The 96,063-nt window shown below is 72.0% G+C and carries 97 protein-coding genes; 45 read left to right on the top strand and 52 right to left on the bottom strand.

Translation table 11 applies throughout. The features are described from left to right. Nucleotides 1-104 precede the first annotated feature (104 nt). Nucleotides 105-866: an isoprenyl transferase gene (locus NMK44_RS03390; RefSeq protein ID WP_254738713.1), complete on the bottom strand. Its 762-nt coding sequence runs from the start codon at nt 864-866 to the stop codon at nt 105-107. 251 nt (nt 867-1,117) lie between these two features. Between NMK44_RS03390 and mgrA the strand changes: the two genes are divergently transcribed. Further along, nucleotides 1,118-2,113: an L-glyceraldehyde 3-phosphate reductase gene (gene mgrA / locus NMK44_RS03385; protein ID WP_254738711.1), complete on the top strand. Its 996-nt coding sequence runs from the start codon at nt 1,118-1,120 to the stop codon at nt 2,111-2,113. A 189-nt stretch (nt 2,114-2,302) separates the two neighbouring features. Here the strand turns inward: mgrA and NMK44_RS03380 are convergent, their stop codons facing one another. Then, nucleotides 2,303-3,049, bottom strand: a complete 747-nt coding sequence (locus tag NMK44_RS03380; protein WP_254738036.1) for a prepilin peptidase — start codon at nt 3,047-3,049, stop codon at nt 2,303-2,305. 66 nt (nt 3,050-3,115) lie between these two features. On the opposite strand from NMK44_RS03380, the gene NMK44_RS03375 reads away from it, so the two are divergent. Together NMK44_RS03375 and NMK44_RS03370 are read left to right on the top strand one after the other, a co-directional pair. Further along, the gene (locus NMK44_RS03375; RefSeq protein ID WP_374215227.1) at nt 3,116-3,541 is read left to right on the top strand and encodes a DUF192 domain-containing protein; all 426 of its coding nucleotides are present in this window, start codon (nt 3,116-3,118) and stop codon (nt 3,539-3,541) included. Nucleotides 3,542-3,632: 91 nt separating this feature from the next. Continuing rightward, nucleotides 3,633-4,043 (top strand): cold-shock protein, encoded by a 411-nt coding sequence (locus NMK44_RS03370; protein ID WP_254738035.1) that lies wholly within the window; start codon nt 3,633-3,635, stop codon nt 4,041-4,043. 23 nt (nt 4,044-4,066) lie between these two features. Here NMK44_RS03370 and NMK44_RS03365 read toward each other — a convergent pair whose 3' ends face one another. From NMK44_RS03365 to NMK44_RS03305, 13 genes are all read right to left on the bottom strand, one after another. Next, nucleotides 4,067-4,564 (bottom strand): universal stress protein, encoded by a 498-nt coding sequence (locus NMK44_RS03365; RefSeq protein WP_254738034.1) that lies wholly within the window; start codon nt 4,562-4,564, stop codon nt 4,067-4,069. 7 nt (nt 4,565-4,571) lie between these two features. Beyond that, the gene (locus NMK44_RS03360) at nt 4,572-5,822 is read right to left on the bottom strand and encodes an SLC13 family permease (protein ID WP_254738033.1); all 1,251 of its coding nucleotides are present in this window, start codon (nt 5,820-5,822) and stop codon (nt 4,572-4,574) included. A gap of 146 nt (nt 5,823-5,968) precedes the next feature. Beyond that, nucleotides 5,969-6,613 carry an OmpA family protein gene (locus tag NMK44_RS03355; protein ID WP_374215226.1) on the bottom strand — a complete coding sequence of 215 codons (645 nt, stop codon included), beginning with the start codon at nt 6,611-6,613 and terminating at the stop codon, nt 5,969-5,971. Next, on the bottom strand, nt 6,610-7,200 hold the full coding sequence (locus NMK44_RS03350; RefSeq protein ID WP_254738031.1) for a hypothetical protein: 591 nt from the start codon (nt 7,198-7,200) through the stop codon (nt 6,610-6,612). Before NMK44_RS03350 ends, NMK44_RS03355 begins: the two co-directional genes overlap by 4 nt. A 47-nt stretch (nt 7,201-7,247) precedes the next feature. After that, nucleotides 7,248-7,862, bottom strand: coding sequence for a hypothetical protein (locus NMK44_RS03345; protein WP_254738707.1), 615 nt, complete (start codon nt 7,860-7,862; stop codon nt 7,248-7,250). Nucleotides 7,863-7,924: 62 nt separating this feature from the next. Further along, nucleotides 7,925-8,089, bottom strand: a complete 165-nt coding sequence (locus tag NMK44_RS03340; protein WP_254738030.1) for a hypothetical protein — start codon at nt 8,087-8,089, stop codon at nt 7,925-7,927. A gap of 273 nt (nt 8,090-8,362) precedes the next feature. Then, nucleotides 8,363-9,256, bottom strand: a complete 894-nt coding sequence (locus NMK44_RS03335) for a DUF5936 domain-containing protein (RefSeq protein WP_254738029.1) — start codon at nt 9,254-9,256, stop codon at nt 8,363-8,365. 29 nt (nt 9,257-9,285) lie between these two features. Next, nucleotides 9,286-10,224, bottom strand: coding sequence for a type II secretion system F family protein (locus tag NMK44_RS03330; protein WP_254738028.1), 939 nt, complete (start codon nt 10,222-10,224; stop codon nt 9,286-9,288). A gap of 6 nt (nt 10,225-10,230) precedes the next feature. Beyond that, nucleotides 10,231-11,610, bottom strand: coding sequence for a TadA family conjugal transfer-associated ATPase (locus tag NMK44_RS03325; protein WP_254738027.1), 1,380 nt, complete (start codon nt 11,608-11,610; stop codon nt 10,231-10,233). Beyond that, nucleotides 11,607-12,110: a TadE/TadG family type IV pilus assembly protein gene (locus NMK44_RS03320; RefSeq protein ID WP_254738026.1), complete on the bottom strand. Its 504-nt coding sequence runs from the start codon at nt 12,108-12,110 to the stop codon at nt 11,607-11,609. Before NMK44_RS03320 ends, NMK44_RS03325 begins: the two co-directional genes overlap by 4 nt. After that, nucleotides 12,103-13,875 (bottom strand): CpaE/TadZ family protein, encoded by a 1,773-nt coding sequence (locus tag NMK44_RS03315; protein WP_254738025.1) that lies wholly within the window; start codon nt 13,873-13,875, stop codon nt 12,103-12,105. Before NMK44_RS03315 ends, NMK44_RS03320 begins: the two co-directional genes overlap by 8 nt. A 20-nt stretch (nt 13,876-13,895) precedes the next feature. Further along, entirely contained in the window at nt 13,896-14,600 is a 705-nt protein-coding gene (gene cpaB / locus NMK44_RS03310) for a Flp pilus assembly protein CpaB (protein ID WP_254738024.1), read from the bottom strand. Nucleotides 14,601-14,642: 42 nt separating this feature from the next. Continuing rightward, the gene (locus NMK44_RS03305; RefSeq protein WP_254738023.1) at nt 14,643-15,554 is read right to left on the bottom strand and encodes a hypothetical protein; all 912 of its coding nucleotides are present in this window, start codon (nt 15,552-15,554) and stop codon (nt 14,643-14,645) included. A 245-nt stretch (nt 15,555-15,799) separates the two neighbouring features. On the opposite strand from NMK44_RS03305, the gene NMK44_RS03300 reads away from it, so the two are divergent. Beyond that, nucleotides 15,800-16,807: a chitinase gene (locus tag NMK44_RS03300; RefSeq protein WP_254738022.1), complete on the top strand. Its 1,008-nt coding sequence runs from the start codon at nt 15,800-15,802 to the stop codon at nt 16,805-16,807. 26 nt (nt 16,808-16,833) lie between these two features. On the opposite strand, the gene NMK44_RS03295 is transcribed toward NMK44_RS03300, so the two are convergent. Then, nucleotides 16,834-18,117 (bottom strand): lipase family protein, encoded by a 1,284-nt coding sequence (locus tag NMK44_RS03295; protein ID WP_254738021.1) that lies wholly within the window; start codon nt 18,115-18,117, stop codon nt 16,834-16,836. A gap of 117 nt (nt 18,118-18,234) precedes the next feature. Beyond that, the gene (locus NMK44_RS03290; protein WP_254738020.1) at nt 18,235-19,098 is read right to left on the bottom strand and encodes a S1 family peptidase; all 864 of its coding nucleotides are present in this window, start codon (nt 19,096-19,098) and stop codon (nt 18,235-18,237) included. 144 nt (nt 19,099-19,242) lie between these two features. Between NMK44_RS03290 and NMK44_RS03285 the strand changes: the two genes are divergently transcribed. Next, nucleotides 19,243-20,595 carry a M14 family metallopeptidase gene (locus NMK44_RS03285; protein ID WP_254738018.1) on the top strand — a complete coding sequence of 451 codons (1,353 nt, stop codon included), beginning with the start codon at nt 19,243-19,245 and terminating at the stop codon, nt 20,593-20,595. 88 nt (nt 20,596-20,683) lie between these two features. Here NMK44_RS03285 and NMK44_RS03280 read toward each other — a convergent pair whose 3' ends face one another. From NMK44_RS03280 to NMK44_RS03265, 4 genes are all read right to left on the bottom strand, one after another. Next, a complete protein-coding gene (locus tag NMK44_RS03280) occupies nt 20,684-22,156 on the bottom strand; it encodes a GntP family permease (protein WP_254738016.1) in 1,473 nt (490 codons plus the stop codon). A 231-nt stretch (nt 22,157-22,387) separates the two neighbouring features. Continuing rightward, nucleotides 22,388-22,801: a RidA family protein gene (locus NMK44_RS03275; RefSeq protein ID WP_254738014.1), complete on the bottom strand. Its 414-nt coding sequence runs from the start codon at nt 22,799-22,801 to the stop codon at nt 22,388-22,390. After that, entirely contained in the window at nt 22,798-23,637 is an 840-nt protein-coding gene (locus NMK44_RS03270; RefSeq protein WP_254738012.1) for an IclR family transcriptional regulator, read from the bottom strand. The genes NMK44_RS03275 and NMK44_RS03270 overlap by 4 nt, the downstream gene beginning before the upstream one ends. Beyond that, nucleotides 23,634-24,701 carry a sugar kinase gene (locus NMK44_RS03265; RefSeq protein ID WP_254738705.1) on the bottom strand — a complete coding sequence of 356 codons (1,068 nt, stop codon included), beginning with the start codon at nt 24,699-24,701 and terminating at the stop codon, nt 23,634-23,636. The genes NMK44_RS03270 and NMK44_RS03265 overlap by 4 nt, the downstream gene beginning before the upstream one ends. Before the next feature lie 181 nt (nt 24,702-24,882). Here NMK44_RS03265 and NMK44_RS03260 point away from each other — a divergent pair, with 181 nt between their 5' ends. The 4 genes from NMK44_RS03260 to NMK44_RS03245 all read left to right on the top strand — a co-directional run bounded on the left by NMK44_RS03260 (nt 24,883) and on the right by NMK44_RS03245 (nt 30,186). Then, a complete protein-coding gene (locus NMK44_RS03260) occupies nt 24,883-26,184 on the top strand; it encodes an alanine racemase (RefSeq protein ID WP_254738010.1) in 1,302 nt (433 codons plus the stop codon). A 529-nt stretch (nt 26,185-26,713) separates the two neighbouring features. Then, nucleotides 26,714-28,327 (top strand): N-acyl-D-amino-acid deacylase family protein, encoded by a 1,614-nt coding sequence (locus tag NMK44_RS03255; RefSeq protein WP_254738008.1) that lies wholly within the window; start codon nt 26,714-26,716, stop codon nt 28,325-28,327. A gap of 141 nt (nt 28,328-28,468) precedes the next feature. Further along, nucleotides 28,469-29,680: a pyridoxal phosphate-dependent aminotransferase gene (locus NMK44_RS03250; RefSeq protein WP_254738006.1), complete on the top strand. Its 1,212-nt coding sequence runs from the start codon at nt 28,469-28,471 to the stop codon at nt 29,678-29,680. A 95-nt stretch (nt 29,681-29,775) separates the two neighbouring features. Next, nucleotides 29,776-30,186, top strand: coding sequence for an SCO4983 family protein (locus NMK44_RS03245; RefSeq protein ID WP_254738004.1), 411 nt, complete (start codon nt 29,776-29,778; stop codon nt 30,184-30,186). A gap of 76 nt (nt 30,187-30,262) precedes the next feature. Here NMK44_RS03245 and NMK44_RS03240 read toward each other — a convergent pair whose 3' ends face one another. Further along, nucleotides 30,263-32,104 carry a phosphoenolpyruvate carboxykinase (GTP) gene (locus NMK44_RS03240; RefSeq protein ID WP_374215225.1) on the bottom strand — a complete coding sequence of 614 codons (1,842 nt, stop codon included), beginning with the start codon at nt 32,102-32,104 and terminating at the stop codon, nt 30,263-30,265. Nucleotides 32,105-32,359: 255 nt separating this feature from the next. Between NMK44_RS03240 and trhA the strand changes: the two genes are divergently transcribed. Continuing rightward, on the top strand, nt 32,360-33,061 hold the full coding sequence (gene trhA, locus NMK44_RS03235; RefSeq protein WP_254738000.1) for a PAQR family membrane homeostasis protein TrhA: 702 nt from the start codon (nt 32,360-32,362) through the stop codon (nt 33,059-33,061). A gap of 69 nt (nt 33,062-33,130) precedes the next feature. Next, complete coding sequence (locus tag NMK44_RS03230; protein ID WP_254737998.1) at nt 33,131-33,757, top strand: TetR/AcrR family transcriptional regulator; 627 nt, start codon at nt 33,131-33,133, stop codon at nt 33,755-33,757. Between the two features lie 205 nt (nt 33,758-33,962). On the opposite strand, the gene NMK44_RS03225 is transcribed toward NMK44_RS03230, so the two are convergent. After that, a complete protein-coding gene (locus tag NMK44_RS03225; RefSeq protein ID WP_254737996.1) occupies nt 33,963-35,999 on the bottom strand; it encodes a thioredoxin domain-containing protein in 2,037 nt (678 codons plus the stop codon). A 155-nt stretch (nt 36,000-36,154) separates the two neighbouring features. On the opposite strand from NMK44_RS03225, the gene NMK44_RS03220 reads away from it, so the two are divergent. After that, the gene (locus NMK44_RS03220; RefSeq protein WP_254737994.1) at nt 36,155-39,433 is read left to right on the top strand and encodes a tetratricopeptide repeat protein; all 3,279 of its coding nucleotides are present in this window, start codon (nt 36,155-36,157) and stop codon (nt 39,431-39,433) included. Between the two features lie 86 nt (nt 39,434-39,519). On the opposite strand, the gene NMK44_RS03215 is transcribed toward NMK44_RS03220, so the two are convergent. Together NMK44_RS03215 and mca are read right to left on the bottom strand one after the other, a co-directional pair. Continuing rightward, nucleotides 39,520-39,780, bottom strand: coding sequence for a hypothetical protein (locus tag NMK44_RS03215; protein WP_254738703.1), 261 nt, complete (start codon nt 39,778-39,780; stop codon nt 39,520-39,522). Between the two features lie 7 nt (nt 39,781-39,787). After that, complete coding sequence (mca, locus tag NMK44_RS03210; protein WP_254737983.1) at nt 39,788-40,660, bottom strand: mycothiol conjugate amidase Mca; 873 nt, start codon at nt 40,658-40,660, stop codon at nt 39,788-39,790. A gap of 95 nt (nt 40,661-40,755) precedes the next feature. Here mca and NMK44_RS03205 point away from each other — a divergent pair, with 95 nt between their 5' ends. Both NMK44_RS03205 and greA read left to right on the top strand, forming a co-directional pair. Further along, complete coding sequence (locus NMK44_RS03205; RefSeq protein WP_254737981.1) at nt 40,756-41,166, top strand: DUF4307 domain-containing protein; 411 nt, start codon at nt 40,756-40,758, stop codon at nt 41,164-41,166. Between the two features lie 238 nt (nt 41,167-41,404). Continuing rightward, complete coding sequence (gene greA, locus NMK44_RS03200) at nt 41,405-41,902, top strand: transcription elongation factor GreA (protein ID WP_254737979.1); 498 nt, start codon at nt 41,405-41,407, stop codon at nt 41,900-41,902. A gap of 121 nt (nt 41,903-42,023) precedes the next feature. Here greA and NMK44_RS03195 read toward each other — a convergent pair whose 3' ends face one another. The 3 genes from NMK44_RS03195 to ilvA form a co-directional block, all read right to left on the bottom strand. Continuing rightward, nucleotides 42,024-42,887, bottom strand: coding sequence for an ABC transporter permease (locus tag NMK44_RS03195; protein WP_254737977.1), 864 nt, complete (start codon nt 42,885-42,887; stop codon nt 42,024-42,026). Then, entirely contained in the window at nt 42,887-43,969 is a 1,083-nt protein-coding gene (locus NMK44_RS03190) for an ATP-binding cassette domain-containing protein (protein ID WP_254737975.1), read from the bottom strand. Before NMK44_RS03190 ends, NMK44_RS03195 begins: the two co-directional genes overlap by 1 nt. A 236-nt stretch (nt 43,970-44,205) precedes the next feature. After that, complete coding sequence (gene ilvA, locus NMK44_RS03185) at nt 44,206-45,369, bottom strand: threonine ammonia-lyase (RefSeq protein ID WP_254738701.1); 1,164 nt, start codon at nt 45,367-45,369, stop codon at nt 44,206-44,208. Between the two features lie 507 nt (nt 45,370-45,876). Between ilvA and NMK44_RS03180 the strand changes: the two genes are divergently transcribed. From NMK44_RS03180 to NMK44_RS03170, 3 genes are all read left to right on the top strand, one after another. Further along, nucleotides 45,877-46,425 carry a MarR family winged helix-turn-helix transcriptional regulator gene (locus NMK44_RS03180; protein ID WP_254737973.1) on the top strand — a complete coding sequence of 183 codons (549 nt, stop codon included), beginning with the start codon at nt 45,877-45,879 and terminating at the stop codon, nt 46,423-46,425. A gap of 113 nt (nt 46,426-46,538) precedes the next feature. Then, nucleotides 46,539-47,054 carry a sigma factor-like helix-turn-helix DNA-binding protein gene (locus NMK44_RS03175; RefSeq protein ID WP_254737971.1) on the top strand — a complete coding sequence of 172 codons (516 nt, stop codon included), beginning with the start codon at nt 46,539-46,541 and terminating at the stop codon, nt 47,052-47,054. Continuing rightward, complete coding sequence (locus tag NMK44_RS03170) at nt 47,051-47,302, top strand: hypothetical protein (protein WP_254737969.1); 252 nt, start codon at nt 47,051-47,053, stop codon at nt 47,300-47,302. Before NMK44_RS03175 ends, NMK44_RS03170 begins: the two co-directional genes overlap by 4 nt. A 32-nt stretch (nt 47,303-47,334) precedes the next feature. Here NMK44_RS03170 and NMK44_RS03165 read toward each other — a convergent pair whose 3' ends face one another. Continuing rightward, entirely contained in the window at nt 47,335-48,492 is a 1,158-nt protein-coding gene (locus NMK44_RS03165; RefSeq protein WP_254737967.1) for a cystathionine gamma-synthase, read from the bottom strand. A 146-nt stretch (nt 48,493-48,638) separates the two neighbouring features. Between NMK44_RS03165 and NMK44_RS03160 the strand changes: the two genes are divergently transcribed. Together NMK44_RS03160 and msrA are read left to right on the top strand one after the other, a co-directional pair. Further along, nucleotides 48,639-49,736, top strand: a complete 1,098-nt coding sequence (locus NMK44_RS03160) for a hypothetical protein (protein ID WP_254737965.1) — start codon at nt 48,639-48,641, stop codon at nt 49,734-49,736. An 89-nt stretch (nt 49,737-49,825) separates the two neighbouring features. Continuing rightward, nucleotides 49,826-50,485: a peptide-methionine (S)-S-oxide reductase MsrA gene (msrA, locus tag NMK44_RS03155; protein ID WP_254737963.1), complete on the top strand. Its 660-nt coding sequence runs from the start codon at nt 49,826-49,828 to the stop codon at nt 50,483-50,485. Here msrA and NMK44_RS03150 read toward each other — a convergent pair. Then, nucleotides 50,482-51,030, bottom strand: coding sequence for a flavoprotein (locus tag NMK44_RS03150; protein ID WP_254737961.1), 549 nt, complete (start codon nt 51,028-51,030; stop codon nt 50,482-50,484). The two genes, msrA and NMK44_RS03150, sit on opposite strands and share 4 nt — an antisense overlap. Before the next feature lie 132 nt (nt 51,031-51,162). Between NMK44_RS03150 and NMK44_RS03145 the strand changes: the two genes are divergently transcribed. The 5 genes from NMK44_RS03145 to NMK44_RS03125 all read left to right on the top strand — a co-directional run bounded on the left by NMK44_RS03145 (nt 51,163) and on the right by NMK44_RS03125 (nt 54,748). After that, the gene (locus NMK44_RS03145) at nt 51,163-52,347 is read left to right on the top strand and encodes a helix-turn-helix domain-containing protein (protein ID WP_254737959.1); all 1,185 of its coding nucleotides are present in this window, start codon (nt 51,163-51,165) and stop codon (nt 52,345-52,347) included. A gap of 225 nt (nt 52,348-52,572) precedes the next feature. Beyond that, nucleotides 52,573-53,283, top strand: coding sequence for a hypothetical protein (locus tag NMK44_RS03140; protein WP_254737957.1), 711 nt, complete (start codon nt 52,573-52,575; stop codon nt 53,281-53,283). Nucleotides 53,284-53,353: 70 nt separating this feature from the next. Next, a complete protein-coding gene (locus tag NMK44_RS03135; RefSeq protein WP_254737955.1) occupies nt 53,354-53,830 on the top strand; it encodes a hypothetical protein in 477 nt (158 codons plus the stop codon). A 451-nt stretch (nt 53,831-54,281) separates the two neighbouring features. After that, complete coding sequence (locus NMK44_RS03130; RefSeq protein WP_374215224.1) at nt 54,282-54,476, top strand: hypothetical protein; 195 nt, start codon at nt 54,282-54,284, stop codon at nt 54,474-54,476. Further along, the gene (locus NMK44_RS03125; protein WP_254737953.1) at nt 54,473-54,748 is read left to right on the top strand and encodes a hypothetical protein; all 276 of its coding nucleotides are present in this window, start codon (nt 54,473-54,475) and stop codon (nt 54,746-54,748) included. The genes NMK44_RS03130 and NMK44_RS03125 overlap by 4 nt, the downstream gene beginning before the upstream one ends. 61 nt (nt 54,749-54,809) lie before the next feature. On the opposite strand, the gene NMK44_RS03120 is transcribed toward NMK44_RS03125, so the two are convergent. The 3 genes from NMK44_RS03120 to NMK44_RS03110 form a co-directional block, all read right to left on the bottom strand. Next, nucleotides 54,810-55,601, bottom strand: a complete 792-nt coding sequence (locus NMK44_RS03120) for a calcium-binding protein (RefSeq protein ID WP_254737951.1) — start codon at nt 55,599-55,601, stop codon at nt 54,810-54,812. A gap of 272 nt (nt 55,602-55,873) precedes the next feature. After that, a complete protein-coding gene (locus NMK44_RS03115; protein ID WP_254737949.1) occupies nt 55,874-56,164 on the bottom strand; it encodes a hypothetical protein in 291 nt (96 codons plus the stop codon). A 59-nt stretch (nt 56,165-56,223) separates the two neighbouring features. Beyond that, nucleotides 56,224-57,216 carry a hypothetical protein gene (locus NMK44_RS03110; protein WP_254737947.1) on the bottom strand — a complete coding sequence of 331 codons (993 nt, stop codon included), beginning with the start codon at nt 57,214-57,216 and terminating at the stop codon, nt 56,224-56,226. 333 nt (nt 57,217-57,549) lie between these two features. Here NMK44_RS03110 and NMK44_RS03105 point away from each other — a divergent pair, with 333 nt between their 5' ends. Next, on the top strand, nt 57,550-58,632 hold the full coding sequence (locus NMK44_RS03105; RefSeq protein ID WP_254737945.1) for a hypothetical protein: 1,083 nt from the start codon (nt 57,550-57,552) through the stop codon (nt 58,630-58,632). Between the two features lie 145 nt (nt 58,633-58,777). Beyond that, the gene (locus tag NMK44_RS03100; protein WP_254737943.1) at nt 58,778-59,062 is read left to right on the top strand and encodes a hypothetical protein; all 285 of its coding nucleotides are present in this window, start codon (nt 58,778-58,780) and stop codon (nt 59,060-59,062) included. A 19-nt stretch (nt 59,063-59,081) separates the two neighbouring features. On the opposite strand, the gene NMK44_RS03095 is transcribed toward NMK44_RS03100, so the two are convergent. Next, on the bottom strand, nt 59,082-59,879 hold the full coding sequence (locus NMK44_RS03095) for a helix-turn-helix transcriptional regulator (RefSeq protein ID WP_254737941.1): 798 nt from the start codon (nt 59,877-59,879) through the stop codon (nt 59,082-59,084). A gap of 93 nt (nt 59,880-59,972) precedes the next feature. Between NMK44_RS03095 and NMK44_RS03090 the strand changes: the two genes are divergently transcribed. Next, the gene (locus NMK44_RS03090; RefSeq protein WP_254737939.1) at nt 59,973-60,710 is read left to right on the top strand and encodes an SDR family oxidoreductase; all 738 of its coding nucleotides are present in this window, start codon (nt 59,973-59,975) and stop codon (nt 60,708-60,710) included. Nucleotides 60,711-60,763: 53 nt separating this feature from the next. Here the strand turns inward: NMK44_RS03090 and NMK44_RS03085 are convergent, their stop codons facing one another. Continuing rightward, the gene (locus tag NMK44_RS03085; protein WP_254737937.1) at nt 60,764-61,594 is read right to left on the bottom strand and encodes a class I SAM-dependent methyltransferase; all 831 of its coding nucleotides are present in this window, start codon (nt 61,592-61,594) and stop codon (nt 60,764-60,766) included. A gap of 58 nt (nt 61,595-61,652) precedes the next feature. Between NMK44_RS03085 and NMK44_RS03080 the strand changes: the two genes are divergently transcribed. Next, nucleotides 61,653-62,240 carry a TetR/AcrR family transcriptional regulator gene (locus NMK44_RS03080; RefSeq protein WP_254737936.1) on the top strand — a complete coding sequence of 196 codons (588 nt, stop codon included), beginning with the start codon at nt 61,653-61,655 and terminating at the stop codon, nt 62,238-62,240. 15 nt (nt 62,241-62,255) lie between these two features. On the opposite strand, the gene NMK44_RS03075 is transcribed toward NMK44_RS03080, so the two are convergent. From NMK44_RS03075 to NMK44_RS03060, 4 genes are read right to left on the bottom strand one after another with little or no spacing between them, the layout of a single operon-like run. Then, nucleotides 62,256-62,867: a GTP-binding protein gene (locus tag NMK44_RS03075; protein ID WP_254737934.1), complete on the bottom strand. Its 612-nt coding sequence runs from the start codon at nt 62,865-62,867 to the stop codon at nt 62,256-62,258. Continuing rightward, nucleotides 62,815-63,318: a DUF742 domain-containing protein gene (locus tag NMK44_RS03070; protein WP_254737932.1), complete on the bottom strand. Its 504-nt coding sequence runs from the start codon at nt 63,316-63,318 to the stop codon at nt 62,815-62,817. The genes NMK44_RS03075 and NMK44_RS03070 overlap by 53 nt, the downstream gene beginning before the upstream one ends. A gap of 49 nt (nt 63,319-63,367) precedes the next feature. Then, nucleotides 63,368-63,847 (bottom strand): roadblock/LC7 domain-containing protein, encoded by a 480-nt coding sequence (locus NMK44_RS03065; RefSeq protein WP_254737930.1) that lies wholly within the window; start codon nt 63,845-63,847, stop codon nt 63,368-63,370. Continuing rightward, nucleotides 63,831-66,377 carry a sensor histidine kinase gene (locus NMK44_RS03060; RefSeq protein WP_374215235.1) on the bottom strand — a complete coding sequence of 849 codons (2,547 nt, stop codon included), beginning with the start codon at nt 66,375-66,377 and terminating at the stop codon, nt 63,831-63,833. Before NMK44_RS03060 ends, NMK44_RS03065 begins: the two co-directional genes overlap by 17 nt. A 325-nt stretch (nt 66,378-66,702) precedes the next feature. Between NMK44_RS03060 and NMK44_RS03055 the strand changes: the two genes are divergently transcribed. Genes NMK44_RS03055 through NMK44_RS03045 form a run of 3 tightly spaced genes read left to right on the top strand, consistent with a single transcriptional unit; the run spans nt 66,703 to nt 69,262 of the window. Continuing rightward, complete coding sequence (locus NMK44_RS03055; RefSeq protein WP_254737926.1) at nt 66,703-67,836, top strand: substrate-binding domain-containing protein; 1,134 nt, start codon at nt 66,703-66,705, stop codon at nt 67,834-67,836. A gap of 19 nt (nt 67,837-67,855) precedes the next feature. Then, nucleotides 67,856-68,308 carry a hypothetical protein gene (locus tag NMK44_RS03050; RefSeq protein WP_254737924.1) on the top strand — a complete coding sequence of 151 codons (453 nt, stop codon included), beginning with the start codon at nt 67,856-67,858 and terminating at the stop codon, nt 68,306-68,308. Nucleotides 68,309-68,341: 33 nt separating this feature from the next. Beyond that, nucleotides 68,342-69,262 carry a phosphorothioated DNA-binding restriction endonuclease gene (locus NMK44_RS03045; RefSeq protein ID WP_254737922.1) on the top strand — a complete coding sequence of 307 codons (921 nt, stop codon included), beginning with the start codon at nt 68,342-68,344 and terminating at the stop codon, nt 69,260-69,262. 13 nt (nt 69,263-69,275) lie between these two features. On the opposite strand, the gene NMK44_RS03040 is transcribed toward NMK44_RS03045, so the two are convergent. After that, the gene (locus NMK44_RS03040; RefSeq protein WP_254737920.1) at nt 69,276-69,662 is read right to left on the bottom strand and encodes a hypothetical protein; all 387 of its coding nucleotides are present in this window, start codon (nt 69,660-69,662) and stop codon (nt 69,276-69,278) included. Nucleotides 69,663-69,835: 173 nt separating this feature from the next. Here NMK44_RS03040 and NMK44_RS03035 point away from each other — a divergent pair, with 173 nt between their 5' ends. Then, a complete protein-coding gene (locus tag NMK44_RS03035) occupies nt 69,836-70,489 on the top strand; it encodes an ATP-dependent Clp protease proteolytic subunit (RefSeq protein WP_254737918.1) in 654 nt (217 codons plus the stop codon). A 1-nt stretch (nt 70,490) separates the two neighbouring features. Next, nucleotides 70,491-71,105 (top strand): ClpP family protease, encoded by a 615-nt coding sequence (locus NMK44_RS03030; protein WP_254737916.1) that lies wholly within the window; start codon nt 70,491-70,493, stop codon nt 71,103-71,105. An 18-nt stretch (nt 71,106-71,123) separates the two neighbouring features. Here the strand turns inward: NMK44_RS03030 and NMK44_RS03025 are convergent, their stop codons facing one another. The 3 genes from NMK44_RS03025 to NMK44_RS03015 form a co-directional block, all read right to left on the bottom strand. Next, nucleotides 71,124-71,636: a helix-turn-helix domain-containing protein gene (locus NMK44_RS03025; RefSeq protein WP_254737914.1), complete on the bottom strand. Its 513-nt coding sequence runs from the start codon at nt 71,634-71,636 to the stop codon at nt 71,124-71,126. A 124-nt stretch (nt 71,637-71,760) separates the two neighbouring features. Continuing rightward, complete coding sequence (locus NMK44_RS03020) at nt 71,761-72,732, bottom strand: MBL fold metallo-hydrolase (protein WP_254737912.1); 972 nt, start codon at nt 72,730-72,732, stop codon at nt 71,761-71,763. A gap of 83 nt (nt 72,733-72,815) precedes the next feature. Further along, the gene (locus NMK44_RS03015) at nt 72,816-73,745 is read right to left on the bottom strand and encodes a serine hydrolase (protein ID WP_254737910.1); all 930 of its coding nucleotides are present in this window, start codon (nt 73,743-73,745) and stop codon (nt 72,816-72,818) included. Nucleotides 73,746-73,789: 44 nt separating this feature from the next. On the opposite strand from NMK44_RS03015, the gene NMK44_RS03010 reads away from it, so the two are divergent. From NMK44_RS03010 to NMK44_RS03000, 3 genes are all read left to right on the top strand, one after another. Further along, a complete protein-coding gene (locus NMK44_RS03010) occupies nt 73,790-74,776 on the top strand; it encodes a LysR family transcriptional regulator (RefSeq protein ID WP_254737908.1) in 987 nt (328 codons plus the stop codon). A 187-nt stretch (nt 74,777-74,963) separates the two neighbouring features. After that, nucleotides 74,964-75,560, top strand: coding sequence for a hypothetical protein (locus tag NMK44_RS03005; RefSeq protein ID WP_254737906.1), 597 nt, complete (start codon nt 74,964-74,966; stop codon nt 75,558-75,560). A gap of 114 nt (nt 75,561-75,674) precedes the next feature. After that, on the top strand, nt 75,675-77,498 hold the full coding sequence (locus NMK44_RS03000) for a gamma-glutamyltransferase family protein (RefSeq protein ID WP_254737904.1): 1,824 nt from the start codon (nt 75,675-75,677) through the stop codon (nt 77,496-77,498). A 21-nt stretch (nt 77,499-77,519) separates the two neighbouring features. On the opposite strand, the gene NMK44_RS02995 is transcribed toward NMK44_RS03000, so the two are convergent. After that, nucleotides 77,520-77,867: a DUF1330 domain-containing protein gene (locus tag NMK44_RS02995; RefSeq protein ID WP_254737902.1), complete on the bottom strand. Its 348-nt coding sequence runs from the start codon at nt 77,865-77,867 to the stop codon at nt 77,520-77,522. Nucleotides 77,868-77,981: 114 nt separating this feature from the next. Beyond that, the gene (locus NMK44_RS02990) at nt 77,982-78,494 is read right to left on the bottom strand and encodes a hypothetical protein (protein WP_254737900.1); all 513 of its coding nucleotides are present in this window, start codon (nt 78,492-78,494) and stop codon (nt 77,982-77,984) included. 55 nt (nt 78,495-78,549) lie between these two features. Between NMK44_RS02990 and NMK44_RS02985 the strand changes: the two genes are divergently transcribed. Next, nucleotides 78,550-80,088, top strand: a complete 1,539-nt coding sequence (locus tag NMK44_RS02985) for a helix-turn-helix domain-containing protein (RefSeq protein ID WP_254737898.1) — start codon at nt 78,550-78,552, stop codon at nt 80,086-80,088. Between the two features lie 443 nt (nt 80,089-80,531). Here the strand turns inward: NMK44_RS02985 and mfd are convergent, their stop codons facing one another. Next, nucleotides 80,532-84,068 (bottom strand): transcription-repair coupling factor, encoded by a 3,537-nt coding sequence (gene mfd / locus NMK44_RS02980; protein WP_254737896.1) that lies wholly within the window; start codon nt 84,066-84,068, stop codon nt 80,532-80,534. A gap of 196 nt (nt 84,069-84,264) precedes the next feature. On the opposite strand from mfd, the gene NMK44_RS02975 reads away from it, so the two are divergent. From NMK44_RS02975 to NMK44_RS02940, 8 genes are read left to right on the top strand one after another with little or no spacing between them, the layout of a single operon-like run. Then, nucleotides 84,265-84,594 carry a gas vesicle protein GvpO gene (locus NMK44_RS02975; RefSeq protein WP_254737894.1) on the top strand — a complete coding sequence of 110 codons (330 nt, stop codon included), beginning with the start codon at nt 84,265-84,267 and terminating at the stop codon, nt 84,592-84,594. A gap of 37 nt (nt 84,595-84,631) precedes the next feature. Further along, on the top strand, nt 84,632-85,093 hold the full coding sequence (gene gvpJ / locus NMK44_RS02970; protein WP_254737892.1) for a gas vesicle protein GvpJ: 462 nt from the start codon (nt 84,632-84,634) through the stop codon (nt 85,091-85,093). Between the two features lie 3 nt (nt 85,094-85,096). After that, nucleotides 85,097-85,858 (top strand): GvpL/GvpF family gas vesicle protein, encoded by a 762-nt coding sequence (locus NMK44_RS02965; RefSeq protein WP_254737890.1) that lies wholly within the window; start codon nt 85,097-85,099, stop codon nt 85,856-85,858. Further along, nucleotides 85,846-86,103 carry a gas vesicle protein GvpG gene (locus tag NMK44_RS02960; RefSeq protein ID WP_254737888.1) on the top strand — a complete coding sequence of 86 codons (258 nt, stop codon included), beginning with the start codon at nt 85,846-85,848 and terminating at the stop codon, nt 86,101-86,103. Before NMK44_RS02965 ends, NMK44_RS02960 begins: the two co-directional genes overlap by 13 nt. Next, a complete protein-coding gene (locus NMK44_RS02955; protein WP_254737886.1) occupies nt 86,100-86,462 on the top strand; it encodes a gas vesicle protein in 363 nt (120 codons plus the stop codon). Before NMK44_RS02960 ends, NMK44_RS02955 begins: the two co-directional genes overlap by 4 nt. Further along, entirely contained in the window at nt 86,459-87,247 is a 789-nt protein-coding gene (locus NMK44_RS02950) for a GvpL/GvpF family gas vesicle protein (protein WP_254737885.1), read from the top strand. Before NMK44_RS02955 ends, NMK44_RS02950 begins: the two co-directional genes overlap by 4 nt. Further along, nucleotides 87,244-87,468: a gas vesicle protein gene (locus NMK44_RS02945; RefSeq protein WP_254737884.1), complete on the top strand. Its 225-nt coding sequence runs from the start codon at nt 87,244-87,246 to the stop codon at nt 87,466-87,468. Before NMK44_RS02950 ends, NMK44_RS02945 begins: the two co-directional genes overlap by 4 nt. Continuing rightward, the gene (locus tag NMK44_RS02940) at nt 87,465-87,743 is read left to right on the top strand and encodes a gas vesicle protein K (RefSeq protein WP_254737883.1); all 279 of its coding nucleotides are present in this window, start codon (nt 87,465-87,467) and stop codon (nt 87,741-87,743) included. Before NMK44_RS02945 ends, NMK44_RS02940 begins: the two co-directional genes overlap by 4 nt. Before the next feature lie 109 nt (nt 87,744-87,852). Here the strand turns inward: NMK44_RS02940 and NMK44_RS02935 are convergent, their stop codons facing one another. The 6 genes from NMK44_RS02935 to NMK44_RS02910 all read right to left on the bottom strand — a co-directional run. Continuing rightward, nucleotides 87,853-88,272, bottom strand: coding sequence for a VOC family protein (locus NMK44_RS02935; RefSeq protein WP_254737882.1), 420 nt, complete (start codon nt 88,270-88,272; stop codon nt 87,853-87,855). Between the two features lie 78 nt (nt 88,273-88,350). Continuing rightward, the gene (locus NMK44_RS02930) at nt 88,351-89,337 is read right to left on the bottom strand and encodes an aldo/keto reductase (protein ID WP_254737881.1); all 987 of its coding nucleotides are present in this window, start codon (nt 89,335-89,337) and stop codon (nt 88,351-88,353) included. Nucleotides 89,338-89,547: 210 nt separating this feature from the next. Beyond that, the gene (locus tag NMK44_RS02925) at nt 89,548-92,127 is read right to left on the bottom strand and encodes an ABC transporter permease (protein WP_254737880.1); all 2,580 of its coding nucleotides are present in this window, start codon (nt 92,125-92,127) and stop codon (nt 89,548-89,550) included. Continuing rightward, the gene (locus tag NMK44_RS02920; protein WP_254737879.1) at nt 92,124-92,912 is read right to left on the bottom strand and encodes an ABC transporter ATP-binding protein; all 789 of its coding nucleotides are present in this window, start codon (nt 92,910-92,912) and stop codon (nt 92,124-92,126) included. Before NMK44_RS02920 ends, NMK44_RS02925 begins: the two co-directional genes overlap by 4 nt. 548 nt (nt 92,913-93,460) lie before the next feature. Then, nucleotides 93,461-94,390 (bottom strand): DivIVA domain-containing protein, encoded by a 930-nt coding sequence (locus NMK44_RS02915; RefSeq protein ID WP_254737878.1) that lies wholly within the window; start codon nt 94,388-94,390, stop codon nt 93,461-93,463. A gap of 211 nt (nt 94,391-94,601) precedes the next feature. After that, on the bottom strand, nt 94,602-96,063 hold a 1,462-nt coding region (locus NMK44_RS02910), incomplete at its 5' end, for an SUKH-4 family immunity protein (protein WP_254737877.1).

Below are 96,063 nucleotides of genomic sequence, written 5' to 3'. Positions count from 1 at the left end.
AACTTTTTTTATGTGGGGGCCCGGGGTGGCCCCCCCCGGGGGGGGGGCCCCCCCCCGGGGGGCCCCCCCCCCCGGCCGGTGAACTGCGGTGGGCGCGAAGGGGACTAGAAGCCGTACCTGCGGTGCCGGGCCGCGTAGTCGCGCAGCGCCCGCAGGAAGTCCACCTTGCGGAAGGCGGGCCAGAAAACCTCGCAGAAGTAGTACTCCGAATGTGCGCTCTGCCAGAGCATGAAGCCGGAGAGCCGCTGCTCACCACTGGTGCGGATGACGAGGTCCGGATCGGGCTGGCCGCGGGTGTACAGGTGTTCGGAGATGAGGTCGATGTCGACGACCTCGGCGAGCTCCTCGAAGCTGGTGCCCCGGCTGGCGTGCTCCAGCAGCAGCGAGCGCACCGCGTCGGCGATCTCCTGCCGACCGCCGTAGCCGATGGCGACGTTGACCATTATTCCGTCGATGTGCTCGGTGGCGTCCTCGGCCTCCTTCAGCACCGTCTGGGTGCGGGAGGGGAGCAGATCGCGGTTGCCCACGTGGTGGACCCGCCAGCGGCCGTCGGCCGCGAGGTCGCGCACCGCGCCCTCGATGATGCCGAGCAGCGGTACCAGTTCTTCCTCGGGGCGGTCCAGATTGTCGGTGGAGAGCATCCAGAGCGTGACGACTTCCACGTCCGTCTCGTTGCACCAGCCGAGCAGCTCCTGGATCTTGCTGGCTCCGGCCTTGTGGCCCTGCTCGGTGGTCCCGCCCGCCGCGCGGGCCCAGCGGCGGTTTCCGTCGAGGATGACGCCGATGTGCTTGGGCACCTGGGCATGGTCGAGGCGGCCTTCCACCCGGCGTGCGTAGAGCCCGTACACCAGGTCGCGCAACTTCACGTCTTCCAGCCCCTCAGTGCCTCGCATGGCTTGCCATGGCAGTCCGCCCCAAGGCCGACACACTACTGCGGGGCGGCTGGGCTGGCTAACCGGGCGGCCGGAGGGCGTCGCGCCCGGCCACCCCCTCCGGCCGCCGTATCCCTCCCTGGCGAGCGGTATAGGGTCACCTGTTCCCACCCCCGGACCTGGGACGACGCCCTGTGAACGACATCCACGCCCCGTACCGCGCCGCCGAGAGCCGCTACGACACCATGAGCTACCGGCGGACCGGGCGCAGCGGGCTGCTGCTGCCCGCCCTCTCGCTCGGCCTGTGGCACAACTTCGGTGACGACACCCCGCGCGAGACCCAGCGCGCCATCCTGCGCCGCGCCTTCGACCTCGGGGTGACCCACTTCGACCTGGCCAACAACTACGGGCCGCCCGCCGGATCGGCGGAGACGAACTTCGGCGAGATCTTCGCGCGCGACTTCCGCCCGTACCGCGACGAGCTCATCCTCTCCACCAAGGCCGGCTACCGGATGCAGCCCGGTCCGTACGGCGAATGGGGCTCGCGCAAGTACCTGCTGTCCTCCCTCGACGCCTCGCTGCGCCGGATGGGCGTCGACTACGTGGACATCTTCTACTCCCACCGCTTCGACGCGAACACCCCGCTCGAGGAGACGATGGGCGCACTGGCGAGCGCGGTCCAGCAGGGCAAGGCGCTCTACGTGGGCGTCTCCTCCTACAGCGCCACGCGCACCCGCGAGGCCGCCCGGATCCTGCGCGAGCTGAAGGTGCCCGCCCTGATCCACCAGCCCTCGTACTCGATGATCAACCGCTGGACGGAGGACGACGGACTGCTGGACACCCTCCAGGACGACGGCATGGGCTGCATCTGCTTCGCGCCGCTCGCCCAGGGGCTGCTGACCGACAAGTACCTGGAGGGCGTCCCCGAGGGGTCGCGCGCCGCCCAGGGCAAGTCGCTCGATCCGGCACTGCTCACCGAGGACACCGTGCGGCGGCTGCGCGGACTGGACGCGATCGCCCGGCGGCGCGGCCAGACGCTGGCCCAGCTCGCCCTGACCTGGGTGCTGCGCGATCCGCGGATGACCTCGGCACTCAGCGGGGCGTCCAGTGTGCGGCAGTTGGAGGCGAATGTCGCCGCCCTGGAGGGGCCCGCCCTCACCACGGAAGAGCTGGCCGAAATCGATTCCCTCGCACAGACCACCGAGGGTGTGAACATCTGGGCGGCCCGCAGCGAGTCGTAACCCTCAGTGATCAACTTGGTGGGTTCCGTCAGCCGGGCGACCGCCCGCCGGACCCCGTGAGCCCCGTAATAGAGCGGGCCGGTCCGTGGGGGGGGAGTACGGACCGGCCCGAGGGGGGGTTTCCACCATAACGCTTTGTGAGGGGATGTCCATGCATCGGCGAGGGTGACAATCAGCGCGGCGCTGACGTCATCCAGCCCCCAGGGCCCCCAGTACCAACCCGGCGCACGCCCCCAGGATCATGCAGGGGCCGAATGCCATGGCCGTTCCGCGCCGCGCCCGCCGGGTCATGACCAGGGCCGCCGCCGCGAGCGAGCCCAGCAGCAGCCCGGCGAGGGCGCCCATCAGGAGCACGTCCCAGCCGTACCAGCCGAGCGCGATCCCCAGCGTCAGCGCCAGTTTGACGTCGCCGAACCCCATACCGCTCGGGCTGATCAGGAACAGCACCAGATACGCCCCGCCCAGCACCGCACCGCCCAGCAGCGCCCGCGGCCACGACCCGGCGCTGTGCGGCAGCAGCGCCGCCGCGCCGAGCAGCGCCGCGGCCCCCGCCGCCATCGGCAGGGTGAGGACGTCCGGCAGCCGGTGCACCGCCAGGTCCACCCCGGCCAGCAGCACTCCCGGCGGGGCGAGCAGCAGCCACACCGCCAGCTCCGGCCGGGCGCCGACCGCCGCCGCCAGGGCCGCGCACACCACGGCGGTGAAGACCACCGCGACCGCGGTACCACGGCCGCCGTCCCATGCGCCGCCCCCGCAGTCCGGGCAGCGGGCCGGGCCGAGCCAGCCGCGGAGCGGACCGGTGAGCGTGTGCCCGCGCGGGCACACCGTGCGCCAGGGCTCGTCCGGTTCGACGGCCAGCCGGTGGAGAGGACGGGGCAGCAGCGCCCCAGCGGCCGCGCCGTACGCGGCGGCGAGGGCGGTCAGCAGCGGATGCACGGCCCGAGCCTACGGAAGGCGGGCCCGGGTGGAACACTGCACCGGAGGGGCGGAAAGGGGCGCGGCATGGGGCACGGACCGCATGAACCGCACGGGGCGGACGGGGCGGGCCCGTTGGGGGACGGCACCGGGACCCTGCGGATGGCCGGGGGTGCCGACGGCATCCCGCTGCTGATCGCCGCCTCCTGGCGGGCCCGCTCCCGCGGCCTGCTCGGCCGGGACGGGCTGACCGGCGCGATCCTGCTCACCCCCGCCGGCGGAGTGCACACCTTCCGGATGCGGTTCGCCATCGACGTCGCCTATCTGGACCGGCGGTTCACCGTGCTGGCCGTGCACACCCTGCGGCCGGGCCGGCTGGGGCGGCCCCGGCTGCGCGCCCGCCACGTCCTGGAGGCCGAGGCGGGTGCGATGGAGCGCTGGGGGCTGCGCCCGGGGGTGCGGGTCACCGTACTGCCCGGATCTTCTCCGGCCCACCCGCCTTCGCTACGCTGAGTCCCCGGTGTCATGGTGAGGACACATCCCCCGGCCGAGGCCGGGGGCGACGCGTTAGACGAGGTAGAGGTACAGGGGTAGGGGTAGCACGTTGACGACGACGGGCAAGATTCTGCGGTTCGACGAGTTTCGCGGCTACGGCTTCATCGCGCCGGACGACGGCGGCGAGGACGTCTTCATGCACGCCAACGACCTCCTGGACGAGAAGCACCTGTTCCAGCCCGGATCCAAGGTGCAGTTCGTCCCGGAGTACGGGGACAAGGGCCCCAAGGCGTCCGAGGTCCGCATCGTCGAACGTGCCGCCGGTCCGTCCGTGGTACGGCCGGTGGGCCCGGACACCGCTGACGACACCATGTGCGACGTGCTGTCCGCCGCTGAGTTCCGCGCCGAGCTGACCGAGGCTCTGGTCGAGGTGGGCGGCAATCTGACCGCCGATCAGATCAAGCAGGTCCGGCGGAGGATCATCGAGCTGGCCCAGGCCCACAACTGGATCGAGTCCTGACCGACCGGTCACCGGTCCGCGCGTCAGTGCGGGGGCGGGGGCGGCAGGGAGTCCAGACCGGGCGCCGGGGCGGGCCACACCAGCAGTACGGCGCAGGGCGCGTGGTCCACCACGAACCGGGTGGCGTGCCCCAGACTGTGCGGACCCAGCCGGTCGCGGTCCCCGTCCCGGGCGCAGACCAGTAGATCGACGCCCTCGGCCGCACGGACCACCTCGTGCTCGACCCGGCCGTGCCGGTCCAGCCGGACGGCGGGACGGTCCAGCCGCGCGGCGGCGGCCTCCAGCAGATCGGCCGCCGCGGTCCGGGCGAGTTCCTCCATCCGGTCACCGGGGTCGCGCTCGGGGTGCCCGCGGCCGAGCAGTCCGGCGAAGGCGGCGTGGGCGGCGCCCGCGATCTGGTCGTCGGTGACGTGGAGCAGCCGGACCTCGACCTCACCGGCCCCGCCCAGGGGTAGCTGGGCACGGGCGGCGTCCACCGTGGACCGCCAGGTCCCCTCGGTGATCCAGATCAGCGCGATCACGGTTCGCTCAGCCTCCGGTGGTCATCAGCATCGCCCACAGGGCCACGGTCGCGGCCACCACCGTGGCGGGCACGGTGAGCAGCCCGAGACGGGTGAACTCGCCCAGGCCCGCGTCGGCGTCCGCGTCATGGTGGCGGACGATACGCCGCCACAACAGGGTGGCCAAGGAACCCACATAGGTGAGGTTGGGGCCGAGGTTCACCCCGATCAGCACCGCGAGCACCGGACCCGGTCCGCTCTCGGCGGCGATCGGCAGCAGGGCCAGCACCGCGGGCAGATTGTTGATCAGGTTGGCCAGCACCGCCGCCACCGCGGCGACGCCGAGCAGTGCGGGCAGCCCCGTACCGCCGGGCAGCAGCCGGGCCAGCCAGTCCTCCAGACCGCCCGCCAGCACGGCCTGGACCACCACCCCCAGTGCCAGGACGAACAGGCAGAACAGCGGCCCGGCCGCGTCGATCAACCCCCGCACCGTGGCGGTGCGCCGCCGCAGCGCCCGTACCGCCAGGACCAGCGCGCCTGCCCAGGCCGCCCACGCGGGGTCGAGGCCGACGAGGGAGGTGCCGACGAATCCGGCCAGCGTCAGCAGCAGTACGGCCAGCGCGAACCGCGGCACCCGCGGCCAGCGGTCCGGCGGCGGCTGGGAGGTCCCGGCCGCCAGGTCGGCGGCGAAGAAGCGGCGGAAGACGAGGTACTCGATGGCGATGGTCAGCAGCCAGGCGGGGGCCATCAGCACCGCGAACCGGGTGAAGGACAGTCCGCTGGCCTCCAGGGCCAGCAGATTGGTGAGGTTGGAGACCGGCAGCAGCAGGGAGGCGGAGTTCGCCAGATGGGTGCAGGCGTACACATGCGGCCGGGACCGGGCGCCCAGCCGGGTCGCCGTCGCGAACACCACCGGGGTCAGCAGCACCACCGTGGCGTCCAGGCTGAGCACCGCGGTGACCACGGCCGCGACCGCGAACACCCCGCCCAGCAGCCGGTCGGTGCGTCCGGCGCAGGCGCGGGCCACCGCCTGACCCGCCGCGTCGAACAGCCCCTCGTCCGCGCAGATCTGGGCCAGCAGCAGTACTGCCGCCAGGAAGCCGACGACGGGCAGCAGACTGCGGGTCTCCGCCCACGCCTGCGCCGGCGAGACCGCCCCGACGGCCACCACCAGCGCGGCTGCGGGGACGGCGGCGACGGCCTCGGGCCAGCCCCGGGGCCGTACCACGGCGAACGCCAGCACCCCCAGCAGCAGGACGGCGGCGAGGCAGGTGGACACGACGGTGCTCAGGGCGGACTCCCCGCAAGGCTCCTGACGGACTGCGCACGGGTGGCGGCGGGCCCCCGCGGGCGGTGATGGACGCCCCCATCATGCGCCACGGCCGGGCCGCACCGCCGGGGACGGGTCGACGGCCCGGTGACCGGTCAGCCCGTACGGGGGAAGCTCACCTCGACCCGCCGGTTCTTCTTGCGGCCCTCCTCGGTGGCGTTGTCGGCGATCGGATACTGCTCGCCGTAGCCGCGGATCTCGTAGTTGACGGAGGCGTCCAGGCTGTCGGAGAGCTTGCGCTGCACCGCGTTGGCCCGCTTCTTCGACAGGGCGTCACCGTGGGCCGAGGAGCCGAGGTTGTCCGTGAAGCCGAAGACCCGGACGGTCTTCGCCTTCTGCTTCTCGATCTCCCCGGCGATCGCCCTGATCCGGGCGCTGGCCGCACCCCCGAGCTTGGCGCTGTCCTTGCCGAACAGCACCTCGGCCTGGAGGGCGAACTTCACCTTGGCGTTGGTGTCCTCGCGCCGCTCGTCGCCGTTGTCCGTCTCCACCACGGACTTGATGTCCAGCACCCGGCCCGGGGCCAGCCGGGCCCCCTCCGGCATCCGCAGATCGGAGTCCGAGCTGTCGATCTTGACCGGGGGCGTGGTGTCCGCGGGAGCGCCGGGGCCGGTGTCGGCCCGTGCCGCGGGAACGGGCGCGGCGGTCACCCACAGCGCGGCGGAGGCCAGGACGGCGAGGGCGGGACCGAAGCGCACGGCGGCGGGCCGGGGCGGACGGGACGTCATGGCGGGGCTCATCCGGAGAGCTCGATGCTGACGGACGGCATCGTGGGGATCTGGAAGTCGACTTCCTTGACGTCCTTGGGCGGAGCGGGGAACTGGGCGAACACCGGGCGGCTCTCATTGGGCTTGATGCCGGAGAGTCCGGTGGTGCACAGACAGAGCCCGTCGGTATCGCGCAGAACCAGGTAGCGCTTCTTTCCTGATTTGTCGATCAGTGACGCTCCCGAGAGGGACGAACGGGACTTGGCCAGCTCCTGTTCCTTGGAACTCCAGTTCAGGGCATAGAAATAGCCGCTGCCACGGTTGGTCAGGGTGCCGCTGACGGTCACGAAGCCACCACTGTCCCGAACGGCGGAATGCAGTCTGACCTCGACTCCGCCGGGCCCCTTCATCTGGCCGATCGACTTCGACGAGTCGGCCGCCGGCTCCTGCTCGCGTCCCTCCTCCTCGGAGGCGGTGGGCTTCTGTGGGGAGCCGTCGTCCGGCTTCTTCCCGTCGTCGCCGTCACCGCTGCCGCATCCGGCCACGGCGAGGGCCAAGCCCGCGACGAGCGCCGCCGCGGCAGCCCCCCTCCGGGCCTTCGTCGTGTGCCGCATGCTCATCGCTCGCTGTCCTTCACTCGGCTACTCGGGTTCGCGTGGTGTGCTCATCAATCGGCAAGGTGCACGGAGAAGAGGTCTTTGGCGTCGGGGAAGAGGTCGGGGTGGGCCGGATCGATCGTCAGGTCCGCACCGTCACAGCGGAGATCGACGGCGGGCTTGTCGTCCTCACCGCCTTCCCCGTGCTCATCGTCACCCTCGTCGTCATCGGCGGGTGGTTCGGACGTGGGCGTGGGGCTGGGCGTGGTCGAGACGGCGCACCGCGGGCTGACCACCGCCTTGGCCCTGGCCTTCGCGTACTGGCGCTCGGTACCGGGGATGACGGTGTCGCCCACCGGCTCACGCGTCCTGACCGTGACGGTGAAGGAGGTGGGCAGATAGCCCGGGGTGCACCCGGTGACCTCCGCGTCGTTCTTCCCCGCGAACCACCCGGCCTGCTCACAGGCGTTCCCGGCACCGAGCCCCCGGCCGTTCAGCAGATCGTCCCAGGCGCCGCCGTCCACGATCGCCTTCAGCAGTTCCGCGCGCAGCCGGTCGCGGTAGTCCTGGCCCGCGGCGAGCGCCGCCGCGTCGGCGGCGGTCTGACCGCCGTTGCGCGTCGCACCGGCCTGGCCCACCGCGAAGAGGGCGAGTGCCAGGAAGAGCAGGCCCGCCACCGCGGTGATGTAAATGGGAAACGCCTGCCCCGCGTCACTTCTGAGATCTCTGCGGGCTGTCACAGGACCGGTCAGATGCCGACGACCTGCGAGATTTTGTCGGAGATCGCATTGGCGATCGCCGTGCCGAAGTCCGTGGTCGACAGGACCAGGACGATGGCCACCACCACGGCGATGATTCCCAGGTATTCGATCGAGGTCTGCCCCCGGTCGTTCCCCACAGCACGCTTCCCCATCGTGTTCCCCTCCATGGGCTGCCGTCCCACTCTGGTCCGGCGACTCAACCCCCGTGGCGTCGCTCGCGACAGGAGCAAAGTACGCCGAAACACCGGCCGGGGAACAGTGCCTCACGCTCCGTTGCCTTCCCGATGCCCCGCGTTCGAATCGCGCCCGTGCGTCGCGCCTGCCACGGCTCATCCGTCTCACCCCCTCCCGGCCCGGGGAGCCGTCACCCGACGACTGTCCCACACCCGATTGCAACCGCGAAGGGCATTCATTCAATTGGGCAGTCAGTCCCCGGTGACCGAGCCGAAGTCCGTGCCGGAGCCGATGAAGAACCCGGCCACGAGCAGCACCATTGTCCCCGGCACCATGAAGGTGGTGATGACCATGGTCGCCTTCGGTACCGCCCGGGCCGCCCGGCGGCGGGCGTTCTGGGCATCGGTACGGCGCATGTCGTTCGCGATGGCGATCAGTGTGTCGACGATCGGAGCGCCTAGTTCCTCACCCTGCTGAAGCGCCGTGACGAATTGCGCGACCTGCTCGGAGTCATTGCGTTTGCGTAGTTCCTCGAATGCCTGGCGGCGGCTGACGCCCATGTCCATCTGACGCAGGGTGATGCGGAGTTCATCCGCCCAGGGGCCCTCGTACTTCTCCGCCACCCGGTCCAGCGCCTGGCGGAAGCTCAGCCCGGCGCTCACCACGACCGCCAGGACGTCCAGGAAGTCCGGCAGGGTGCGCTCGATGGCGTCCCTGCGCTCACGGACCGCCGCCCAGATGCCGACCTCGATCCAGAACAGCCCGAACGCCACCAGCACCAGTGCCAGCAGAAGCTGTCCCTTCATCAGCATCACCAGCGCGCCGCCGAAGCCGAGCGCGCCGTAGACCGCCCGCCGCGCGGCGTAGCGGTCTACCGTCAGACCGCCCGGATTGCCCGCCAGATCGATCCGGCGGCGTACCCTCGCCACCCGCTTCTCGCCCATCAGACGCAGCACCAGCGGCGCGTAGCGCATACCGAGCCGGTCGACGGCCGAGCCGACGGCCGTGGTGCGCGTCGCGCCGACCTCCAGCGCCACCGCGAGGTCGGCGGGCAGTTTCGCCTCGCTGCGGTACAGCGCGACGCCGTAGGCGGCACCCGCCACCGAGAGGCCGGCCGCCAGCGCCAGCAGCAGTCCGATTGCCATGATCCGGTCCGCTCCTCTTCCTTCCGTCCTCAGACGTCGATCTTCGACATACGACGGATGAGGAAGAAGCCGATCCCGTAGAGGACGAAGGCCACGACCACCGCGGCCTGGCCCCAGAAGGACGAGGTCATCCGGTCCAGCGAACCCGCCGAGATCCTGTTCATCAGCAACAGCGTCCCGATGCCCATCAGCGGGACGACATAGGCGGTCACGGTCACCTGGGAGAGCTGGGTGCGGACCTCGCGCCGGGTCTCCTTCCGCTCCTCCAGCGTCTGGGTGAGGTTGCGCAGCGAGGTGACCACCGCGCCGCCCGCCCGGTTGGACAGCACCAGGGTGGTGACCAGCACCACCAGTTCCCGGGACGGCAGCCGCCGGGCCAGCTCCTCCAGCGCGTCCTCGATCGAGTGACCGACGGCCAGTTTGGCGGCGACCTTGGCCAGCTCCTCGCCGGCCGGGGCCTCCATCTCGTCGGCTGCCATCGCCAGCGCGGTGCGCAGCGCCAGCCCGGCCTGGGTGGCGTTGGCCAGGATCCGGGACAGCTCGGGGAGCTGGTTGATGAACCGTTCGATGCGCTTCTGGCGCTGCCAGTTGAGGTAGGCGAAGGCGGCCCAGACCGCGATCACCGCGGCGATCGGTCCGAAGAACGCGGCCAGGAGCGAGGCCGCGACCACCCACAGCCCGGCCGCCGCGGCGGCCGTGTAGACCACGAACTCCGCGGGTGTCAGCTCCAGGCCGGTCGCCGCGAGCCGCAGCTCCAGCCTGCTCCCGGCCGAGGTGGTGCGCAGCCGCCGGTCCAGCCCGGCGAAGCGGCGCGCACGGCCGGTGGGGGCCTCGGGTCCCGCGTCCGAGAGCCGGTCGATCAGGGCGCGCTGCTGCTCCTTGCCCCGGGCGTACGCATGCGCCCCCGCGACCCCCAGCGCGCCGCACACCAGCGTCGCGCCGAGCGCCACCGTGGCCAGACGGTCCATGCCCGGCTACCTCCGTTCCCTCGGGTCGTACGCGGAGCGGTCGAACTCGGCGCCGCGGGTGGTGAGCTGGGCCGGGAAGGCGGCCACCCCGAACGCGGGCGGCACCGACTCGTTCGCCATCCGCAGCCGCTCCGCGATCCGCTCCGGCAGCGGGTAGTACCCGAACCGGCCGTGCACCACGCGGTCCGCGGCCATCGGCTCGGCGTCGAACCGGCAGACGGTGGCGATGCGGTACTCCTCGTGGCCGTGGCTGTCGAGCAGCGCGATCTCACTGATCCGCCGTGAACCGTCGGCGTGCCGGACGAGCTGGACGATACAGTCCACGGCGCTGTTGATCTGGTCGCGCAGCGCCTCGTACGGAATGGCCACTTCCGACATCGAGGCGAGGGTCTGGAGCCGCATCAACGCGTCCTCGGCGCTGTTGGCGTGGACGGTGGCCAGCGAGCCGTCGTGTCCGGTGGACATGGCCTGGAGCATGTCCAGCGTCTCACCGCCGCGTACCTCGCCGACGATGATCCGGTCCGGACGCATCCGCAGTGAGTTGCGGACCAGGTCGCGGATGGTGATCCGGCCCTTGCCCTCGACGTTCGGCGGCCGGGACTCCAGCCGGATCACATGCGCCTGCTGGAGCTGGAGTTCGGCGGCGTCCTCGACGGTGATGATGCGCTCGCCCTCCGGGATCAGCCCGGAAAGCGCGTTGAGCAGCGTGGTCTTCCCGGAACCGGTCGGTCCGGAGACCACCACATTGCATTTGGCCCGCACCAGCGCGGACAGCAGGAGCAGCATCTGCTCGTCGAGCGTCCCCATGCCGATCAGCTCGTGCAGGGTGTAGGCGCGGGGGAAGCGGCGGATGGTGAGGGTCGCGCCGGTGAGCGCGAGCGGCGGGATGATCACGTTGACCCGCTCCCCGGACGGCAGCCGGGCGTCGACCATCGGGTTCGACTCGTCGACCCGGCGGTTGACCGTGGAGACGATCCGCTCGATGGTCTGCATCAGCTGCTCTTCGGAGGCGAACCGGACCGGCACCTGTTCCACCCGGCCCGCCCGCTCGACGAAGATCTGGTCCGGTCCGTTGACCATGATCTCGGTGATGGAGGCGTCCTCCAGGAGCGGTTCGAGCACCCCGAGCCCGAGCGCCTCGTCCACCACCCGGCGGATCAGCTGGGCCCGTTCGCCGGTGGACAGTACCGGGCCCTCACGGCTGATGATGTGCCCGAGCACCCGCTCCAGCCGGGTGCGGCGCTCGGCCGCGGCGAGCGAGGACATCTCCGCGAGGTCGATCTCCTCCAGCAGCTTGGCGCGGTAGACGGGAACGAGATGTCCGTCCTGGCGCCCCTCTCCCTCACCGGGCCGCTCGGGCACGGTGATACGGGCCCGCAGGCTCATCGGTCCCCTCCCCCGGCCACCGCGCCGCCGATGTCGTCCGACCCGTCGTCGCAGGGCATCGTGGCGCTCCTCCTGGCACTGCCGAAGTCGAACCCGGGGATCACGGAGGGGATCTCGACGGTGGCGGTGGCCGATGCCTGACCGCCCCCGCAGCCACCGCTGCTGACGTCCGCGCCATCGGCCAGCCAGCCGCTCATCGCCGCCTGTCCGGCCGCGGACGGACTGGTCCGTGAGGTGTCCAGCGACGCGGTCCGCGCCGCCGCCCGCGCCGCGGTCCCGGCCTGCTGCGCGGTGTACGCGGCGAGCCCGAGCTGTACGGCGGCCAGCGCGACGATGAGCAGCACCGGCAGGAACCCGAGGAACTCGATGGACGCCGACCCCTCGTCCCACCGCCGCGTGCCGCCGGGGCGGCGGCGCGGCCCGCCACGGGTCCACCCGGCCGCACCACCGACCGCCCGGCCCGCCGGACGGGACGGCCCCGCGGGCGTGCGACTACTCATCGCCGCCCGCCAGGGTGGATTCGTCGGTCGCGCCCGCCGTGCCGGTGACCGTCCAGGGGAAGTCGGCGGCGCCGGGGAAGAGGACGGGGACCTTCAGGCTGACCGTGGAGGTGAACAGGCCGTCGGCCCCGGCGCCGCAGGAGATCGAGGAGCTGCCCCGCCAGGCGCCCGGGAGGTCCTTCTCGGCGGCGGCCCGGCAGGCGGCCGCGCCGCCGCCGTCGGCGGCGCCCGCGCGGGCGCCCTTGTCGGCGGAGTTGCCCGCCAGCGAGTAGGTGTAGCCGACGAGGACGAACTGCCAGATCACCGCGAGCACGATGAGGGCCAGCGGCAGGACGCCGAGGAACTCGACCGTGACCTGGCCGCGGTCGCCGCGCTTGCGGAGGAAGGATCCGGTCGTGGACGAGGACGGCGGGACCTCGCCCAGCGCCTCCGGACCGGTGTCCGGTCCGGCACCGGCGCCCGGACCACCCGCCCCTATGGCACGGCGCCGCCGGAGCCCCGGCAGGGTGCGCTCACCGGACCCGGCCGCGTGGCCGCCCCGGTGGGCGCCGCGGCGGCCGCCACCGCCGCTCCCTCCCGGGGCCGCGGACGCCGCGTCGGCCAGGCCGAGTTCCCCGGCCAGCCCCCACAGCGCCTGTCTGACGGCGGACTTGGCGTCCAGATCCTGCATCCGGCCGGAGTCCACGGCGGGCTGGAGCTCCTTGAACCCGGCGGGGATCGCGGTACGCGCCACCGTGGTGCCGGTGGCCCGTGCGACCAGCTGCGGCTGGATCTCGGCCTGCCGGGTGTGCCGGTTGACGACGGTGACCGTCTCCTCCGCCTTCCGCACCTGGAGCCGGTCCCACAGCCGCACCATGCGCTTGGCCGCGCGGACCGCGACCACGTCCGGGGTGGTGACCAGCAGCGCGATATCGGCGGTCTCGACGGCGGCCGCGCCCGCCGAGGTCATCTGGGTGCCGCAGTCCACCACCACCAGTTCGAACCGGGACCGCAGCGCCGCGATGACCTGCCGGGCGGTGCGGTCGGTCACCTCCTCGCCGCGTTCCCCCTCGGCGGGGGCCAGCAGCAGCCCCAGACCGGTCTGGTGGGTGAAGACCGCGTCCTGGAGCACCCGTGGGGAGATGTCGGTGATCTGCGCCAGGTCGGCGATCGACCGGCGGAACTGGACGTCGAGGTAGGAGGCGATATCGCCGGACTGGAGGTCGAGATCGACGAGCGCGACCGTACGGCCCGCGGCCCGCGCGGCCAGCGCGAGCTGCACGGCGGTCACCGTGGTGCCGACGCCGCCCTTGGCGCCCGTCACCGCGACCAGCCGTCCGCCGGGGCCGGTGGCCAGGGTGTCCCCGCCGCCGCCGAGGTGGCGCCGGACCCCACCGGCCCACTGGGCGGCGCCGTGCACCCGGGCCGCCAGCTCGTCGTAGGACAGGGGTATCCCGGCGATACCGCGGGCCCCGGCGTCCATCGCGGCCGAATACAGCGCGGGTCCGGCGTCCGCGGTCACCAGCACCACCCCCACCGCGGGGAAGCGGAGTGCGATCTCCCGGATCACCTCCAGCGCGGGGGCCGGGCCGATGCGCTCATGGACGAGGACGACCTCCGGCAGCTCCTCCAGGGAGGCGGCGGCCAGCGCGGCGAGGGTGTCGAGCAACCGGGTCGAGTCGCCCACCGGCGCCGACGGCTCGACACCGGGCAACTGGCCGAGCAGCCCGCCGAGGGAGCGGGCGGCGTCGGGGTCGCCGACGGCCGGCAGAATTCTGATCGTCACCGCGGCACCTCCTCACTTACTCATTTGTCGCCGTCGAGGGTGTAGCTGCGGTCGCCGGGCGCTATCGGACCGTCCCCGCCGGGGGCGACCAGCGCGAGCCGCACGTGCGAGGCGAAGGACTCGGCGTACGCGACCCGCTGCGCGTTCTTGGTGTCGAGCGCGAAGGTGATCGGTACGGCCTTGTCGACACGCCGTTCGTCGTCCTGGTCCGGCTCCAGCGCGGTGAGTTCGCCGACGTCGATGACCCGGGCGCCCGCGACGATGAGCTTGGAGACCGGTTCGTCGCGCTGTCCCTTGCCCTCGAAGGTGGCGTAGATGTTCACCTTCGCCCCCGGGTTGATCTTGCCCGCGACACCTGTCGCCGCGTCGATCATGATGGCGATCTCCTGCTGTCCGGCCTTGAGGGCGGGACGGTTCACGATCATGTCGTCCTGGAGCAGCGACCCCTTGTGCAGCGGGGTCACGGCTATCTTGCCGCGGATGTCGTCGAGGTCGGTGACGGCGGTGGACGGCACCCATCGCTCCGGCATGGAGACCTTCTCGAACTGCCCGGTGTCCAGGGCCTGGTAGGCGGGGACGTCCGAGGTCAGCTTGTAGGCGGTGGTCTCGGGCCCGACCTTGGACTCCACGTCGTCGATGACGGAGAGCACCCCGGCGAACGCGCCGATGGCGCACAGGACCGACAGGAGCAGCAGAACGACTCCGCGGCGCTGGCGTGAATTCATGGGACGGACAACCTCGTTCGGGGACGGGGGGACGCGGGGACGTCAGCTGCTGGTCAGAGCGGGGCGGTGGGCCGGGATCAGGGCGGCGGGGATGTCATCGCCGCGCGCCACCGGCGCGGAGCAGAACGCACAGCGGTCCCCGATGAGTTCGAAACCGCACCAGTGACACTCCTCCCGGCGCACCGACGCCACGAGCTGGTAGAGGACGGACAGGTCGGGGATGGCCGCCGCGAACTCGATCAGCTTCGGGGTGCCCCACCACCGGGCGGCGTCCGGGGAGGGCTCCACCAGCTCCACGTCCCGGATGCCCCAGGCGGGTGCGAGGGCGCCGGTGACCCAGTCCTCCCGCCCGGCCACCGAACCGTCCCGGTGGCCATGGCTGTTGAGCGCCCCGGGGGCGACCGTCATCCGGGTGCCGTACGAGGGGGCGGGCAGCACCCCGTCCGCCCCGGCCTTCACCAGCCGCGGGGTGGGGTGGGCGAGCACCGCGAAATGGGTGCCGGGCAGCCAGGACTTGACGTGCGAGGTGAGCCCGACCGGCACCCGGTCCAGCCGGGCGACGCTGCCGAGCAGCGCACCGGCGTGGATGTAGTGGGCCAGCAGCCGGGCGGCGCAGGCGAGCACCCCGGGGCTGAAGTCGGAGAGCGAGAGCTGCCGGAGCTGACGGGCCAGCACGGCCACGGCCAGCGGCGGAAGTTCGAGAGGCACCAGCGCCATCCGGTCGCTCTCCAGGACGGCGCGCAGGGTGTGCAGTCTGCGGATGACGGGCGGCGGGGTCGCGGCGGGATAGAGCACGACCAGATGACCCTGCCGGTCCAGCAGCGCGGTGACCTCGGCGAGCGCGTCGTCGAGCGGCTGCTCCCGCGGCGGGCGGAGCACAACGGCCGACGGGGTCTGCCCGTCGGGCGGCGGAAGCACCAGCTCGCGGCCGGTGACTGCTATCGCGGTGGGCACGTCGGCTACCCCGTCTCACATCGGCACCGAGCGGCCGCGGCCGCAGGTCGTCACGCCGTTCCTGGTGCATCGTCACTTTATCCACGAAAGCCGCGTGAGAGAACAGTTCCTCTGCGTTACGGCCACCTGGTTCGGCGGTCTGCCGCGCATTCCCTTGACAACCCAATTGGTCTGAACCAACTTGTACGGCACGCCTCAGGGGCCCCTGGACGCGCACTCGCACCACCTCCCCCCATCCCCCACGTATGGAGGCTGTCGTGATACGCGCACGGTTCGGGAAGAGCCTGATCGGCGCGGCGGCCGCGGTCGCCCTCGGCGCCGGAGGACTGCTGGCGTCCGGCGCCGCCGAGGCGGCCGGGACACACCCCGCGGCGGCCGTCCCCGCGCACGCCGTCACCGGCTACTGGCAGAACTTCGACAACGGCGCGACCGTGCAGAAGCTGGCGGACGTGCCCGGCGAGTACGACATCATCGCGGTCGCCTTCGCGGACGCCACCGGCTCGCCCGGCGCCGTGGACTTCCATCTCGACCCGGCCGTCGGCTACGGCAGCGAGCAGGAGTTCAAGGACGACATCAAGGCCGAGCAAGCGGCCGGGAAGTCGGTCGTCCTCTCCGTCGGCGGCCAGAACGGCACCGTCTCGGTCAGCGACGACGCCTCGGCGAACGCCTTCGCCTCCTCGATCACCGGCCTCATGGACGAGTACGGCTTCGACGGCGTCGACATCGACCTGGAGAACGGGCTCGACGCCACCTATATGACCCAGGCGCTCCGGGCGATCCACGACAAGAAGAGCGATGTCGTGGTCACGATGGCACCCCAGACGATCGATATGCAGTCACCGTCGAACGCCTACTTCAAGACCGCCCTGGGCATCAAGGACTTCCTGACGGTGGTCAACATGCAGTACTACAACAGCGGTTCGATGGTGGGCTGCGACGGCAAGGTCTACTCCCAGGGTTCGGTGGACTTCCTCACCGCCCTCGCCTGTGTCCAGCTGGAGAACGGACTCGACCCGTCACAGGTCGGCCTGGGTGTCCCCGCCTCCCCGCGCGGCGCGGGCTCCGGCTACGTCGAACCGGGCGTGGTCAACGCGGCGCTGGACTGCCTCGCCAAGGGCACGGGCTGCGGCAGCTTCAAGCCCTCCCGGACCTACCCGGGCATCCGGGGCGCGATGACCTGGTCCACCAACTGGGACGCGGCGAACGGGAACGCCTGGTCGAAGGCGGTCGGCCCGCATGTCCACGGGCTGTAGCTCCGGCCCGGTCCGACGCGGTCCGGCTACCGCAGGGTGAGCAGCCAGCGGACGATATCGGCGGTCGCGGCGACGTTGGAGCCCAGATGCCGTGAGCGTTCGTGGTCGACGGCCCCGAGGTCGATGACCGGAGCGTCCACTCCCTGGCGGCGCAGGGCGGCCCGGCAGACCGCGGTGTTCTCCACCGCGGCCTGCTCGTCGCCCCGTGCCAGGTACAGCCGGGTTGGCACCCGCGGCGCCCAGTCGGTGCAGACGCCGTCGGTGGCGCGCAGCGCGGCGGCCATCCCCTCGTTGGGCTCGGCGAGGATCCTGCGGCCGTACGGGGTCAGCAGCTCGTCGAGGGTCCCCGGGGTGCCGTTCATGATGTCCCGCCCGGTGTGGGCACCGTCGAACAGTGCCTCGACGGTCTTCGCGTAGCGCGGCTGGAACACCTCCTCGGGGCTGTCGTACACGGCGTGCAGCCGGTTGAAGGCGACCAGGGCGTACGCCGCGTAGATCACGCTCGACTTGGGCTCGAGCCTGCCGTCGAGCACCGCCCGCAGCTCGGTGCCGCCGAAGTCGTACGCCCCGCTGACCGGGGCCAGCGCACCCAGCCGGAACCAGCGGTCCTCCCCCGCCTGGAGGGAGCGGGCGAGGCCGAGCGCGGCCGAGGCGCCCTGCGAGAAGCCGGTGACCGCCACCTCGCGGTCCAGGGTGTGGCCGGTGCGCGGCGCGAAGGCGCGGGCGGCGCGGAGCATGTCCAGGGAGGCGGTGGTCTCCGAGGGAACGTCCATCCAGGGGTGGGGGCCGGGGCCGGTGCCCATCCCGAGGTAGTCGGGGGCGACCGCGGCGAACCCGGCGGCGGCGTAGGTCACGGGCGGGCCGGTCAGGAAGGCGCGCCGCTGCATCGAGGGGGCGTCGCTCTTGTGGGCGCCGGTGCCATGGGCGAACGACACCGGGCGCAGCCTGCCGTCGGCACCGCGCGGGAGGACCAGCAGCCCGCTGGCGGTGGTCGGCCGTCCCTGGGGGTCGACGGTGCGGTAGACCAGCCGGTAGGCATCGACGCCGTAGCGGGCGGTGCGGGCGTCGAATCCGGCGGAGGTCAGCTCGGCGGCGACGTCCTTCGGCCCGGCCAGGGTGTAGAGCCGCTCGGCCGACACCAGCGACCCCCGGCCGTGCAACTGCCGCTGTCCGCCGGGCGCGGAGGCCGACGCTCCGGCGGCGGGAGCGGCGGCCGTGGCCGCGGCCGGGACGGCGGTGCCCGCCAGCAGCAGCGCGGCGCAGAGGGCGGCCGCGCGGGCCGTGGTGCGGCGGTTCACATGGATGCGCATGGGGTCCCCGTTTCTGACGCGGTGTGACGAGGACCCCAGCCTTCCGTGCGGTACCCCGGGGGCGCACTGGTGGCCGCCCCCGGGCCGGGGTGTTGGCAGCACCCCTGTTCCGTTCGGTCAGGGCTTGGGCAGCTCACACTCCGGGAGTGCGAGGTCGATCTTGTTGCCGGTGGTCAGACAGCGGGTGATGCCGTAGGTCTGCTGGGCGTAGTTGATCCCCTGGCGGACCGTCACGGTGCCGTTCTCGTCGACCTCGCAGGGGTTGTTCAGGGTGCACCGGCCACCGCTCTCGTTACCGGTGTTGTTCACGGCCACGACCTTGCCGGACGCGGTGTCCACGACGGGCGAGCCCGAGGTTCCGCCGATCGTGTGACAGGCCGGGGTGTAGCGGACCGAATCCTTCCAGGTCCACTCGCCTTCCTTGAGACGGTACGCAAATCCGTCGATATTGCAGGAGTAGATCCTCTTCCAGTAGCCGGAGACCACATTGATGCTGGTGCCCTGGACCGGGTGGCTGTCGGACAGCGACAGGGCCTTGATGCCGTACCGCTGTTCGATCTGGGCGTACGTCGAGCTCAGCTCGTACAGCGAGATGTCGGTGTCGGTCATCGTCGCGTACGCGACCTTGGTGGCCCGCAGCGTGCCCGCACTGGCACCGGAGCTCTTCAGCAGGGTGAAGCTGCGGGTTGACGGCTGGTCGACGATGACCTCACCCGCGGCGGGGAAGCCGCTGGACAGACAGTGTCCGTTGGAGAGCACGAGCGCCGGATCGGTGTCGGCGGAGCCCGGGGCCCGGACGACCGAACCCGAGCAGTTGCTGAGGGCCACCGTGCCTGCGAAGCCCACCGCGCGGGCCGTGTCCGCCGCCGGAGCGGCGGAGGGGGTGGGGGTCGCGGCCACCGTGGGGGTGGCGCCGGTGCCCAGGACGGCCGCTCCGGCGAGTAAGAGGGCCGACAGCGCACCGGCGAGAGGTCTGTTCATGGGGGGTTTCCTTCCCTCGGTGAGGAGTTCTTTCCCCGACGACCATTTCCCACCCTTGACCGTGTCATGCACATGGCCGAACACTGGCGCAGCAGTCGCTCGCCTTTCACCCCCACAGGAGAAACACACCCCCCAGGAGAACTCATGCGACTACGCATTCGCGGCAGACGGGTCTCCGCCCTCGCCGCACTGCTGGCCCTCGCCCTCGCCGCCCCCATCGCCGCCGAGGCCGACGACCCGCCGTCCGCACGCGCGTCCGGTGCCGCCGCCGGAGCCAAGGCATCGGCCGATGAGCAGGTGACCCAGTACCAGGTCGCGGGTCCGGCCACCCGTAAGGAACGGTCCGCGGTCGCCGCCACCGGTGTCTCCATCGACGAGGTGGACGCCCGCTCCCTCGTGATCACCGCCGACGCCGCGCAGGCCAAGAAGGTGCGGGCGCTGGGCTACCGGCTCACCGCACTGGACGGTCCGCCCGACCGCGCCGGGGCCGGCGCGGCCCGGCCCTTCGACTTCCCCTCCTCCGATGCGCGGTACCACAACTACGCCGAAGCCAACGCCGAGATCGACAAGGCGATCGCCACGTATCCGGCCATCCTGAGCAAGCGCGTCATCGGAAAGTCGTACGAGGGACGGGACATCGTCGCCCTCAAGATCAGCGACAACGTGGCCAGTGACGAGGACGAGCCCGAGGTGCTGTTCACCGCGCACCAGCACGCGCGCGAACACCTCACGGTGGAGATGGCGCTGTATCTGGTGCACGAGCTGACGGCCGGTTACGGCAGCGATTCCCGGATCACCAAGGCCATCGACGGCCGTGAGATCTGGATCGTCCCGGACCTCAACCCGGACGGCGGCGAGTACGACATCGCCACCGGCCGGTACCGCAGCTGGCGTAAGAACCGCCAGCCCAACTCCGGGTCCTCGTCGGTCGGCACCGACCTCAACCGCAACTGGGACTTCAAATGGGGCTGCTGCGGCGGCTCCTCGGGATCCCCCGGCTCCGAGACCTACCGCGGTGCGCGCGCCGAGTCCGCCCCCGAGGTCAAGGTGGTCGCGGACTTCGCCCGCAGCCGGGTCGTCGGCGGCAAGCAGCAGCTCAAGGCCGCCATCGACTTCCACACCTACAGCGAACTGGTGCTGTGGCCGTTCGGCTGGACGACCAGTGACACCACCACCGGGATGACGAAGGACGACCGCGACGCCTTCGCGGCCATCGGCAAGAAGATGGCCGCCAGCAACGGCTACACCCCCGAGCAGTCGAGCGACCTCTACATCACCGACGGTTCCATCGACGACTGGCTGTGGGGCGCCGAGAAGGTCTTCGCCTACACCTTCGAGATGTACCCCTCGTCCTTCATCGGCGGCGGTTTCTACCCGCCCGACGAGGTCATCGAGCGCGAGACCGAGCGCAACCGGGACGCGGTGCTCCAACTCCTGGAGAACGCGGACTGCATGTACCGCTCCATCGGCAAGGAACAGCAGTACTGCACCAGCTGACCCGGTGAGATGGCCGCGAGCCGTCCCGGCGCACCCCGCCGGGACGGCCCGCAGGTCCGGACTCCCTTCGGGGAGACCGGCGTCCGCCCTAGATCACCAGGCTGAGCAGACCGGCGACCACGAAGCCCGCCACCGACAGCACCGATTCCAGCACCGTCCATGACTTCAGGGTGTCCCGCTCGGATATCCCGAAGTACTTGGCGACCATCCAGAACCCGCCGTCGTTGACATGCGAGGCGAAGATCGAGCCCGCCGATATCGCCATGATGACCAGCGCCAGATGGGCCTGGGAGTAGTCGCCCCCGGCCAGCATCGGGGAGACGATCCCGGCCGTGGTGACGATCGCGACCGTCGCCGACCCCTGCGCGACCCGCAGCACCAGCGCGATCAGCCAGGACAGCAGGATCACCGGCAGCCCCGCGCTGTCGAAGGCATCCGCCAGCGCCTGGGCCACCCCGCTCCCCTTGAGCACCGCGCCGAACACCCCGCCCGCGCCCACCACCAGCAGGATGTTGCCCACCGGCTTGAGCGAGGCGGTGCACACCGACTCCAGCGAGTTCCGCGACCAGCCGCGCCGGATGCCCAGCAGGTAGAAGGCGAGGAAGAGCGCGATGGTCAGCGCCACGAAGGGATGGCCGAAGAACTCGATCACCGAGCGTCCGGTGCTCGGGTCCAGCGCGACGGAGGAGAACGTGGCGCAGAGGATGAGGACCAGCGGGGTGCCGATGATCGCCAGCACCGTGCCCACCGGTACCGGCCGCTCCGCCGGAACAGCGCCCGCCGCCCGCTGTTCGGCCTCGACCGCGGCCCGTGCCTCCTCGGCCGCCTCCACCATGTCCTGCGGTACGGGGACGAAGAGCCGCCGGCCGATCCACGCCGCGTAGACCCAGGCGGCCAGCACCGAGGGCACCCCGACCAGCACGCCCATCAGGATGACCCAGCCCAGGTCGACATGGAGCAGCCCGGCCGCGGCCACCGGACCCGGATGCGGCGGCAGGAAGGCATGGGTCATGGACAGCCCCGCGAGCAGCGGCATGGCGTAGAGCACGATCGACTTACCGCTGCGCCGGGCGGCCGCGTAGACGATGGGCGCCAGGACGAAGATGCCGACGTCGAAGAAGACGGGTATGCCGAAAATGAGCCCGGTCAGCCCCATCGCCAGCGGGGCCCGCCGCTCGCCGAACAGACCGAGCAGCCGCGAACTGAGCGCCTCGGCGCCGCCGGAGACCTCCAGGATCGCCCCCAGCATGGTGCCGAGGCCGATGATGATGGCGATATGGCCGAGGATGCCGCCCATCCCGGTCTCGATGAGCGAGACGGCGTCGGACTTCTGGACGGTGCCGAAGAGTTCGGTGACCGAGAGCCCGGCGGCCAGGCCCACCGCGATGGAGACGCCGAGCAGTGCCACGAAGGGCTGGAGGCGGATCTTGATGATCAGGTACAGCAGGAGCGCGATACCGAGGGCGGCGACGGTCAGCAGTCCTGCGGTGCCGGGGATGACCGTCAGCAACCCACCGGTGTGCGGTGGGGTCTGCGCAGCGGAAGCGGCCGCGAGCAGCATGGGGAACTCCCGAAAACGGGTAGGGGGCAGCGCCGCACGGCGGAGGACCGCGCGGTCGGGGAGCCGGGATGAGGTTGATCGGAACTCCGTGTCCTGCGGATGTGGGGGGTTGGCCGGAGGAATCGGGGACGGAAGGGGGACCGCGGCGGGCGGGGCGGGGGAAGCCCGGGTGCACTACGGGGGATGGGGCCTCACACACCCCCCGCCCGCCGCGGGGATCGGGGACGGGCGTCAGCCGAGGACGGCGAGCGCGTCGATCTCCACGAGCAGTCCGGCGGGGAGCCCGACGTAGATCGTGGTACGGGCCGAGGGCGCTTCCTTCAGGTCCGCGAAGAACTCGTCGTAGAGGGCGTTGAACTCGGCGAAGTGGGCGGTGTCGGTGAGGTAGATGCGGATCATCATCACGTCCTCCCAGCTCGCCCCGCCCTCCTCCAGGACGGCCTGCACATTGCGCAGGGTCTGGAGGGACTGCTCGCGCAGGGTCGGTCCGACCGGGGCCGGGGCCTGGCCCGGGACCGCCGGGCCGAAGCCGACCTGACCGGCGACCTGGAGGATGTTGCCCTTCTTCACGCCGTGCGAGAACTTGGCGGGCGGGGTGGTGTGTCCGGCCGGGGTGATCGCGGTCTTCTGCAGCTTCTCGCTCATGAAAGGGGTTCCTTGGCTCTCTTGTCGGTTCTGACCGCCTGCGGGCCGAGGGTCCGCGGCGCTACCGACATCGCATCATGCGGCGCCGGTGCCGGGGCACTTCCGGAGTACTCCCGGCTGATCGCCTCCGCGGTCCGGCGCACCTGCGGGAGCAGGGTGAGGAGTTCATCCGCGGTGACCACGACATTGGGCGCCGACACCGAGCACGCGGCCACCACCCGGCCGTCGGCTCCCCGGATGGGCGCCCCGACGCAGTTGATGGACTCCTCGTGGCCGCCGAGGTCGGTGGCCCAGCCCTGTTCCCGTACGAGGGCCAGCTCCTTGAGGAACGCGGCGGCGTTCGGGGTCGAACGGGCCGTGTACGCGGGGTAGGTGAGCCGTTCGGCCACCGCGCGCCGCTCCGGTTCCGGCAGATCGGCCAGCAGCAGCTTGGCGACGGCGGCGACGGTGATCGCGACGGGTTTGCCGATCCGCGAGTACATCCGTACCGGATAGCGGCTCTCCACCTTGTCGATGTAGAGGACCTCGTTCTCCTCGTACACCGCGAGGTGCACCGTGTGGCCGCACCGTTCGTTGAGCGCGACCAGATGAGGGTGGGCGATCTCGCGGACGTCCAGGTTCTCCACGGCCTGCTGCGCGAGGGCGAACAGCCGGGCGCCGAGCCGGTAGCGCTGGTCCTCCTGCCGGTAGACCATGCCGTGGCCGTGCAGGGTGCGCAGCAGCCGCAGCGCTGTCGACTTGTGCACCCCGAGCCGGGTGGCGACCTGTTCCAGATTGGCGGGCCCCTCCGCGAGCAGGGGCAGGATGCTCAGCGCTCGGTCGACGGTCTGGCTCATGGGTTGGATACCTCCACCGCTGCGGTCTCGGGCGCCGATCGCGCCGGGACCATCCCTCCGGGGCCGAATCGCAGTGTCCCCCATGCGGCGGCATCGAGTGCCACCCATCGGTCGGCCCGCTCCCGGGAGGGCGGGGTGGCCAGGTCGCCGGGGACGGTGAGCGCGGCGGCGGCCATCAGATGGCCGTGGCGCAGCCGTTCGGCGACCGGCAGCCCGCGCAGGGTGCCGGAGAGGAATCCGGCGGCGAATGCGTCCCCGGCGCCGACGGGTGCCACGACCTCGACGAGCGGGGCGGGTTCGGCGGTGACGGTGTCCGTCCCGCCGGGTCCGCGGGCGTAGGCGGTGGCCCCGGCGGCACCCCGTTTGACGACCAGCAGCGCCGGTTCGGGCAGCGCGGCCCGGATCGCGTCGGCGCCGCGCACCCCCCAGGCGGCCTCGGCCTCGTCCTCGCCGACGAAGACCAGATCGCAGCCGCGGGCCAGGTCGAGCAGGACGGCGGGGCCGTGCCCGTCCTCGTCCCGCCACAGCTCCAGGCGGTAGTTGACGTCGAAGGAGACCAGGGGGCGGCCGGGCGCGGGGGCGGTCAGCTCATGTGTCAGGGCGAGGCAGTCGTCGGAGAGGGCGGGAGTGATCCCGGTCAGATGGAGGATCCGGCCGGACCACAGCTCCTCGCGCGGCATCAGGGCGGGGGACATGGCCGCGGCGGCGGATCCGGCCCGGTAGTAGAGGACCTCGGCGAGCGGCTCCCCGGTGTCGTGCTCACCGGCGCTGTCCGCACCGGGCGCGGGCTCCTGGCCGACGGCGCGCTCCCCCGCCGTGCGGAAGTAGATACCGGTGGGGCGGCGGGGGTCCCGCCGCACCCGGCTGACGTCCACCCCCGCGGCCGCGATCTCGGTCAGCAGATGATCGCCGAACCCGTCCGTACCGACCCTGCTGATCCAGCGCGCACGGTGGCCGCAGCGGGCCAGACCGCAGGCGACATTGGACTCGGCCCCGCCGATACCGCGTGCGAAGGAGGGCACATCGGCGAGGCGGCCCGGCCGGGACGGGACGAAGGTCACCATCGACTCGCCGAGGCACACGACGTCGACGCTCACGGCAGGGGGCACGATCGATCCCGCTCCTCAGCTGTCGGGGCCCGGCACACACCGTTGACCGGGTGCTTGGCCGGATGTTAGACAGCGCTGAGCGTCATACGCAATGAATGTTGCACATGTTGCAATCGAACCAAATGGAGGCGCCTCCATGGCCACCGACCTCAGCGGCCCGTCGTCCCTCGATGAGCTCGCTCGGGAGCGTGTCGACCACCGCTTCAAGGGGCTGCCCCCGACCGCCGACGGCCTGACCGTGGGCGAACTGGCTGCCGAGCGCCGCTCGCTGTTCACCGGCGGGTTCACCACCCCGGTACTGGCGCTCTCCGCCGAGGCCCTGGAACACAACCTGCTGGAGATGGAGCGCTACTCCGCCGCCCACCGGCTGGCCTTCGCCCCGCACGGCAAGACCTCGATGGCCCCGCGGCTCTTCGAGCGCCAACTCGACCACGGCGCCTGGGGGATCACCGCCGCCGTCCCCTCCCATGTACGGATGTACCGGGTCTTCGGCATCCAGCGGATCTTCCTCGCCAACGAGGTCGTGGACGCCGCGGCGCTGCATTGGCTCGCGGGTGAGCTGGACGCCGACCCCGACTTCCGGTTCATCGCCTACGTGGACTCCGTCCGCGGGGTCGAGCTGATGGACGAGGCGCTGCGCGCGGCGGGCGCCCGCCGCGCGGTGGACGTGGTGATCGAGCTGGGCGCGGGCGAAGGCGCGCGCACCGGGGTGCGCACCGAGGCCGAGTGCGCCGCGGTCGCCGACGCGGTCGCGGCCGCCCGCACCCTGCGGCTGGTCGGCGTCGCCGGGTACGAGGGCGAGGTGCCCCGGCCGGACACCGAGCGGGTCCGCGCGTGGATGCGCCGGCTCACCGCGCTGGCGGCCGGGTTCGACGCGGAGGGCCGCTTCGCGGAGCTCGGCGAGGACGACGAGATCGTGGTGAGCGCGGGCGGCAGCGCGTGGTTCGACGTGGTGGCCGAGGTCCTCACGGAACTGCCCGGGCTGTCCCGGCCGGTGCTGAAGCTGCTGCGCTCGGGGGCGTATGTCTCCCACGACGACGGCCACTACCGCGAGCGGACCCCGTTCAACCGGATCCCGCAGGAGGGCGCGCTGCACCCGGCCTTCCGGCTGTGGGCGCAGGTCGTCTCCCGTCCGGAGCCCGGCCAGGCGTTCCTCAACGCGGGCAAGCGGGACGCCGCATACGACCTGGACCTGCCCGAACCCCAGGTCATCCGCTCCGCCCGGGACGGCTCCACCCGCCCGGCGGCCGGGCTCACCGTCACCGGCCTCTCCGACCAGCACGCCTGGGTCGCGGTCGCGGACGGCGCCGAGCTGGAGGTCGGCGACTGGGTGGGGCTCGGCCTCTCCCACCCGTGCACCAGCTTCGACAAGTGGCCGCTGATCCCGGTGGCCGAGGCGGACGGAACGGTGACGGACTACGTCCGCACCTTCTTCTAGGCCCCTGTCCTGTCGGTCTTCGTGGATCAGCCGATGATCCCGACAACGCGGCGAGGCACGGTGCCAGGCGTCGCGGGCCCACGAGGACCGGCAGGACAGAGCCCGGTACCGCGTCGGCCGGGGTTCGCGCGGTGGCGAGGCGGCCTGGTCCGGTCAGCCCGCGAAGCGCCGGACCGGCCTCGCGGGGGCACCCCGGACGGGGCCTGAGGGAGGGTCCGCTCGGCCGGTTCAGCCGCGCCGCGGAGGGGCACTTCCCAGCAGTGGCCGGGGACGGCCGTACCGGGTCCGGCGAGCGGGGCGGCCCCTGGCTGACACGGCGCCCGCCCCGTCCCTCCCGGGACGGCGCCCCGGGGCCCCCGAGGCGGGTCGAAGCCCGGGTGGCCCGCGGCCGGGAGGCGTGGGCCCGGCCCGGGCCTCGGCCGGGGTATGGGGAACCCACGGGGTTCCCACGGGACCGAGGGGCGGGTGGGCGGGCACGACAGCGCGCCGAGGGCGCGACCGGCACGGCGAGAGGGAGGCGGCACCGGCCATGGACCTGGTCATCCGCGACGCACATGTCATCGACGGCACCGGCGGCGCCGCCTTCCGGGCCGATGTGGCCGTGACCGGCGGCCGGATCGCCGCCGTGGTCCGGGAGGGCACCGGGCCACGGCCGGGCGCCCGCCGGGTGCTGGACGCCGACGGGCTGGCCCTCTCCCCCGGCTTCATCGATATGCACGCGCACAGCGATCTCGCGCTGCTCCGCGATCCCGACCACTCCGCGAAGGCCGCCCAGGGCGTGACCCTGGAGGTCATCGGACAGGACGGTCTGTCCTACGCGCCGGTCGACGACCGTACGCTCGCCGAGATCCGCACCGCCATCACCGGCTGGAACGGCGACGGCTCCGACATCGACTTCGACTGGCGCGACGTGGGCGGCTATCTGGACCGCCTCGACCGCGGGGTGGACGGCGAGGGCATCGCGGTCAACGCCGCGTACCTGGTGCCGCAGGGCACCGTACGGATGCTCGCGCTCGGCTGGGAGGACCGCGCCGCCGCGCCCGCCGAACTGGCCCGGATGAAGCGGCTGGTGGCCGAGGGACTGGAACAGGGCGCGGTCGGGATGTCCTCGGGGCTCACCTACACCCCCGGGATGTACGCCCCGGACGCCGAACTCACCGAGCTGTGCCGGGTGGTCGCGGCGTACGACGGCTACTACTGCCCGCACCACCGCTCCTACGGCGCGGGCGCGCTGCGCGCCTACGCGGAGATGGTGGCGCTCACCCGCGAGGCGGGCTGCGCCCTGCACCTGGCACACGCCACCTTGAACTTCGGCGTGAACGAGGGCCGTGCCCCCGAGCTGATCGCACTGCTTGACGCGGCGCTCGACGAGGGTGCCGACATCACCCTGGACACCTATCCGTATCTCCCGGGCTGCACCACACTCGCCGCGATGCTGCCGAGCTGGGCCGCCGAGGGCGGGCCGGAGGCGGCACTCGACCGGCTGCGGGACGACGCGACGGCGGAGCGGATCCGGCGGGTCATGGAGGTGGAGGGCGCGGACGGCTGCCACGGGGTGCCGATCGACTGGGACACCATCGAGATCTCCGGGGTGAACGACCCGGCGCTGGGCGGTCATATCGGCCGGACGGTCGCGGAGAGCGCGCGGGAGCGCGGTGAGGCGCCCTGGGCCACCGCGCGCCGGCTGCTGCTGGCGGACCGGCTCGGCCCGACGATCCTCCAGCACGTGGGCCATGAGGAGAACGTGCGGGCGATCATGAAGCATCCGGTGCACACCGGCGGCAGCGACGGCATCCTGCACGGCGCCAAACCGCATCCGCGCGCGTACGGCACCTTCCCGCACTACCTGGGCCACTACGCGCGGGAGCTCGGGGTGCTCCCGCTGGAGGAGTGCGTGGCCCATCTGACCGGCCGCCCGGCGGCCCGGCTGCGGCTGCCGGACCGGGGTCTGGTGCGCGAGGGGTACCGGGCGGACCTGGTGCTCTTCGATCCGCGGACGGTGGCGGCGGGCTCGACGTTCGCGGCGCCGCGCACCCTTCCGGTGGGGATTCCGCACGTCCTGATCGACGGGCGCTTCGTGATGGAGGACGGCCGCCGGACGAATGTGCTGGCGGGCCGCTCGGTACGCCGTCACACGGGCTGACCGGGACCCCTCCGGTATGCGTCCGGGCCGGTCGGCGGTGGTGTGCGCCCCGGCGCCCGTCGCCCCCGGGCGCTCCCGCGCACCGTCCACGTGGTGAAAAACACCGAGCGTCCCCGGGGGCACCGCCGTAAGGTTGCCGACATGCAGGTGATCCAGTCCACGAAGCTCGCCAACGTCTGCTACGAAATCCGTGGCCCGGTGCTCGAGGAGGCGATGCGACTGGAGGCAGCAGGTCACCGCATCCTCAAGCTGAACACCGGCAACCCGGCGACCTTCGGCTTCGAGTGCCCGCCGGAGATCCTCGAGGACATGCTCCGCAACCTCGGCGACGCGCATGGCTACGGCGATGCCAAGGGCCTGCTGACCGCCCGCCGCGCGGTGATGCAGCACTACCAGACCAAGGGGATCGACCTCGATGTCGAGGACATCTTCCTGGGGAACGGCGTCTCCGAGCTGATCCAGATGTCCATGCAGGCGCTGCTGGACGACGGGGACGAGGTCCTGGTCCCCTCCCCGGACTACCCGCTGTGGACCGCCGCGGTCTCGCTCTCCGGCGGCACCGCCGTGCACTACCGCTGCGATGAGCAGTCGGACTGGCTGCCGGACCTCGCCGACATCGAGCGCAAGGTGACCGACCGCACCAAGGCGATCGTGATCATCAACCCGAACAACCCCACCGGCGCGGTCTACGACGACGAGGTGCTGCGCGGGATCACCGAGATCGCCCGGCGCCACCGGCTGATCGTCTGTTCCGACGAGATCTACGACAAGATCCTCTACGACGACGCCACCCACACCCCCACCACCACGATCGCCCCCGATCTGCTGACCCTGACCTTCAACGGGCTCTCCAAGGCCTACCGGGTCGCGGGCTACCGCAGCGGCTGGCTCGCGGTCTGCGGTCCGAAGGCCCATGCCGCCAGCTATCTGGAGGGGCTGACGATCCTGGCCAATATGCGGCTGTGCGCCAATATGCCCGCGCAGCACGCGGTGGCCACCGCCCTCGGCGGCCGTCAGTCGATCAATGATCTGGTGCTGCCCGGCGGGCGGCTGGTGGAGCAGCGCGATGTCGCCTATGAGCTGCTGACCCAGATCCCGGGTGTGACCTGTGTGAAGCCCAAGGGCGCGCTGTACGCGTTCCCCAAGCTGGACCCCAAGGTCTACAAGATCAAGGACGACCGGCAGATGGTGCTCGATCTGCTGCGCTCCGAGAAGATCATGATCGTCCACGGTACGGGCTTCAACTGGCCGGAGCCGGACCACTTCCGCATCGTCACGCTCCCGGCCAAGGAGGACCTGGCCGACGCGGTGACCCGGATCGGCAACTTCCTGGACGGCTACGGCCAGCCGTGAGCGGCGCCGGATCCGGGTGATCCGTTTTAGCGAAGACTCAACTTTAGACAGCGTCTAAGTTAGGATGGCCTCCTGAGCATTTTTGGAGGCCATCCATGTACGAGCCGATCCGCACCAAGTCGGTCCACACCATGGCCGGACCCGAGCCCGACTTCCCCCATCGCTCCCGCGAGGAGGAGCTGGACATCCGGCTCGCCGGACATCTGACCGCGCTGCTGACCGTCACCGACGAGTTGCGCGCCCTCGCCCCGGACCGGGCTCTGGACGACGCTGCCGAGCGGATCGCCGCCCAGGTCAAGCGGCTCGGCGACGGCCGCGGCCCGCTGCGGGCCGCACCCTCGGCGAGCGCCGCCGCCCCGGCCCGGATAGCCGCGCTGCACCAGCGGGCGCACACCCTGGCCGGATGGGCCCTGGTCGTGGCCACCACCCGGGAGGACACCGCGGGCACCGCGCTGGCGGCCGAGCGCCTGGATGCCCACGCGGTGGCGCTGGGCCTGACCGGCTGAGGACGCTCTCTGCCGATCACGGGGCCGGGGCCCGCACCGTACGGTGCGGGCCCCGGCCCTCGGCGTTTCCCGTGGCTCAGCCCAGACGCTTCACCAGGGCGTGGTACTCGTCCCACATCTCCTTCGGCGTGTGGTCACCGAAGGTGTTGAGGTGGTCGGGGACGAGCGCCGCCTCCTCGCGCCACACGTCCTTGTCGACGGTGAGCAGCAGGTCCAGGTCGGCGTCGGCCATGCCCAGACCGTCGGTGTCCAGCGCCTCACGGGTCGGCAGCACACCGATCGGGGTCTCCACACCCTCGGCCTTGCCGTCCAGCCGGTCGACGATCCACTTCAGCACCCGGCTGTTCTCACCGAAGCCCGGCCACACGAAGCGGCCACCGGCGTCCTTGCGGAACCAGTTGACGTAGTAGATCTTCGGCAGCTTGGCCGCCGCCTCCGCGTCGTCCTTCTTGCCGACCTTGACCCAGTGAGCCATGTAGTCGCCCATGTTGTAACCGCAGAACGGCAGCATGGCGAACGGGTCGCGGCGCAGCTCACCGACCTTGCCCTCGGCCGCGGCGGTCTTCTCGCTGGCCACGTTGGCGCCCAGGAAGACACCGTGCTGCCAGTCGAAGGACTCGGTGACCAGCGGGACCGCGCTGGCGCGGCGGCCGCCGAAGAGGATCGCCGAGATCGGCACGCCCTTGGGGTCCTCCCACTCGGGCGCGATGATCGGGCACTGGCCGGCGGGAACGGTGAAACGGGCGTTGGGGTGGGCCGCGGGCGTCCCGGCGGCCGGGGTCCAGTCGTTGCCCTTCCAGTCGGTCAGATGAGCGGGCTCCTCCTCGGTCATGCCCTCCCACCACACATCGCCGTCGTCGGTGAGCGCGACGTTGGTGAAGACCGAGTTGCCCCACAGGGTCTTCATGGCGTTGGCGTTGGTGTGCTCACCGGTGCCGGGCGCGACTCCGAAGAAGCCCGCCTCGGGGTTGATCGCGTAGAGCCTGCCGTCCTCGCCGAACCGCATCCAGGCGATGTCGTCGCCGATGGTCTCGACCGTCCAGCCGGGGATGGTCGGCTCCAGCATCGCGAGGTTGGTCTTGCCGCAGGCGCTGGGGAAGGCGGCGGCGACGTACTTGGCCTCACCGCGCGGCGGGGTGAGCTTGAGGATCAGCATGTGCTCGGCGAGCCAGCCCTCGTCACGCGCCATGACCGAGGCGATACGCAGCGCGTAGCACTTCTTGCCGAGCAGGGCGTTCCCGCCGTAGCCGGAGCCGTAGGACCAGATCTCCCGCGCCTCGGGGAAGTGCGAGATGTACTTGGTGGAGTTGCAGGGCCACGGCACGTCGGCCTGGCCGGGCTCCAGCGGGGCGCCGAGGGTGTGCACGGCCTTCACGAAGAAGCCCTCGTCGCCGAGGACGTCCAGGACGTCCTGCCCCATGCGGGTCATGGTGCGCATGGAGACCGCCACGTAGGCGGAGTCGGTGATCTCGACGCCGATCGCGGACAGCGGCGAGCCCAGCGGACCCATGCAGAAGGGCACCACGTACATCGTGCGGCCGCGCATCGAGCCGCGGAAGATCCCCTGCTCACCTGAGAAGATCTCGCGCATCTCGGCGGGAGCCTTCCAGTGGTTCGTCGGGCCCGCGTCCGCCTCCTTCTCGGAGCAGATGTACGTGCGGTCCTCGACCCGGGCCACATCGCTGGGGTCGGAGGCCGCGTAGTACGAGTTCGGGCGCTTGATCGGATCCAGGCGTTTGAAGGTGCCCTTCTCGACCAGCTCGCCGCACAACCGGCCGTACTCCGCCTCTGATCCGTCGCACCAGACCACCGCGTCGGGCTGGGTGAGGGCGGCGATCTCGCCGACCCAGGCGATGAGCCCCTGGTGGCTGGTCGGGGCCGGGCTGGTGAGGGAGGAAGCCACATTGCTGGGCGCCACGATCGCTCCATCCCGCCGGAATGGCATGGTCCGGCGTTATCGATTGAGGGTTTGTGCGGATATGTGCACGCACATCCGCTTTTATGGAGACAGCTACCCCTTGGGGGCTGCGACCCGGATGCTCAGCTCATCCGGTGCCGACCGCGCTCATTTGATCATCCGACGGTGTGAGCCATCTGTCCAGTGGGCACCTTGGTGACCATCACCACTCGACATGGGGCGGTAACTTACGGTGGCGTAGGTAGCATGAGCGCCATGACTGCCGCCTCGCCCGACGCCGCCGTTGACGAATCCCCAGGGCCCGAAGCAACCCCACCGCTCCCCCTGAAGCCCCTGCTGCGCGGCTGGCTGCACGCCGGCATGTTCCCTGCCGCGCTGATCTCCGGGGTGGTCCTCACCGCACTCGCCGACAGCCCGCGCGGCCGCCTGGCCTGCGCCATCTTCACGCTGACCGCGTGCGCGCTGTTCGGGGTCAGCGCGCTGTACCACCGCGGCAATTGGGGCCCGCGCGCCACCGCGGTGCTCCGGCGGCTGGATCACGCCAATATCTTCCTGATCATCGCGGGCACCTACACGCCCTTCACGCTGCTGCTCCTGCCGGACGGCAAACAGCAGCTACTGCTGTGGCTGGTGTGGGCCGGAGCGCTCGCCGGGATCGCCTTCCGGGTGTTCTGGGTCGGCGCCCCGCGCTGGCTCTACACCCCGTGCTACATCGCGCTGGGCTGGGCGGCGGTCTTCTTCCTCCCCGACTTCATGCGGACCGGCGGAATCGCCGTGATGACGCTGATCATCGTCGGCGGACTGCTCTACAGCGCGGGCGCGGTGATCTACGGGACCAAGCGCCCCAACCCCTCGCCGCGCTGGTTCGGCTTCCACGAGGTGTTCCACTCGTTCACGCTGGCGGCGTTCGTGGTGCACTACGTGGGCATCTCGCTGGTGGCCTATCAGCACCCCTGACACGCTCCTCCGCCGGAAGTGGAGGCGGAATCGGCCCCGTTCCAAGGCCGATGCCGGACAATGAGAGACATGGCACGCACGATGTCCGCCGCCGAGCGGTCCGCGCCGCGGACCGCCCCCGGGCTCCGTGAGCGGAAGAAGATCAAGACCCGGCGGGCGATCCGGCAGGCGGCCTACCGGCTCTTCGTGGAACAGGGCTACGACGCCACCCCGGTAGACCGGATCGCCGAGGCGGCCGATGTCTCCCCCAGCACCGTCTTCCGCTACTTCCCCACCAAGGAAGACATCGTCCTCACGGACGAGTACGACGCGCTCATCGCGGCCGCGATCCGCGAACGCCCCCTGGACGAGTCCCCGGTCGCGGCGCTGCGCCGCGTGCTCCTGGACCTGCTGGGGCAGTTCACCGCGGCCGAGCGCAAGGAACTGCTGACCCGGCTCACCCTGGTGCGCGGTATCCCGGCGCTGCGCGCCCGCCTGGGCGAGGGACTGGCCACGACGAGCGCGACGCTGGGCGAGGCGATGGCCGAGCGCAGCGGCCGCTCACCGGACGACTTCGAGGTGCGCGTCACGGTCGGAGCGATCCTGGGCGCGCTCCAGGAGGCCATCTTCCACTGCCTGGACCACCGCCGGGTCGAGGACATGGAAGCCACCCTCGACCAAGCCCTCGACCTCCTCTCCTGCGGCCTCCCCCTCTGACCCACCGACCACCGCTGACGTGCGTCGGCCCCCGACGGGGCGGCAGCCCGGCCGGACCGGCCCCGGCGGGGGCTGAGGGCCCGGCGGGGCGGGCCCTCACACGTCACACGGACTGAGGCACCACCAGGCTGCCCGGTGCCCCTGCCCGCTGTGGGCAGGGGCGGGGGCACGGGCCGCGCGGGCGTGGGGCCGTGCCCCGCCGGCGTCAGCCGTTGAGCTTCGCGGCCAGGGCGTCCGCGTCCGCGGTGGGGGCGTCGCAGGTGAAGTGGCGGCAGACATAGGCCGCCGGGCGGCCCTCCAGCAGCGGGCGGTCCAGCAGCAGCGGGATCTCCTCGGAGCCGGGCTCGCCGACCGCGACCACCGCGCCGGGCGCGGTGCCCAGCAGGGCGGCCCGGTGCAGGGCGCGGGTCGCCGGGTCGCCGTCGGGGCCGACCACCGCGACCTCGCGCGGTCCGTCGAGCGCCGCCTCGGCCACCGCGAGCCCCCAGCCGATGAAGCGCGGGACGCGTGCGCCGAGCGCGCGCACCACGGCGAGCGCCCGCTCGGCGGCCTCCCGGTGGCGGGTGCTGCCCGTGACGGCGGCGTACGACAACAGGGCGCCCGCGGCCGCCGTCCAGCCCGAGGGCGCGGCGTTGTCCGTCGGGTCCTGGGGCCGCCGGATGAGCGCCTCCGCGTCATCGGCGGTGTCGAACAGCGTGCCGTCCTCGGCGGTGAAGTGGCGCAGCACCGTGTCCAGGAGCAGCCCGGCGAACTCGACCCACACCCCCTCGCCGGTGACGGAGGACAGGGCGAGGAAGCCCTCGGCCACATCGGCGTAGTCCTCCAGCACCGCGGCGTGGGCGCCGCGGGTGCCGTCCAGCGAGGTGCGCGCCAGCCGTCCGTGCTGGTCCATGTGGACGCGGACGAGCAGATCGGCGGCCTCGATGGCGGCGTCGACGAGATCGGGCCGGTCGAAGTACGCACCGGTCTCGGCGAGGGCGGCGACGGCCAGTCCGTTCCAGGCGGCGACGATCTTGTCGTCACGGCCGGGGCGGGCCCGCCGCTCCCTGGCGGCCAGCAGCCGCTGCCGCACCGAGGCGACCCGCTCGGCCTCCACCGGCCGCGCGCCGTCGGGGAGCTGGAGCACCGAGGCGCCCTCTTCGAAGGTGCCGTCCTCGGTCACCCCGAAATACCCGGCGGCGAACTCGGCATCGGCCTCGCCGAGGGCCTCGCGCAGCCGCTCGGGGGTCCAGACGTAGTACGCGCCCTCGACGTGCCGCCCGGTGCCGTCGTCGCTGTCGGCGTCCAGCGCGGAGGCGAATCCGCCCTGTCCGGTGCGCATCTCGCGGATCAGGAACTCGGCGGTCTCCAGAGCGACACGGCGGGCGAGATCCGAGCCGGTGGCCCGCCACAGATGGGCGTAGACCCGGCCCAGCAGCGCGTTGTCGTAGAGCATCTTCTCGAAGTGCGGCACGGTCCAGGTGGTGTCGACCGCGTAGCGCGCGAATCCGCCGCCGAGCTGGTCGTAGATCCCGCCGCGGGCCATCGCCTCACAGGTGGCCGACACCATCTGGAGGGCGCCCTCGGAGCCGGTGCGGGCGTGGTGGCGCAACAGGAACTCCAGCGCCATGGACGGCGGGAACTTGGGAGCGCCGCCGAACCCCCCGCGCACCGCGTCGAACTCCCGGGTCAGCCCCATGAGCGCGGCATGCAGATCCTCGGTGCCGGGCGGCTGGGGCGCGCCGGACCCCAGCGCGATCCCGGTGCGCTCGGCCAGGTCCCGCACGATCCGCCCGGCGACATCACGGACCTCCTCGCGGCGGTCCGTCCACGCGGCGCGCACCCCCTCCAGCACCTGCCGGAAGGAGGGCATGCCGTGGCGCGGGGCGGGCGGGAAGTACGTGCCGAAGTAGAAGGGCTCGGCGTCAGGGGTCAGGAACACCGTCATCGGCCAGCCACCCTGACCGGTGGCGGCCTGCACCGCCTCCATGTACACCGCGTCGACGTCCGGCCGCTCCTCGCGGTCGACCTTGACGGAGACGAACTGCTCGTTGAGGTAGGCGGCGGTGGTCTCGTCCTCGAACGACTCGTGCGCCATCACATGGCACCAGTGACAGCTGGAATAGCCGACGCTCAGCAGCACGGGCACCCCGCGGCGGCGCGCCTCCTCGAACGCCTCGTCGGACCACGGCCGCCAGTCGACCGGATTGTCGGCGTGCTGAAGGAGGTACGGGGACGTCTCGTGGGCCAGACGGTTCGGCATGCCCCCATCCTCTCCCAACTCCCGGATGACGCGAGTTGTCCACAGGGCGGCTCCGGCGGGAGTTATCCACAGGGCTGCCGGATAAGAGCCAGAAACGGAAGACTTGGGAGCAACACGCGGTCGACGCGTGGCACATGCGCGAGGAGGGGGATCCCATGCCGGGCTCGCTGGAGGCGCTTCGGGACAGTCATCGGACCGAGGTCGAGCGGCTGCTGTCGCGTGCCGTGGAGGAGGAGGTGCGCCGTTCGGGCGGGCGCACGGACGGCGGGGTGCTGCTCAGCCGGGCGCGCGGCGCGCTGGAGGGGATGGCGGCCAGTGCGGCCGAGGAGTACGGCGCGTATGTGCGCGCTCTGGAGGAGTCGGAGGCGGGCAGCCGGCCGCTGTCCGCGCGGCTGTCGGGCGGACAGCTCGGCACCCCTGCGCTCGCGGTCGCGGTCGCGGCGGCCGCGGCGTTCGGCGCGGACCTCACCTTCGGTGTCCCGGTGGGCGCCGCGCTGGGCGCGGGCGTGACCGCGGCGCTGGCCGGATCGGCTGCCGCGGTCCTCAAGCTCACGGCGGGACACTGGCCCGCGGCCCACCGTCAGGCCGCGCTGCGCCATCAGCCGGGCGGGGCGGAGCAGCTACGGCTGCAGTGGCTCACGGCGGTCGAGGTGCGCGGCATCCGCCCGTTCATCGACCAGCACCGGATGACCACGGCCGCCACCCGTCAGGGCGGCGGTTCGAAGCGGGTGTCGGCCGCCGCGGGACAGGCGCCGCGGCTGCGCGGTGCCGACCGCAGCCAGGCCGCCCGCAGACGCACCGTGCTGGAGCAGTCCTTCGCCCATCTCCCTGAGGCGGAGGGTCCGTTCGCCGGGCGCCGCGCCCAGATCACCCAGATCGCGCAGTGGGTGCGGCAGGCCCGGGCCAGCACCGAGACCCGGCCGACCGTGGTGCTGCTGGAGGGGCCGCCGGGCTCGGGCCGCACCATGCTGGCCGTGCGCGCGGCGCACCATCTGCGGGACCAGTTCCGCGGGGCGTGTCTGGTGGATCTGCGCGGGGACAGCGCCGGACAGGCCCCGCTGCCGACGCGTGACGCGCTGCTGCACCTGCTGAACCGGCTGGGCGCGCCCCGGGACCAGCTGCTGTTCCGGGAGCGCTCCAGCCAGGAGCAGCACGTCAAGCGGCTCACCGAGCTGTACCACCAGCATCTGACCGGGCTGCCCGTCACCATCGTGCTGGACGACGCCAGCGATGCGGAGCAGGTGCGCACCCTGGTCCCCGAGCAGTCCGACAGCCTGATCCTGGTCACCTCGCGCACCCCGATCACCCTGCCCGCCGACCTCGGCGCCTGGGTGCACCGGCTGGAGGTGGGCCCGCTGGACGAGCCGGGCGCCGAGGAGCTGCTGCGGGAGTCCGCCGAGGAGCCCGCGGGGGCCGGGCCCTATGACGCGCAGTCCGTCGAGCGGATCGCGGTGCTGTGCGGGCGGCTGCCGCTGGCGCTGCGGATCGCGGGCTCCTCGCTGGGTGTGCGCACCCCCGCCGCCCTGGTCACCGAGCTGGAGGCGTACGGCCCGGTGGGCGCCGTCGAGCGCACCCTGTGGCTGCGCTACACCGACCAGCCGGAGGGCGCCCGGCGGCTGTTCCGGCGGCTGGCGCTGGCCGGGCGGGCCAGTCTGGGCACGGCCGCCGCGGCCGCGCTGCTGGCCACCGATGAGCAGGAGGCGGCCCGTCATCTGGAGGCGCTGGCCCGCGCCGGGCTGATCCAGCACGTCCGGGGCAGCCGCTACCGCCTGCATGATGTGCTGCGGACCTTCGCCCATGCCCGGCTGCTGGACGAGGAGGAGCCGGAGCAGCGCACCGCCGCCCAGGAGCGGCTGATCCGCAGCTACGCCGAGCTGGCGGACTCGGTGATCCGGCTGGTCGACGGCAAGACGTCCACCCGCGCCGATATCTTCGCCAAGGGCGCGGGCCACGGCTTCACCTCGCTGGAGTCCGCGCTGCGCTGGCTGGACGACGAGTCCAGCTTCATCACCGCGGCGCTGCGCCACGCGGAGGGCGTGGACCAGTCCGCGGTGCTGCATCTGCTGGGCGCCCTGTGCGACTACTGCCTGCTGCGCGGCGATCTCTACCGGCTGGGCGAGATCAGCGAGCTGACCCAGGCCGTCGACCAGGGGCTGCTGGTGCGGTCCGTGCAGTGGCGCACCGGTATCGCCGCCCGCCAGCTCGGTGAGCTGGACCAGGCGCGCACCACCCTGTCCTCGGTGGTGGACCTGTACTTCGAGGCCCAGCACGAGGCCGGGGCGGCCCGGGCGCTGTGCAGTCTGGGCATCACCCTGCACCACCAGGGCCAGCTCGCGGAGGCCGCGGCGAAGCTGCGCGAGGCGCTGGGGCTCCAGTCCGCCGAGGCGCTGCGCGGGGACCGCGCCTGGACGATGCACGCGCTGGCCGCCGTGGAGCGGGACCGGGGGCGGCTGGCCGAAGCGCTGGAGCTGCTGGCCGGTGCCCTGGAGCTGCACCGGGAGAGCGAGAGTCTGCACGGCCAGGCATGGGCCCACTTCCAGCTGGGCCAGGCATGTCTGCGGATGGGCGAGGTGGGGCGCGCGGAGGCCGAGCTGCGGGAGGCGCTGGACGCCTACAGCACCACCCATGACCAGCGCGGCGAGGCATGGGCGCTGACCCAGCTGGCGCGGGCCCGGCTGGTGGACGGGGAGGCGTCGGTCGCCGTCGACCAGCTCCGCCAGGCCCTCTCCCGCCACCGGGAGAACGAGGACGCGCGCGGTGAGGCGTGGACGCTGTACTACCTGGGCCAGGCGCTGGAGGAGCGCGGCGACCACGATTCGGCGGTGCGCGAGCTGGAGCGGGCCCGCACCATGTTCAGCCGGATGCGGGACGCGTACGGGCTGGCCTGCGCCCGGCACCATTCGGCGCGGGTCACCCGGGACCTCAGGGCGGCCCAGACCGGTTCGCTGCGCAACAGCGGGTTCGCCCGTCAGCTCCTCCAGGACGCCCGGCAGGACTTCCACCGGGTGGGCGTGGCCCATGGCGAGGCGTGGTCCTGTGTGGAGCTGGCCGTGATCGACGCGGGGAACGGCAAAGCCGCCCAGGCGCTGGAGCTGGTCGACGAGGCGGCCGCGCTGTTCGCCGGGTACGAGGACCGGCGCGGCCGCTCCTGGGCCCGGTTCCTGCGCTGCACCCTGCTGCCGTTCGCCTCGGCGGGCGGTTCGGTGATCGGTACCGCGGTGGCTCAGGAGGAGCTGGCGGAGCTCCGCCGTGAGCTCCGTGAGCAGGACCCGCCCCGGGACCCCCGGCTGGAGGGGTGCGCGGACGCGTTCGCGCTGGTGCTGGAGCGCGGTGTGGAGCCGGAGACGGGCTGGCAGGCGTGGCAGCTCGGGATGGTCCCGAGCCGCCACTCCCGTGAGGTCACGGCGGTGCTGCCGGACGCTCCCGCCGCCTAGGTCCTGTCCCGCCGCGGCCTTCGTGGATCAGCTCGTGGGAGACGGCCCGGCGGGGGCCCGGCGGGGCACCGGCCCGACGGGTCGGGTCAGGCCGGGCTCTCGCCCTTGGGGCGGTCGGCGGGGGCGGTGCTGGCCGCGGTCCCGGCGGACGCCTTGGCGGGCTCGGGGCCCTCCTCGAAGTCCACCTTCTTCATGTGCTTGTTCATGGACTTCATCAGCAGCCACACCGCGCCGCCGATCAGTGCGAAGACGATGAAACCGAGGACGCCCGGAGTCACCTTGTTCTCGTCCAGCTCCTTGGCGAGCGGGACGAGGTGCGTTACGGCGAGGGTGCTGGTCGAGCTCATCATGAGGTCAATTGTTGCGGATGCCCGCGAAGAGGTCGTCCTCGGGGAGGGAGGTGTCCACGAGCGACTTGGCGAGCTCGTACTCCTCCGTGGGCCAGACCTCCCGCTGGACGTCCATCGGGACGCGGAACCAGCCGCCGTCGGGGTCGATCTGCGTACGGTGCGCGATCAGCGCCTTGTCGCGGATCTCGAAGAACTCGGCGCACGGCACATACGTGGTCAGGGTGCGCTCGGGCCGTCCGAAGTCCTTCCAGCGCTCCAGCCACTCCCCGTACGGCGACTCCAGCCCGCGGGCCAGCAGCGCCTCGTGCAGCGCGACCGTGCGCGGCCGGTTGAAGCCCTGGTTGTAGTAGAGCTTCTGCGGCTGCCACGGCTCCCCGGTCCCGGGGTAGCGCTCGGGGTCGCCCGCCGCCTCGAAGGCCACCATCGTGATCTTGTGGGTCATGATGTGGTCGGGGTGCGGATAGCCGCCGTTCTCGTCATAGGTGGTGATCACCTGCGGCTTGAAGGTGCGGATCAGCTCCACCAGCCGGCCCGCCGCCTCCTCCACGTCCTGGAGCGCGAAGCAGCCCTCCGGCAGCGGCGGCAGCGGGTCGCCCTCGGGCAGCCCGGAGTCCACGAACCCCAGCCACTCCTGCTTCACACCGAGGATCTCGCGCGCCTCGTCCATCTCCTTGGCGCGGACCTCGTGGATGTGCTCCTCGATATAGGGGTCCCCCTGGAGCTTGGGGTTGAGGATGGAGCCGCGCTCACCACCGGTGCAGGTCGCGACCAGCACGTCCACCCCCTCGGACACGTACTTGGCCATGGTGGCCGCGCCCTTGCTCGACTCGTCGTCAGGGTGCGCGTGCACGGCCATCAAACGCAGCTGCTCAGTCAAGTTCGATCCTCAGTGATTCGTCGCGGAAGACGGCTTCTATAGTGACCCACGGCGGGGTCGAATAATTCCGAGTCCCCCGAGCAGGAGGAAGGATCATGGCCGCGGTGCGCGAAGGTCTGCCCGACGGGCGCTACGGCCGCTCTGCCGACGCACGCGCTGACCGGACGCTGAAGATCGTGGGAGCCGTGCTCGGTGCCGGGCTGCTCGCCCTGATCTCCTGGTTCGGATACGCGTACATCACCGGCGAGGACGTCAGCGGCCGGGTGCTCGGTTTCCAGGTGGTCGCGGAGGACGCCGTCGAGGTCCGGCTCGAGGTCATGAAGGACCAGGACACCACCGGGGTCTGCACGGTCCGTACGCTGGACAAGGACCACGCCGAGGTGGGCCGTAAGGACTTCACCTTCGCCCAGCGCGAGGACGAGCTCGTGAAGGTCGTCACGGTGCGCACCACGGGCCGTGCCACCGCCGCAGAGCTGGTCGACTGCAAGGCCGCCTCGGGCCGCTGAGCCCCCACGGGGAGGCGATGGAGCCGTCCGCCGACCGGGTGTCCGATGAACGGACGGTACGTGTCGTTCAGCGGAGTGCGATCTGACCAGGGCTGACAGGTTTCCTCCGGGTTCCGCCCAGTTCCCTCCTCCCTGTTTGTTGCCGGAATTGTTAGGCTCGTGGTTTCGCCCGGCTTTGAAGGCGCACCCTTCTGAGTAGGGCGTTCATTTGTATTCCCAGTACCGACGAGGAGCACCTGTGACCCAGACCAGCGAGAACGTCACCTGGCTGACCCAGGAGGCGTACGACCAGCTCAAGGCCGAGCTGGAGTACCTGTCGGGTCCTGCACGTGTCGAGATCGCCAAGAAGATCGAGGCTGCCCGGGAGGAGGGTGACCTCCGCGAGAACGGGGGTTACCACGCCGCCAAGGAGGAGCAGGGCAAGCAGGAGCTCCGGGTGCGTCAGCTGACGCAGCTCCTGGAGCAGGCGAAGGTCGGCGAGGCACCCGCGGACACCGGTGTGGTCGCCCCCGGCATGGTGGTCACGATCGCCTTCGACGGCGACCCGGATGACACCCTCACCTTCCTGCTGGCCTCTCGTGAGTACGCGAGCGCGGACATCGAGACCTACTCCCCGCAGTCTCCGCTGGGCTCGGGTGTGACCGGCAAGAAGATCGGCCAGGACGCCGAGTACGAGCTGCCCAACGGCCGCACCGCGTCGGTGCGGATCCTGGAGGCCAAGCCGTACCAGGGCTGAGCGCCCCTCGCCCGCCGTACCTCGCGCGGAGCCCCGGCCGTCGGAACGGCCGGGGCTCCGCGCTGTCCGCGCTGTCCGCGGGTTCCGGGATCCGGCCCTCCAGGGGCCGGACCGGGTGGGCTCAGGCGGTCGCCGAGCGGTACTTCCGGACCGACAGCGTCCGGAAGGCCAGGATGATCACGACCGACCAGAGCACCGACGCCGCCACCGGATGCTGCATCGGCCAGGCGTCCGAGACCACGCCCTGCGGATTGCCGAACAGCTCACGGCAGCCCTGGACGGTGGCGCTGAACGGGTTCCAGTCGGCGATGTGCCCCAGGAACGCGGGCATCTGGCTGGAGGGCACGAAGGCGTTGGAGATGAAGGTCAGCGGGAACAGCCAGATCAGCCCACCGGACGTGGCCGCCTCGGGCGTCCGTACCGACAGCCCGATCAGCGCGCCGATCCAGGAGAAGGCGTAGCCGAGCAGAAGCAGCAGCCCGAAGGCGGCGAGTGCGTTCAGGATTCCGTCGTGGATCCGCCAGCCCACGATGAGCGCGACGATCGCCAGCACGACCAGGGTGAGCGCCGTCTGCACCAGATCCGCGAGCGTACGGCCGGTGAGCACCGCGCCGCGTGCCATCGGCAGTGAGCGGAAGCGGTCGATCAGCCCCTTGTGCATATCGTCGGCGATCCCGGCGCCCGCGCCCGCGGTGGCGAAGGTCACCGTCTGCGCGAAGATCCCGGCCATCAGGAACTCGCGATATACCGTCGCGTCCGTGCTGCTCTGCCCGGGGATCATGATCGCGCCACCGAAGACATAGCTGAACAGCACCACGAACATGATCGGCTGGATCAGGCCGAAGATGACCACTTCCGGGATGCGCATCATCCGGATCAGATTCCGCTTGGCGACCACCAGGGAATCCCGTACGGATGCCAGCGGTCCGCCGCGCGGGCGGGGCGCCGCAGCGACGGTGGCACCGGTCTCCTCGACGACGGCCATCACTTTCCTCCCTTGCCGGTGGTGCCGGTGGTGCCGGTGGTCCCGGTAGTGCCAGCGGTGCCGGTGGTCCCGGCGGCCCCGGCGGTCCCGGCGGGCGCCTGGTCCGCGTCCGCGGACGTGCGGCCCGGATCCGCGCCGTCCTCCTCGGCACCGTGGCCGGTGAGGGAGATGAACACGTCGTCGAGGGTCGGGCGGCGCAGCCCGATGTCATCGATCTCGACGCCGCGGTTGTCCAGTTCCCGGATGACCTCGGCGAGCAGTTTGGCCCCGCCGACGACCGGGACGGTGACCTTGCGGGTGTGCTCCTGCACGGTGGTCTCGCCCTTGCCCAGGGCGCGCAGCACCTGCTCCGCGACCGCGATGTGGTCGCGCTCGTGCACCACGACCTCCACCCGCTCCCCGCCGGTGCGGGCCTTGAGCTGGTCGGAGGTGCCGCGCGCGATGACCCGGCCGCGGTCGATGACGCAGATGTCATGCGCCAGGTGGTCCGCCTCCTCCAGGTACTGCGTGGTCAGCAGCAGGGTCGTACCGCCGGCCACCAGTTCCTGGATGACCTCCCACAGCGCCTGCCGGTTGCGCGGGTCGAGGCCGGTGGTCGGCTCGTCCATGAACATCACCGGCGGGCTGACGACCAGGGCCGCCGCGAGGTCCAGGCGGCGCCGCATACCGCCGGAGTAGGTCTTGGCGGTGCGGTCGGCGGCGTCCGTGAGGTTGAACCGTTCCAACAGCTCGCCCGCGCGCGCCTTGGCCGCCCGCGCGGGCATCTGGTAGAGCTGCCCGACCATCTCGAGGTTCTCGCGGCCGGTCAGATACTCGTCGACGGCCGCGAACTGGCCGGACAGCCCGATCGAGCGGCGGACCTCGTTGGGGTGTTTCAGGACATCCACACCCGCGACCACCGCCCGTCCGCTGTCCGGGCGGAGCAGGGTGGTGAGGACACGCACCGCCGTGGTCTTGCCGGCGCCGTTCGGGCCGAGCAGTCCGAGCACGGTTCCTTCGGGTACGTCGAGGTCGACGCCGTCCAGAGCCCTTACGTCGCCGAAGGTTTTCACCAGACCCTCGGCATGAATAGCGCCTGGCATGTTGGCACTCCCAGGAGGTTGGGTCGTTCCACGGAGATCTTCTGACGCCGCGGTGAGCGACTGTTTTTCGCCACGGCGGATGCGCCTTCTCAATAAAGGCATATTTCCGCCGCTTTGTGCAGCGTGCGGCAGTAGGCAGATAGGAAGAGTAGCGCAGACGCGATACATCGCGACATGCGTTTCACCGATCTCACCGCGCCAGTCCGGCCCGACCCGTCACTCCGACTCCTGGAGCGTCAGGCCATCACGGTGTACCCCGCCGAGCTCAGCGCCTCCCGCACCTCGTCGCAGTGGTCCGGCCCCTTGGTCTCCAGGTGCAGCTCGACCTCCGCCTCACTGAGCCCCAGCCGCGGATTGGTGCGTACATGGCTCACGTCAAGGACGTTGGCGTCCACCACCGACAGCGCCCCCAGCAGCGAGGCCAGCGCCCCCGGCCGGTCGGTGAGCCGCAGCCGCAGTGACAGGTACCGGCCCGCCGCGGCCATTCCGTGCCGCAGGATCCGCTGCATCAGCAGCGGATCGACGTTGCCGCCCGAGAGCACCGCGATCACCGGGCCCTCGAACGACTCCGGCGCCGAGAGCAGCGCGGCCACCGGACTCGCCCCCGCCGGTTCCACCACCAGCTTCGCCCGCTCCAGACAGAGCAGCAGCGCGCTGGACAGCTCGTCCTCGGTGACGGTGCGGACCTCGTCGACCAGTTCGTCGATGATCGCGAACGGTACGTCGCCCGGCCGTGCGACCTTGATGCCGTCGGCCATCGTCACCGGCGCCTCGATCGACACCGGACGCCCGGCGGCCAGCGACGGCGGATACGCCGCGGCGCCCTCCGCCTGCACGCCCACCAGCCGTACGTCCGGGCGCAGCGCCTTCACCGCGACCGCGACCCCGGCCGCCAGTCCGCCGCCGCCGATGCCCACCACCACGGTGCGCACCTCGGGGCACTGCTCCAGGAGCTCCAGCCCCAGCGTGCCCTGGCCCGCGATGATGTCGGGGTGGTCGAAGGGGTGGATGAAGACCGCGCCGGTCCGCTCGGCGTACTCCTGCGCCGCCCGCATCGTCTCGTCCACGATCTGGCCGCGCAGCAGGACCTCGGCGCCGTAGTCACGGGTGGCCGCGATCTTCGGCAGCGGTGCCCCCTCCGGCATGAACACGGTCGAGCGCACGCCCAGCAGCGAGGCGGCCAGTGCGACGCCCTGCGCATGGTTCCCGGCGCTCGCCGCGACCACGCCCGCCGCCCGTTCCTCGGCGCTCAGGCCCGCGATCCGCACATAGGCGCCGCGCAGCTTGAAGGAACCGGTGCGCTGGAGGTTCTCGCATTTCAGCTGGACCGGTGAGCCGACCAGGGAGGAGAGATGACGACTGCCTTCCAGTGCGGTGATCCGGGAGACCCCCGACAGCATCTTCTGTGCCTTGCGCACATCGTCGAGTGTGATCGCGGAGGGTGCGGTGTGCGGGGCGGAATCGTTTCGCCCGCCTTCGTCGCCGGGTCGTGGAGCCATGGCCCCAGTCTTACAGCTCGTCGCCGTGAGAGGGGCCCGGGGCGGCGCCGGAACCCCCGGCAACCGGGCGTTCCCCCAGTCCCCGCCCCTGCGCCGCCGGCCCAGCACCGCCACGCCCGCCACGCCCCACCCCCGGCGTGACCGCATCGCGCCAACAGGGGCGTGTGCGGGGGCCGCGGGCCCCAGCGGGGAGAACCTGCCGGAAAACCGCCGCCACTGGTTCAACCACTGCCCCGTGACCCGGCGACCCCCGCGCCACCAGGCATAACCCTCCGTCACGGCGCGGGGCGGCGGCCGATAGGGATGCACGGGTAACGGCAGGTTTCTGCAGCCCCCGTACGGGCAGGGCCCCGGCCGCGTACTCTGTGCCACATCCCACAGACCACCGCATGAAGTGAGCCCCAGGCCATGCCCACCCAATCGGACATGACGACTCAACTCCACACAGGCGTACTGGATTCCCTCCAGCATCAGGTCGCGGTCTTCGCGCGCCGCGCCGAACAGACCCGCCTCGGCGGCGTCGGACAGGCCCGCAACTCCATGGACCGAGCCGCCTACTTGCTGCTCAACCGGCTGGACCAGGAAGGTCCGATGGGGGTCAAGGCGCTTGCGTGCGGTATGGGCATCGACTCCTCCACCGTGACCCGCCAGGTCGCCCCGCTGGTCGACTCCGGCATGGTCAAGCGCACCTCGCACCCCGAGGACGGCCGCGCGGTCGTCCTCCAGCTCTCACCCCGGGGCAAGGCCCGGCTGGAGGAGGTCCGCTCCTCCCGGCGCGAGCTGATGGCCCAGGTGACCGAGGGCTGGACGGCGGAGGAGCGCGATGTCTTCTGCGAGCTGCTGACCCGTTTCAACGGCTCCCTCTCCGTTGCACACAACACCCTGGTCCAGGACCCGAACGGGGCACTGCCGCAGACCGCGCCCGACGCCGTACCGCAGACCGCGCCCACCTCCTGACGGAACGCGCGGCCCGCGGCGCCCGCCGCCCGCATCTCACGGACCGGCGGCAGACCTCTTGACCGCGCGCCCGTACCTGCCGTGTCCTAAAGGAGCGGGGAGGCGGAGGCGCGGTGCGAGATCGGCGGGCAGCACAGGAGAGCCGCCGGGCCCGGGAGTTCGAGGCATTCGTCGCGGGCGCGGGTGGCAGGCTGCTGCATGCGGCCGCACTGCTCACGGGGGAACCACTGACGCGGGACACCGCGGACGCCCAGCGCCTGCTCAACACGGCGCTCGCCCGCACGTACGCCCGCTGGGACCGGCTGCGCGGCGAGGATCCGTACGACCGCACCCGGATGGAACTGGCCGCCCTCTTCGCCCGCCGCGGCCATCACTACCGCCGTCCGCGCGGCGGCGCCCTGGACCGGCTGACCCCGCGCGAGCGGCTGGTGCTGGTGCTGCGGCTCTACGAGGGCGTGGCCGAGGAGCAGACGGCCGCCGCGCTCGGGCTCCCGGTCGAACGGGTGCGGGCGATCTGCACCCGCGCGGTGTCCGTGATGCGCAGCGGGGTGCCGCGGCAGCCGTCGCCGCCGCGCCGCGGCGGCACGGCGGCGAGCACCCCCGCGGGCGCGGCGGGAGCGGTCCCATGAGCTCCTGGGACCGCAAGGAGGACGAGGTCCGCCGGTTGATGGAGGGCCCGCATCCGCTGCTGCCCCCCGATCTGGCGGACCGGGCGGCGGGCCGGGGACAGCGGATCCTCCGCCGTCGGCGGGCCGTACGGGCCGTCGGCTGGGTGCTGCTGTTCGCCGCGGTGGTCGCGTTCGGCGTGTGGGCGGCGATCGTCGAGCCGTGGACGTTGCCGCCGACCGACACCACCCCTCCGCTGGAGGGGTGGTGAGGGACGGGTCAGCCTAGGTCGTGGGGCCTGCGTCAGCCCAGGGCCTGGGTCAGATCGGCCATCAGGTCGTCGACCGACTCGATGCCGACCGACAGCCGGACGAGGTCGGCGGGCACCTCCAGGGCCGAGCCCGCGGTGGAGGCGTGCGTCATCCGGCCCGGGTGCTCGATCAGTGACTCCACACCGCCCAGCGACTCGCCCAGCGTGAAGAGTCGCGCCCGGTTGCAGACCTCGACCGCCGCCTCCTCGCCGCCCGCGACCCGGAACGACACCATGCCGCCGAAGGACCGCATCTGCTTGGCGGCGACCTCGTGCCCGGCGTGCTCCGGCAGCCCCGGGTAGTAGACCTGGGTCACCTTGGCGTGGGAGGCCAGCAGCTCCGCGATCCGCGCGGCGTTGGCGCTGTGCCGGTCCATCCGGACGGCGAGGGTCTTGATGCCCCGCAGCACCAGCCAGGAGTCGAAGGGCCCGGCGACCGCGCCCATCGCGTTCTGGTGGTAGGCCAGTTCCTCGCCGAGACCGGGGTCGGCGACGACGAGCCCGCCGCCGACCACGTCCGAATGACCGCCCATGTACTTGGTGGTGGAGTGCACCACCACGTCCGCGCCCAGCGCCAGCGGCTGCTGGAGGTAGGGGCTGGCGAAGGTGTTGTCGACGACCAGCCGGGCCCCGGCACCACGGGCGATATCGGCGACGGCGGCGATGTCGGTGATGCCGAGCAGCGGGTTGCTGGGCGTCTCCACCCAGATCACCTGGGTGCGGGGGCGCAGCGCGGCCCGTACCGCGGCCGGGTCGGAGGTGTCGGCGACCGACCACTCCACGCCCCAGCGCTCGACGACCTTGGCGAACAGCCGGAACGTACCGCCGTAGGCGTCGTTCGGGATCACCACGTGGTCGCCCGGCACCAGCAGCGTGCGCAGCAGGCAGTCCTCGGCGGCCAGGCCGGAGGCGAAGGCGAGGCCGCGGCGGCCGCCTTCGAGCGCGGCCAGGTTCTCCTCCAGGGCGGTACGGGTGGGGTTGGCGGAACGGCTGTACTCATAACCGTTGCGCAGGCCGCCCACCCCGTCCTGCTTGTAGGTGGAGACCTGGTAGATCGGAGGCACGACGGCCCCGGTGAGCGGGTCCGCCTCCTGGCCGGCGTGGATGGCGAGCGTCTCGAAGCTCTGCGGGTGCTGATGCTGGTCGGTCATGGGCCGAGGGTAACGCCCGGCGGGGCGGTGCCGGGTCCCTCGTCCGGGCGGGCGCATAGGCTGGAGATCAGGCGCGGGCCCGCGAAGACCGGCAGGACAGGGCCTGGCACCGTCGGAACCGTTCGCACCTTCTCACGGGGATCCTCATGGAGCTTCTGATCTTCCTCATCGCCCTCGTCATGGTGGGCGGGCTGATCATCCTGCCCGCGCTGCGGCGGATGCGCGGGGGCCGCGAGGCCATGCGGGGGGCGCTGCGCGCCTCGGACCCGGCGGAGTACGGCTTCGTCCCGCCGGAGCGGCTGGACGTCCGGCTGCCCGGCCCGGACCGCCCGCTCACCGATGCCCTGGAGGAGGTCCAGTCCTCTCAGGACTGGCAGCCCGCCGCGCGGCTGCTCGCGCTGACCGAGGCGTCGTCGGAGCTGCGCTGGCAGCGGGTGCAGACGCTGGCCGGGGCGGCGGCCTACGAACTGGCGCGGACCCCTGGCCAGGGCGGTATGTGGCTGCGCACCTGGCGGGTGGCGGCGCCCAAGGACGCGGGAGCGGCCCAGGTGCACGCCGAGTTCCTGGTCCGGCAGGCCCTGCTGGACCCGTCCTCGCCCGACTTCCGGATGATCCTCGAGGAGGCCCGGAGCGTCTGCCAGGAGGCGGCGCTGCTGGCCCCCGGCGATCCGGTGCCGTACATCATCGAGCTCGGCGTCGCCCGTGGTCTGGGCTACCGGCAGGCCGACTTCGAGGAGCTGTGGTCCAAGGTCACCGAGCGCGCCCCGCACCACATGGGCGCGCATCTGGCCGCGCTGCACTACTGGTGCGGCAAGTGGCACGGCTCCCAGGAGCTCGCCGACGCCTTCACCCACGCGGCCGCCGCCTCCGCCCCGGAGAAGAGCCTGCTGCCGGCCCTGCCGCTGTTCGGCGTCTTCGAGCACCTGCCCGACGTCAATCTGGTGCGCGGCCTCTACCAGAGCGAAGTGATCACCAAGGCGATCGAGGGCGCCCTCTTCGCGACCCGGCAGGCCCCCGCCGACCACCCGGTCCTCCCCCACGTCCGCCATCTGCTGGTGTGGTTCCTGGTGCGGGCGGAGCGGTACGCGGAGGCCATGGAGCAGCTACGGCACGTGGACGGCCATGTGGGCGCGGTGCCGTGGTCCTACGGCGCGGACCCGGCGGCCGAGTACGCGGTCTACCGGGCGCTCGCGGTCGCGGGCTGGGAGGGCCACGGCGGCTCCCCGGCGACGCTGCCGCGCTGAGGCCGCCATACGACGGATGCCGGCCCGGAATTCTCCCGGGCCGGCATCCGTTGTACGGGACGCGTCGCGTACCCGAACGAGGAGCCCGCATGCTGTTCAGCCGCCACAAGAACCACCTCCCGACCTCCGAGGAGGCGCTGAAGGGCCGCCCCGACCCGGCGTTCTCCGTCCCCGACCGCCACACCGTCCTCGGCAACCCGCTCACCGGTCCGTACCCGGACGGCCTGGTCACCGCCGACTTCGGACTGGGCTGTTTCTGGGGCGCGGAGCGGAAGTTCTGGCAGGCCCCGGGGGTGTGGACGACGCTCGTCGGCTACCAGGGCGGCCACACCCGGAACCCCTCCTACGAAGAGGTGTGCAGCGGCCTCACCGGCCACACCGAGGCCGTCCGCGTCGTCTTCGACCCGGCCATCACCTCCTACGGCGCCCTGCTGAAGCTCTTCTGGGAGTCCCACGACCCCACCCAGGGCTTCCGCCAGGGCAACGACGTCGGCACGCAGTACCGTTCGGCGGTCTACACCCACTCCCCCGAGCAGCAGGCCGAGGCCGAATCCTCGCGCGCCGCCTACCAGTCGGTCCTGACCGGCTCGGGCTACGGCGACATCACCACGGAGATCCTCCCCGCGGGCCCCTTCTACCCGGCGGAGGGCCACCACCAGCAGTACCTGGACAAGAACCCCGCGGGCTACTGCGGCATCGGCGGCACGGGCGTGAGCTGCCCGATCGGCGTGGCCCCTGCGGACGGCTAAGGGGCACCGGCGGCTGATGCGGCCGCTTCCAGGGCCAGGTGCCACGGATAGTTCTCCGGTCGGCCCTGGCCCGGCTTGTTGGGTACGAAGCCGCCTTCTCCGTAGAGCACACGTACGCCCATCGCGCGCAGCGTGGCAACGCTGGTGTCGAACTGGATGTGCTGGACGAAGGCGGCGTTGACGCACGGCATGGCCACCGTGGGGATTCCCTTGCCGATGGCCTCGGCCACGACGCCGACGACGAACTTGTCGGTGATCCCCAGGGCCCACTGATTGATCGTGTTGAAGGTGGCGGGTGCCAGGACCGCGGCATCCGCGGGAGGCCATGCCTCGGGCTCGTGGGGCAGCCTGTACTGGCTGCACACCGGGTGACCGGTCAGCTCCTCCAACGCTGGCAGGTCGTCGTCAAGCCAGCGTGCGGCCGTGGGGGTCAATCCGAGGCAGACATCCCAGTCGGCGGACTGCGCCCGCTCGATGACACCGGCGATGTCCAGCACGGGCGGTGCGGCACTTCCGAACAGGTAGAGCACGCGGTTCGTGGTCATGTGGGCAGTCCACCGCGTAGTACACCCAACCCGCAAACGCGCCCTGTCCGGGCTGAAATCACCGTTCATCATCGTCTGTCATGGCTTGGACGAGTAGCGTTTCTGTGAGTGAGTCACGAAAGGGAGGCACGCATGCCGCTCCCCGGCGACGAACACACGGGTACTCGGATCGCACACCACCGGAAGCGGGCTGGGCTGACTCAGCGCGGCTTGGCTCAGAGAGTGCCCTACTCATACAGCCTGCTCACACACGTGGAGTCCGGACACAAGCCAGCCAGCCCCGACTTGGTTGCCGCGGTGGCCAAAGCGCTGTGCATCGACGTCACCACGCTGACCGGGCAGCCCTATGTGACCGAGTTGCAGCAGGACCGGTTGGTCGCGCTGGTTCGCCCGATCCGTGAAGCTCTCGACCTCTACGACCTGGGGGCCGATCCGGCGATCAGTCCTCGTCCGACCCTTCAACTCGTCGCCGCTGCCGAGCAGCTGTGTCTGCAGGTCCGGGCCACGAAACTCCATGACGCCGCTCTCGACCTTCCCGACACGATCGCGGAGATCACTACAGCCGCATGCCGAGCGCCATCGTCGGAGCTCTGGGCCGCGCTGTCGAGTACGTACCGCACCGCGCATGATCTCGCCGTGAAGCTGGGCTACTACGACCTGTCGACGGTCGCGCTGGACCGGATGGAGTGGGCTGCGTCGCGCGCTTCGGATCCGCTGCTCTCCGCGGTGCGTCAGTACATGCGTGCGTTGGTCTACTTCCGGGAGGGCGAGTACAGGATCGGCAAGCGGCTCGTCGCTTCTGGACAGGGACTGTTGGAACAGTCGCCTCAGACGCGGGCGCGGCAGGCCGTTGCCGGGCAGCTCCACCTCGGGGCGAGCATCATCGCGGCCCGCGCCCGTGACGCGGATGCGGTTCGGAACCACCTTGCGGAGGCCAGGTCTTACGCGGACCAGGTCGGCGAAGCGACCGACGTCCACTGGCTGTCCTTCGGGCCCACGAACGTCACCGTGCACGTGGTGTCCGCCTACGTCGAGATGCGGCACTACGGTGAAGCGCTGCGGGAGGCCACGAAGGTGCGGATACCGAAGGACTGGGCCGTGTCCCGCGCGGCTCACTTCTACGTCGATCAAACACGTGCCCAGATGGAAGCGGGACGTTCCGAAGCAGCCTTGAAGTCCATGGTCACCGCGCGCAGGCTGGCGCCCCAGCAGACGCGGTACCACCCAGGCGCACGGGACACCATCAGGGGACTGATCCACTTGTCCCGGCGCACGCCGGACACCCTCGACCACCTGGCGGCCTGGGTGGGTCTCTAGGTCGTCCACGCCATCCCCATCACGCTCACGCCGCAGGTTCTACGGATGAGCTCACTCCGTCACGCCGCTTGCTCACCACCAGAAACGGACTTGTTGTTCCGTGTTCGTTTATGAGCTAAACCTCCTCAGGTTCTGTTTGATCTTCTTGATCATTGAGTGGATTGCATGGTTTGATCATTGCCGCCACCGACCCCGCAGAGGGTCGGACATTTGTGGAGGGCATTCGTGCCGAGAAGAGCCAGTGTCGTCGCAATCGCCGCCGGGGTACTGATCATGGGGAGTTCAGTACCTGCCCTCGCGGGGGAGCCTGGAGCAGATCCGGCCATCGTCGACCCGCCGATCGCGATTGATGGAGCCGGGGTCGAGCGCGGTTCCGTGACGGACACACCCGTCGCCGGGGCGGATACCGAATCGGGCGCCGACAGCACAGAAGCACTGGAGGAGGACTTGCCCCTCCCGGGCGAGGTGGACGGCCCCGACCTCGGGGACGGAGGCGTGCAACCCAAGGGCCAGCCGGGCTGCACCCCCGGCGGCGTGGTCCGCGTCACTCGGAATCTGAAGAACACGATGTCGGTCAAGTACGCGACCTTCATCCAGAACAAGAAGTCCTACAAAATAGACTTCAAGTTCACGTCCAAGAAGTCAGGCACGACCACCATCGGCAGTTCTGTCACAGTGAGTTCCGAATTCAAGATGCTGTGGCTCGGCAAGATCAAGGTTGACGTCAACGTCAGCGCCCAGAAGTCCTGGACTTCCGAACTGGGCGTCGAAACCGGCGGCAAGGTCAAGGCGCATTCGACCGTGTACGGCGACTACGGAATCAAGAAGGAAAACATCTACGGCTACACCGGCACCCGGTACAGCAACTGCGAAATTGACGGAAAGCGGCACATGAAGGCATGGGCCCCGTATCGTGAGGGCTGGGTCATCCGCTGACTCGGGACGCGTCCCGTAACGCGCCCCAGCCTGTCTGCCTAGGGCGCGTTTCCCGTGAGGAGATTGCCCTATGGGGCGTTACACCGCAGTGCCCACCCTGCTCATCCTGTTGCTCACCGCCGCCTGCTCGGGAGCCAATGACGCCAACGGAGACTCCCCTGCCTCTACAGCCCGGCCATCCAGCACCAAGCCCGGCGATGGTTCCGCTGTCGAACCCAAGGGATCCTCTGGGCGGACATCCCTCGACCTGCCCTCGGGCGCAAAGATCCTCTTGCCGGTGACCAAGGGAACCGGTGACGCCGACCTTCCCGCCTTCAAGCCCGCAACCGACGTGTACACCATCCATGCCATGTGCGCAGGCAAGGGCAAATTGACGCTCGTCGACCGTAAAGTCCGGGGCGGCAAACCCACGAAGATTGGCTGCAACGGCCCTATCACCATCGGGCGCGTCTACACGGACATCACCACTCAGGCATTGTCCGTCCAGGTACACGGCGGAAACCTCCACTGGTCGATCGCCATCGTGTCCGGCGAACACAGCATGTGACCCACCGCTCGGCCGCCCGTGGTGTCGGCCGGTCCAGCCCCCGGCTTTCACTCAACTGTGAAAGTTGGGGGCTTCGTACGTCACCAGCATGAAGGCTCAGGAGTTTTTCACCCACCACAGGACCCCGGCGACGCGTGCCTGCGCCCCGGGGCGTGGTCAACCTGAGGAAAGCAGGTCGACGTGCGGAACTGTATCGGCAGGATCTTCGAATCGGTGAGGAGCGCGTTACAACCCGGTCAGGGGCGGCATCGGACAGCCCAGACGCGTACAACGGCGAGCTGCGTAGATGCCCCCACGCTGCGGCTGCCTCGTGTGCATCAGGTGTTGCAGCGCGCTCGGGTGGAGTCTGCGTGTGCGCCACACGGGGTGGTGGCCCGGTGAATGTGCGACGACGTCTGTTGCCTTGGCCAGGGCCCGCTGGCAAGCCGTGCTACCTGCGGTGCAGCTTCGCATGGGCGCTGAACTCCTGGACCACGCCGAGGTGCTGCTCAGCAATCCGAAGGCTGAAGCCGGGGAACTCCGTTTCCTCTCCAACCGTCTGGTCGAGGCGCTGCGTGATGCTCTCCGAATCGCGGAGAGTCGTGGCAGTCGCCTGTTGGTGTCCGACGACGCTGGCTCGGGTGGAGCGAGCGAGGTGGAGGAGTGAGCCCGGACCGGCGGATGACGTCCGGGTGGCAGCTCCAGGCCACCCCGGCGGGACTGCGCGTACGGCGTGATCTGGACGGCTGTCTCACGGTGCCACTCGGGATCGTCCGTCTCGGCAAGCATGTGGCGCTCGCGCCGCTGATGCTGTCGCTGGATGAGGCGGATCAGCTCCACGCGGGCCTGTGCTTCGTACTCGCTCCGGAGACTCCGCCGGTGGATGCTCCCGAGTGCCGGAAGTCGGTCCGCTACCCCGGGGGTCGCCAGCAGTACTGAGACAACACGGCGCCGGGTCCCGGCTGAGCGGATCCGGCGCCACGCTTTGTCTCATACGTGCTTACCGCACGTCGACGTAGTCGCCGGGGGCGGTGGCGGTGCTGGTGGTGGACGTACCGGAAAAGGACCAGCGCCAGTAACCGTCAGCAGCAGCCTTGACGGCGGTCTTCAGGGCGCCGCCGCGTCCTGCGGACACCGTTTTGACGGTGGTGTAGGTGTTGGTGCCCTTCTTGCGAAACTGCAGTTTCACCGGCTGACCCGCATAGCCGGCGTACCTGTAGGACTCCCAACTGGCTCGGGTCAGGTTGCCGGTGACGGCGAGGGACTTGCCCTTCTTCACCGGCTCCGGCGAGGCGTTGACCGTCAGCTTGGCATAGCGTCTCACCTTCACCGTGGCGGCTATGTCCTTGTGGACGTGGTCCCAGTCGTTGCCGGTGGCACTGGCGGTCAGCTTCCAGGTTCCCGCCGTGGTGTTGTCCTGCGGTTCGATCCGCGGGTTCATCGTCATGATGAAGGTGCAGGTGGTCGTCGTGGCGTTGTGAGCCACGCAGTCACCGGCGCCATTGTCGGGGACCACGAGCCCATACGGATCGTCGGGCCCTTTCGGGCCGGGCCCATACCACAGCGCGGGAACGTTGTAGTCCTCTTTGATGCCCGAGTCGTCGGTGGCAGTCACCGCGATGGTGAAGGTTTTCGGTTTCGTGGTGCCCAGGACAATGTCGGACCCGCCGTTGATGACCACGTCCATCGTGGTGTCGCCCACGACTTCGTCCGCCTGGGCACCGTCCGGAACAACTAAGACGGACAGTGCCACGGCACTGGCAATAGCGGCCATGGTGGCGCGCTTACGCATGAGTGTTTCCCCATCTCTGATGGCCCCGGGTAGCCCCGGGGCCAAAGCTGGCAGGACGCGTCCGGTGCGGGGGAGATCTGGTCCGCCCGGGTCAGGGCGGCCTGCTCCTCCTCAGCGGCGCAGACGGCACCGGAGACGACCGCCGAACCCTCAAGACAGTTGCACCGCAGAGAGATCCTGTCTGAAACCACGTACTGCAACAGCTGAAGGTCATGGGGCAGCAAGTCCTGGACGGGGCATACGCCGCGCTCGGCCTGCCGCCCCCCGCGCGCTCAGGGGGTGGAGCTCGGTGAGGGGGTCGGGCTGGTGGAGGGGGTCGGGCTGGGGGTGTCGTCCCACGAGTACGTGGGGTTCTCCTTGATCGACGGGCTCCAGGGCGTCTGCTCCGGAGGCTCGAAGGGGCCCTTCCGCTCCTCCATCAGGAACATCATCACGCCCGCGAAGACGAGGCTGAGGATGATCAGGGCCATCCCCACGGGGTTGGCCGGGTTGTAGGTGTACCGGCTCGTGCCCCAGTTGCTCTTCTTGAAGACCGGCTCGTAGTCGTCGTCAGGCCGCGGCATGAAACCCCCCGGTGTCCGCTCCGTGACGGAGATCGTCGCACACCGGGGGCCGGTGGCGGCTAGGTGGACGGGCAGTTGGGGACGGAGGATTCGGGGGAGCAGTTGTCCGGGGCGTTGTGGGTGACCTTGCTGGCGTCGAGGGTGACCGAGCTGTCGTTCTCGTTGAAGATGCCGCCGCCCGCGGTGATCGCCGTATTGCGGGTGATCCGACTCCGTACCAGCGTCGCGGTACTGAAGGAATTCCTGAGTCCGCCGCCGGTCACGGCGATGTTCTCGCTGAGGGTGGTCGACGTCAGGTGCAGGGTGCCCGCGAACTGGTTGATGCCGCCGCCGCGCGGAGCGGTGTTCCCCTTGACCGAGACCGAGGTCAGCTCCGCGGTGCTGCGCAGGTTCTCCAGGCCGCCGCCCCCGTCGTTGAGGGCCCGGTTCTTGAGCAGTGAACCGCCGTGCATGGTCAGCGTGCCGGGGCGGCCCAGGAGCTGGTTGCGTCCGTTGAGGATGCCTCCGCCGTTGAGGGTGGCGGTGTTGTGCTCGACCGTGCTGTCGACGAGGTCGAGCCGTCCACCGACGTTGTGGATGGCGCCGCTGGTCTCGGCGTGATTGCCCTTGATGGTCGTGCGCTTCAGGTTCAGGGTGCCGCTGTTCCAGATGCCGCCGCCGGCGAAGGCGGGAAGGCTGCCGCCGCTGATGGTGAGCGCCTTCAGGGTGAGTGTTCCGTCGAGCGCCACATGGAGGATGCGGAAGTCCTGGGTCGCGGCCGGGTCGCGTCGGATGGTGGTGTCGCGGCCGGTGATCGTCACGTTCCCGGTGATCTCCGGCAGCCCGTCGTCCGCGTTGTCGGCCGCGGTGAGGGTGTAGGTGCAGTGGGACGCGAGGGTGATGGTGCCACCGCTGGTGTTGGCCTGGTTGATCGCGTCGACCAGTCCGGTGATGTCGCCGCACCGCACACGGGTCGCCGCGGCGGCGTCCGCCGGTCCGGCGGGCAGGACGGTGAGGGACAGTCCCAGGCCGGCCACGGCGGTCATCGCACCGGATCGCACGACGTTCTTCATCGGTACGCCTTTCGCAGTGCTGGCGGGACAGGGCGCGACGCGCCGCCGTCCATCGGCCGGGCCGCCGGCCAGCGGGGGTGAAGGGGGCTTCTCCTTCATAGCCGTCGGCCCGGGCGGCCTCACCTGATGTACCGCCGAACGGTCCTGGCCCGCACGGCGCGCCCGGAGGAAACCGCCCGGGGCGGTACGCCCGAACGGCTTGTCCGAGGTGCGCCGAATGCCTGGTTCGCATAGGTCTGCGCGATGATCGGGGGCGCCCAGGGGGGCTCGGCCGCCGGGCACCGCCCGGATCCCGCCCAGCCCCTCCCCTCCCCCACAGCCAAGGGAAGCCGCATGACTGACACGCTCAGACGCGCCACCATCACCGCCGTCACCGGCCTCGGCCTGTGTCTGACCCTCCTGCCCACCGGAGCCGCGCAGGCACGGGCGGCGATCCGCGTCGCGTGCAACGACGTCACCGCCCTGAAGGCGGCCATCAACAGCGCGAACACCAGCGGCAGCGGCAGCATCCTCCTCGCGCCCCGGTGTGTCTACACCCTGAGTTCCGCCGACAACCCGGGTGACGGCCTGCCCGAGATCACCGGCAATGTGCGGATCACCGGGGACGACACCACGGTCGAGCGCAATTCCGGCGATCTCTTCCGTATCTTCCACGTACGGCAGGGCGGCAGCCTGAGCCTGAAGTCGATCACCGCGCGCTACGGCGAGCTGGGCACCGGGGACTCCAACGGCGGAGGGATCCTCAACGCCGGCGGCACGCTCACCCTGACGGACTCCACGGTCCGGAGCAACAAGGCCAGCACCGGCGGCGGGATCTGGAACCAGCTGGGCACGCTCGTCATGAAGAACAGCACGGTCAGCTACAACCGGGCGACCTTCGGCGGCGGAGTGGCCACCAACGGCACGATGACGATGGACGGCGGCAGCCTCCACGACAACAGCGGCGCGTTCTGGGGCGGCGGTCTCGCCAACGCGGGGGAAACCAAGCTCAACAACGTCTCGGTCGCGCACAACGACTCCGGTGACCTCGGGGGCGGCATCGTCACCCTGGCCATCAACTTCGAGACCGGACCGCTGCGTCTGAACTCCACCAAGGTCACGGGCAACATCGCCCGGAACGACGGCGGTGGCATCCGCACCGGCGCGGACGAGCCGCTGTCGCTCTACCGCAGCGCCGTCGTCCACAACACCTCCAACGGCGGCCCCACCACCGGCGGCGGAATCTCGAACCCCGGAAGCGGCCTGGGCCTGCACATCGGCACGAGCACGCGCAAGGAGGTCAAGAAGAGCTCGACCAAGGTGACGCCCTTCGAGGTGACCCTCATCCGCAGCGCCGTCGTCAAGAACTACCCGACCAACTGCGCCCCGCCCAACAGCGTTCCCGGCTGCGACAACGGCGCCCCCAACGGGAGCTGACCCACGCCGCCCCATCGGAAACGGCCCGCCGCCCCCGGCCGACGACGTCGGCCGGGGGCGGCAGCACGTGACCGGCTACCCGGGAGTACGCTCGACGGGCAAGGTGCACTCGTCCTACGGGGGACAGACCATGCCCGCATCGGCCATGAGCGATCGGACCGGCCCGACCGACACACCCGCCGTCGCGCTCGGCCCCACCGCGCTGGTTCTCGGCGCCCTCTCCACCATCGGCATATGGGTCCCCGCGCTCTTCTTCGTCGTGTTCCCGTGGACGGCTCTCACCGGTGGCCTCGCGATCTGTCTCGGGGCGATGGGCGTGCATCACGCCCGCCGGGGCGCCGGCCGGCTGTGGGTCTCCGCCGCGGGGGCGGCGCTCGGCGTCGCCGGGCTCGGCGGGGTCGTCTTCCTCCTCTGCACGTACGGCGGTTGAGCCCCCGCACCCCGACGGGTCACACCTCCGCGTAGACCACCAGGGTCTGGTCCGGCCGCTCCGCCAGGTGGAACGCGGTGTAGGCGTACTCGACCACGCCGCGCTCCGGCCGCCGCAGCCGTTTGCGGCCGCCGTGGCGCACCTGGACGTCGTACCGCGGCCACCAGGACCGCACCTCCGGACTGGCCGCCGTCAACTCGTCGATCAGACGGGTGTACCGGGGCTCACCGGGGTGGCGTCCGGCCAGGGTGCGGAGGCGGGCCAGGAGACCCCGGGCCTCGGGCTCCCAGTCGACGAGGACATCGCGGGCCGCGGGTTCGAGGAACACCCAGCGCAGGAAATTGGGCGGGCGGTCCTCGGTGCCGATGAGGCGGGGGAAGAGGTCGTCGGCCGCCTGGTTGTGGCTGAGCACGTCGTAGGTGCCGCCGATGACGTACGCCGGGTGCGGCTGGAGCAGCAGGGGTACGGCCGCCGCCTCGGGGGCGAGCGGTTCGGGTGCCCCGGGGGCGTCCGCGAGCGGCTGCCCGGCGAGCCGGAAGAGGTGGCCGCGCTCCTGGGGGTCCAGCCGCAGCGCGGTGGCGAGGGCGCCGAGCACCTGGTCCGAGGCCCGGATGTCCCGGCCCTGTTCGAGGTAGGTGTACCAGGTGGCGCTGATCCCGGCGAGCAGCGCCAGCTCCTCGCGGCGCAGCCCCGGGGTCCGGCGCCGGGCGGACAGCGGCAGGCCGACCTGGTCGGGGGTGATCCGCTCTCTGCGGCTGCGGAGGAAGGCGCCCAGCTCACGGCGCTGGGCCTGTTGCTCGGACCGGTGGTCGGACATGGGGCTGGCACCTCTGGTTCCAGGATAAACGGATTCTGTATACCAGCTTCCGCCCCTCACAGACTGATGTCCGACAGGCACGAGGAGGACATCATGACGGGAATCGACGGCAAGGTCGTGGCGATCACGGGCGCCAGCAGCGGGATCGGCGAGGCCACCGCACTGCTGCTCGCCGAGCGGGGCGCGCGCCTCGTCCTGGGCGCGCGGCGGACCGAACGCCTCACGGAGCTGGTGGCACGGATCGAGGGGGCGGGCGGCACGGCCGTGGCCCTGCGCACCGATGTCACCCGGCGGGACGATGTGCGGGCCCTGGTCGCCCTGGCCGGTGAGCGCTACGGGCGGCTCGACGTCCTGGTGGGCAACGCGGGCGTCGGGACGATCTCGCCGCTGGACGATCTGCGCGTCGACGAGTGGGACACCATGGTCGACGTCAACATCAAGGGCGTCCTGCACGGCATCGGTGCCGCGCTGCCGGTGTTCCGGGCGCAGGGCTCGGGTCACTTCATCACCACCGCCTCCACGGCCGCGTTCCGCGTCGTGCCGACGATGGCGGTCTATGCCGGTACCAAGTTCGCGGTGCGCGCCCTCTGCGAGGGACTGCGCCAGGAGGCCGGTGACTCGCTGCGCGTGACCACCGTCTCGCCCGGCATGGTGGCCACCGACTTCGTCGACGCGTCCACGAACGAGCGCGCCAGAGAGCAGGTCGCCGAGGTCCGCGACCGCATCGCGATCCCGCCGGATGCCATCGCCGAGGCCATCGCGTACGCGATCGGGCAGCCCGCCACGGTGGATGTGAACGAGATCGTCATCCGGCCGACGGCCCAGGGCTGACGCCGCTGGACTGACGCCGCCCCAAGGGCCTTTCGGGTTCAGCCGGTTCGGGTTCAGCCGGTGTGCGGTGCCGTCACCGTCACGGTCGTGTAGGGCATCGTGAAGCAGCCGCCCAGGGTGTCGAGGGCGGAGGCGACGCCGGAGAGGATCTCCTGGAGCTGCTCCGGGGGGAGTCGGGTGAAGAGACCCTGGGTGGGGAGCTGGTCGAGCCAGGCGTCGCGGGTGTAGGTCCACTCCCAGGTGTCGGTCCACTGCTCGGGGTCGGCGAAGCCGTCCGCCGCCCGGATTCCCTCGGCGACCTTGGTGAGCAGGGGCTGGTAGGCGTCCGGTCCCTGGCTCTGGCCCGCCGTGAGGCGGGCGGTGAGCGGGGAGTCGGGCAGTACGCGGCGGTAGACCGCGGTGAAGGCGTCCGCCACCTCGGGCGGGAGCCGGAAGACGTTCCAGAACGCGGCCAGCCGTCCGCCGGGGCGGAGGACACGGGCGGCCTTGGCGGCGCCCGCGACGGGGTCGATCCAGTGCCAGGACTGGCCCGCGACGACCGCGTCGAAGGTGCGTCCGGCGGGGTCCCAGGACTCGAAGGCGGCCACCTCGGTGTCGATACCGCCGCGGCGGGTCAGGTCGGCCATGCGGGCGTCGGGTTCGACCCCGAGCACCGTGCAGCCGGCGGTCCGGAACTGCCGGGCGTCGATTCCGGTGCCACAGCCGACACAGAGGACATCCGGGCCGGGGGCGGCGGCGGTGATGCGGTGGATCAGGGCCTGGGGATAGCGGGGGCGGGCCCGGTCGTAGCGTTCGGCGTCCGCGCCGAACGACTCGGCCATACCCCGGTGTCGATGAGGTGCGTCCACGGTGGGCCGGTGCTCCGGCGAGGGTACAGTGGGCATGCGCCCACTATGAGTGGGCACATGCCCACTCGTCAACCGGACGGAGGAGGAACACACGGTGCCGACCGGTGTGGCCCTACGTGATGTGCGCGAGCAGTTGTTCGGCGCGGCCGAGCGGATCCTGCTCCGGGACGGGCCGAGCGCGCTGACCAGCCGCGCGGTGACCACGGAGGCGGGATGTGCCAAGGGTGTACTGCACCGGCACTTCGCCGACTTCGACGCCTTCCTCGCCGAACTCGTCCGGGACCGTGTGGCCCGGCTGGACCGCCGGGGGGCCGCCCTGTGCGACTCCGCCGGGACCGGCACGGTGGCGGACAACCTCACCGGCGCGCTGACGGACCTGTTCGAGTCGGTCGCCGTGGCCGTCGTCGGGCTCGTCACCTCACGGGACGAACTCCGCGCCCGGCTGCGGGAGTCCACACCGACGGGTGTCCCGCTGCTGACCGAGGCCACGGCCGTGCTCGCCGCCTATCTCACCGCCGAACGCGACCTCGGCCGTCTCGCGGCGGACGCCGATGTCGCCACGCTCGCCCCCACGCTGATCGGCGCCGGGCATCTGCTCTTCGCCGACCGCGAGGCCGCCCCGCCGGACGCGGAAGCGGTCCGCAAGGTCGTGACCACGGTCATCGGCGGTGCCGTGCGGTAGCCCCGCGGCGGGCGGTCAGCCCCCGGCCGCCTCCGCGCGGGTGAGGGCGACGTCGAGGACGACCAGGAGGGCATCGCGGACGGAGCCGGTCTCGCGTGCGTCGAAGACGACGAGGGGCGTGTGCCCGGAGATGTCGAGGGCCCAGCGGACCTCGTCCAGGGTGTGCTGGACCTCGCCGTCGAAGGCGTTCACCGCGACGGCGAACGGGATGTCCTTGTGCTCGAAGTAGTCGACCGCCGCGTAGCAGTCGTCGAGGCGGCGGGTGTCCACGATCACCAGGCCGCCGAGGGCGCCCTCGACCACGTCGTCCCACATGAAGCCGAACCGCTCCTGGCCCGGGGTGCCGAACAGGTACAGCTTCAGGGTCGGGTCGATGGTGATGCAGCCGAAGTCCATCGCGACCGTGGTGGTGGTCTTGTCGGGGGTGTGGGTGAGGTCGTCCACGCCCGCCGCGACCTCCGTGATGGCCGCCTCCGTGGTCAGCGGACGGATCTCGGAGATCGAGGCCACGGCCGTGGTCTTGCCGACCCCGAACCCCCCGGCGATCACCAACTTGACCGGCAGGGGCGGTTGTTCAGCCGCTGTCACGGAGTGTGCCCCGTGAGTCGGGGACGGCACGGAGACCATCGATCACCCTTCGCAGTACGGAGATGTCCTGGGCTGTCCTGGCGTTCGGCACATGGACCGCCAGCTGGCCGGCGGCGCACAGGTCCTCCGCCAGGACCCGGACCACGTTGAGGTGGAGCCGCAGCCGGGCGGCCAGCTCCGCCACCGACTGCGGACGGCGGCAGGCCGCGACGATGGCGTGGCGTTCGAAGGTGAGCGACGGCAGGGCCGTCAGCCCGTCCGGTGTCGCCACGATCTGGGTCTCGACCGGGAGGGGTGCCGCGGAGCCGCTCCCCGCCACCCTCCCCGCGGTCAGCAGGAAGGGGCGGATCGCGGACGCCCGGCCCACCGGATCCGTCACCGGGCCCACCGGGTCCGTCACCCGGTCCGCCGCGTCCTCCGGTCCGTCCGGTGGTGGATGCGCCGGTCCCGCCTTCTCCGCCTCATGCGGTGCCGGTTCACCGGCGACCATCTCCGCCCCCTCCTCGCATGCCTCTGCCGCTGCCGCCGCGCACGATGGGTCAGCCGCCGGCGCCCGCGCTCTTCTTGAGCTCCAGGACGAGCTGGGGGGTGAGCGCGGCACCCGCCCGGTTGGCGAACAGGGTCATCTCGTAGGCGATGTTGCCCAGCTTCGCCTCCTTCGAGGTCACCACGCCGAGCACGGCACCGCAGCCGATGGACGACACCAGTACGTGGCCGCCCTCCAGATCGATGATGACCTTGTTGAGGCCACCCAGGCCGTAGTTGCCGGACGCGCCGGAGGCGAGGCTGGTCACACCGGACACGATCGCGGCGAGCCGCTCGGAGTCGGCCTGTTCGCGCAGCCGGGAGACGGCGATCAGCAGACCGTCGGAGGACACCGCGATGGCGTCGACCACTCCCGCGGTCTCGGTGGCGAACCGGTCGAGCAGCCAGGTGAAGTCGGCTGCGGCGGCACGCAGATCGGTGGGTTCGTCCGTCGTGGACCCGGTCGAACCGCTGTTGTCAGTCGGCGTGTTCACTGCCCGACTCCTTCCGGGATCGCTGATGTGTCGAGGGCGTGGGGGCGGGGGCGGACCGGTCCGCCGGGCGGCCGTCCTCCTCCGCGTCCCGCTCCGCCCGGCGTACGGCCGCGTCGAACTCGACGTGTTCGCCGCGGACCGCGTCGGCGTCGCCGGCCGGGCGGACGGCCGGGGCGGCCCGGCCGTCCGGGGCGGTGGTGGTCCGGTCGAGGGTCGCGCCCCGCACCCGCCGGCGCAGCGGGCGGGAGCCGGGGTCCCGGGACACCCCGGACGAGGACTCCGTTTCCCGTTCCGGTTCCGGTTCCGTGTCCGGTGCGGATTCCCGCTCCGGGTGCTCGGCAGGAGCCGCCGGGACCCGCTTCGGCAGACCCGCCCCGGTCGTCGCCGTGGGCGCCGCCGGGGCCGGGGGCTGCACCGGGGCGCGCCGCGGCACGGGCTCCGGCGTCCGCTCCGCCGCCGCCCCCTCCCCCGGCGCATCCCGCAGCAGCAGCGCGGACGGCACCCACACCGTGCCCGTCACACCGCCGCCCGGCGTACGGCTCAGGGTGACCCGGATGCCCGAGCGGCGGGCCAGGCCGCCGACCACGAACAGGCCGAGCACCTTGGTCGGTACGAGGTCCAGCCGCTCCCGGCGCACCAGCCGGGCGTTCTCCTCGGCGAGCCGTTCCGCGCTCATCCCGAGGCCGTGGTCGATGACCTCGACCAGCGCCCCGCCGTCGGAGGTCACATCGGTGCCGGGCCGGACGGCCACCTCGATGGGGGTGTCCGAGGGGGAGAACGCGACCGCGTTCTCCAGCAGTTCGGCGAGCATCAGCGTCAGGTCGCCGATGATGTCGGGGACGACGGTGACCTCGGTCTCGGACCGCAGGGACACCCGCTGGTAGCCCTCGATCCGGCCGAGCGAGGCGCGGATGACATCGGCCAGGGCGGTCGGCCGGGCGTCCAGTTCGGATTCGCGGATGCCCGCGAGCAGCATCAGGCTGTCGGCGTTGCGCTGGAGGCGTACGGCGATGTGGTCGATGCGGTAGAGCCGCTCCAGGACCTCGGGGGCGGTCTCCTCGCGTTCGACGGCGTCGATCAGCATGAGCTGGCGGGTGGTGAGGTTGCTGACCCGGCGGCCGACGTTGCCGAACATCTCGCCGACGTTGCGGCGGCTGACCACCTGGCGTTCCAGCAGCGCCGCCGCGGTGACCTGCACCTGGTTGAACGCCTCGGCCAGATCGCCGATCTCGTCGCGCACCGGGACCGGAATGGGCCGGGGCCGCAGCGGGGTGCTGTCCGCGGAGTCGTCGTCCTCGACCTTGGCGAGTTCCTCGCCCGCGACCTCGACCACCTGGTGGGCGGCGCCGGTCAGGGCCGCCAGGGGGCGGACCACCGAGCGGCGGACGAGGAAGGAGAAGCCCAGCCACGCGGCGAAGCCGAGGACGGCGAGGGCGAGGAGGGCCAGCGCCTGGTAGAGGGCGGCGTCGGAGAGGCCGTCCGCACGGCCCGCGATATCGCCGATCAGCGTCCGGGTGATGGTGAGCCGGGCCTCGGCCTGCCGGGTCTCCGCGGCCATCGTGGTGCGCAGCTGGGCGGGCGACTGGCCCTGGAGGGAGCCCGGGTCGATCTGGAGCTCGGCGAACCGGTCCTCGATCCCGTTCTGCTCGGCGTTCCGCTCGATGCCGTCGAGCCGCAGCACCTGGTACGGATCGGCGATCCTGGCGAAGCGTTCCGACTGCTCCTCGAAGATCCGGTGGGCGCCGACCGCCCGGGTGTACTCGGTGACGGCGTTGGCGTCCCGGGTCTGGGCGGAGAACACCCCGCCCTCGAAGGCGGCGTGGGCGGCGTCCGCGCGCAGCACCGCGTCCAGCAGCGCGATGACCGGGGCGGAGGAGGAGCCGGTGTAGCCGTCGAGGCCGAGGCCGTCGATGAGGTAGCCGACGGCGGCGGCGTACGCGGGGTCGATCCCGGCGGCCGGGACCGAGCCCCGCTCGACCTTGTCCCGCAGCACGCTGAGGCGCTGGACGTAGCCGAGGGCGCGCGACTCCTCCTCGGGCAGCTCCGAACCGAAGGCCGAACGCACGGCGTCGGCCTGGTCGTCGGTGACCCGCTGGGCGCGGTCGTAGTCCGTGGTGGACGGCAGGGCGGCGCCGGGGCGGGCGGCCTCCTGCCGGACGGCCAGCAGCAGGGCCTGCCGGTGCTCGGCCTGGACGTCGTTGATCAGCCGGGTGACCTGGCCGCTGTCGCGCACCAGTTGTGCGACCCGGTCGGCGTCCCGGGCCCGTTCCACCTGGCCGTAGACGCCCACGCCGAGGAGGACGCCGACGACGGTGATCGGTACGAGCACCAGGACGTTGAGCTTCCGGCGGAACGGCCACCGGTCGAGGAGGACGCCCTTCCGCGGACGGGACCGCGGCCGGTGTGCGTCGGGTCCTTGTGCGTCGCCTCCGGGCCGGTCCGGGGCGGACGGGTCAGGGGCCGACGAGCCGGGGGCCGGTGGATCCGGCGCCGACGGGTCCGGTGCGGGTGGGTGATCCGGTGTGTCCACAGACACCCAGGTCCTCCTTCGATGTGCTCCTGAGCGGTGACCGAGGTGTTGCTGCGTCGGAATCGCGCCACATGCCCGACCGGCCGTGAAGACTACCGTCTGCGCGTGACCGTGCAAGACGGCCCGGGCCAACCGCTACCGAATGTCCCTGGATTGTTGGGTTTGACCTGGCCTCCTGTTCATTCCTGTCTCAAGGGCCGGTCCACCGGCAGCGGCCGGGTGTCCGTAGGGTGGCGGTCGGACGGCGCCCGAGGACATCCTGTGGACTGGCTTGTTCGTTACCATGCGCGGGCCCTCCGTCCTTCCGTGCCCTGCGAGGAGATCCGTGCACCCCACCCGCAAGGCGGCCCTGATGTCCGTCGTGTTCCTGGCCGTGGTCGCCACCGGCTGTGAACCCGATGGCTCCGGCTCGTCCCACCGGACGTCCGCCGAGCCCGGCTGCCCCACCGCGCTGGCGCGGGCCGAGCGGGCGGTCAAGAAGGCGCAGGACGTCGACGCCCCCTGGAAGGGCCCCACCACCGGGCCCTCCGCGGTGCGCGGCAAGAGCGTGGTCTACATAGCCCAGACGCTGAGCAACCCCGGTGCCGCGGGCGTCGCGCAGGGGGTCCAGGAAGCCGCGTCGATCCTCGGCTGGCACGCGCGCACCATCAACGGCGAGGGCACGCCCGCCGGGATCCGCGCCGCCTTCGAGCGGGCCCTCGACCTCGACCCGGACGGCATCGTCATCGGCGGCTTCGACCCCGGGAGCGTGGCGGACGAGGTGGCGCGGGCCGAAGCGGCGGGCATCGAGGTGATCGGCTGGCACGCCACCGCGGCCCCTGGGCCCAGCGCGAAGCCCGGGCTGTTCACCAACGTCACCTCCCGGGTGGAGGACGTGGCGAGGATCAGCGCCGACTGGATCATCGCGCGGTCCCATGGCCGGGCCGGGGTGGTGCTGTTCACCGACGCCACCGTCCCGTTCGCCAAGCACAAGTCCGACCTCATCAAGAAGCGGCTCGCCACCTGTCCGGACGTGAAGCTGCTGAGCTACCGCAACGTCCCGATCCCCGAGGCGGGCAAACGCTCCATCGGGGAGGTCCGCGCGCTGCTCGCGCGCTTCGGCGACAAGTGGACCGACTCGGCCGCCATCAACGACCTGTACTTCCGGCACAGCGCCGCCGCGCTGCGCGCCGCGGGCAAGGACGGCGCGGGCGCCCCGTACAACATCGGTGCGGGGGACGGCGATCCATCGGCCTTCCAGCGCGTCAACGGTCAGCGGTACCAGGCCGCCACCGTGCCCGAACCGCTCTCCGAACAGGGCTGGCAGATCGTGGACGAGTTCAACCGGGCCTTCTCGGGCCGGTCGCCCAGCGGCTATGTGGCCCCGGTCCACGTCACCACGGCCGCCAACAGCGGTGGCGCGCTGTCCTGGGACTCCGAGGGCTATCGTCAGGCGTACCGCAAGATCTGGGGGAAGTAGCCGCGGGAGGGGAGGATCCGTGCCGGTCCGTACGACGCGGTACCGGATGATGCGCGCCGCCCGCGGCATCGCCATCGACCTCACCGCCGACGCCGTGCTCAGCACCGGACCCCCGCCCCGGGGCGAGCGGGTCACGGCGCGGGTGTGGCTGGACACGGCGCCGGTGCGCACCCACCCATACGAAGACCGTTCGGGGCTGCGGCTTTCGGCGGAGGAGGCGGCCTGGCTCGGGCCGGGGCTCGCCCTCGCCGCCCCTGCGATCGAGGCGCGGACCGCCGGGCGGTACGCCCTGGTCACGGTGGAGCGGGTGCGGTTCCCCGAGGCCGACTTCCAGCAGGAGGGGCTGGCGGCGGCCCTTCTCGGCTGGGCGGAGGAGGAGTTCGGGCTGCCCGCCCGGCCGGTCGGGGCCTCCTTCGACCGCGCCGCGAACCGGTTCGTCTTCATCTGGCCCGAGCCCCACGACCGCCTCTGACACGATGGGCGGCCCGGGCCTACAGTCGCTGCCATGGACTGGGTCGAGCGGGTGCGCGCCTTGCGGCAGTGGTCGGGCAACGGGATGCGGGCACCGCATAAACCGCTGCTGATGCTCTACGCCCTGGGGCGGTTCCAGCGGGCACCCGGCCAGGACCTGCCCTACACGGAGGTCGAGGGGGACCTCAAGGAACTGCTCCGCGACTTCGGACCACCTCGGCAGACCTCGCCCTCCTATCCGTTCCACCACCTGGAGAGTGACGGGGTGTGGGAGGTACGCACCGACGACGGGCCTGGCAGCCCGGGTTCGGGCGTCACGGTGCTGCGGGAGAGCGGGGCGCGCGGCCGGCTGGCACCGGGACTGCGGTCCGCGCTGGACACCGACCCGGCACTGCTGGAACGGCTGGCACAACTCCTGCTGGACACGCACTTCGCACCCTCGCTGCACGCCGACCTCACCGCCGCCGTGGGCCTGGACCTGGACGCCGTGGACGAGGCGAGGCGGGTGATGGTCCCGGTACGGGACCGGCGGCGGGCGGCCGAGCTGCGGCGCGAGGTGCTGAGCGCCTACGCCTTCCGGTGCGCCTTCTGCGGGTTCGACGGGGCGGTCGGCCGGGTGCCGGTCGGCCTGGAGGCCGCCCATGTGCGGTGGTGGGCGTTCCGCGGCGCGGACGCACTGCACAACACGCTGTGTCTGTGCTCGCTGCACCACCGGCTCTTCGACCGCGGGGTACTGGGCCTGGACTCCGGCCGGCGGATCACGGTCTCCGGCGCCTTCACCGGGCACGGCACGGCCGCGCGCGACCAGGTGTTCGCACTGGCCGACCGCAGGGTGGAGGATCCGCCGGGCGGCGGTGAGCCGGTCGCCCCGGAGAACATCGCCTGGCACACCGGGCAGGTCTTCCGCGGCACGTCCCCGGCGGCCGGGACGGCGGAGCCCGTCACTGCCTGCTGAGGGCCCGGGGTGCTCAGCCGTCGAAGGCGTAGCTGCGCACCGGGTCGACCCGCAGTTCGTACGGGCCGAGGCAGTCGGCCGCGAGGGTGGCCAGGCGGACGCCGCAGGGGCAGGCGCGGTTGGGGCCCTCACGGCCGGTGGGGCCGCAGCAGCCCGACGCGTTCTCGCCGCCGGGGAGCGGGCGGAGGGCGGGGGCGTCCTCGGGGTGCATCACCACCGGGCCGCGGGCATCCCCGTCCCCGGGGGCGACGGCGTAGTGGCCCCGGGGCACCGTGGACGGCGCCAGCCCGGTTTTCCGGTCCCGGTCGCGGTCATCTGTCGGCGCCTCGGGGACGGCGGGCAGCGCGACCAGGTCCGGGGTGAGTTCATGTGCGCAGTGGCAGCAGTAGAAGACCGTCACACCGTCCGTTGTACCCGCACGGGCTCGGGCACGGACCTGCGAACGCGCTGGTCGCGGGCGGCTCTGCCGTGGGCGAATCTGCTCGGGGCCGAGAACGCTGTCCGGGGGCCGCCCGGCGGCCGACAGTGGTGACACCGCGGCACGCTCCGCCGCGGCCGACCACGGGAGGTCCGATGTCACCACTGATCACCGGCTGGGATCCGGCCCTGAGCCCCCGGGCCGCGGAGGGCGAGACGCCCCCGTCACGGTTCGACGACCACCTGGCCGCGCAGCTCCTCACCCAGCGCATCGTCGTTCTCAGCACCCAGGTGGACGATGTCTCCGCGCACCGGGTCTGCGCCCAGTTGCTGCTGCTCTCGGCGGAGGACCCGCGGGCCGACATCAGTCTGTACATCAACAGTCCGGGCGGTTCGGTGACGGCCGGGCTGGCCATCTACGACACCATGCAGCTCATCCCCAACGACGTGTCGACGCTCGCCATGGGATTCGCCGCGAGCATGGGGCAGTTCCTGCTCTGTGTCGGGACGGCGGGCAAGCGCTTCGCGCTGCCGAACGCGCGGATCATGATGCATCAGCCGTCGGCCGGGATCGGCGGGACGGCCGCCGACATCGCGATCCAGGCCGAGAACCTGGAGTTCACCAAGAAGGCCATCGAGCGGATCACCGCGGCGCACACCGGTCAGACCGAGGAGACCATCTCCCGTGACGGCGACCGCGACCGGTGGTTCACGGCCGGACAGGCCAAGGAGTACGGCATGGTCGACCGGATCGTCGAGTCGCTCGACGATGTGCGTCCGGGCGGATCGCGACGGCGGATGGGGATCTGAGATGAGCCAGTACACGATTCCGACGGTGGTCGAGCGGACCACCCAGGGCGAGCGGGCGTACGACATCTACAGCCGGCTGCTGTCCGAGCGGATCATCTTCCTCGGCACCGAGATCGACGACGGGGTGGCCAACGTCGTCATCGCGCAACTGCTCCATCTGGAGTCCAGCAGCCCGGAGCAGGAGATCGCGATCTACATCAACTCCCCCGGCGGCTCGTACACCTCGCTCATGGCGATCTACGACACGATGACCTTCGTCTCGGCGCCGATCTCCACGTTCTGCGTCGGCCAGGCGGCCTCGACCGCGGCGGTGCTGCTGGCCGGAGGGGATCCCGGACGGCGGTTCATCCTGGAGCATGCGCGGGTGCTGCTGGGGCAGCCCGCGAGCGGTGGCCAGCAGGGCACCGTCTCCGATCTCAGCCTCCAGGCCAAGGAGATGCTGCGGATCCGCGCACAGGTGGAGGAGGTGCTGGCCCGGCACACCCCGCACGACATCGCCACCCTGCGCGAGGACATGGACCGCGACAAGGTGTTCACGGCGCAGGAGGCGGTGACGTACGGGCTGGCCGACCAGGTGCTCAGCCGCCGGAGGGCGGGCGCGGCGTTCGCCGCCTGACGGCGGTCGGTCCCTGCTTCAGGCGGCGAGGCGCACCTGGCCCTGGTAGGAGGACGTACGCGTGGTGGTGCTGGTGGTGGTGTGCGGGTGGCGCGTCCCGGCCAGGGCCGTCGTACCGGTCGCCGCGCCCCCGTCGCGCCGCGTGTGCTCCTCCGCCGCCCCCAGGGAGCGCCTGCGGGTGCGCGGGGCGAGGGCGCGGGCCAGCTCGTCGTGGGTGAGGGCGAGCAGATCGGCGAGGCCGAGGCCGAGGGCGTGCGCGGCGGCGGCGAGCACCTCGGACGACGCCTCCTTGCGGCCCCGCTCCAGCTCCGAGAGGTACGGCATCGAGATCCGGGCCGCGTCGGCCACGTCCTTGAGCGTGCGCTGCTGGGCGCGGCGCTCGCGGCGCAGCACCCCGCCGACCACATGGCGCCACAGGGGCTCCCTGGGCGCGGAGTCCGGGGGCGCGGCCTCCCGCGGCGGGGCGGCTGGCGGCGCGGTGGCCGGACGCAGCGGGATGACGCGGGCTGGGTTCGTCGCGTGGCTGCTCACCCCCTCAGGGTAGAAGCGTCCGGCCCGGGAGGAAGGGCATGGCGTTCCGCCCCCCGCGAAATCGGCGGGGCCGTGCCGGCCTCACGGCGCTCGGAAGCGGTCCGCGAGGCCCCTGAAGCGGTCCTCAGAAGCGGTACGGGGTGAGGTAGTCGGGCACCAGGACGCGGGTCCGGGGTGCGGCCGCCTCGATCCGCCGGACGAACGCGTCCAGGTCCACATTCGGATCCCGCTGGGCGCCCTCGTCCAGGGGGAGTTCGAAGTTGTCCCAGTGGACGGGCACCACGGTGCCGGGGTGACCGAGGGCCTTCATCAGCCGTGGCACATAGGCGTGGGTGGCGGTGCTGGACGTGGCCGCCACCATGGCGACGTCCGGGCGCAGTCCGGCCGCGTCGCGCTCGCTGAAGTCGCTGGCACCCATCAGGAACGCCGACGGGCCTCCGTCCGGGGTGAGTTGGAAGGCCAGGGTGTCGCCCTCCGGCAGATCGGAGATGGTCCGCGGTCTCCCGGCGGACGGGCGGCCGTGGAGGGTTCCCGGGGCGAAGTAGCCGAAGGAGGCGTTGCGGCTGTGCCGGCTGGAGACCACCTCGACCACCAGGCCGTCGAAGTCCAGCACCTCACCGCCCTTGACCACCGAGATCCGGCCCTTGTCCACCCCGAACGCCTGGAGCAGGTGGTACGAGGTCTCGGTGGCGACGATCCGCGCTTTTGGGGCGATGCGGGCGATGTACGGGACGTCGGCGATGTGGTCCCAGTGGCTGTGGCTGACCAGGATCAGCTCCGGGGCGCCGATATGCCGCCGGACCACCTGCTCATCGGTCGTCAGCGCGGTCCCGGGGTCGAAGTCACCGGTGAACAGGCCGGTGGGGAAGCGGGAGAGGTACGGGTCGAACAGGACCGTGCGGCCACCGGTGTCGATCCGCCAGCCGCAGGTGCCGAACCACCGGAAGGTGGCGTCCGAGGTGCGGGCCGCGGCACGGGGCGTGGTCGCCGCGGCGGAGGCGCGGGAGGCGGCCGGGAGGACGGGTACGGCCGCCCCGACGGCAGCTCCCCGCATCAGCAGACGGCGGTCGAACCGCCGCGCTCGTATGTCGCTCATGGCCACAGCAGAGCAGCCGCCGCCCACCGGCGTCCAAGACCGGATCGAGGGATGCGCCATATCCGATCGGGTATGACCGCGGCTCAGACCGGGTGGACCGGCGGTGTGGACGGGCTGTTCACGAGGCTGTCCACAGCCAGCCGCGCGGCCCGTCCGATGGCCCGGTCCACGGCCGAGCTACGCCACGCCGGTCCGGCCGTCCGCGCGAAGACGGCCACCGCGTACCGCCGGCCGTCGGGCCGGTGCACGACCCCGGCCTCGTTGTGCAGACCGGGCAGGGTGCCGGTCTTCGCGGCGATCAGCACCTCGTCGGGGAAGCCGCGGGCCAGCCGCTGCCGGAAGATCTGCTGGGACATCAGCTCACGCACCCGGGCGCAGGCGGCCGGGGAACCCGCCCGGTCCTGCCAGATCAGCCGCAGCAGGGTGGTGATGTCACGGGCGGTGGCCGAGGTGGTGTGGCGCGGGTCCAGGGCGCGGAAGTGGCTGAGCCGTCCGGCGTCCAGTGCCGGGTAACGGGCCGCGAACTCCGCCGCGTCCACCGCGCCCGCGTCCTCGATCATCGACTCCAGCTGCCACCGGGGGCCGCCGGTGATCCGGGTGCGTTCCAGGCCCAGTTCGGCGGCGAGCAGCCGCACGGTGTCCAGGCCCACGCGGCGCAGCAACGCGTCGGCGGCGGCGTTGTCGCTCACCGTCATGGTGAAGTACGCCAGGTCGCGCAGGGACATCTCGACATCGTCGGCGCAGCCCGCGGTGCCCCATCCGCCGAGCTGGTCGGCGGCGGTGACCCGGACACGTTCCCGTGGGTCGAGCTGACCGGCGTCGGCCTGCCGGGCGAACTCCAGGACGAGCAGGATCTTGAACACCGAGGCAAGGACGACCTGTTCATCGGCGCCGACGGCCACCTCCCGCCGGGGGTCGTCCAGGTCGACCGCGTGCAGCCGGACCTCGGCGTCCACCGCCGCGAAGAGCTCGGTGATCCGCCGTCCGGCCGGTGTGCCCACCGTCGTACCCATAGGTGTTCCTCCGCTCCCCCGCGGCCATCGCATAAGGTCGGCCGGTGGATCTCATACGCCACCTGCGTCTGTTCATTGTCGTCGCCGAGGAGCTGCACTTCAGCCGCGCCGCCGATCTCCTCGGCATGGCGCAGCCGCCCCTGAGCCAGGCCGTCCGGCGGCTGGAGCGCGAGGTGGGGGTGGAGCTGTTCGACCGCTCGGCGCGTCAGGTGCGGCTCACCGCCGCGGGGGCGCTGCTGGTGGAGGAGGCCCGTGAACTGCTGGCCCGCGAGGAGCGGTTGCGGGCGGTGATGGGCCGGGTCCGGGACGGGGAGCTGGGCACCCTGCGGGCGGGGGTGCCGCCGCAGACCCCGGCCCGTACGCTGCACGCCCTGCTGTCGGCGTGCGCGGAGGAGTTCCCGGGGCTGCGGATCGACCTCCATGAGGTGGACCCGGCGGAACAGGTGCGGCTGCTGGGGTCCGGCGGACTGGACGTCGGGCTGGTGCACCATCCGGTGGACGACGCCGGCGGGCTGGTCCTCGGGCCGTCCGCCGACACCGCGTTGGGCGTGGTGCTGCCGCGTGCCTCCCGGCTCGCCCGGCTGCCCGAGGTCGCGCTCCACGACCTCGCGGGCCACGATCTGTTCCTCTTCCCGCGGGCGACGGCGCCGGGCTGGTACGACCGGACGCTGGAGATCTGCCGGGCGGGCGGATTCGTTCCGCCCTCCGTGCGGCACGCCCGGAATCCGGAATTCCTGCTGGGGCTGGTGGCGTCCGGCCGGGGCGTCGCGTTCGACGACGGCCGGGTGGCGGGAAAGGAACCGCGCGCCGCATGGCGACCGCTGACCGGCCGCCCGCTCATTCTCCGGATATCAGCGGTATGGCCGGACCATTCGGCCCATCCGGCCGTGCACCATTTCGCCCGGATAGCGGTCCGGGCCGTCATGGACGACCTTCCGGCGCGCTCCGGCGGGTCCGGTGCTCCGGCCGTGGACGACCGGGCCAGGCCGTGGTCGGTGGTCTACCCGCCGGGCCGCCCCACCGCGCCGTAGCCGGGCCGCGGCGCCGTAGTCAGGGCGCGGCGCCGGACCCCTTTCCTCCGGCGCGGAAAGCGGAGAAATCATCCGCGGTACAGCGGCAATGTTCTGGAGATTCATTCCGGAAACGATGGAATACCGGTGAACGGGACTGCCAGGATCACTTCCTCACCCCTCTTTCCCGGCATCACAGGAATTCTCCGTGCAGAAAAAGAACGCGTTCGCCGCAACCGCTGTCGCGGTGCTGGCACTCACCCTGACCGGCTGCGGCGACGGCGAGGACTCGGCGTCACCGGCCCGCAAGGGCGGGGCGTCCGCCACCCGGACCGCGGGCGGGGATCGCACCGGCTCCTCACCCTCCGCCGAGTCGTCGCCCACGGCGCGCGAGGACGCGGGCGGCGGACGGCACCGCGGGGCCGGCAAGAGCCCCGCCACCAGCGCCGCGCCACGTCCCACCCGTAGCTCCGCCGCCCCGGCGCCCGCGCCGAGCCGCACCCGGACCGCGACGGCCGCGCCGACCCGTCCGGGGTCCCCCTCCGGTGTCCAGGGCATGTGGTACGTCCCCGTGCGCGGCGGCCGCGGCCTGGCCACCCTGAACGTCAGCGGGACGTCATTCACCCTCGCGTACGCCGGCAAGTCCTGCTCCGGGACCATCAGTTCCGCGATGGCCGTCTCCAGCACCTGCGGCGGGGAGACCTCGAACGGCACCGCCGTGGTGAGCAACGGCGGTGAGAACCTGACCTTCAACTGGACCACCGGCGAACCCGACCGCTTCGTCCGCACGCAGCCCGCGGGCTGACCGCACGCCTTTCTCCACGCTCCGCTCCATGGACCGGTGATCGGTGGCTGCGTCATGCTGGCCGGGCACGGCGGCACCGCACCACCGCGTGCCGCACCCGGACCAGGGAGCCCCATGTTCACCACCCGGCCCACCCTCCAGGGCACCCACGGCATGGTGTCCTCCACCCACTGGCTGGCCTCGCAGTCCGCCATGGCCGTCCTGGAGGACGGCGGCAACGCCTTCGACGCCGCCGTGGCCGCCGGTTTCGTCCTGCACGTGGTGGAGCCGCACCTCAACGGGCCCGCCGGGGAGGTGCCGATCCTGCTCGCCCCGGCGGGCGGCGAACCCACCGTGCTGTGCGGCCAGGGTCCGGCGCCCGCCGGGGCCACCATCGGCCACTACACCGCGCTCGGCCTCGACCTGGTGCCGGGCACCGGACCGCTCGCGGCCGCCGTCCCCGGCGCGTTCGACGCGTGGATGGTGCTGCTGCGCGACCACGGCACCCGGCACCTCGCCGAGGTGCTGCGGTACGCGATCGGCTACGCCGAACACGGCCATCCCGCGGTCGAGCGGATCGGCGAGACCGTGGAGACCGTACGGGAGCTGTTCACACAGGAGTGGACCGACTCGGCCGCGCTCTACCTGCCCGGCGGCCGGTCCCCCGCCGCCGGGCGGCTGCTCACCAACCCGGCCCTGGCCGCCACCTGGCGGCGGCTGATCGCCGAGGCGGAGGCGGCGGGGCCGGGCCGGGAGAGCCGGATCGAGGCGGCGCGGCGGGTCTGGCGGGAGGGGTTCATCGCCGACGAACTGGCCGCAGCCGCGGCCCGGCCCGCCATGGACTCTTCCGGAGAGCGCCACGCGGGGACGCTCACCGGTGACGACCTGGCCGCCTTCGAGGCCGGCTATGAACCCCCGGTCCGGTACACCTGGAACGGTTGGACGGTGTGCAAGGCGGGCCCCTGGAGCCAGGGTCCGGTGCTGCTCCAGCAGCTCGCCCTGCTCCCCGACGGGTTGACCGCGGAGGATCTGGGCACCCCCGAACTGCTGCACACCCTGGTCGAGGGCGGCAAGCTGGCCATGGCGGACCGTGAGGCCTGGTATGGGGACGCCGCCGAGGTACCGCTCCCGGAGCTGCTCTCCGGCCCGTACAACGACGAGCGGCGCAAGCTGATCGGCGAGCGCGCCTCGTACGGACTGCGTCCGGGCCGGCCCGGCGGCCGCACCCCGCGGCTGAGCGCGCAGGCGCTGGCCGCCGTCGCCCGCGCGGCGGACCGCGACGCCGGTCCGGTGGCCGGACCGGGCGGCGGTGAGCCGACGGTCGGCGGCCCCGAGGTGCGGGCGGACGGCGGCACCCGGGGCGACACCTGCCACCTCGATGTGGTGGACCGCTGGGGCAACATGGTCGCCGCCACGCCCAGCGGCGGCTGGCTCCAGTCCAACCCGGTCATCCCCGCGCTCGGCTTCCCGCTGGGCACCCGGCTCCAGATGGCCTGGCTGGACCCCGGACTGCCCAACTCCCTGACCCCCGGCCGCCGTCCGCGCACCACGCTGACCCCGTCACTGGCGCTCCGCGGCCACACCCCCGTGATGGCCTTCGGCACGCCTGGCGGCGATCAGCAGGACCAGTGGTCCCTGCACTTCCTGCTCGGTGTCGCACTGCGCTCCCCGGTGCGTGCGGGGCTTGACCTCCAGGGCGCGATCGACGCGCCCAACTGGCACCAGGAGAGCTTCCCCGGCTCCTTCCACCCGCGCACGATGGCCGCGGGGAAGGTGGTGGTCGAATCGCGGATCGGTGAGCACGCGATCCGCGGACTGCGGCGCCGGGGGCACGACGTCACGGTCGGCCCCGCCTGGTCGGAGGGGCGGCTGTGCGCGGTGGCCCGGGACCCGGAGACCGGTGTCCTGCTGGCGGCGGCCAACCCCCGGGGCGCACAGGGCTACGCGGTGGGCCGCTGACCCGCGGCGGACACCACCGGATCAGACGCTGACGGCCGCCTCCCGCATCGCCGCGGCGGTCCCCGCCGCGTCGTAGTCCGGGCCGACCCCGTCCACGAGGATCACGTCCCCCTGGATGTGGTCGGTCCGCAGCGGCAGGATCTCCTGGTACGCGGGCGACGCGTACCAGGCGCGCGCCGCGGCCAGGTCGGGGAAGCCGATCATCACCACATGCCCCGGCCAACTGCCCTCCAGCACCTGCACCTCGGCCCCGTGGGTCAGGAATCGACCGCCGAAGGGGGTCATGGTGTCCTGGATCCGCTCGATGTACGCGAAGACATCGGGGTGCGAACTGCCGCTGCGCAGATGCGCGATGGCGTAGGCGGTCATGGTTCCTCCAGGGGCTTCGGGCCGGGCCCCGGGGCGTCCCCGGGCTGATGTGCACCAGCCTGCCGCGCCCCCGGGGACCGGTCGATTACCCGTGACGTAAAGGCGGGACCGCCGTCAGTCGGCGACCCCCAGGTCCTCCCGCATGATCCGGCGCATCTCCGCGAGCCGGGGCTCGGCGTCCTTCAGCGTGAGCAGCGCCGTGGCAGCGGTCTCGCCCTCCCGGGCCAGCCCCCGGTCGATCCTCTTGGCCGTGGCGTCGACACCGGCGAGCACCGTGTTGAGCGCGCGGGAGGCGGCCAGCACCCGTTCGGGGACGATCATCTGCGCCTCGGCGTAGCGGTCCCGGTAGTCGCGCCGGACCTCCTCGACCCGGACCCGGTCCTCGTCGGTGTAGACACCGTCCCGGATCCGGTGCAGCGCATCCTTGAGGAGGGTGTGGAACTGCCGGGAGGCCCGGTTCATCCCCGTGTACGCGGCCCGCCGCTCCTCGTACCGCCGCCGCTCCTCCCCGGCCCGCGCCTCCTCCGCGCGCTGACGCGCGGTGAGCCGCTGGTGGAGCAGGGGGGCGAAGAGGGTGCCGAGCACACCCACCACGGCGGTGATCATCGCTGCTATGACGGCTGACATCCGCCGGATACTAACCGTTGCCGTGGCGTCGGCCCCCGGTACTACTCTGCGCCTCATGCCACTCTCGCCGTCCGCCGCGCGCACCGACCGCGCCGACGACGTCCTCGCCCTCGCCCGGCTCTCCGCCAAGCGCGGTCCGGTCCGGGCGATCCTGGTGTGGCTCACCCGGCGCACCGGGGGTCTCGCCGTGCTGGTCGGGGCCGACGGGGCGGTGCTGGCCACACCGGAGCCCGGCACCGCGCCGCCCGAGGCCGGCGCCGCCGCCACCGCCGCCGTCGAACTGCACCGGCGGGGCGCGCCGTCCGCCGTGCTGGGCGGGGACGGGACGGCTCCGGTCCATCTGGTGGCGCTCGGACCCGGGGCCGAGACGGGGCGGGACCCGGCGGCGGGGACGGTGTACCTGGCCGTCGTCCGGCCCGCCGATCCGCGCTGCGGGGTGCTGCTGGCCGACGCCTCGCGCACCCTCGCCCTGTGCTGGCGGCTGGAGGAGGCGGAGCGGATACGCCGCCGGGTGGAGTCGGCCGAGGTGCACAGCCGGGAGGCGGTGCTGCATCTGCTGATGGTCGGCAGCGTGCCCGCGGCACAGCGGATCGCCGGGGCGCTGCGCCCGGCGCTGCCCGCCGTGACGCGGGTGTACGTGATCGAGTGCCCCAGCGAACGGCGGCGCGAGATAGCCGTCCGGATCGACCGCACGGCGCGCGGGCGGGCCTGGATCGTGCCGTGTCCGGTGCGGCCCAACCACCTGATCGCGCTGGTGCCCGCCGGAGAGCGCACCGGGCCGCGGCCGGAGGCGGAACCCGGCGCCGGCCCCGAGCGGCTGGACCGGCGGATCGCCCGGGAGGTGCCGGAGTGCCGGGTCGGGGTGAGCGCCGAGGTCGCGCTGCGGGACACCCCGGTCGGCTACGAGCAGGCGTTCCACGCCCTGGCGGTGGCCCGGGACGCGCCCGAGCGGTGTGCCGGCTTCGGCGGCCACACCGATGTCACGGTGCTGGCCGGTCCCGAAGGCCGGGTCTGGGCGGGTGAGTTGCTGGGGCCGTGCCTGCGCTACGCGCCGACCCGGCGGGCCGACCCGGGGCCACGGGAACTGCTGGACACCCTCGGCTCCTGGCTGAGCTTCGGCGGAGCCGCCACCCGCCATCTGAAGATCCACCGCAATACGCTCGCCGCCCGGGTGCGCCATCTCGACGGACTGCTCGGACTGGACGTCAGCCGCTGTCTGGCGGGCCAGTCGGCGGCCTGGCTGGCCCTGCGGCTGCACACCGCGCCGTGGACGGCGGGGGCGGTGACCGCGGGCACCGCGGACCGCGCCGCCACCCTGGACGCGCTGCTGGCCACACCCGCCGCGGAGATCTGGGCGCGGTCCCAGCTCCGCCCGCTGGAGCAGGCCCGGGTGACGGCCGGACCGGAGACCGTACGGGCGTGGCTGCGGGCCGACGCCCGGCTGCCCGCCACCGCCTCCGCGCTCGGGATCTCACTCCCCGGTACCCGCAAGCGGCTGGCGAAGGCCGAGGACGCGCTGGGCCGGTCGCTGCTGCGCGCGCCGAGCGCGAAGTACGAACTGTGGTTGGCTATGCGGGCGTTGGGCACACTGTGAGGATCGGCCTGCCGGCCCCGGCGCGCGGTCACCGTTCGATGCGGAACCGGCCGCCGCGATCACTGTGCAGTTCGTTCCTCGCCGCCCGCCCCGCCCGCCCCTAGTGTCCTGACCACGACCCGGCGGGCCGCTCCGAGGCCACCTCGAACCTCCCTGAGGGGTCGTGCGGACGGGCCCCTCTCGTCCGTACGGCGCCGCGACTCGGTATGGACCGCCGGGCGCCACCGGACCCACTTCCGCCGCGCACCGCGCGGCCCGGGGCCCCTTCCGGGCGTCCCGACCGGACCGGGGCGGCCGGCGGCGCGGCCACGGGGGTGTCGCGCGGCGGCGGTCCCTGTCCGTCCGGGCCCAGGGCACGGCACATCATCATCCGCCCCCGCCGACCCGGGCCCGGACGGCTTCCCCGGCGCCGCCGCACCACGGTGTGGTGCGGCGGCCGGCGCTCAGGAGCCCAGGACCGTGGTCAGGAACTCTCCGGTCCACGCCAGCAACTCCCGCCCCACCAGCGGCTTTCCACCGATCCTCGCCGTGGCGGGCCGGGGCACCAGCACCTGCTGGGTGGCGGGCTTGATCACCGTGCGCGGATGCAGCCGCTTGAGCCGCAGCTCCTGCGACTCGCGCAGCTCCACCGGGCCGAAGCGGATGTTGGAGCCCTGGAGCGTGATGTCGGAGACTCCGCAGGCGCGGGCCAGCAGCCGCAGCCCGGCGACCAGCAGCAGGTTCTCCACCGGTTCCGGCAGCTTGCCGTAGCGGTCGGTGAGCTCCTCGCGCACCGCGCGGATGTCGTCCTCGCTGGAGGCGGCGGCGATGGCGCGGTACGCCTGGAGCCGCAGCCGCTCGCCGGGGGCGTAGTCGTGCGGGACATGGGCGTCCACCGGCAGCTCGATCTTGACTTCGAGCGGGGCCTCCTCGACCTCGCCGCCGCCCGCCTCCAGCGTCGCGCGGTAGTCGGCGACGGCCTCGCCGACCATCCGTACGTACAGGTCGAAGCCGACGCCCGCGATATGGCCGGACTGCTCACCGCCGAGCAGATTGCCCGCGCCGCGGATCTCCAGGTCCTTCATCGCCACGTACATACCGGCGCCCATCTCGGTGTGCTGGGCGATGGTGGCCAGCCGCTCGTGGGCGGTCTCGGTGAGCGGCTTCTCCGGCGGGTAGAGGAAGTAGGCGTAGCCGCGCTCCCGGCCACGGCCGACCCGGCCACGCAACTGGTGGAGCTGGGAGAGGCCGAAGTTGTCACCGCGCTCGACGATGAGGGTGTTGGCGTTGGAGATGTCGATACCGGACTCGACGATGGTGGTGGAGACCAGGACGTCGAACTTCTTCTCCCAGAAGTCGACGACCACCTGCTCCAGCACGTTCTCCGCCATCTGGCCGTGGGCGGTGGCGATCCGCGCCTCGGGGACGATCTCGCGGAGCCTGGCCGCGGCCCGGTCGATGGACTCCACCCGGTTGTGGATGTAGAAGACCTGGCCCTCGCGCAGCAGTTCACGGCGGATGGCCGCGCCGATCTGCTTCTGCTCGTAGGGGCCGACGAAGGTCAGCACCGGGTGGCGCTCCTCCGGCGGGGTGGTGATCGTGGACATCTCGCGGATGCCGGTGACCGCCATCTCCAGGGTGCGCGGGATGGGGGTGGCGGACATGGTCAGCACGTCCACGTTGGCCCGCAGCTTCTTGAGCTGCTCCTTGTGCTCGACGCCGAAGCGCTGTTCCTCGTCGACGATGACCAGGCCCAGGTCCTTGAACTTGGTTTCGGAGGAGAAGAGCCGGTGCGTGCCGATGACGATGTCGACCGAGCCCTCCCGCAGCCCCTCCAGGACCGCCTTGGCCTCGGTGTCGGTCTGGAAGCGGGAGAGCGCCTTGACGACCACCGGGAACTGGCCGTAGCGCTCGCTGAAGGTGCCGAAGTGCTGCTGGACCAGGAGGGTGGTGGGCACCAGCACGGCGACCTGCTTGCCGTCCTGCACCGCCTTGAACGCCGCGCGCACCGCGATCTCGGTCTTGCCGTAGCCGACGTCGCCGCAGATCAGCCGGTCCATCGGAACCGACTTCTCCATGTCCTCCTTGACCTCGCCGATGGTGGTGAGCTGATCGGGGGTCTCGGCGTACGGGAAGGCGTCCTCCAGCTCCCGCTGCCAGGGGGTGTCCGCGCCGAACGCGTGGCCGGGGGCGGCCATCCGCGCCGAGTAGAGCTTGATGAGGTCGGCGGCGATCTCCTTGACCGCCTTCTTGGCGCGCGCCTTGGTCTTGGTCCAGTCGGCGCCGCCGAGCCGGTGCAGGGTGGGGGCCTCGCCGCCCACGTACTTGGTGATCTGCTCCAGCTGGTCGGTGGGGATGTAGAGCCGGTCGCCGGGCTGGCCGCGCTTGGCCGGGGCGTACTCCACGACCAGGTACTCCCGGGTGGCGCCCTGGACGGTGCGCTGCACCATCTCGATGTAGCGGCCGACGCCGTGCTGTTCGTGGACGATGAAGTCGCCCGCCTCAAGGGTGAGCGGGTCGATGGTCTTGCGCCGCCGGGCGGGCATCCGGGCGCCGTCCTTGCCGGCGGCCTTCTGCCCCGACAGGTCGGTCTCGGTGAGCACCGCCAGCTTCAGCCCGGGGTCGACGAAGCCGTAGTCGATCGAGCCGCAGGCCACATGGACCACGGACGGGGAGATCCCGTCCAGGTCGGCCTCCAGCCGGGCCGCGATGCCCTCCCCGCCGAGCACCTCGACGGTGCGGGAGGCCGGGCCGTGGCCCTCGGTGACGTACACCGCGCGCCAGCCCTCGGCGAGCCAGCCCTTGGTGTCGGCGAGCGCGCGGGCGGTGTCGCCGCGGTAGGTCTCGGGGGCGTGCATGCCCAGTTTGAGGGTGTCGTCGTCGAGTTCCTCGTCGGCCGCGAAGGGGCTGACCGACCACCACATCATGCCCAGGTCACGGGCCCGGTCCCGGACGTCCGCGAGCCCCCACAGGGAGGCGGCGCCGACGTCGATCGGGGCCTCGCCGCCACCGGCGGTGGCCGCCCAGGACGCCTGGAGGAACTCCTGGCTGGTGGCGACAAGGTCGGCCGCGCGGGTGCGCACCCGCTCCGGGTCGCAGACGAGCGTCATGCTGCCCGCCGGGAGGACGTCCAGCAGCAGTTCCATCTCGTCGACCAGAACCGGGGCCAGGGACTCCATACCCTCGACCGCGATCCCCTCGGCGATCTTGCCGAGCAGTTCGCCCAGCTCGGGGTGGTCCTCGGCGAGCGCCGCGGCCCGCCGCCGCACCTCATCGGTGAGCAGCAGCTCACGGCAGGGAGGGGCCCACAGCCCGTGTTCGGCGACCTCCAGGGACCGCTGGTCGGCCACCTTGAAGTAGCGGATCTCCTCGACGTCGTCGCCCCAGAACTCCACCCGGAGCGGATGCTCCTCGGTGGGCGGGAAGACATCCAGGATGCCGCCGCGCACGGCGAACTCACCGCGCTTCTCGACCAGTTCGACCCGGGAGTAGGCGGCGGCCGCGAGCCCGTCCACCGCCTCCCCCAGATCGGCGGTCCGGCCGGCCCGCAGACTGACCGGCTCCAGGTCGCCGAGCCCCTGGACCTGCGGCTGGAGGACCGAGCGGACGGGGGCGACGACGACGGAGACCGGACCGGCCGCCGGATCGTCCTCGCTGGGGTGGGCGAGCCTGCGCAGCACGGCGAGGCGGCGGCCGACGGTGTCCGAGCGCGGGGAGAGCCGCTCATGCGGCAGCGTCTCCCAGGACGGGTACTCCACCACGCGGTCCGGCGGCAGCAGCGAGCGCAGCGCGGCCGCGAGATCCTCGGCCTCGCGGCCGGTGGCGGTCACCGCCAGCACCGGGCGGCCGGTCTCGCGCGCCAGCGCGGCGACGGCGAAGGGCCGGGCGGCGGGCGGGCCGACCAGATCGACATGGGGCCGGTTCCCGTCGGTGGCACCGCGCACCGCCTCGGCGAGCGCGGGGTCCCGTACGACGGCGTCGAGCAGACCGGTGAGGCTCATAAAGGGGTATTCCATCCCGGAGACGGACAACGCGAATCACCCGACACGTGATACGGGCCGGGGGTCTTCCAGAGTACGGCCACCCGCGGACACCCGGAGCCGGGACCGGCCCGGCCCCGGCCCGGCGGGTCCCGGTGCACGCGTCCGGCCCAGCCCAGCGCGCGTGCGGGCACGGTGTGTGACCAGACTGTTGCCCATGGCAGAGCGAGAGCGCCGGACCTCCACGAAAGAGCCGGGCCGACGGACGTCGCCGGCACACCGCCGCTCCCGGGAGACGGGCCCGGAGCAGGCGGCGGAGAACGCCTGTGAACGGCTGGCCGCGCTGATCTCCCACCCGACCGAGGGGGTCTCCGCGGTGCGCCGGGAGGACGACGGCTGGCGGGTGTGCGTGGACGTCCTGGAGGTACCGCGGATCCCCGACACCACCAGCCTGCTGGCCACCTACGAGGTGGACCTCGACAGCCACGGGGAGCTCCGCGAGTACCGGAGGGTCCGCCGCTACCGGCGCGGCGCGGCCGACGACTGACCGCAGCGCGCAGGGCAACCGAAGGGACCTTCCGATCATGGTCGCCACCTACACCGAAGAGGTCGTCTGCGTCCCGCGGGCGGGCACGCTCTACGACGTCCTGGAACTGATCCTCGACCGCGGCATGGTGATCGACGTCTTCGTCCGGGTCTCCCTGGTCGGCATCGAGATCCTGAAGATCGATGTCCGGATCGTGGTCGCGAGCGTGGACACCTATCTGCGCTTCGCCGAGGCCTGCAACCGGCTGGACCTGGAGAACGACCGCAGCAAGACCGTGCCCGAGCTGTTCGGCGGCGGAGGGGGCGGCGGGAGCATGGCCGCGGGCATCGGCAAGCGGAAGGCCAAGAAGGCGGTCGGGTCGGTGGGCGAGAAGGTCAAGCGGGCGGTCGGCGCCGGTGATGACGACGATGAGGACGACGACCACGAGGAGGAGTACGAGGAGTCCCGTCCCCGTAAGCGCCCCGCGAGCCGTTCCCGCCGCCGTTCCGAGGAGGACTGACCGATGGCCGCCGCACCGCAGCCCACATCCACGGCCGCGCCCGGAGGTGTGTACGTCTACGGCGTCGTCCGCGCGGGCCATCCGGTGCCGCCGGGCCGCGCCGGGGTCGGTGAGCGGCCCGGTCCGGTCCGTACGCTGCCCGCCGGGGACCTGGCCGCCGTCGTCGGCGACGCCCCGGGGCGGCTGCGCGCCAAGCGCCGCGACCTCATGGCCCACCAGGACCTGGCGCTGGCCCTGGGGAAGGACGGCCCGGTGCTGCCGATGCGCTTCGGGATGGTCGCCCCCGACGAGGAGTCGGTACTGCGGCAGCTCCGGTCCTCCCAGGACGACTGTCTGGCCGCACTGGAGCGGGTCGAGGGCCGGGTCGAGATGAACGTCAAGGTGGTCCCGGCCCAGGGTGATCTGGAGTCGCTGGTGCGCGAGGACCCGGAGGTGGGCCGGGCCCGCGCCGCGGCCCGCGCCGCCCCCGGCTACGAGGCCAGCGTCCGGCTCGGCGAGGCCGTGGCGCACGGGCTGACCCGGCGGGCCGCGGCCGTGGCGACCACGGTGGCGGCCGAACTGTCCGCGCTGGCGGAGGCGCGGGTGGCCGGACCCGAGGTGCCCGGCTGTGTGCTCAACGCCTCCTTCCTGCTCGCCCGCGACACCACCGGGCGCTTCGGCACGGCCGTGGAGCGGCTGGCGGCCCGGTACGGCACCCGCGTCGAACTGCGGCTGACCGGCCCGCTGCCCTGCTACAGCTTCGTGGAGGGCGTATGGGGCTCCTGACCGAGGTCGCGCTGCTGCCGCTGGCGCCGGTGCGGGGTGTGGTGTGGGTCGCCGAACAGCTACGGGACGCCGCGGAGCGCCAGCTCAACGACCCGGCGGTGGTGCGGGCCCGGCTCGCGGCGCTCAACGAGGCGCTGGAGGACGGCGAGATCGGCCCCGAGGAGTTCGAACGCGAGGAGGACCGGCTGCTGGATCTGCTGTCCCCGACGGAGTCCGCAGGACCGACGGCGGGGAGGCGGCCGTGACCGAACTCGACACGCGGTGGGACCGCCCCGAGCCGAACGGCCCGGTCACCTCCAACCTCGCCGACATCCTGGAACGCGTCCTGGACAAGGGCATCGTGATCGCCGGGGACATCAAGATCGACCTGCTGGACATCGAACTCCTCACCATCCGGCTGCGGTTGTTCGTCTCCTCCGTCGACACCGCCCGCAAGGCGGGGATCGACTGGTGGGAGACCGACCCCGCGCTCTCCTCCCGCGCCGCGCGCGACGCGCTCGCCGTGGAGAACGCCGAACTGCGGGAACGGCTGCGGGCGATCGGGGCCGGGAGCGAAGAGGCCGACGGCGGGGGCGACGGCGGGAGAGGCGGGGCCGGGACATGACGGCGCATCAGTCCACGCTCACCTATGTCTTCGCCGTCTGCGGACCGCCCGGACCGGAGGCGGAGGCGCTCGGCGGACTGTCCGGGGTCGCCCCGCCCGCCCCCGTCCGCACCCTCGCGGCGGGTCCGCTGACCGCCGTGGTCCAGGACGTCCCGGCCGCCGACTACGCCGAAGAGGCCCTGCGGGAGCGGCTGTCCGACCGCGCCGAACTGGAACGCTGCGCCCGTGCCCACCATGAGGTGATCACCGCCTCCATGGCCGCGGCCCCGACCGTCCCGCTGCCGCTGGCCACCCTTTACCGCGGGGAGGAACGGGCCCGGGAGGCCCTGCGCGCACGCGAGGAGTCCCTGCTCACCGCACTCGGCCGGATCACCGGCCGGGTCGAATGGGGTGTGAAGGTCTACGCCCTGGCCGGGCAGCCCGCCGCCGCCGCGTCCTCCCCGGGCGCAGCGGCGGCCAGTGGCCGTGCCTATCTGGAGCAGCTCCGCAGCCGGCAGCGCGGGCGCGAGGAGCGCCAGGGCGCGGCGCTCCGCGCCGCCGAGCGGGTGGACACCGTCGTCCGCGGACTGGCCGTGGCCGCGCGGCGGCTGCGCCCGCACGGCGCCGAGGTGACCGGCCCGCGCCGCACCCATGTGCTCAACGCGGCGTATCTCGTGGACCGCGGCCGGGAGCGGCAGTTGCGCGCCGCCCTCGCCTCGCTGCGCCGGGACGACGCGTCCGTGGAGATCGAGCTGTCCGGGCCCTGGGCCCCGTACTCCTTCGCCGACGGAGGTACCGCGCCATGACCGTCGCCGCCTGGGGATCGGTCCCCGCGGAGGCCCACGGCCCGATCGGGGTGCCGCTGGTGGATCTGCTCGACCGGGTGCTGGCCACCGGGGTGGTGGTCAGCGGGGACCTGGTCATCGCGATCGCCGAAGTGCCCCTGGTGAGGCTCTCCCTGCACGCCCTGCTGTCCTCGGTCAACGAGCGCGTGGCCGCGCCGTGGACCGATTCGGGCCCGCTGTGAGCGGCACCCGGGTCGATATCGACCGGGAGGCGATGGGCCGCGATCTGGTGGCCCTCGTCCTCACCATCGTGGAACTGCTGCGCCAGCTCATGGAACGCCAGGCGCTGCGCCGGATCGACGCGGGCGATCTCACCGATGAGCAGGTGGAGCGGATCGGCACCACGCTGATGATGCTGGACCGGCGGATGGCGGAACTGCGCGATCAGCACGGTCTGACGCCGGAGGACCTCAATCTCGACCTGGGTCCGCTCGGCACCCTGCTCCCCCGGGACTGACGCCCCGGCTGCCGGCCCCCGGCGCCCGCGCCGGTCCGCGCCCCCGTCGGCGGACCGGCGCGGGCCGGTCAGGGTCGGTTCCCCGCCGGTCGGCTCGGCTTCCCCGCGCTCACTCCCCCTCGCTGACGACCATGATCGCGTTCCCGTCGGGGTCGCGGAAGGAGAACATCGGCGGCACGGGCGCGCCGTACCGCATGACCTCCGGATCGGTGTCCACCCCGGCGCCGCGCAGCGTGGCGTGGTCGGCGTCGATGTCCTGGGACGTGAGGATGATGCCCGTCTCGGTGCTGGGCCCGGAGCCGGAACCACCGGCGTCCTCGCAGTTCTGCGGGAGCACCAGCGCGATCCCGGCCCCGCCACCGGACGGTCCGACCTCGATCCAGCGGTGTCCCTCGCCGAAGGGGATGTCGGCCCGCTTGTCGAAGCCGAGGGTGCCCACGTAGAAGTCCAGCGCCCGGTCCTGATCGGTGACGGTGACGGCCACCCGGCCCACCTCGCTGAGCCGGGTGCCCTTGGTCGTCTCGGTCATGGGAAACCTCCCTGGTATCGGCCTTTCCCTGTAGACCGTGGGGCGCCGGAAAACTCATCGCCCGGCCGGGGGAATCCCTCAGCGGTCGACGAACCGCAGGGCGCTCTCGTCATAGCGGTTCCCGGCGATCTCCCGGGCCGGTGCGGCGGCGTCGATCGCAGCAAGCTCCGCTGCGGACAGCTCGATGTCGAGCGCGCCCAGGTTCTCCCGCAGATTGCTCTCCCGGCGGGTGCCCGGGATCGGCACCACGTCGTCGCCGCGGTGCTGCACCCAGGCCAGGGCGAGTTGACCGGCGGTGACGCCCCGGTCGGCAGCCAGTTCCCGCAGCCGCTCGACGATGGCCAGGTTCCGGTCCAGGTTGCCGTCGGCGAACCGGGGCTGGCTGCGCCGCATGTCGTTCTCCTCCAGCGTGTCCAGCGAGGTGATCCGGCCGGTCAGGAAGCCGCGCCCGAGCGGGGAGAACGGCACCAGACCGATGCCCAGTTCACGGCAGACCGGGGCGATCTCCTCCTCCAGGTCCCGGGTCCACAGCGACCACTCGCTCTGGAGCGCGGAGATCGGGTGGACGGCGTGGGCACGGCGGATGGTCGCCGCGCTCGCCTCGGAGAGCCCGAGGGAGCGCACCTTGCCCGCCGCCACCAGCTCGGCCATGGCGCCCACGGTCTCCTCGATGGGCACCTCGGGGTCGACGCGGTGCAGGTAGTAGAGGTCGATGTGGTCCACGCCGAGCCGGCCCAGCGAGGCGTCGCACGCCTGCCGTACGTAGGCCGCGTCGCCCCGGATCCGGGTCTGCTCGCCCAGCTCGTTGGCGAAGCCGAACTTGGTGGCGATCACCGCCTGGTCCCGGCGGCCGCTCAGCGCCCGGCCGACCAGTTCCTCGTTGTGTCCGGCGCCGTAGAAGTCGGAGGTGTCCAGGAGGGTGACACCGAGGTCGAGGGCGCGGTGGATGGTGGCGATCGACTGCTGGTCGTCGGTCGCGCCGTAGGCGTGGCTCATCCCCATGCAGCCGAGCCCCTGGGCGGAGACGGTGAGCGAGCCGAGCCTGCGGACGGGAAGCCGGGACATGGGAGTACCTCCTGGAAGCGGTGGATCTCGCGGTCGTGTCATCCACGCTAGGAGCTGGAGCGCACTCCAGGTCAAAAGCCGGTCGTAGCGGACCGGGAAAGACCGCGGCCCGGCGCGGTGTGCACCCCCGAGAGCACACCGTGCCGGGCCGCCGCCCCTCGGCCCCCGTATCGCCGAGGGGCGGGTCCTGGCCTTCCGTGATGCCGCGTCCTACTCCGTGGCGATGGCGTTCAGGACGTTCATCCGGGCCGCGCGGAAGGCCGGGATCAGCGCCGCGACCAGGCCCACCACGGCGGAGCCGATGAAGACGGTGGTGATGGTCGGCCACGGGATCTCCAGGGTCTTCAGACCCTCGAGCGCCAGCAGCTTCTGCGCCGTCGCGCCCCAGCACATACCGAGCCCGAGGCCCAGCAGGGCGCCGAAGAGCGCGATGACCACGGACTCCAGCCGGATCATGCGGCGCATCTGGCGGCGGGAGAGCCCGATGGCACGCATCAGACCGATCTCCCTGGTCCGTTCGACGACCGACAGGGCGAGGGTGTTCACCACACCGAGGATGGCGACGATGATCGCCAGGGCGAGCAGACCGTAGACCAGGTTGAGCAGCTGGCCGATCTGGTCCTTCATCATCTTCTTGTAGTCGGTCTGGTCACGGACCTGGATCTGCGGGTAGTCCACCAGCTGCTTCTTCAGCGAGGCGTACGCCTGGTCCTCCTGGCCGTCCTTGGCGGTGCCGAGGATCATCAGGTCCGTCGGGATCCGGTCGGCGGGCACATGGGCCTGGACGGTCGCGATGCTGGTGTACAGCGCTCCCTTGTCCAGCGAGGTGTCATCCGAGGTGATCGCGGCCACGGTGAGCTTCGCCGTGCGGCCCTGCGGGAAGGCGACGGTCACGGTGTCGCCCTTCTTCACCTTGTGGTCCTCGGCGAAGCCCTCGGGCAGCGAGAGCGCGTCCTTGCGGTAGGCGTCGGCCAGCGAGCCCTCCACCACCGGGGTCCGCAGGTCGCCCGCGTAGCTCGGGGTGGCGGCGGACAGGTCCTTGCCGACCGTCTTGCCGTCCGGGAGGGTCAGCCGCACATCGCTGATCTGCTTGTAGTGGCTGATGTGGTCCAGGCCCTTGGCCTTGGCGATCCTCTTCTGGATGTCCGGGGTGACCAGCTTGCCCGGCTTGGGCTGCAGAATGAAGTCCGCACCGACCGACTTGTCCAGTTCATCGCTGGCCGACGCGACCATCGAGGAGCCGACCACCGACAGACAGGCGACCAGGGCCAGCCCGATCATCAGGGCCGCGCCGGTGGCGCCGGTGCGCCGCGGGTTGCGCAGCGCGTTGCGCTCGGCCATCCGGCCGACCGGGCCGAAGATCCGCAGGATCACGGCGGCGAGCACCCGGATCACCACACCGGCCAGCAGCGGGCCGATCACGATGAAGCCGACGAGGGTCAGCAGCACGCCCAGGCCCAGGAACATCGAGCCGTCCGCCGCCTTGTCCGCACCGGCCGCGGCGAGCAGCGCGGCCGCGCCGGCCGCGGTGAGCACGGTGCCGATCACCGCGCGGATCCGTCCGGCCTTGGCGTCCGCCGGGGTACCGGCGTCGCGCAGCGCCGCCATCGGGGAGATCCTCGACGCCCGGCGGGCCGGGATGTACGCGGCGATGACGGTGACGACGATACCGATGGTGAGACCGATGATGGGCGTCGCGGGCTTGACCGTCAGCTGGTCGGTGCTCAGGTTCAGTCCGGCGCTGCCCATGATCTTCATCAGGCCGACCGCGAGGCCGACACCGGCGAACACCCCGAGGATCGAGCCGATGATCCCCAGCAGCAGCGCCTCGATCAGCACCGAGCGGTTGATCTGCTTCCGGCTGGACCCGATGGCCCGCATCAGGCCGATCTCCCGGGTGCGCTGGGTCACCAGCATGGAGAAGGTGTTGACGATCAGGAAGATACCGACCAGGACGGCGATCCCGGCGAAGCCGAGCATCGCGTACTTCATGATGTCCAGGAACGAGCCGATGTCGTCCTGGGCCTCATCGCTGGACTCGGCCTTCGTCTGCACCTTGTAGTCCGGGCCGAGGCCGGCCAGGACGTTCTTCTTGAGCTGCTCGTTGCTGACGCCCGGCTGGGCGGTGAGCGCGAAGCTGGTGAACGCCTCGGAGCGGCCCAGCAGCAGCCGCTGGGCCGAGGGGGTGTCCATGTAGAGGACGGTGGAGCCGGGGTTGGTCACCTGGAAGGTGGCGAGCCCGACGACCTTGGCGCGGAACTCACCGGGGACGGTGATCACCCGCAGCTCGTCGCCGATCTTCACCTTCTTGTTCTCGGCGGTGTCGGCGTCGAGCATCACCTCGGTGGGACCGCGCGGCGCGTGGCCGGAGGTGAGCTTCACCGAGCGGTGCTCGGTCGGGTCCCAGTTGGTGCCGATGGTCGGGGCCCCGGAGTCGGGACCGATGTCCTTCTTCTTGCTGTCGACGACAGTGATCGACATGCTGGTGACGTCGCCAGCCACCTTCTTGACGCCCTTGATGCCCTCGATCCGCTTCTGCTGGGCAGCGGGCAGCGTCTCGATCCTGCGGGTGGCAGCCTGCGAGTCATCGCCGTTGTTCGCGTTCTTCGGGCTGACCGTCACATCGGAGGACGTGGCCGCGAAGAGCTTGTCGAACGTGGCGTTGGTGGTGTCCGTGAAGACGAGCGTGCCGGAGACGAAGGCCACCGACAGCAGGACCGCGATGGCGGAGAGCGCCATCCGCCCCTTGTGCGCCATGAAGTTGCGCAGCGAGGTCTTGAGGACGGTCATGACACCCGCCCGCGCGCGTCGAAGTGCTTCATGCGCTCCAGGACCAGTTCGGCGGTCGGGTTCTGCATCTCGTCCACGATCCGGCCGTCGGCCAGGTACAGCACACGGTTGGCGTAGGAGGCGGCGACCGGGTCGTGGGTGACCATCACGATGGTCTGGCCCAGCTCTTCGACCGAGCGCCGCAGGAAGCCCAGCACCTCGGCCCCGGCCCTGGAGTCCAGGTTTCCGGTGGGCTCGTCACCGAAGATGATCTCGGGGCGGGCGGCGAGGGCACGGGCCACGGCGACACGCTGCTGCTGACCGCCGGAGAGCTGGTTCGGCCGGTGCTTGAGCCGCCCGGCGAGGCCGACGGTCTCCACCACCTGGTCCAGCCAGGCGCGGTCCGGCTTACGGCCGGCTATGTCCATCGGCAGCGTGATGTTCTCGATCGCGTTGAGCGTCGGGAGCAGGTTGAACGCCTGGAAGATGAAGCCGATGCGGTCCCGGCGCAGCTTGGTGAGCTTCTTGTCCTTGAGCCCGGTGATCTCGGTCTCGTCGATGAAGATCTGACCCGAGGAGACGGTGTCCAGACCGGCCAGGCAGTGCATCAGGGTGGACTTGCCGGAGCCCGAGGGACCCATGATCGCGGTGAACTGGCCACGGGCGATGTCCACGTCCACGTGGTCCAGCGCGACGACCCGGGTCTCCCCCGAGCCGTACGCCTTGACCACCTGTCGTGCGCGGGCGGCGACGGCCGTATGTCCTCCGCTGCCCCCGGTCCTGGGAATCGATACAGCCGTTGTCACGGTGACTCTCCTCGATCGTGAAAGGCGATTCCGGTCCCGGTCCGCCCACGGCATCCAGCCTGCCGGGCTCCGGGGACCGCCGCGATGGTGCTTGGCTCAGTCTTCGCGGTGGGGACAGCCCCACCCCCTCGGTCGCGCTGCCCGTAGCAACACTAAGAGAGGAGGTGCCCGCCCCTCCTCCTCCGCCGGAACGAACCACGGGTAGGAGGAACGGGTGGACATCCCCTAGGGGTCTAGGACCTGAGGGGGAGCCGCGCTCCGGGTCGATCCTGCACCCTGACGCCGGGTGAGGCTCAATGCCGGGGGCCCAGCAGCCCGAATGCCAGCTTCCCCCCTCCGGGTCCGGCAGGGAAGGGTGGGTCGTACAACGATTAGGTGCGTCCACCGGAGGCCGTATCCCGGCGGGACGCGCGGCGCGCTGGTCCGGGCGCCGTCCGGACGTCCTCCGGACCTCATCCGGGCAGGGAACGCATGCGCGGCGGGTGCGGCCGTCTGCCGCATCCGCCGCGCATGGTTCCGCGTCAGGCCGGGCCGGAAGGCCCGCCGGGTCAGGACTCGGAGCTCAGCTCCGGGCGGGAGCCGGGGCCCGGGTCCTCCACCACCGGCTTGCCCGTCAGGGCCGTCAGACTGCCGCGCACATGCTCCAGGTGGGCCTTCAGCTCCTCGCGGCGCTCGTGGTGGTCGCGCAGGGTGCGCTCCGTCTCCCGGCCGAGGCGCTCCTCCCGGGCGCGCGCCTGGGCGACGATCTCCGCCGCCTGCGCCTGCGCGTCCTCCTGCCGCAGCCGGGCGGCCTGCTCGGCCATCGCGTACTCGCGCTTGGCGTCGGCCAGTCTGGCCTGGGTGAACTCCTCCAGCTGGGCCAGCCGGGCGGTCATCGCGCTGTCGCGCTCGGCCAGTTCGCGGCCCGCCGACTCCCAGCGCTCCCCGTGCTCGCGCTCCTGACCGGACAGCACATCGGCGGTGCGCTGCCGCATGTCCTTGAGGGCGGCCAGCGACTCGCCCCGCCACTCCTTCACGTCCTGGCGGGAGACCGTCCGCACCTCCTCGACCTCGGCCTGAGCCGCCTCCAGGGTGCTGCGCGCCGATGCCTCGGCGGCCTCGCGCACCCGCTCGGCCTCGTCCCGTGCCGCGTCGCGCACCCTGCGGGCGTCGGCCTGCGCGGTCTCCCACTGCTCCCGCCCCCAGGCCTCGGCCTGGGACCGGAGGTGGGTGTCCTCCTCCTCGGCGGCCATCAGGATCAGCTGGGCGCGGTCGCCCAGCGATTCGTACGTCTGGGGGGCGAGCTGGGAGACCGTCTCGCGAAGCTGCTCCGCGTCGGCGGACAGCTCGTTGGCGAGCACGGTGAGGCGCGCGGCTCGCTCCCACGCCGCGTCACGCGCCTGGGACAGCTCCGCCAGATAGCGGTCGACCTGCGCGGGACGATAGCCCCGGCCCCGTCCGACGGTGGTGAAGCCCTGTGGTGACACCGATGCGCCCATCCTTGGAACCCCTTTTGTCCGGCATGCAACGCGCTTCGGCGCACATCTTGATGGATCACCCCTAATCGCCCATAACGCGACACTCCGCCCATCCGCCCCCTCGGCCGGCGTCCGGATCCCGCCGGAAATCCGCTGACAACAACGACGAGGCGCCCGCCCCCGTCACGGGGGTCGGGCGCCTCGCGCTCGCGCTCGGTCAGGCCGGGTCAGCTCAGAGCAGGCCGTCCCACATCTGCTCCAGCAGCACCGCCCACCAGTTGTCCGGTGCGGACAGCGACGCCGGGTCCAGGGCGGCGAGCTGTGCCTGGAAGTCGACCGTCCAGCGGCCCGCCTGCTCGGGCGTCAGCCCGTACCGCAGCCGCCACATCCGGCCCAGCAGGGCCATACAGCGCACGAACTCCGGCAGCCCGGTGTTCACGAACTGCGGCGGCGCCGGCTGGGCCGCGGCCTCCAGCGGGATGGCCACGATATGCGCGGTGCCGTACTGCACACAGAGCTGCCGGCCGAAGTCATTGCCCATGACCAGGTACGAACCGGCGTCCGCGGCGGGCTGCACCCCGCGCTCGGCGGCCAGTTCGGCCAGCGTCGGCACCGGACGGCCCGGCTGGGCCTGCGCCCAGAAGAACGGTCCGAAGTCCACCGGGAGACCCGCCCAGACCAGCGTCTGCGCAACCACGTCCGGTACGCCCATCCGCGAGACCGCGCGCTGGTCGAAGCGGAAGATGCCGGGACCGAACGCCTGGCCCAGCTCATGTGCGAGGCCCTCGGGCGGGACCGGCGGCACCGGCTGCACCTGGCTGGGGTGCGGCAGCGGCACCCGGTTGGGTGCCGGACGGGCCGGTCCGTCCGCCACCTGGTGCAGTTCGCCCTGGTGTTCCAGCAGGTGATGGACGCCCTGCTGACGGGTGGCGTGGTCACGGCCGTACGGGGCGGTGTGGCTGATCCGCACCTGCGGCCAGGTCTCACGGATCATCCGGGCGCAGTAGCCGCCGGGCAGATCGCAGGACTCCAGCTCGGTGTGGAGCTCCAGCACCTGCTGCGGCGGGACGTTCATCGACCGCAGCTCGTGCAGGATCTGCCACTCCGGATGCGGGGTGCCCGGTGCGGAACGGCGGATGAGCTGCTGCTCGGAGCCGTCCTGGGCGCGGTAGCGCAGGACCGCCATATAGCCGGGGCCGACGGTCGGCTGACCGGGCGGCGGCTGCGGATACGCGTATCCGGGCGGGGCCATACCGGGCGCGGCGGCACCGGGCGGCGGCGCCATCCCGGGCGCCGGGGGACCGCTGGGCGGGGCCATACCGGGGCCGCCCGGAGCGCCCGGGGCACCGGGTGCGCCGGGGCCACCGGCCAGCATGGTGGCGGCGGCGTGCATCCCGTCACCGGGAGCGCCGGGCGCACCGGGAGCACCGGGCGCGCCAGGAGCCCCCGGGGCGCCGGGAGCGCCGGGGAACGGTGCGGGCGGCGGCGTCGCGGAACCACCCGCACCGGGGACCCCGGGTGGGCCGGGCGGGTGCGGGCCGGATGGAGCAGCCTGGCCGGGAGCGCCCGGGGCACCGGGCGGTGCCGGGAAACCCGGACCGCCGGGACCGGGCGGCGGGGTCTGCCCGGGAGCGCCGGGGGCGCCGGGCTGACCGGGGCCACCGGCGAGCATCGTCGCGGCGGCGTGCACGGGG

Origin of the sequence: Streptomyces cucumeris (genome assembly GCF_024295805.1) — a bacterium.
In the GTDB taxonomy this organism is placed as follows: domain Bacteria; phylum Actinomycetota; class Actinomycetes; order Streptomycetales; family Streptomycetaceae; genus Streptomyces; species Streptomyces cucumeris.
This window is presented reverse-complemented; position numbering and strand designations above follow the sequence as displayed.

Coding starts and splice junctions, on each gene's coding strand:
- NMK44_RS02985 (WP_254737898.1), top strand. CDS start 78,550: ATGCCACTCTCGCCGTCCGCCGCGCGCACCGACCGCGCCGACGACGTC.
- NMK44_RS03245 (WP_254738004.1), top strand. CDS start 29,776: ATGTACGAGCCGATCCGCACCAAGTCGGTCCACACCATGGCCGGACCC.
- NMK44_RS03085 (WP_254737937.1), bottom strand. CDS start 61,594: ATGCCCACTGTACCCTCGCCGGAGCACCGGCCCACCGTGGACGCACCT.
- NMK44_RS03335 (WP_254738029.1), bottom strand. CDS start 9,256: ATGGCAATCGGACTGCTGCTGGCGCTGGCGGCCGGCCTCTCGGTGGCG.
- NMK44_RS03280 (WP_254738016.1), bottom strand. CDS start 22,156: ATGCTGCTCGCGGCCGCTTCCGCTGCGCAGACCCCACCGCACACCGGT.
- mgrA (WP_254738711.1), top strand. CDS start 1,118: ATGAGCTACCGGCGGACCGGGCGCAGCGGGCTGCTGCTGCCCGCCCTC.
- NMK44_RS02925 (WP_254737880.1), bottom strand. CDS start 92,127: ATGACCGTCCTCAAGACCTCGCTGCGCAACTTCATGGCGCACAAGGGG.
- NMK44_RS03170 (WP_254737969.1), top strand. CDS start 47,051: ATGAGCTCCTGGGACCGCAAGGAGGACGAGGTCCGCCGGTTGATGGAG.
- NMK44_RS02960 (WP_254737888.1), top strand. CDS start 85,846: ATGGGGCTCCTGACCGAGGTCGCGCTGCTGCCGCTGGCGCCGGTGCGG.
- NMK44_RS02995 (WP_254737902.1), bottom strand. CDS start 77,867: ATGACCGCCTACGCCATCGCGCATCTGCGCAGCGGCAGTTCGCACCCC.
- NMK44_RS02950 (WP_254737885.1), top strand. CDS start 86,459: ATGACGGCGCATCAGTCCACGCTCACCTATGTCTTCGCCGTCTGCGGA.
- NMK44_RS03295 (WP_254738021.1), bottom strand. CDS start 18,117: ATGCGCATCCATGTGAACCGCCGCACCACGGCCCGCGCGGCCGCCCTC.
- NMK44_RS02975 (WP_254737894.1), top strand. CDS start 84,265: ATGGCAGAGCGAGAGCGCCGGACCTCCACGAAAGAGCCGGGCCGACGG.
- NMK44_RS03375 (WP_374215227.1), top strand. CDS start 3,116: ATGGGGCACGGACCGCATGAACCGCACGGGGCGGACGGGGCGGGCCCG.
- NMK44_RS03350 (WP_254738031.1), bottom strand. CDS start 7,200: ATGAGCATGCGGCACACGACGAAGGCCCGGAGGGGGGCTGCCGCGGCG.
- NMK44_RS03135 (WP_254737955.1), top strand. CDS start 53,354: ATGGGGCGTTACACCGCAGTGCCCACCCTGCTCATCCTGTTGCTCACC.
- NMK44_RS03180 (WP_254737973.1), top strand. CDS start 45,877: ATGCCCACCCAATCGGACATGACGACTCAACTCCACACAGGCGTACTG.
- mfd (WP_254737896.1), bottom strand. CDS start 84,068: ATGAGCCTCACCGGTCTGCTCGACGCCGTCGTACGGGACCCCGCGCTC.
- NMK44_RS03075 (WP_254737934.1), bottom strand. CDS start 62,867: ATGGTCTCCGTGCCGTCCCCGACTCACGGGGCACACTCCGTGACAGCG.
- NMK44_RS03215 (WP_254738703.1), bottom strand. CDS start 39,780: ATGAGCTCGACCAGCACCCTCGCCGTAACGCACCTCGTCCCGCTCGCC.
- NMK44_RS03325 (WP_254738027.1), bottom strand. CDS start 11,610: ATGAGCCTGCGGGCCCGTATCACCGTGCCCGAGCGGCCCGGTGAGGGA.
- NMK44_RS03220 (WP_254737994.1), top strand. CDS start 36,155: ATGCCGGGCTCGCTGGAGGCGCTTCGGGACAGTCATCGGACCGAGGTC.
- NMK44_RS03070 (WP_254737932.1), bottom strand. CDS start 63,318: ATGGTCGCCGGTGAACCGGCACCGCATGAGGCGGAGAAGGCGGGACCG.
- NMK44_RS02965 (WP_254737890.1), top strand. CDS start 85,097: ATGGCCGCCGCACCGCAGCCCACATCCACGGCCGCGCCCGGAGGTGTG.
- NMK44_RS03035 (WP_254737918.1), top strand. CDS start 69,836: ATGTCACCACTGATCACCGGCTGGGATCCGGCCCTGAGCCCCCGGGCC.
- NMK44_RS03320 (WP_254738026.1), bottom strand. CDS start 12,110: ATGAGTAGTCGCACGCCCGCGGGGCCGTCCCGTCCGGCGGGCCGGGCG.
- NMK44_RS03165 (WP_254737967.1), bottom strand. CDS start 48,492: ATGACCGACCAGCATCAGCACCCGCAGAGCTTCGAGACGCTCGCCATC.
- NMK44_RS02915 (WP_254737878.1), bottom strand. CDS start 94,390: ATGGGCGCATCGGTGTCACCACAGGGCTTCACCACCGTCGGACGGGGC.
- NMK44_RS03020 (WP_254737912.1), bottom strand. CDS start 72,732: ATGAGCGACATACGAGCGCGGCGGTTCGACCGCCGTCTGCTGATGCGG.
- NMK44_RS03355 (WP_374215226.1), bottom strand. CDS start 6,613: ATGAGCCCCGCCATGACGTCCCGTCCGCCCCGGCCCGCCGCCGTGCGC.
- NMK44_RS03265 (WP_254738705.1), bottom strand. CDS start 24,701: ATGGTGACCTTCGTCCCGTCCCGGCCGGGCCGCCTCGCCGATGTGCCC.
- NMK44_RS03300 (WP_254738022.1), top strand. CDS start 15,800: ATGGAGGCTGTCGTGATACGCGCACGGTTCGGGAAGAGCCTGATCGGC.
- NMK44_RS03255 (WP_254738008.1), top strand. CDS start 26,714: ATGGACCTGGTCATCCGCGACGCACATGTCATCGACGGCACCGGCGGC.
- msrA (WP_254737963.1), top strand. CDS start 49,826: ATGCTGTTCAGCCGCCACAAGAACCACCTCCCGACCTCCGAGGAGGCG.
- NMK44_RS03160 (WP_254737965.1), top strand. CDS start 48,639: ATGGAGCTTCTGATCTTCCTCATCGCCCTCGTCATGGTGGGCGGGCTG.
- cpaB (WP_254738024.1), bottom strand. CDS start 14,600: ATGAATTCACGCCAGCGCCGCGGAGTCGTTCTGCTGCTCCTGTCGGTC.
- NMK44_RS03145 (WP_254737959.1), top strand. CDS start 51,163: ATGCCGCTCCCCGGCGACGAACACACGGGTACTCGGATCGCACACCAC.
- NMK44_RS02990 (WP_254737900.1), bottom strand. CDS start 78,494: ATGTCAGCCGTCATAGCAGCGATGATCACCGCCGTGGTGGGTGTGCTC.
- ilvA (WP_254738701.1), bottom strand. CDS start 45,369: ATGCTGTCGGGGGTCTCCCGGATCACCGCACTGGAAGGCAGTCGTCAT.
- NMK44_RS03205 (WP_254737981.1), top strand. CDS start 40,756: ATGGCCGCGGTGCGCGAAGGTCTGCCCGACGGGCGCTACGGCCGCTCT.
- NMK44_RS03045 (WP_254737922.1), top strand. CDS start 68,342: ATGGACTGGGTCGAGCGGGTGCGCGCCTTGCGGCAGTGGTCGGGCAAC.
- NMK44_RS03285 (WP_254738018.1), top strand. CDS start 19,243: ATGCGACTACGCATTCGCGGCAGACGGGTCTCCGCCCTCGCCGCACTG.
- NMK44_RS03230 (WP_254737998.1), top strand. CDS start 33,131: ATGGCACGCACGATGTCCGCCGCCGAGCGGTCCGCGCCGCGGACCGCC.
- NMK44_RS03260 (WP_254738010.1), top strand. CDS start 24,883: ATGGCCACCGACCTCAGCGGCCCGTCGTCCCTCGATGAGCTCGCTCGG.
- NMK44_RS03330 (WP_254738028.1), bottom strand. CDS start 10,224: ATGGACCGTCTGGCCACGGTGGCGCTCGGCGCGACGCTGGTGTGCGGC.
- NMK44_RS03115 (WP_254737949.1), bottom strand. CDS start 56,164: ATGCCGCGGCCTGACGACGACTACGAGCCGGTCTTCAAGAAGAGCAAC.
- NMK44_RS03095 (WP_254737941.1), bottom strand. CDS start 59,879: ATGTCCGACCACCGGTCCGAGCAACAGGCCCAGCGCCGTGAGCTGGGC.
- NMK44_RS03030 (WP_254737916.1), top strand. CDS start 70,491: ATGAGCCAGTACACGATTCCGACGGTGGTCGAGCGGACCACCCAGGGC.
- NMK44_RS03290 (WP_254738020.1), bottom strand. CDS start 19,098: ATGAACAGACCTCTCGCCGGTGCGCTGTCGGCCCTCTTACTCGCCGGA.
- NMK44_RS03120 (WP_254737951.1), bottom strand. CDS start 55,601: ATGCGTAAGCGCGCCACCATGGCCGCTATTGCCAGTGCCGTGGCACTG.
- NMK44_RS03275 (WP_254738014.1), bottom strand. CDS start 22,801: ATGAGCGAGAAGCTGCAGAAGACCGCGATCACCCCGGCCGGACACACC.
- NMK44_RS03130 (WP_374215224.1), top strand. CDS start 54,282: ATGGGCGCTGAACTCCTGGACCACGCCGAGGTGCTGCTCAGCAATCCG.
- NMK44_RS03015 (WP_254737910.1), bottom strand. CDS start 73,745: ATGGGTACGACGGTGGGCACACCGGCCGGACGGCGGATCACCGAGCTC.
- NMK44_RS03110 (WP_254737947.1), bottom strand. CDS start 57,216: ATGAAGAACGTCGTGCGATCCGGTGCGATGACCGCCGTGGCCGGCCTG.
- NMK44_RS03090 (WP_254737939.1), top strand. CDS start 59,973: ATGACGGGAATCGACGGCAAGGTCGTGGCGATCACGGGCGCCAGCAGC.
- NMK44_RS03190 (WP_254737975.1), bottom strand. CDS start 43,969: ATGCCAGGCGCTATTCATGCCGAGGGTCTGGTGAAAACCTTCGGCGAC.
- NMK44_RS02935 (WP_254737882.1), bottom strand. CDS start 88,272: ATGACCGAGACGACCAAGGGCACCCGGCTCAGCGAGGTGGGCCGGGTG.
- trhA (WP_254738000.1), top strand. CDS start 32,360: ATGACTGCCGCCTCGCCCGACGCCGCCGTTGACGAATCCCCAGGGCCC.
- NMK44_RS03250 (WP_254738006.1), top strand. CDS start 28,469: ATGCAGGTGATCCAGTCCACGAAGCTCGCCAACGTCTGCTACGAAATC.
- NMK44_RS03105 (WP_254737945.1), top strand. CDS start 57,550: ATGACTGACACGCTCAGACGCGCCACCATCACCGCCGTCACCGGCCTC.
- NMK44_RS03100 (WP_254737943.1), top strand. CDS start 58,778: ATGAGCGATCGGACCGGCCCGACCGACACACCCGCCGTCGCGCTCGGC.
- NMK44_RS03340 (WP_254738030.1), bottom strand. CDS start 8,089: ATGGGGAAGCGTGCTGTGGGGAACGACCGGGGGCAGACCTCGATCGAA.
- NMK44_RS03150 (WP_254737961.1), bottom strand. CDS start 51,030: ATGACCACGAACCGCGTGCTCTACCTGTTCGGAAGTGCCGCACCGCCC.
- NMK44_RS03000 (WP_254737904.1), top strand. CDS start 75,675: ATGTTCACCACCCGGCCCACCCTCCAGGGCACCCACGGCATGGTGTCC.
- NMK44_RS03225 (WP_254737996.1), bottom strand. CDS start 35,999: ATGCCGAACCGTCTGGCCCACGAGACGTCCCCGTACCTCCTTCAGCAC.
- NMK44_RS03195 (WP_254737977.1), bottom strand. CDS start 42,887: ATGGCCGTCGTCGAGGAGACCGGTGCCACCGTCGCTGCGGCGCCCCGC.
- NMK44_RS03270 (WP_254738012.1), bottom strand. CDS start 23,637: ATGAGCCAGACCGTCGACCGAGCGCTGAGCATCCTGCCCCTGCTCGCG.
- NMK44_RS02930 (WP_254737881.1), bottom strand. CDS start 89,337: ATGTCCCGGCTTCCCGTCCGCAGGCTCGGCTCGCTCACCGTCTCCGCC.
- NMK44_RS02945 (WP_254737884.1), top strand. CDS start 87,244: ATGACCGTCGCCGCCTGGGGATCGGTCCCCGCGGAGGCCCACGGCCCG.
- gvpJ (WP_254737892.1), top strand. CDS start 84,632: ATGGTCGCCACCTACACCGAAGAGGTCGTCTGCGTCCCGCGGGCGGGC.